Genomic DNA, 114,266 nt, shown 5'->3' with positions numbered 1-114,266 from the left:
CGGGCCGTGCCGGAACCGGCCCCGGGCGAGGTCCTCGTGCGCATCGAGGCGTGCGGCGTGTGCCGCACCGACCTCCACGTCACGGAGGGCGATCTGCCAGAGCACAGGGCCCGCGTCATCCCAGGGCATGAGGCCGTGGGCCGCGTGGCCGCGCTCGGCCCGGGAACCGGGCGGTTCGGTCTTGGCGAGAGAGTGGGGATCGCGTGGCTCCGGGCCACGTGCGGCGAATGCCGATGGTGCCGCTCGGGCCGTGAGAACCTGTGCCCCGACGCGCGGTTCACGGGATGGGACGTCGACGGCGGCTACGCGGAGTTCGCGACCGTCCCTGCTGCGTATGCCTACCGTCTGCCCGAGGGCATCCCGGACGAGCAGGCCGCCCCGCTCCTCTGCGCGGGGATCATCGGATACCGGGCGCTGCGGCGGGCCGAGCTTCCGCCCGGCGGCCGCCTCGGCATCTATGGCTTCGGGGCGAGCGCGCACCTCACGGCTCAGATCGCCATCGCCCAGGGTGCCGAGGTCCATGTGATGACGCGGGGGGAAGGCGCGCAGCGGCTCGCTCTCGAACTTGGCGCGGCGTCAGCCGAGGCCGCCGACGCGATGCCGCCGGTCCCGCTCGACGCGTCGATCCTGTTCGCGCCCGCAGGGGACCTCGTCCCCGCCGCGCTCGCGGGCCTCGATCAGGGAGGGAGCCTCGTCGTCGCCGGAATCCACCTGAGCGACATCCCGGCCCTGAACTACGAGAAGCATCTGTTCCGTGAGCGCCGCCTGACGTCGGTGACCGCCAACACGAGGCAGGACGGCGAGGAGCTTTTTCGCCTCGCGGCGAGGCTCGGCCTCAGCGGGACCGTGACGTCGTATCCGTTCGAGGCCGCGGATCAGGCGCTCGAGGACCTTGCCCGTGGTGCTTTCAGCGGCGTGGCGGTGCTGCGGATGAGTGATTCCCCTCGGGCATCGGATGTTGCCGTAAACTCGATGTGATGTAGCCGACAGGTCAACAGCCGTTGACCTGCGCCATTCGAGAGAGGCGGCCTATGAAAGCCCTGCCGGTCGAGCCGAGCAACGTATCTGTCGCGATCGGCTCGCGGATCCGGGCCGCCCGCGAATCACAGCGGATGACCATCGAGCAGGTCGCGGAGGCGGCGGGGCTGTCGAAGGGCTTTCTCAGCCGGGTCGAGCGAGACGAGTCATCGCCGAGCGTCGCATCCCTCGTGACGCTGTGCCAAGTCCTCTCGCTGCCCATCGGCGATCTCTTCGCGACGCCCGAGACCCACCTCACGCGTGGACCAGAGGCGCCGCGCATCTCGCTGGGCGGGAAGGGCATTGTCGAGCGACTCCTCACGGCGCGGTCCGAGCGGAGGCTCCAGATCATCCAGGCCGAGATCGAGCCGCGCGGAGCGGGGGAGTCCGAGCTGTACGCCGTCGACTGCGACGTGGACGTGCTCCACGTGGTGCGCGGAAGCCTCCAGCTCATCATGACGAACGACCGCTACGACCTCTCGGCCGGGGACACCCTCACCTTCCCGGGCCGCGAGCCGCACACCTGGGTCAATCCGTCCGACGAGCCCGCGACCGTCCTCTGGGTCCTCGTCCCCGCCGCGAGCCGGTAGAACGACGCTTACGGAGCAGTCGACGGGGGTGCCCGGGTCTGGCCTCCTAGAAGCGGGTCGCCGTCCCGGCGCCGGATAGGTTGCTTCCGAGCGGAACTCCGCTCGTGTCCGTCGCGATGCCGGATTGGCCACTCGCTGTCCCCTGGTAGGAGGGAATGCCGGCGACGACCCCCGTGGCGGGAGTACCGCTCTTCAAGGCTCCGAGGGTGATCGTGAGCGTCTTGGCGTCTGCGCTCAGCGAGACCGAGGACACTGGGAGCTTGCCGCTCCCCTTGAAGATGAGGTTTCCACCGCTGCCCGTGGTGTAGTTGGCACCCAGGCTGACGGTGCCGAAGTTGCTCGTCGTGCAACCCGTCGAGACCGTCAAGGCGTCATACGGCGCAGAGCTGTTGCGGCCGATCTGCACGCCGACGCTGCCGCCGCTCTGGGTCCACGGTCCCGCGGCACTCGTCCAGTTGCTGCAGAACGAGCTCGGGCTCATCGGCTCGTTGAACACCACCACGACCTTGTCATTGGTGTCTGCTGAGCCAGCCGTTCCGCCGTTCTGGAGCGTGACGGACACGACCCTCGGCCCGATGCGGCTCGACGCCGTCGTCACCGTGCTGACGTTGCCATAGACGTCGGTGGCCTGAGCTGTGAACGTGACCGCGCCAGAGTTGAAGGTGGTCAGGTTCAGTGTCGCGGACCAGTTTCCCGAACCGTTCGCAATGACGGTGGCCGAGAGGCTGTGATTCGCGGAATCAGTGGCGGTGAGAGCCACGGTTGCCCCGGGATCGGAAGACCCGGCGAGTGGCACGGCGTTCACCGTGTCACTGGTGATCTGGGACTGCAGGTTCGTGAACTGCGGTGCCAGTGCGGTCGTCTTCTTCGTTCCGGCCTGCTTCGCGGTCGCACCGGTGTTGCCAGCGGCGTCGGTCGCAGCGGCCGTGTAGGTGAGCTGGCCGTCGTTCAGGCTCGTCAAGTTCAGTCCTGGGATAGACCAGTTCCCGGTTCCGTCTGAGGTGGCACCGGCCGTGACGGTGTGAACGGCACCGACATCCGCGATCGTGAGGGAGACGGTCGCGCCAGCCTCGGCGGTTCCGCTGACCGTGACGGATGTGACGGTCGCGCCATTGACGGCAGCAGGGACCGTCAGCGTCGGCGCGGCAGGCGCCAGGGTGTCCTTGGAGGCGGTCGCCGTCGTCGCCGGGCTGACGCCGATGCTGTTGGCCGCAGTCGCCGTGAAGGTCACGGTGCCGTCGCTGAGGCTCGAGAGGTTGAGCGTTGGAAGGGACCACGTTCCGGTCAAGCCGGCCGTGGCCGTTCCGCTCACGCTGTTGCCCGCGCCGTCGGACGCCGAGACACTCACGGTGCTCGCCGCCTCGGCTGTACCAGAGATTGGCACGCCGGCCACGTTGGCGAGGTTGACGACAGACGGCGCGTTCAAAGTGGGCTGACCGGGAGGCTGCGTCGGCGTCGGAAGGACCGTAATGGTCGAGCTGGCCGAGCTCGAAGCGGTGGCGTTGGTGGCGGCCAGGGTCGCGGTGTAGGTCCCCGAGGTTGCGTACGTGTAGGTCGGGTTCTGCGCCGTGGACGTGCCGCCATCACCGAAGTCCCAGGACCACGAGGTCGGCAACCCCGTGGAGGTGTCGGTGAAGCTGACATTCAAGGGAGCGACCCCCCATGTGGGCGAGGCCGTGAAGGAAGCAACGGGCGGGGCCGGGTTGACCGTGATGGTCGAGCTGGCCGAGCTCGAGCCGACGGCGTTGGTAGCCGTGAGGGTCGCAGTGTAGGTGCCCGCGGCGGAATATGTGTGGGCCGGCTTCTGCAGTGTGGACGTGCCGCCGTCGCCGAAGGTCCAAGACCACGACGTCGGCCCGCCCGTGGAGGTGTCGCTGAAGGTGACATTCAGCGGAACAGTGCCCGAGGTGGGCGAGGCGGTGAACGAGGCAACGGGCGCGGTCGGCGGCGATGCCGGGCGCAGCGCGGTACGCCACGCTCCGAGCGCACGGGCCGTGTTCAGGGTCCATGTGGCAGTTCCGCTCGCTCCGGCCGTTACCTGCGTCGCGTCGGCGAACTCGGCGATCTGGCCTCCGGCGGCTTCCCACGGTTCAACCCATCCGCTAGGCGGCGTGACACCGGGAACCACGGAGTCAAGACCGACGCCGCCGATCAGCAGGGCGCCGTTGGTGGCCGTGGTGAGGCTCGGGAGAGTGATGCTCGTTGCGGAGTAGGTGGTGTCGACGGCGGTCGTGACGCCCGTGTCCAAGGGAGTCGTCGTGTTGACACCGCGGAAGGCGGTGATCCCGCCGCCCCACCTCACTGAGCTGCTCAGATTCCACGTATAGCTGGACGGTTCGGAGCTTCCCGCGACGTAGTAGTACGTGAAGATCCGGGCGCCCCCCGTCGAAGAGGCGTTGATGCCCAAGCCGTTGACCATCGCCGTCCAGCCCGCCGGCACCGAGGCCACAGATGGATTCTGATCGACCGTGATCGAGGCGACCAGGACGTCTCCGGCTGCGACGCCGGACGGAGCCGTGAGCGTCACAGAACTCGCCGCGGTGGAAGCATAGGTGGTCGTCGAAGCGACCGTGGTGATCCCTGTGGCCGTGACCGTGATGGTCGTGCTGGCGGAGCTCGACCCGACGGCGTTCGAGGCGGTCAGGGTTGCCGTATAGGTTCCGGGAGCGGTGTACGTGTAGGTCGGGCTCGGCGCGGTGGACGTGCCGCCGTCGCCGAAGGCCCAGGACCAGGACGACGGCGAGCCCGTGGAGGTGTCGGTGAAGCTGACGTTCAGGGGAGCAACACCCGAGATGGGGGTAGCCGCGAACGAGGCCACAGGCGCGGCGGACGGTGGGACGATCTTCTCGTCGGCGAACCAGTAGCGCTTGGCCACGTTGTCGCTGGCCAGGGCCACGATGCCGGTGCTCGAGTTCACGGTCTGCTTGGTCGTGGTGACGTCGTTCATGTTGGCCGAGGACCCATCCTGGATGACAGGAGTGCCGCGCCCGGAGCCGAAGACGGGATTGTCCATCGAGGCGGTCTTCTCGTAGATGCTCCCGGCGACGCCCGAGAACGGGCAGCCGGTCACTGACGTCGAGGGTGCCGTCTGGAATTCGTGGATGAGGTTGTTCGTGGTGTCCAGGACGATCTGCGGGCGGGTCACGCAGTCGCCCGTCGTGGAGATCACCGAACTCGTGAAAGCGCCCGTGCCGGGCCTGAACACCAGGAGCAGTAGCTGCGGCAGGGTCGGGTCAGTGGAGGTGTCGTTCAGGCTTGTCTTCACCGCGGCGAACACCCTGCCGCTGCTGTCGGCCACGAGCTGCTTGACGTCCAGGTGGTCATCGGCCATGGCTTGGCCGGTTTGTCCCTTGAGCGCAGGCTGGAAGTTCCACGACGACGAGGCCGTGGGATTCGTCCCGTCCGTGCGCCAGGCCCACCACACCGTTCCCGCGAGCTGGTCGCTCCACATCACCCCGAGCTTATTGCTGCCGAAGGCGACGACCGCAGAGATGTCATCGGGCGAGGGATTCGGATTGGAGACCGGCAGCACGAAGGGCGTGGCCCAGCCCCCTCCGCCAGGTGCGGAGTAGTTCACGTATACCGTGTTGGTGAAACCATTGGTCGAGTTCCCGGACACCTGGGTCCACGTGGCCCAGATCGCCCCCGTGGAGTCCTCGTCGATGGTCATCGACTCGCTGCTGTTGTTGTTGATCGTCGCGGGGAAGCCGCCATCCAAGGTGTAGGTGCCATTCGAGTAGCTGTAGCGGTACAGCTTGGCCGGCTGCCCCGAGATGGACGCGACGGGCGTCTCGTTCGTGGAGACGGTCACCACGTGCGAGGCGATGAAGAGGTGGGATCCATCCCACAGGACATCCGCGAGGGTATTTCCGCGGCTGTCGTTCACTACCCCGGTGTCCACCCAGGACTCCGTGCCGCGGTCCAGCCGGTAGATGTGCCATCCGGTGCCCGCCCACATGTCCGCCCACCACGAGCCGTCGTTCCACCACAGCTTGCTCTGCGGCTTGTCCGAAGTCGGCGGATTGCTGACGCCGGAATACGTGAAGCTGGGTATGCCATACGTGGTCGCAGCCTGGGCAATGCCCGCAACGGCGATGAGGCCGCCCCACGCCACGAGGCACACGACGAGCAACTGGCTGGTCCAGCGAGAGAGCCTGGTCACGACGCGCACCGACGGTTCGTCGGCCGACGACGAGATCGGGTCCATGCGTGCAGAGTGGCGGGGTGCGTCGCCCATGTCTCCCCCTCGCTGCGACCGATCCCGGATGCGGGCGCCAGAGGCTCTAGGGACTTCACCTTCGCACCGGCCCCTGGGGCCTGTCATGCGTATCCGGTACTTGAACTGTCTTGGGGACCGATGGGGGGACCACGTGGATCCTGGGGAACCAGTACTCAGCAGGTCCGGAACGGAGCCCTCGAAGGCGGACCAAGGCAGGAGCGTCAGCCCACGTGCACCCAAGGCCTCTCGGTGACGAGCGGCTCCGCCTCTCGCAGCACTTCGCGGGTCACAGGCGCGATCTCGCCTTCGCCGAAGAACAGGAACTTCGTGAGGTTCATGACCGGGTTGCCCTCGGTCCAGCGGAAGTAGATGTGGGGCATGAGCCCGGTCGCGTTGCGCAGGTGCAGGAGGATGGCCGCGAGCGTGTTGGGCACGTTGTTCGAGTGGACTTCGAGGACCTTGAACCCGTGCCGCTTGACGCCCCGCACGTCGAGCTCCTGCTCGAACTCGGAGCTGTCGTCCACCACGACCTCGATGAACAGGATCTCGGCGTCCTCGGGCAGGTGGTTCGCGGCGCGTGCGTGCTCGAGCTTGGACCGGTACCGCTCGGAGTCGAGCCGCTTGGGCTCGTGGGCGATGAGCCGGATCGGGCCCTCGTCGAGTTCGGCGAGGAACTCGAGCGCCTGCTCGTCGAGTTTGATGAGCGTTGCGCGGAGCTCGAAGGAGCGCCGGACGCGGGAGGCGAAGCTCACGATGACGATGAGGAGGATGAACACCGCCGCGATCCGGATGCCGTCGGGGCGTTCGAGCGAGTTCGCGACGGTCGTGTACAGGAACACGGCGCTGATGAAGCCGAAGGCCCACGTGAGGACGCGCTGCTTCTTGCGCCATGCGGAGAGCGTCACGGCGATCGCCGCGGAGGTCATGAGCACGAGGACACCGGTCGCGTACGCGCCACCCTGGGCGTCGACGTTGGCTTCGAAGATCCAGGTGATGATGAAGCCGATCGCCGTGAACACGAGCGTGAGCGGGCGGACAGCGCGGGCCCAGCCCGGCGCCATGCCGTAGCGCGGCAGGTAGCGGGGCACGAGGTTGAGGAGGCCCGCCATGGCGGATGCGCCGGCGAACCACAGGATCGCGATGGTCGAGATGTCGTAGACGGTGCCGAACCCGTCGCCCATGAACTGGTGCGCGAGGAACGCGAGGGCGCGGCCGTCGGCCTTGCCGCCCGGCTGGAACTCGGCCTCCGGGATGAGCGTGATGGTCATGAAGCTCGTCGTGATGAGGAACGCGGACATGATGAGTGCCGCGGTCGAGAGGAGGCGGTGCGTTCCGCGGATGCGCCCGGTGGGCTTCTCCTCGGTATCGTGCGCGTCGCCCTTGATCTGGGGCATGACGGCGACGCCGGTCTCGAAGCCGGAGAGGCCGAGGGCTAGCTTGGGGAACACGATGAGCGAGATGCCGATCATCGTGAGTGGGTCGCCGTGCTGGGTCAGGAGCGTCTGCCACCAGTTGACGACGGCCACGCCGTCCGTGAACAGGTGGCCGAAGCCGACGACGACGACGATCGCGTTGAGCACGAGGTAGGCCCCGACGAGGACCACGGCCACGTTGATGGCCTCGCGGAATCCCCGGAGGAACACGATGCCGAGGGCGGCGAGGAGCACCAGGGTGATGGTGATCTGCTGCCCGTGGAACGAGTCCGGAACGTAGGGGTTCTCGATGAGGTGGGCGCTCGCGTCGGCCGCGGAGAGCGTCATGGTGATCATGAAGTCCGTCGCCGCGAAGCCGAGGAGCGCGAGGACGAACAGCTTGCCGGTCCATCGCGGCATGAGCCGTTCGAGCATCGCGATCGAGCCCTCGCCCTTGAAGCTCTCCTTCGCGACGCGACGGTACACCGGGAGCGCTCCGAAGAGGGTGACGAGCACGAGGATGATGGTCGCCATGGGGGAGAGGAGTCCGGCGGCGACGGCGGCGATGGCGGGCTGGTACCCGAGGGTCGAGAAGTAGTCGACGCCGGTGAGGCACATGACCTTCCACCACGACTGCGGCGTGTGGTGCTCCTTCGGGACGCCGTGCGGCCCCTGGTGCTGGCCCGCAGCCTCGGGGATCCCCTCGAGCAGCCAGCGGCGGAAGCCGTGGGTGGTCGGCTTCCTGCGGTCTGACGGATCGGCCGGCGGCCGGGTGAGTGTCGACATGGCGTGCAGCTCCTTCGGTGTTCTGCAGGGAGCGTAGGCCCGCGAGCGGCCGCGGACGCCGTCCTTTATGGATCCTTAACGGCGTGTGTCCAAGGTGACATCGACGCGAGGCGAGTGGACGACGGCGGGGCGCACCCGCCGTCGTCCGCGTTGGCTATGTGGAAACAACAGGTGCATAAAAGGCAACTTTGCTGTAGCCTGAATCACAACCGATTTCACGCTATGGAGGGCACTCATGGAAGAGCTGCGCATCGAGGACAAAGGCCGACTCGGCCCCGTCGATTCCTCTCGCATCCCCCGCTTCGCCGGCGCCGCGACGTTCGCCCGGCTCCCGCGCCTCGATCAGGTCGCGCACGCGGACGTCGCCGTCGTCGGCGTTCCGTTCGACAGCGGCGTCTCATACCGCCCCGGCGCGCGCTTCGGCGCGAACCACGTGCGCGAGGCGAGCCGCCTGCTCCGCCCGTACAACCCGGCGCTCGACCTCTCGCCGTTCGCCGAGGCGCAGGTCGCCGACGCGGGGGACATGGCGGTCAACCCGTTCAACATCCATGAGGCCATCGAGGCGATCCAGCAGAACGCGCTCGACCTCACCGCCGGCGGCTCCCGCCTTCTGACCCTCGGCGGCGACCACACGATCGCGCTCCCGCTCCTCCGCGCCGCTGCGGAGCGCGCGGGCGGCCCCGTCGCGCTCCTGCACTTCGACGCCCACCTGGACACGTGGGACACGTACTTCGGCGCCGAATACACGCACGGCACCCCCTTCCGCCGCGCCGTCGAGGAGGGCATCCTCGACACCGACGCGCTCAGCCACGTGGGCACGCGCGGCCCGCTGTACGGCAAGAAGGACCTTGAGGACGATCGGCGCTTCGGCTTCGGCATCGTGACGTCGTCGGACGTCTACTACCAGGGCGTCCGCGAGATCGTCGCGAAGCTCCGCGACCGCATCGGCGAGCGCCCGCTGTACATCTCCGTCGACATCGACGTCCTCGACCCGGCGCACGCGCCCGGCACCGGCACCCCGGAGGCGGGCGGCATCACGAGCCGCGAGCTCCTCGAGATCATCCGCGGCCTGCGCGGGCTCAACCTCGCGGGCGCCGACGTCGTCGAGGTCTCCCCGGCCTACGACCATGCCGAGCTCACGGGCGTCGCCGCGAGCCACGTCGCGTACGACCTCGTCTCGCTCATGAGCGAGCTCCCCAAGCCCTCCGTTGCGACGGCGGGCCAGCGGACGACGGCGGGGGCGAAATGAACGCACTTTCGGCGGCAGAGCAGCGGGACCAGTACCGCAACGGCGGCGACCTCGTCGTCGAGACGCTTGAGGCCCTCGGGGCGAAGACCGTGTTCGGCATCCCCGGCCAGCACGCCCTCGGCCTCTTCGACGCGATGGGCCGCGGCAACCTCAAGTTCGTCTCGAGCCGCGTCGAGAACAACTCGGCGTTCGCGGCGGACGGCTACTCCCGCGCGACGGGCGAGGTCGGCGTGCTGTTCCTCTCGACCGGTCCCGGCGCGCTCACATCACTGGCGGGCCTGCAGGAGGCGTACGCGACGGGCGTCCCGATGGTCGTGATCGCGAGCCAGATCCCGCTCGAGGGCCTCGGCGCGCGCCGCAAGGGCATGCTGCACCAGCTCGACGACCAGAAGGCCTCGGCCGCGAACGTCACGAAGAGCCAACGGCTCATCCAGCACGCCTCGGGCATCCCGTCCGCGATCCAGGATGCGTGGACGGACGCGATCTCGTCGCCGCAGGGGCCGGTCTGGGTCGAGATCCCGCAGAACGTGCTCCTCGATCCCATCGTGGTCCCGCCCGTCGAGGATGCGCTCGCGGTCGCCGCGGACAACCCCCCGCGCGTCGAGCTCGTCCGCGAGGCCGTGAACTGGCTCGCCGATGCCAAGCGTCCCGCGATCATCGCGGGCGGCGGCACGCGCCGCGGCCACGCGGAGAAGTCGCTCCTCGCTCTCGCCGAACGGCTGCACGCGCCCGTCATCTGCACGCCGGGCGGCAATGGCGCGTTCCCGTGGACACATCCGCTCTCGCTCCAGTCATGGGTCGAGGACCGCCACATGACCGACGTCCTCGAGGACGCGGACGTGCTCGTCGTCGTCGGCTCCTCGCTCGGCGAGGTGACCTCGAACTACTTCACGTTCGAGCCGCGCGGCCGCATCATCCAGATCGACGCCGAACCGCGCGTGCTCGAATCGAACCGCCCGGGCCTCGGCATCCGAGCGGACGCGGGCCAGGCCCTCGCAGCGCTCAACACAGCGCTCGAGGCGGCGCCCGGAGCCGGCGCCGTCGCGCCCGACTGGCACGGCAAGACCCCAGAGCAGCTCGTCGCCGACTCGCTCGCCGCCGTCCGCGCGCGCCTCGAGTCGCAGGACCTCGCGAAGGAGCTCCGCTTCATGGCGGACATCCGCGCTGCCGTCCCGGACGACATGCAGACGTTCTGGGACATGACCATCGCGGCGTACTGGGGCTGGAGCTGCTGGGATGCCCGGCAGGGCCAGTTCCACTCCGCCCAGGGCGCGGGCGGCCTCGGGTTCGGCTTCCCGTCGGCGATCGGCGGCGCGGTGGGCCTCGAGACGATGGGCAGGCCGTCGCGCGTGCTCGCCGTCTCGGGCGACGGCTCGGCGATGTACTCGATCAGCGAGCTTGCGACGGCGAGGCAGCACAACGTGCCCGTCACGTGGCTCATCGTGGACGACGGCGGGTACGGGATCCTGCGCGAGTACATGATCGGCGCGTTCGGCAAGGCGACCGCGACCGAGCTCGCCCGTCCCGACTTCGTCAAGCTCGCCGAGTCCTTCGGCGTCCCGGCGCGACGCGTTGCGCCCGAGGGCGTGCGGGAGGCGCTCGAGGAGGGCTTCGCCGCGGACGGGCCGAACGTCGTCGTCGTCGAGACGCAGCTCAAGATGTTCGCGCCGACGCACCTCGAGGTGCAGTAGCGTAAGCACCCTCTCGTTGAGCCGTCACTTCCGCAGGGTCCGCACTCTGCGAAAGTGACGGCTCTCGGCGTTCAAGGACCCCGCATGGCCCTCATCACATTAGTTTGCCTAAGCAACCTTCGAGATATATAGTTGCTATAAGCAATCAATCGAGGGGAGTGGCCATGGCGGTAGAACCGCAGACAGTCCGGGCGCTCATCCACAGCGTGTTCGACCTGCAGCGCACGCTGCGCTGCGTCGCCCACGAGCACAGGGTCACCGATATCGGAGTGGCCGAGGCCGGCGTGCTCCGCATGATCGGCGAGGTCGGCGGCCGCGCGGTCCACATCGCCGAACGCCTCAGCGTGAGCGCCCCGGTGCTGAGCCGGCATGTCGCGGAGCTCGAGGAGCGGGGGCTCGTGGCCCGGCGGCCCGATCCGGAGGATCGCCGCGCCCAGCTGCTCGAGCTCACCGAGGCCGGCAAGGCCAAGCTCGCCGCGGTCGAGGAGGCGCGCACCTCGCTCCTCCTCGGGTTCCTGGAGGGCTGGGACGAAGACGAGGCAGCGGCGTGCGGCGACTCGATCCGGCGCCTCACCGACGCGCTCCGCACGGCAGGCCAGACCCAGCGCGCCCGCACCCTCGCCCACGACCACCAGAAGGAGGAAACCCTTGCTGCCCGCTGATGCACCGGCTCCGCAGATGAGCCACCGTCAGATCCTCGAGGCCCTCACGGGCCTCCTCGCCGCGTTCTTCACCGCGATCCTCAGCAGCACGATCGTCTCTAACGCCCTCCCGACCATCATGGCGGACCTCAAGGGCACGCAGACCGACTTCGCGTGGGTCATCACCGCGTCGCTCCTCGCGAGCGCCGTGACGGTGCCGATCTGGGGCAAGCTCGCGGACCTCTTCGACAAGAAGCTCCTCACGCAGCTCAACATCGTGATCTTCGTGATCGGCTCGGTCGTCGCGGGGCTCTCCCAAACCATCCCCGAGATGATCGCGGCGCGCGTCGTGCAGGGGGTCGGCATGGGCGGCCTCATGGCGCTCGCGCAGGCCATCCTCGGCGCGATGATCCCGCCGCGCGACCGCGGCCGGTACTCGGGCTACATGGGAGCCGTCATGGCGGTCGGCACGGCGGGCGGCCCGCTCCTCGGCGGCTTCATCGTGGACTCGCCGCTCGGCTGGCGCTGGACGTTCTTCGTGTGCGTCCCGCTCGCCATCATCTCGCTCGTCGTCATCCAGGCGACGCTCAAGCTCAAGCACGTCCGCCGGCACGCGAAGATCGACTGGCTGGGCGCGATCCTCCTCACGGCGTCGGTGAGCACGCTCCTCATCTGGGTCTCGTTCGCGGGCCAGCCCGACTACTACGACTGGTGGTCGTGGCAGACAGCCGCGATGGTCGGCGGCTCGGTCGTGGGCATCCTCCTGCTCATCCTCGTCGAATCGAAGGTCGCGCAGCCGATCATCCCGCTCAAGATCGTCGCGAACCGCACGACGGCCCTCAGCATCATCGCCTCCGCAGCAGTCGGCGTCTCGATGTACGCGTCGTCGTCGTTCATCGGCCAGTATTTCCAGGTGGCGCGCGGCGCGACGCCTACCGAGGCGGGCCTCCTCACGCTCCCGATGATCGCGGGCAACTTCCTCGGCTCCGTTGTGACGGGCCAGCTGATCACGCGCTTCGGCAAGTGGAAGGGCTACCTCCTCGCAGGCACCGTCTTCATCGTGGGCGGCATGGGCCTCCTCGGCACGATCGACCACTCGACCGACCTCACCATCACGGGCGTGTACTCGTTCGTCCTGGGCGTGGGCCTCGGCATGACGATGCAGAACCTCGTCCTCGCGGTCCAGAACACGGTTCCGGTCACGGTCATCGGTGCCGCGAGCTCGACCGTCGCGTTCTTCCGCTCCGTCTTCGGCGCGATCGGCGTCTCGGTGCTGGGCGCGGTCCTCAACAACCGCTCGGGCGAGCTCATCACGCAGGGCCTCCAGGCCAAGGGCATCAAGACGGCCTCCGGGGGCGGCGCGAGCCTCGACATCAAGGACATGCCGGCCCCGATCGCGGACATCGTCCGTGGCGCGTTCGGCGACGCCTCGGCCCGCGTGTTCCTCATCGCGGGCATCGTCGGGATCGTCGCCTTCCTCGCGGTCCTCTTCATCAAGGAAGTTCCGCTGCGCCGCACGGTGGACATCGTCAAGCCCGCAGCGCAGGCGGCGGGCGACGGCGGCGCGGCACCCGAGGCGGCCGGCTCGCCGTCGCCCGATGGCGCCCTGGGCGACGCGACGCTGAGCCCGACTCGCCGCGCGGCCGTGCGGGCGGCCCTCGCGGCCCGTTCCGCCGAGGACTCGGCCCTCGACACCGAGCTCCAGCTGCTCCTCGCCGAGGCGGGGGAGGCGCCGTCCGCGGTGCCGACGACGACGGCGCAGACCCTCGCCGCGCTCCAGGAGACCCAGCGGCTCCTCGCGGGCCAGCAGGCGCAGCTCGGGGGCCTCATGGCCCGCCTCGCGGACCAGCTCGCGGCCCAGCAGGAGCTCGCCGCGAAGCACGAGCTCGCCGCGAGGCAGCAGGCCGAGACCGCGGGCGAACTGGCCCGGCTCCACGCGGAGCTCGACGCCGAGCGGGAGCTCCAGAAGGAGGCCGCGTTCTACCTCGCGACGCGGGGCCGCCACAGCGCGAGCTAGGGCGTGTCTCCCTTGACGCCCTAAGCCTCGGCGAAGTGCCGCGCCAAGGCGAGGGCGCGTGAGGCCTCCGCAACGAGTCGGGAGACGATCTCGGCGGCAGGCAGTATCTCGCGGATCAGGCCGGCCGACTGCCCTCCGAAGGGCACGAACTCCTCCATCCGGCCCTGCTGGATTCCGTCCGCCATTTCCTGCTTCAACTCTTCTGCACGCGCGGCAGCGCCAGCCGAATCGGCCTCCCACCTCCGGATGAACTCGGTCTCGAGCGCTCGTGGAACGACGTCGAAGGCGCCGTTTCCCGGTTTGGGGAAGATCTGGTCCCACACGGGAGCCTTGACGGCGGCAGCCGAGCCAGCCGCGATGATGGCCCGCTTCCAGGCTTCACTGATCGAGGCCTCGACCGAGGCGAGGAAACGAGTCCCGATGTTGGCGCCTTGGGCACCCAGCACCACTGCGGCGGCGAGCCCGCGACCGTCGGCGATTCCTCCGGCCGCGAGTACGGGAAGGGGGTCGACGGCGTCGACCACTTGCGGTACGAGCGCAGCCATGCCGATCGTCCCGCCGAAGCCGCCCGCCTCGGTCCCCTGGGCGATGACGACGTCCACGCCGCGCTCGGCGGCAAGAAGCGCCTGCTCAACGGTGTGGACCTGCTGGATGAAAAGGGCCCCCGCGTCATGTGCCCGCCGCGGGATCGCACCTGGATCACCCAGAGCCAACGACACGATGGGCACGCCGAGCTCGAGCACGACGTCGATCGAATCGGAGTGCTGCTGAAGCCATGGCTGCGTGAAGTTCACGACGAAGGGCCTGTCGGTTGACTCCTTGAGCAGCCGAACCTGGGCCCGGAGATCGTCGTGAGGCCGAAGCGAACCTCCCAAAGTTCCAAGCGCACCGGCGTTTGAAACCGCCGCTGCCAATGCGGCCCCGCTGCCGAAGGGCCCCATGCCGGCTTGGAGGATTGGGTGTTCGATTCCAAGCAAGCCGCACACCGGTGTTCGAAGCATGGTCTTTCCTTCCAGAGTCAGTGCTTTTCGTCTTCCAAGACAGCGAGGCCACGCTTGAATGACGCGGCGACCGGCTTGCCTTTGGACATCCGGATCATCCTGCAGATCACCCGGCCCATGACGCTGTTGCCGGTGCGGTCCCACGTGACGCGGACGACGCTGCCGCCGTCGCGGCCGGGTTGGATCGTGGCCGCCACGTAGCTGCCTGGCGCGGAGAAATTGCTCTCCTGAACCGTCCAGCGAACCGAGTGCGGGTCGGACCAGTCGTAGCGCTCGCGTGCCCAGATCTTCCCGCCGGGACCCTTGCTTCCCTCGCGGACCTCCGCCGTGGTCTCGTCGACCGAATAGACCTCGTAGAGGGAGGGCTCGATACCCGGCCACAGTTGCGGCCTACGCCCGGAGAAATCGATCAGCGCGCCGCGCACCTTTTCCGGGCTGGCAGTTGTCTCCATTTCGAATTCGATCGCGCTCATGGCTCCAGCATCGCGCTGACGCTTCCGAGAGGCATCGCGCAATCACGCTATTTTCGGGAGGGCCCTAGCCGATGCATGGCACTTGGGGGCTGCCGTCCCGACCCCTCCGGCAGGCTGCGGACAGCCGCTGTCCGCAGCCTGTCAGATTACTCCCTAGGGAGGATCCCCAGCGCGAGAACTCGGGTCTACTCTGGAGTCTGCTCCACCGAGCCTCCCCCGTGGAGTGCGCTCCACGGCCTGTGCTCCAGAGCGGGTCTGGTGAGCGTCGCCCGGTTCGGGCCTGACCCAAAAGGACACCGATGCTGTTCACTCTGCTCAAGCGCTTCGGCGCCCGCTATTGGCCATGGATCCTGGCCGTGGCGGTGTTCCAGCTCGCGACAACCATCGCGACCCTGTACCTCCCGAGCCTCAACGCCCAGATCATCGACCAGGGCGTCGCGAAGGGCGACACGGATTACATCTGGCGCCAGGGGGGCATGATGCTCGGAGTGGCCCTCGCCCAGGTCGTGGCGGCCATCCTCGCCGTCTACTTCGGCTCGAAGACTTCGATGGCGTTCGGCCGCGACCTCCGCCGCGGGGTCTTCCGCAAGGTCTCGTCCTTCTCGTCGCAGGACGTTCAGCGGTTCGGCGCCCCGACCCTCATCACGCGCGGGACGAACGACGTCCAGCAGGTCCAGATGGTCCTGCTCGTGGGCCTCAACTTCATGGTCTCGACCCCCATCATGTGCGTGGGCGGCATCATCATGGCGCTGCGCGAGGACGTGGGCCTCTCGTGGCTCGTGTGGGTCTCGGTCCCGCTCCTGTTCGCCGTGGTCGGCTACCTCGTGTACCTGCTCATGCCGCTGTTCCGCGGCATGCAGGCGAAGATCGACGGGATCAACGGGGTTCTCCGCGAGCAGATCATCGGCATTCGCGTGGTCCGCGCGTTCGTGCGGGAGCCGTACGAGGAGGAGCGCTTCGGCGCCGCCAACAAGGCCCTCACGGACGTGTCCGTGAAGGTGGGCTCGATCTTCGTGCTCATGTTCCCGGTCATCATGATCTTCCTGCACCTCGCGACGGCGGCCGTCCTCTACTTCGGCGGGCAGCGCGTCGATTCGGGGGACATGCAGGTCGGCTCGCTCACGGCCTTCATGCAATACCTCCTGCAGATCCTCATGGCGGTCATGATGGGCACCTTCATGGCGATGATGGTTCCGCGCGCGATGGTGTGCGCGGATCGCATCGGGGAGGTCCTCGACGTCGAGCCGTCGATGCGCGAGCCCGAGAACCCGATCAGTCCCGCGCGGCGGGACGGCGTCGTCGAGTTCCGCGACGTCTCGTTCTCCTACCCGGGCGCCGAGAAGCCCGTCCTGAGCGGCATCTCGTTCACGGCCCGCCCCGGCCAGACCCTCGCGATCATCGGCGCGACGGGCTCCGGCAAGACCACTCTGCTCAACCTCGTGCCGCGGCTCTTCGACACGGCGGGCGGAGAAGTGCTCCTTGACGGCGCGCCCGTCGGGCAGCTCGACAGGCACGAGATCACGTCCCGCGTGGCCATGGTCCCGCAGCGCCCGTACCTGTTCTCGGGCACGATCGAGCACAACCTCCGCTTCGGGCGGCAGGACGCGACCGACGACGAGCTGTGGGAGGCGCTCGACGTCGCCCAGGCGTCGGGCTTCGTCCGGGAGAAGCCGCACGGCCTCGGCTCGCGGATCGCGCAGGGCGGCACGAACGTCTCCGGCGGCCAGCGCCAGCGCCTGTGCATCGCGAGGGCCCTCGTCGCCCAGCCGAAGGTGTACCTCTTCGACGACTCATTCTCGGCGCTCGACGTCACGACCGACGCGAGGCTGCGGCGCGCGCTCCGGGCGCGCACGGCGGACGCGACGGTCATCATCGTCGCCCAGCGCGTCTCGACCATCGTCGACGCCGACCAGATCCTTGTGCTCGAGAACGGGCGCATCGTGGACCGCGGCACGCACGAGGAACTGCTCGAGACGTCGCCGACCTATCAGGAGATCGTGCAGTCGCAGATCTCGGCCGAAGAGGCCGAGAGCGTCGCGGGCACGGTTGGCACGGAGGCTGTGGGGGAGATCGCATGAGCACCGAGAACATGGACAGCCAGAACTCGAAGGCCGCAGGCTACGCTGCCCACGAGGAGGTCGAGGAGGAAGAGTACCGCCCGACCGAGGCCGACGGCGGCGCGTGGGGCTCGATGCCGGCGAAGAAGGCGAAGAACTTCGGCCCGAGCGCGAAGCGCCTCATCGGCCTGCTCAAGCCCGAGGCGGGGAGGATGGCGATCGTCGTCGTCTTCATCATCGTCTCGGTCGTGCTCACCGTGATTGCCCCGAAGATCCTCGGCAAGGCCATGGACGTCATCTTCGCGGGCGTCATCGGGAAGCAGATGCCGGCGGGCGCCTCGAAGGAGCAGATCGTCGAGGGCCTCCGCGCCCAGGGCCAGAACAACTTCGCGGACATGCTCTCGGGCATGAACCTGGTTCCCGGCAGGGGCATCGACTTCAACGAGCTCACCTTCCTCATCGCCGTCATCCTGCTCATGTACTTCGTGGCCGGGATCTTCATGTGGGCCCAGGGCTTCCTCCTCAACCGGCTCGTGATGCGCGTGGTCTCCGGGCTGCGCCGCGACGTCGAGGCGAAGCTCAACCGGCTCCCGCTCGGCTACTTCGACACGCGCCAGCGCGGCGACGTGCTCTCGCGCGTGACGAACGACGTCGACAACATCCAGCAGGCGCTCCAGCAGGCCTTCTCGCAGCTGCTCTCGTCGCTGCTCCAGGTGGCCGGCATCGTCGTCATGATGTTCATCGTGTCGTGGCAGCTCGCGCTCATCGCCCTCATCGCGCTCCCGCTCTCGGGCGTCGTCGCGGGAGTGATCGGCTCGCGGAGCCAGAAGCTCTTCCAGGCGCAGTGGAAGAACACCGGCGCGCTCAACGGCCAGATCGAGGAGTCGTTCTCGGGCCACGAGCTCGCGACCGTGTTCGGCCGGCAGGAGGACATGGTCACGCGCTTCGACGCGAAGAACGAGGAGCTGTACCAGGCCTCGTTCGGCGCCCAGTTCGTCTCGGGCATGATCTTCCCGATCATGAACTGGGTGAGCTACCTCGCGTACGTGGGCATCGCCGTCATCGGCGGCCTCCGGGTCGCGGCGGGGCAGATGAGCCTCGGCGACGCGACGGCCTTCATCCAGTACTCGCGCGAGTTCACGCAGCCGCTCGGCCAGATCGCGGGCATGGCGAACATGCTCCAGTCCGGCGTGGCCTCGGCGGAGCGCACGTTCGAGCTGCTCGACGCCGAGGAGCAGGAGCCGGAGACGGCCACGGATCATCTCCCGGAGGTCACCGACGGCCACGTGACGTTCGAGAACGTGTCCTTCTCCTACACCGAGGACAAGCCGCTCATCGAGGACCTCTCGCTCACGGCCGAGCCCGGCCACACGGTCGCGATCGTGGGCCCGACGGGTGCCGGCAAGACGACGCTCGTGAACCTCGTCATGCGGTTCTACGAGATCCAGTCGGGCCGGATCACGCTCGACGGGGTCGACATCCGCGATCTCTCGCGGGCCGAGCTGCGCTCGAAGGTGGGCATGGTCCTCCAGGACGCGTGGCTCTTCGGCGGCACGATCTACGACAACATCCGCTACGGCAACCTCGACGCGACCGAGGAGCAGGTCATGGCCGCCGCGAAGGCGACGTACGTAGACCGCTTCGTGCGCGCGCTTCCGGACGGCTATGAAACGGTCATCGACGAGGAGGGTACGAACGTCTCCGCGGGCGAGAAGCAGCTCATCACGATCGCCCGCGCGTTCGTCTCGAACCCGTCGCTGCTCATCCTCGATGAGGCGACGTCCTCGGTGGACACGCGCACCGAGCTGCTCGTCCAGAAGGCCATGCGCGCGCTGCGGACGGACCGCACGTCCTTCGTCATCGCGCACCGGCTCTCGACCATCCGCGACGCGGACACGATCCTCGTCATGGAGAACGGCCGGATCGTCGAGCAGGGCAACCACGACGAGCTGCTCGACCGGCGCGGCGCGTACCACCGCCTGTACATGAGCCAGTTCGCAGGCGGCCAGGACCTCGACGCAGAGGCGGCGGCCGCGTCGTCGTCGATGTCCTCGCCTTCCTGAGGCGAGCCTGACGCGTTCCCGGGGGCCGCTCAGGCCTCCGGGTCGCTGCCCAGGAGGAAGTGCCGCCCCTCGACGCGGCTGGGCTGAATCTCGACGTACACGTTCTTGAGGGCGGGAAGCCACGTTTCGAGCCCGGCTTGCTCCGCGCTCTCGATCTCCCACCGATGCTCGAGAATCCGCGCGTTCCCCTTGACCACGACGCTCCACGCCTCGCCGTCGAGCACGGCGTCGGCCTCGAAGGCGACCTTCCCGCCGATCACGACTTCGGCGAGCTTCGTGCCGGGCGTCGTGCGGATGAGCAGCTTGTGACCGACCGCCTTGACATTGATGGGAACGACGTCGAGCACCCCGGCCGCGTAGGTCGCGAGCCTGCCGTACGCGGCCCGCTCGAGCAGCTGCCAGCTCTCGTCCTCGGTGAGCACCTTGACCGGGTCGTTGTCCTTGTGGTCGTAAAGCATGTCATCCCCCTTGATCGCCGGGTACGTTTCAATGCTAGGAGGCCTCGTCTGGGGCGCACCTGAGCCCTTGGTCCCTAGCCGGAAATGTCCGGGTAACATGAGCCGCCTAGCATCGCCAGTGACGTCGTCCCACGTGAGGAGAAGGCATGAGGCTCAGCCCGCGCGAACAGGAGAAGCTCATGATCGTCGTCGCCGCCGATCTTGCGAGGCGGCGGCAGGCGCGCGGGCTCAGGCTCAACTATCCCGAGGCGGTCGCGATCCTCAGCTATGAGCTCATCGAGGGCGCCCGCGACGGCCGCTCGGTCGCCGAGCTCATGAGCTGGGGCACCACGATCCTCTCGCGCGAGGACGTCATGGAGGGCGTGCCCGAGATGATCCACGACGTCCAGATCGAGGCCACGTTCCCGGACGGAACGAAGCTCGTCACCGTCCACGAGCCGATCCGCTAGGAGACAGCGATGGAAGAACAAGTCGTTCCGGGCCAGACCCTCCCTGCGGCGGGCGAGATCGTGCTCAACGCGGGGCGTCCCGTGACGGAGCTCGACGTCACCAACACGGGGGACCGCCCCATCCAGGTCGGCTCGCACTACCACTTCGCCGAGACGAACGAGGCCCTCGACTTCGACCGCGACGCTGCGCGCGGCCGCCGCCTCGACATCCCCGCCGGCACCGCTGTCCGCTTTGAGCCCGGCGACCGCAAGACGGTCCGCCTCGTCCCGCTCGGCGGCAACCGCGAGGTCTACGGGCTGCGGAACCTCACGGACGGGCCGCTTGACGCGAACGACGACGGCGCCGTCGCCGCGGGTGCCGCCGCGGCAGGTTCCGCCGCCGCGGGAGGCGAGGCCGCGCCGTCGTCCGCTCCCTCGGGCGAGGCGCTGCCCAACCGGGCGATCCCGCGGGCCCAGTACGCCCAGCTCTACGGCCCGACGACGGGCGACCGCGTGCGCCTCGGCGACACGGGACTCTTCGCCGAAGTCGAGTGGGACCTCACGACGTACGGCGAGGAGGTCGTGTTCGGCGGCGGGAAGGTGCTGCGCGACGGCATGGGCCAGAACGGCCGGGCGACGAGGGGCGGCGGTGAGGTGCCGGACACCGTCATCACGAACGCGCTCGTCGTCGACTACACGGGCATCTACAAGGCGGACGTCGCGCTGCGCAACGGGCACATCTTCGCCATCGGCAAGGCCGGCAACCCTGATCTGCAGGACGGCGTGGACATCGTGGTCGGCGCGTCGACGGAGATCATCGCGGGGGAGCGGAAGATCCTCACGGCGGGCGGCATCGACACCCACATCCACTTCATCTCGCCGGACCAGGTGCCGACGGCGCTCGCCTCCGGCATCACGACCATGATCGGCGGCGGCACGGGCCCCGCCGAGGGCACGAAGGCGACGACGGTCACGCCGGGCGCGTGGCATCTCGCCCGGATGCTCGAGGCGGCGGAGGGCCTGCCGATGAACTTCGGCTTCTTGGGCAAGGGCCACGCGAGCAGCACCGAGCCGCTCGCCGAGCAGATCGAGGCGGGCGCGATCGGCCTCAAGATCCACGAGGACTGGGGTGCGACGCACGCCTCGATCGACACGTCGCTGCGCGTCGCGGACCAGTACGACGTGCAGATCGCCATCCACACGGACACGCTCAACGAGTGCGGCTTCCTCGAGGACACGATCGCGGCGATCGGCGACCGCGTCATCCACACGTTCCACACCGAGGGCGCGGGCGGCGGGCACGCGCCGGACATCATCGCGATCGCGGGCCAGCCGAACGTCCTGCCCTCGTCGACCAATCCGACGAACCCGTTCACGCGCAACACCGCCGAAGAGCACCTCGACATGCTCATGGTGTGCCACCACCTGAGCCCGCAGATCCCCGAGGACGTCGCGTTCGCGGATTCGCGGATCCGGCCCGAGACGATCGCGGCCGAGGACGTGCTCCACGATCTCGGCGTGTTCTCGATCATGTCGAGCGACTCGCAGGCCATGGGCCGCGTCGGCGAGGTCGTGACGCGCACGTGGCAGCTCGCGGACAAGATGAAGGCGCAGCGGGGGGCGCTCGCGCCGGCCGACGGCGGGGACGCGGGCCCCGCCGACAACTTCCGGATCAAGCGCTACGTCGCGAAGTACACGATCAACCCTGCGATCGCGCAGGGCATTGCGGACTCCGTGGGGTCCGTCGAGGTCGGCAAGTTCGCGGACCTCGTCCTGTGGGACCCGGCGTTCTTCGGCGTCAAGCCGGATCTGGTGATCAAGGGCGGCACGATCGCGAACTCGGTCATGGGCGATCCCAACGCCTCGATCCCCACGCCGCAGCCGCAGACCCTGCGGATGGCGTGGGCGGCGTATGGCCGCAGCGTCGAAAGCTCCTCGATCACGTTCCTCTCGCGCGCCGCGATCGACCTCGGCGTGCCGGAGCGTCTCGGGCTGCGGAAGCACATCCGCGCCGTCGGCGGCATCCGCTCGCTGCGCAAGGCGGACCTTCCGTTCAACGGCGAGACGCCGAGCCTCGAGGTGGACCCCGAGACGTACGAGGTGAGGGTCGACGGCGAGCTCGCCACGTGCGAACCTGCTGAGACCCTGCCGCTCGCCCAACGCTATTTCCTGTTCTGATTTCTCTTGGGGTTCCTATGATCGTCACCGAAATCCTCGGCAACCTGCACGACGGCGACGCCGCCGCCGCGTACGGCGCGCACCATCGCGAACGGGTCGTGCTCCCGAGCGCGGACCTCGCGAAACGCATCCAGCGCGTCCGTACGGACCACGGGACCGAACTCGGGATCCGCCTCCCGGCGGGCGCGCCCGATCTGCGCGACGGCGACATCCTCGCCGTCGCGCCCGGTGACCCCCACGGCGGGGCTGGCAAAGCGCACGGCGGGACGGGCAACGTCATCGTGGTCTCCGTCGAGGCGGCCGACGTCCTCGTCATCGCCCCGCGCACCCTCGGCGAGGCGCTGTTCGCGGCGCATTCGCTCGGCAACCGGCACCTCCAGGCCCAGTTCTTCGGCCCGGACAGCGAGATCGGACGCGCCGCGGGCCAGGACGTCATGGTGTGCCAGTACGACCACACCGTGCAGGAATTCCTCGACCGCCACGGCGTCCCCTACGCCCGCGAGGAACGGGTCATGGCAGTGCCGTTCCGCCATGCCGAGCACACGCACTGATGCTGCCCATGTATTCCCCGCCCGCCCTCAGCGTGTTTTCCCCGCCCGCCCTCACCGTGCTTCTCCAGCTCACCGACTCCGCCCTGCCCACGGGCGCGTTCAGCCACTCGTTCGGGCTCGAGTCGTATCTCGAATCGGGCGAGGTCCGCGACGAGCCGACCCTCCTCGCATGGCTCAACGGCTTCCTCGCGACCCAGCTCACGCACACGGACGCCGTCGCGATCCGTCGGACGTGCCGCGCGCAGGACGAGGACGAGATCGCGGCGCTCGACGCAGAGCTCACGGCGCTCCTCATCCCGGCCCAGATCCGCGGGGCGAGCCTCAAGATGGGGCGTCGGGTGCTTGAGATCGCGCGGGAGTCGTTCCCGTCCGCACGCGTCGAGGCGTACGCCAAGGCGACGGCGGCCGGCGACTGCGCGGGCCACTACACGATCGCGTTCGCGCTCTCAGGCGCGGGGCAGGGCCTCGACGAGGAGACGCTCGTCGGCGCCTACCTCTATTCGACCCTCACGTCGCTCGCCTACAACGCCGTCCGCGCGATTCCGCTCGGCCAGCTCGCGGGCCAGCGCGTCCTCGCGGCGCTCCGCGCGGAGGTGCCGGCCGCCGTCGAACGCTCCCGCACGGCGGATCCGCGCCATTTCGGCGCCGCTGCGCCCGCCCTCGAAATCCACCAGATGCGGCACGAGCACCAGCGCGCCCGCATGTTCATGAGCTGAAGGAGAGTCCTGTGGGAGATCCCATCATCATCGGCATCGGCGGCCCCGTGGGCGCGGGCAAGACGCAGCTCGTCGAGCGCATCACGAGGGCGCTCATCGGCGAGCTCTCGATGGCCGCCATCACGAACGACATCTACACGATCGAGGACGCGAAGATCCTCGCCCGGAACGGGGTACTGCCGGAGGACCGGATCGTCGGCGTCGAGACGGGCGGCTGCCCGCACACGGCGATCCGCGAGGACACGTCGATGAACACGGCCGCGATCGAGGACCTCAAGGCGCGCCATCCCGACCTCGAGCTCATCTTCGTCGAGTCCGGCGGGGACAATCTTTCGGCGACGTTCAGCCCCGAGCTCGTTGACTTCTCGGTCTACGTGATCGACGTCGCGCAGGGCGAGAAGATCCCGCGCAAGGCGGGGCAGGGCATGATCAAGTCGGACCTCCTCGTCATCAACAAGACAGACCTCGCGCCGTTCGTCGGCGCCGATCTCGCGGTCATGGAGCGCGACTCGAAGTCGTTCCGAGGCGAGAGGCCGTTCTGCTTCACGAACCTCAAGGCGGACGAGGGCCTCGACTACGTGATCGACTGGATCCGCCGCGACGTGCTCCTCACGGACCTCGCGTGACGGCCGTGCTCGGCTCGGGGGCCAGCGGTGCCCTCGCGGGGGACGAGCGGACGACGGCGGCATCGCGGCTCACGGGCGAGCTGCGCCTCCGCGTCGCGCTCCGCGGCGGACGCAGCACGGTCGTGGACCAGTTCCATGTCGGCTCGCTGCGCGTGCTCCGGGCGCACCACGACGCCTCGGGCGTGCCGACGCTCATGGCGATCAACCCCGGCGGCGGGTACCTCGGCGGCGACGCGTACGAGACACGCCTCGAGGTCGGAGCCGGAGCGTCGGCCCTCCTCACGACCCAGTCCGCGACGAAGGTCTACCGCACCCCGCAGGGGCCAGCCCGAGCCGAACTGCGCCTCGTCCTCGGGGCCGGTGCGCGGCTCGAGTCGGTTCCGGATGCCCTCATCGCGTACCGTGACGCCCGCTACCACCAGGACACCGTCGTGGACATGGCGCCTGACGCGTCGCTCGCGCTAGCGGAGGTCGTCACGCACGGCTGGTCCCCTGACGGCGAGCCCTTCCGCTTCGACGAGGTCTCGCTCGTGACCCGCGTCCGCCTCGGCGGTCGCCTCGCGGTCGCGGACAACCTCCTTATCCGCCCCGGCGACGGCGGCCCGGGCGCCGTCGGGCCTGGTGCCCGCGGGTCTGGACCGCTCGGGCCTGGCTCACTCATGCTCGGCGGCCGAACGCACGTCGGCTCGCTCCTCGTGGTCGACCCGCGGGCGGACGACGGCGCCGTCGTCGCCCTCCGCGCCCTGCTCGCCGAGCGCTTCCCCTCGCCTCCCGCAGGGCCGCTCGTCGGGGTTACGCGCCTTGCGGTGCCGGGGTTCGCGCTCCGCGCGCTGGCCGACTCGACCCAATCCGCGGAAGCCGTGCTCGTGGCGGTGCTCGACTGGATGCGCGCGGCCTGGCAGGGCCTTCCGCCGATCGAGCTGCGGAAGCTCTGACGGCCTCCTCGGCATCCCCGCACGTGTAACGCGAATTAAACACCGGGGACACCGCCGCGCAAGCTCGCTTCCTTAGGCTGGAAGCAACGAACGGCCGGGGCAGCCGAGCAGCGAGCTCGGGCCCCGCCGCCAGGACCACACCGAGGCCCCGAAGGTGGCCGTGCCGGCGGAGCATCTAGCGCTCCGGGCGCGGCTCCGGCTCGCGGGGCCTCGGGCGGCCCGGCGTGTGATAGACCGGACGGCATGACGAGAGCGGAACAGGCCGATGCCCTGCGCGCAGACGGTGCGGCGGACGGCGGCTACCGCCTGCGGGTCCGGGTTCCCATGCGGTGGGGCGACATGGACGCGTACGGGCACATCAACAACGTGCAGATCGTGCGCATGCTCGAGGAAGCGCGCATCGCGGCGTTCGGCCCTCCCGGCGGCACGGGAGCGTCCGGCATCGATCCCGAAGTCCCCCTGTTCTCCGACGTTCCACACGGTACCCTGGCACTCGTCGTCGAGCACCGGGTCCGGTACGTGAAGCCGCTCGACTACCGCAACGTCCCCGCCGAGGTCGACGTGTGGGTGAGCGGGCTCAAGGCCGCCGCCCTCACCCTCGACTACATCATCCATGACCCCGTCGACGGGCACGAATGCGTGCGGGCGACGACGGCGCTCGCCTTTGTCGATGAGGCGTCTGGCAGGCTTCTGCGCCTCACGCCCGAGCAGCGAGAGCGACTCTCCCCGTTCGTCGGGAAAGGGCTGTTCGAGCGCTGAGAGCGTCGAATTGCGGATAGAATTCCGGGCTCTGGCTATCCTTGAAGGAAAGTGCCGGGAACGGCGTCATGAATGGGCCGTCTGTGTATCCTCCCAGTGTCTCGGTAGAACAAATGGGGAGGCTCCAATGGGAACTGCAGTGGATACGGTGGCGCATGCGCGCTCCCGTGACGAATTCAATCTTGACCTATCAAATACTGTAACGCGGCTTAACAGAATTCGTTCAGTCACGCGCCACAGGCTGGCAAATTCTGATTTGACACGCGCATTCCTCGGCGCGGCCCTCACCCTCGTCGAAGAGCGGTACATGGGCAGTTCATTCGACGCGACGGACGAGGAAGCCGTTCCACTCGCGTACCTCTCGCGCCCGAGAGTCCTGCGGCGCACCCAGGAGCGATGGCCGGAGCTCGTGCCCACCGAGGCGAAGTTCCGGGACCGCTGGGTGGGGCAGCAGGACTTCCTCGCGGACTTCATCTCGTATGCGCTCGCAGTCCGGCACCGTCGGTTCGAGAAGACGATCGCCGAGTGGGCGGGGGAGCTGACGACGCCCGGGCATGACTTCGCGCGCGCCGTTCATGCGATCGCGTACCGCGGCATGCGGCTCATGGTCGACCTTCCCGCGTTCCGCCTGCAGCTGCTTGCCGCCGCCTCGGCAGATGACGACGTGGCTGCGGATATCCTCCACGAGGCCATCGATTCGATGTGCCGCACCCTCGTCGAGCTGCACGAGCTGGTGGTTGGCCGGTTCGGCCTGCGCCTCCGACCGGGGATCTCGTCGGAGCATGTCGCCATGCTCCTGCAGGCCCTCGCGGAGGGCCTCGGAATCAGGCTTCTGGCTGGACAGGAATCCCGCATTCTCGACCCAGAGCGCGAAGCCTCACTGCTCGGGACGGCGGCCCTCGGGCTTTTCATGTCCCTGTGCGATCCGGGCGACGGAATGAGCGTCGAGGACGCGGCCCGACAATTCGTCCGGGCCTCTGTGTCGTCCGTCACCTCCTGACAGGAGGAGTTTGCAGGTGGAGTTCTCCTGAAGAATTGTCGGGAGGATTTTGCCTGTGGTCTCGCCGAGCGAACCTTGAAAGTCCAGTTTCGATGGATCTAGAACCGCCGAATACTTAGATGCTGCACTGAATCCCATGGGGAATTCCGGAAATCCGGAATGCGGAAGGGGATTCAGTGCGCAGAGTCAGGGCCAAGCATGGCGCGCCGGACGCCGTCCGCCCGGCCATGCTGGCCGGGGCATGCCTTCTCGCCTTGGTCGGAACCGGGCTCCAACTCTCCTCCAGCGCACTGGCCACGGGGCGGGACGCCGCCCCCGGCACCCACGCGGCGACGCCCCCATCGTCGTCCTCCCCGCCTGCCGTGCCTGCGGCGACGCGCGCCATCCCCAGCATCGCGTCGTCGCAGGCCGGTAGCGCCGCCTCGCCCTCGGAGACCCCGGCCGGGTTCAGTTCCCCGGCTGGCCCTCCCGTGGCCTTCGCGTGGCCGGCGGCTGGGCTCTCGGTGGACGTAGTCCCCATGGACTGGGATCCGAAGGAGCCCGTCGACCCGCCTCTCGACTCTCGTCATGTCGATCCGGTGGGGCACTGGCTGGTCGATACAGGGGGCGCCACGGGCGTGCGACCGGCGGTCATCGCCGGCCACACGTGCCACGCGGGCGTCCCGCTCTGCAACGACGCGACGTTCCCCTTCAACCGGCTCAGCTTCGCCGACTGGGCGGTGGGGCAGGCCGCGTCCGTGACCGATCGCGAGGGGCGCGTCACGCAGTGCTCGCTCGAAAGCCGGCAGTCCATCGACAAATCGAAGGCGTTCACCTTCGGCAACGAGCCGTGCACCGTCGTCGCCTTCTCGTGCAACTACCTCGACCCCGACGGGCAGATCGTGCTCGTGACGTTCCGCTGCGGCCAATGCACGTGAGGCTGCGCCCCCGACTTCTCACCGTCTCTTCCGACACCATAGAAAGCAAGGACTACATCATGCGCCCCCTCACTTCACCCGCGCGCCGCGCAGTGCGCCGGTTGGCCTTCGTGGCCGCGGCAGGCCTGCTGGCGGCGGGCGTCGCGACGAGCCCCGCTCTGGCGGCATCCGGCGACGGCAAACAGGACAACTTCGACGCCAAGAAGATCACGTATTGTCACGGCACGGGGTCCACCTCGAACCCGTACGTCGGTCTCACGACGAGCGTCGCCGCGTTCTACAGCGCCGGCCACATCGATCACACCGACGACATCTGGCCCGCGTTCTCCTACGTCAAGGGTGGCGCGACGTACGACGTCGCGGCCCAGAACCTCGGCCTCCTGCCTGCCTACGGGGTGACCGGCGCGGCCATCCTGGCCGCCGGGTGCGCGATCCCGGCCGCGAGCCCGACGCCGACCCCCACACAGACCGTCACGCCCACGCGGACTGTGACGCCGACTGATCCCGCGACGCAGCAGGTGGTGACGCCGACGCCAGCCGTGACGCCGACCGTGACGCCGACGCCAACTCCAACGGGGACGCCCACGACGTCGCCGAGCCTTGTCATGGCGGGGGATCCGGGCACGAGCACGCCTGCCGCAGCGAACGGCGACGTGACCCTCTCGGCCCAGACCGCGGCCTATGCTCCTGCTCCGAGCGTCCTCCCGTCCTCTCTGCTGCTCGCATCCGGCATGCTGCTTGGGGCGTGGGCTGCGCTCACAGCGTTCGCTGACCGCCGCCGCGGCCGCCACGCCTGATCGCTCCTGGGCAAATCGGGGCCCTCGTGACGTGTCGCGGGGCCCCGATCGCCGCCCACCACTGAGACCGGGCTGAAGGCGTCCACGGAGGCGACGCCAAGCCGTGCGGAAATCGGCCTCCGTGGCGCCCACTGGAGGCCTCCGTGGCGGACATCCGGACGATCAGTGGCCGGCAGCAGTGAAAGGATTCCCGGGTGGGCAGGGTCCCGGAACGCATCTGGGAGCCCGCAAATCCGATCATGCGATTCCGACAAGGGGACTTCTATGAGCGCGACTCCGCTTCCGCCGACGCCAGATCATCACCCGACCGTGCCCTCGCAGGCGGACGTTCCTCCGGCCCCGCCTCGGTACACCGCCAGCGACAGCGCGGTCTCCCGCCCCGCGACCCAAAGCAAGATCCTCGGGATCGTTGCCGCCTCCCTCGGCGGGGCCGCGCTGCTGCTGAGCATCTTCCCGCTGCTCGCGTTCCCCCTCGCCATTGCCTCGGTGGTGTGCGCGATCATCGCGCTCGTACGTCGGGCCGGAGAGAAGGTGCTCCCGTTCCTCGGAATCGGCCTCAGCGTGCTCGCCCTGGCCATCGGGATCGTTCTGATCGTCATCACAGTCAATCTCATGCAGCAGTCGGGCAGAACCTTCTGAGCCGCGCTCCGGGCCGGCGGTTCCGGGCTCTGCGCTTGGCGCCTGCGGGCTCTGGGCCCGAGCGTTCTATGCCTGCGCGCTCGGGTCCGTGCGTCAACGTGCGGGCGCTCTGAACTCCGTGCACAGACGTTATCCGCCGCACAGCCGGATGAAGGCCCCCAACTCTTCGAGGGCCTCGGGCTTTGACGGCAGATAGACCGTGAGCCGCGGCGAACGGACGACGACGGCCCGCCACTTGGCGCGGGACACCGCGACGTTGATGCGGTTGCGGTTGATGAGGAACTCCATGCCGCGGGGCGCTTCTCCCGGATCGGAGCAGGCCAGCGAGACGATCGCGACGACCGCTTCCTGCCCTTGGAAGCGGTCGACCGTTCCGACGGGCGTTGCGCGTAGCCCGGCCTCGTCCAGCGCCTCGCGGATGAGGTTGACCTGGGCGTTGTAGGCGGCCACGACGATGATGTCCTGGGGTTCGAGCGGCCGCGTCGCGCCGCCCTCGGTCCACGGAATCCCGACGTGCCGCTGTGCCTGGCGGACGACTTCCTCGGCTTCCTCCCTTGAAGAGGTCGCGTTGCCTGAATGATCGACGAGAACTGTCTCGACCCCCGCCAGAAGGCCTGCGAGGTCTCTCTCACGGGCCGCTTGAGCGGAACGGAGCCTCCCTGCATAGGAGAGCCGCGACACCGCCTCGCACAGGGCAGGGGACATCCTCCACGATTCGGGAAGAAAATAGCCGAACTCGGCGGGGAGAACTGCGTGGCCCTGAGCAAGCCACCCGAGCGCTGATTCGTTGACGGGCTCGGGGTGCTGGCCCTGGCTGACCTGCGGGAGCTGCTGCGGATCGCCGAGCAGGAGGAGGCGTGACGCTGCCCGGCTCACGGCGATCGTGTTCGCGAGCGAGAACTGGCCGGCCTCGTCGATCACGAGCAGGTCGAGCGATCCCGGCGGGACGGAGGTGCCTGTCATGGTCCACGCCGTCCCGCCGACGAGGCAGCCTCGGGCACCGCTCAGGAGAGCCTCGATCGCCTCGTTGCTTCTGTTCTCTTCGGGCCAGGGAAGGGAATTCGCCGTCTCCGGCGCACCTTCCTTGGGCTTTTTGGCGACGAGGCCGCGCGGAACGCCGTCGTCAATGGCTCGGCACAGCACGTTCTCCACGACCGCGTGCGAGTTCCCCACGACGCCCACTTTCCATCCGGACGCGACGAGCCGGGCGATGACGCGGCTGGCCACGAACGTCTTGCCGCTCCCTGGCGGGCCCTGCACGGCGAGGTAGGAGCGGTCGAGGATGCGTACCGCCGCCTCGATCGTGTCGGGGAGCGTGGCCGCGCCGTCTGCCGCCGGGAGCGGAGCGCTGGTCAGGGTGCGCGGCGGGAGCCGGCGGAGTAGATCGACGGCCGGTTGTTCGATCATGTCGGGAAGGGCGTCGGCCGCGAGCCGCGCGAGTTCGGCCTGGGCTGCCTCGATGCTCTTGGTCCCGAGCGGCGGCTCCTCCGTGAGCGCCACCGGCAGCTGATCGTAGGGTTCGGCGCCCCTCCGCGTCTTTTCCCTGATCACGAGCACGTCGTCGCCGTCCTCGGCGCCGATCTCGAGGATGACCGTTCCGTTCCAGCCGTTTCGCCCGAGCCCCTGGCCATCGGTCGGCTCGAGCTGGCCGGGGAGAGGCTGCTCGAACTCGCGGAACCACGAGCTGCCCTCGCGGAAATCCGATCCGGGGGTGATCTGGCCGCGGAGCTTCACGGTCCGCGCGAGCGTCTGCTTGTCCTGCTGCCAGTCCGTGAGCACTTCGCCCGAACGCGCGACGAAGGCGTTCCGCACTCCCTCGAGTTCTCCCAGTGGGCGCTCGAGCCGATCGAAATGAGCCCACCAGTACGACTTCTTCTCGCGAGGCCAGTACTGGACGGCTGCGGCGAGGAGGGCCACGGCGACGTCGTCGGCCTGCGGACGGCCGTCGTCGGCCGTTGTGCCGTGCTCGCCGCGCCCGGCGAGGTACTCGAGGAGCGGCCCGTCGGCGAGCTCTGCCTCGGTCTCAGGCGGCTCGGCTTGCCGCGGGGCGACGGGAGCGGCTCCAGGATGCGCGGCCCCGAGGCCGCGGAGCCACGCGTCGAGGCGCAGGGTCGAGACGCAGTCGTCCTTGTTGTACTCGAGGATGAGGTCGAGCACATGCTGGGCTTCGGCGTCCCTCGCCACGGACTCGGCGAGGTCGCCTTCAGCGGCGGCCCTCTGGGCGAGGTCCCGGGCCGTGCAGAACGCGGCGTACATCTCGACCGAGCCCGCGGCGCTCTGCAGCTCGGCCGTTCTGAGGTCGGCGCCCATGTAGAGCGGCTCGAGCTTCTTGATCGAGTAGGAGCGTTCCGAGATGCGGATGCTGTGGCGCACGGTTTCGTAGAGATCCACGAGTAGGCCCTCGCGCAGCCATGCATCGATGACCGCCTCGGCCGCGGCATGCCGTTGCGCGAGCCGACGCAGGGCGGTCTTCTCGTACGGCGCGTAATGGTAGACGTGGAGGTCCGGGAATCGGCTCCGGCGGCCTTCGATGTAGTCGACGAATTCGAGGAACGCGGCCTTCTCCTCGGCGAGTGTGTGGGCGAGGAAAGGCCTGAACACGGGTTCGCCGCTGCCCAGCGGCGGCTCGAGGACGCCGAAGAGATACTCGATGCCCCACACGCGGGTCACCGGGTCTTGCCACAGGGGGTCGCCTTCGAAGTCGAAGTAGACGTCCCCTGCGCTCGATCGGGGGAGGGCCGCGATGGTGTGGCTCGGCAGCACCTTGAAGCGTACTTCGTGTTCGGGGTCGTCGCCGTGGGCTGGGGCGAGGGCACCGCCGTCGCCCGTTTCGACACCCGTCTGGAAGCGCGCCTGCTCGCGCAGCCTCGCCATGGTCGCGTCCTCAGGATGCTCCGGTGCGGCCGCGAGCTCATCGATCGTCCGGATGCCCGCCTCGCGCAGCTTCTTCCTCCGCGAGAGGCTCATGCCCGCCACGAGCAGGAGGTCCCGACGGTCGGCCGCCTGGACGGCACAGTATTCGCACCGCCCGCACGCTGCGACGCCGGGTGCCTCCCACGTTGCGGGTCCGGGCTGTGCGAGGTGGGCGGCGGTCAGCTCGGTGACGCGGCGCCGTCGTTCGCGATAGGCCGGAAGGAGGTCGGGGAGGCTGAAGGACGCGCGGTCACCCGTGCCGAGGATGAGCGTCACCTCGTCCGACGGCTCGAAGCCTGCCTTGGCGAGCTGCTCGCCGTACGCGGCGAGCTGGAGCAGGGCCTCGACTTTCGCGTGGCGCGCGAGCTTCGTGTCGAACACCTGATACCGGCCGTCGCGCTGGCGGACCAGGAAGTCCGAGCGGCCGTGAAACTGCCCGTCGAAGAATCCTGCCTGATAGACGACGTCGGCGCCGTCCCGCAGCGGCTCGAGCGACTCCTCGTGCTTCGCGGCGAGGACTGGGCGGTCCATCACGGCCGCTTCGGTGATCTCGGCGACGCCTCCATTCCTCCCCGGCGACCAGGCTCCGTGCGCCGCGCGGAAGTCCTCGAGGACGGCCTGCTCGTGCAGATCTCCGAGCTTGGAAGCGCGCTCGCGCATGGGATCCTCGACGACAAGCTTCGGCACGCGGCCGAGCTTCTCGTCGAGCTGCCGCAGCAGCGCGAACTCGCACTTCGCCGCCGTGACGACATCCGTTGCCGAGAACACGAGCTCCTGGCTGTCGAGAAAGAACACGGGACCCCCTCCTTCGCTCCTGCATCCATGACACCACTCGCGTCTGACATTCTTAGCCACGCGACCTGTACCGAACCGTTGCGAAGCCTTAACTCTCCGGAAACCCGTATAGTGCAGGCTGAGAAAACCGACTGGCGATGTCACGATCGTGCGTCACAGTCGGTCACCTTGTCCGCGACTCGCGGGTAACCCGCAACCATAGGTGGGCAAGGACATCCATGCATAGAAGAGGGGATGGGATGGCGAAAAACGCATCCGACAAGCTGGAAGCCCGACTCAAGGCCGTTCTCGACGGCCTCGCAGACGCCCGCTGGGCGGGGGAGACCCCGAACGCAGGGGCGGTGCTCGCCGAGGCAGTGGAGCAGGTTCCGTTCGACGAGCACGAGGCGTCCCTCCTCTCCGGGGGGATTCCGCGTGGGCACAAGGCTCTCACGACCGCAACCGCCAAGCTTGCGAAGGCCGGCTGGATGGTCAAGGGCCGCGCGGGCTGGTCGATCACGGACGACGGCCTGCGTGCGCTCGTCGCCTTCCCGACTGTCGATGCGCTCGCCGAGGCTCTCGCCGAGGGCACGCCGATTCCGGCCGACGTCGCGGTTCCCACGGCTCCGACAGGAGCCAAGAAGACCGCTAAGAAGGCGCCGGCCAAGCGCACTGCGAAGAAGGCCGCCGCCGAGCCGGCGTCGTCCGAAGCAGCTGCCGAGGCCCCTGTCGCGCCCGAGGCCGAGCAGCCCGTGGCACAGCCTGTCCTTGAGGGCCAGCCCGATTCGGTCGCCATTGCAGGCGACTTCGGCGCTGCCCTCGGTGCCGAGGCCGACTGGGAGCCAAGCTTGGACGCCGTCCAGATGGGCCTCGACGCCGCCTCTGCGCAGTGGCGCCGCACCGTCGACCTCCCCGCTGGCACGTACACGTTCAAGATTGCGATCGATCGCTCGTGGGACGAGAACTACGGCGCGTTCGGCCACCCGGGCGGCGCGAACCACGAGCTCAAGCACGACGGCGGGCCTGTCACCATCGTGTACGACCACGCGACCAAGGACGTGGCCTTCTCCTAAGGCCTCTTCACCGACTGCTCCGTAACTGTCGTTTTCGGACCTCAGAACGACAGTTGCGGAGCAGTCGTTCGTCTCTCAAGTCCTCCACAGGGCGAGATGTCCACATAGGGCCGCTGCAGGGGGACGTGGGGCAGCGAATCTGCCTACGGTGATGGAACCATCCGTCACCACCCTGGGGGGCCCATGCAGCAGCGAGCGTCTGGCGTGCTCCGTCGCCCACGCCTCATGGGGAGGCATGGGCCTGTAGTCCGTGTGGCCGCATCAGCTGTGGGCCTCGTGCTCGTGGGGGTGATGGCGTGGCTGCTCGGGATCGTCGACCCTCCGGGATTTGCCTCGCCGGCACCGTGGGCGGCCTCGCAGATCGGCAGCGTCCCCGCCGCACGGCTCGACGCGGCGAAGGCTGAGCTAGGGCGCATCGAGGTCGCGGGGCGTGCCGCGAAGACCGGATACGCGCGCGAGCGCTTCGGCGGGGCGTGGGACGACGTCGACCACAACGGCTGCGACACGAGGAACGACATCCTCGCCCGGGATCTCATTGACGCCGTCTTTGCGGCCGGCGCGGGCAGATGCATCGTCGCGTCCGGGACTCTCCGGGATCCCTACACCTCGCGGTCCATCCAGTTCCGGAGGGGCGAGCGATCGGGGGACGTCCAGATCGACCACGTCGTGCCGCTCTCCGATGCCTGGCAGAAAGGCGCCCAGCAGTGGACGGCGGAGCGCCGGCGCGAGTTCGCGAACGACCCCGCCAACCTCCTCGCCGTCGACGGCCCCGCGAACCAGGAGAAGGGCGACAGCGACCTCGCGACGTGGCTCCCACCCGCGAAGTCCTACCGCTGCGAGTACGCCGTCAGGATCGTCGAGGTCAAGGCGGCGTATCGGCTCCGCATGACGGAGGAAGAACGCCGCAAGGCCGGCGAACTGCTGGGCCAGTGCCGGACTCGGGCCGAGTAAGCAATGGGCCTAGCCGAGATAGGGGGCGACGGCGGCGATGAGCCGGTCGCGTATCTCGACGGAGGAGAGCGAGAGGTCGATCGTCGCGGCCCCAAGGCGGTGCCCCGCAGTGACGAACGACTCGGAGAGTGCAGCGCCTGCCGCCGGGTACAGCAAGAGGCCGCCCGCCGCGGCGGAGAGCGCATCCGTGGGGGATTCCTGCGCTCGCACAAAGGCATACAGCTCGAGCAGTTGACCGCCCCGGAGGGTTTCCCGGGCCAGTCGCCCGCCTGCGAGGGCGGGCATGAACTTCGTGCCGAGGATGAGACGCCGGCCACGCGCCGCGTCGTCGACCCACACGTCCGTGACGACGTGGGGCAGGACCGCGCTGAGGCCCGGCGTCGCGTTGCTCGGCTTGAGGTCGACCTTCCGGCCCCGGTGCACCGTCCACCCACGGGCTGTTCCGTGCGCGGTGTAGAACCCGCCGATGGCGCGCTCGAAGAGATGCTTGAACTGGCGCTCGGACATGTTCCCCCGGCCGTGTCCCTGAGCGAAGTACCCGGAGGGGAGCGCGAGCTCGAGTGCGAGCTTTGCCGCGAGAAGTACGGAGCGGTCGCGCGCGTCGTTGCGGGTGATCCGGACCTGGGCGTCCCGCTCGCCCGCGCGGCGGTTGAGCACGCCGACGCCCAGACGCGCGAGCCGGTCCGACTGCGAGCGGCAGCGGCGCGCGAGCTCTTCCTCGGCGCACAGGGGGGCAATCGCGTCGAGGGCCGAACGGATCATGCGGTTTCTCGGTGTGTCCACGGTCAGCTCTTCGAACCGGCACGCGACGAGCCCGCGCGAGAGAAGCTGGTGCGATTCCGTCCGCAACGTGTCGATGCCCCCGCGGACGCGGCTCAGGTCGCGAGCTGTCGGGGCGAACGACGGCGTGAGGGGTCGCCGCAGGCGGTCCTCCGTGCTTGCCGCGAGCAGTTCGGCGAGGAGCTCGGGCAGCTTCTCGGGGTACTCCTCGATGCCGTCGAAGGCCTCGGGCCCGGAGCGGTAGAACTCCGAGGCATACAGGAGCAGGAGCCAGACGTTGCGGAGGGGGATTTCCACCCCGCCGGCGACGACGACGCCGTCCCCGGCCGCCGTCGTCGTCCAGATGGGCACCGTCACGCGAAGCCGTCCAAGAGGGCCTCGGTCGCGGCGACCGCCTTGGCTGTGTCGTCGAACCAGTATTCCTCGAGCGTCGGCACGATCTCGGTGTCGACGACGCCTCGGAACCAGTCGTTGAAGGACGCCACGTGCTCTTCGGCGGGAGGCGTCACGAAGCTGTGGCCGAGGCGGAACTCGCCGCCGAGAGCAGGGTCCTCCGCGATGCGATCGTTGAGGGCCTCGAAGCGATGCCGCACGCGTTCGAGGTCTTCGGGCGCGACGTTGTGCCGTTTGGCCATCCACTCCTCCCAGGCATCATTGACGTTCGGCTCGAGCGAGACGAATGCGAAGCGGCGGCGGAACGCGAGGTCCATGATCGCGAGCGACCGGTCGGCGAGGTTCATCGTGCCGATGATGTACAGGTTGGAGGGAACGTGAACGGATTCCGAGCCCGAGCGCGGGTAGGCGAGCTGGAGCGATTCGCGGGGCGAGCGCTTGCCGGCCTCGATGAGCGTCAGGAGCTCGCCGAAGACCTGAACCGGATTCCCGCGGTTGATCTCCTCGATGAGCATGACGTGCGGAACGTCGGGCCTCGCGTTCGCCCGTTCGACCATCTCGAGGAAGGGGCCGTCGACAAGGGTGAGCTTTCCGTCCGAGCCCGGACGCCAGCCGCGCACGAAGTCCTCGTAGCTCGAATTCGGGTGGAACTGCGTCGCGCGCAGCGCCGACTTGTTGTCCCTCGTGCCGATGAGCGCGTACGCGAGCCGGCGCGCGAGCCACGTCTTGCCGGTTCCCGGCGGGCCCTGGAGGATGAGGTTCTTCTTCGAGCGCCAGCGCGCAAGGTAGCTGTTGAGTGCGGGCTCGGGGATGAAGCAGCCGTCGGTCACGATGTCGTGGACCGTGTAGCTCGCCTGGGGGGAGACGGGCGTCGGATCGTCGTCGTCCTCGGATTCGGGCCGGGCCACCGCTTCGGGTTGCGCCGCGCGGCCATCCCGCTCAAGGTATGCCGTCCACGAGAGCTCGGGGAACGAGTGCACCGCGAACTGCGGATCCTCGAATTTGGAGGCCAGTGTGTCGAGAAGCTGCGCGTAGGCCGAGCCGTCCGCCGCGAAGAAGTCCTGATCGAGCATGAGCTCGGTCTTGAGGTATTGGCGCGAGCGGCCGTCGAGCGGCACGAAGCTCCAGGGGCGGATCCAGAAGAGGCCCATCGTGAGCTTCGTTCCGACGCGGTAGATGTCCCGCGCGCGGCTGTAGGCCTGGGCAAATCGAAGCCGCTCGTGGTCTTCGCTCGTACCCGTGGCCGCGATGGCGGCCTCGAACACATCCCACAGGCTGTCGATGTCGTCCTTCTGGCGCGTTCCGGCGGTCGGGAAGAACCACGAGTTCTGGTTGTTCAGCAGGGGGATGCCATCGAAGCTCGTCGGGGCCGGCGCCTTGACGCCGAGGAGCTCAGCCCACCCAGCAGCGATCTCGGTGCGCTTCGCGGGCGTTGCGCCGCGGTTGAACGTGCCCATGATGGTGAAAGGGCAGATGTCGCGCAGCGGCATGGGGTTGTCGCGGCGATCGCGGTCCATGAGGAAGCTGAGTTCCTCGTGCCGCTCCTGCATCTCGCGCAGGCGGGCCAGGAGCTTGGGGCGCTTGTCCCGGTAGGCGAGCAGCGCCGTCGCCATCTCTTCGTAGAACGCGGTCCACCCGAAGTGCTGCTCCGGCTTGGGATCCTGGTCGGCGAACCGCTTCGCCCACGCCGGGTCGTTGCGGAAACGCTCGGTGTCCTGACCCTCGCCCCAGAACGCGAAGCGGATGAGCGCCTCGCGCATCCAGTGGCTCGGCGTGACCTTCCAGATCGTGTGGCGCCCCGTGTAGAAGTACCACTCTCGTGGGCTCTCAAGCCGCGTCCACTCGACCCCCACGCTGCGGCCGTCGCCCGGATTCGCCGTGACAACCCCGACCGCCTTGACGGTCATGACCGGGACTGCGTGTCCGCGGGCGTCGAAGGGCACGCCCTCCTTGCGCACCTGCGTCGTCTTGATCGCGATGCGGTCGCCGACCTTCATGGACTTGACGGTGTCGAGGTCGCGGTCTTCGAAGCCGTTCTCCCAGATGCCGTCTGCGATGAACCGCTCGGTCTGGTCGTGGGGATCGCGATCGGGGTAGAACGAGCCGACGAACCAGTACTGGCCCTCGGGAACGCTCGCGTCGGCCATGTTTCCTGCTCTCTGCGCGGGTGCTGGGGTGGGCACCCCAGAATTAGACCACGCCAAGATGACGTAGCGGCTAACGGGCCGGGAGTCCAGCCGCTGGCGCGAGAGTGCCCTATCTCCGTCGCGTTTTGGCCTCGATTTCTGCGAGGCGCAGCTCGACGATGCGTCGGACGAGCCCGTCCGGGACGGGGTGGTCGGCCGAGAATCGGAGCGTCCCGGCGGCCCAGTCGAAGCCCTCGAGCTCATCTGCGAGCTGGGGGAGAACCTGGCCGCTGAACGGATAGATGGCGAGGTGCTTCTTCGTCTCCAGGGCGCTCAGCAGGCCCTTGCCGTCGATGAGGAGAGCCGGCATTGCGTAGCTCATGCCCTCCACGGCTTCCGGCGCAAGCTCGCGCGCGATCGCGACGACGCGTGTGAGCGTCTCGCGGTTCGGTCCGGTCAGGGTCTCCAGGTAATCCGTCACGGTGCCCATGGGGACCATGATCGCACTGAGGCCCGCTATGGCTGCCTAAGATCTGCCTAACATTTGCCTAGGTTTGCTAGATGATTCGTAGATCGATAGTCTACGAACGGACATGGTGGGGGGTGATGTCGATGGTGTTGATCAGTGAGCAGCAGCTTGAAGCTGGCGCGACCTTGCGCTGCGAAGGCGGGTGCATGTGCACGTAGTCCGACCCCCCGGGGCGGGCGGCTTGCCCGCCCCGGGATCTTCCACGAGCAGAGAGATCAATGGCACTTCCGCTCTTCAACTTCTTCGAACTTCCATCACATCCGGCACTGTTTCGAGCTCTTCAGGCCCTTGGGCCCAATAGGGCGTGGGCGGTCATGGCCGAACTCGCCGGGTGCGATCGGCCTATCTACAACGCGAGCGCCGGCGCGGACAGTCGGAGTGCGCTCGGCGCTCGAGCACTGCGTGCCATGGCGGCAGCGCCCGGGTTGGCCCGCGAGGACATCTCGCGTGAGGCCGAACGCTTTGCCGACTACGGCTACACCATGCAGTTCGACATGTACTTCCTCTCGCTCTGGATTGAATCGGGGGTCCTTGCCGAGGTCGTGACGTTTGTCGGGGAGGAACAGCTCGACCTCGCGACGCGCGCTGGACGGGGCGCGCTTGTCCTGCCCCTCCACATCGGGCCGTCTTACTCGGCACCATTTCTCGTGGCGCGCACGCACCCGACGACGTTCGTGTACAACCGAGCGAACATCAGCGAACTCCAGCAGATCGCGTTTCCGACGCTCGACGTCGAAGGGTTTCCGTTGGACTCTGGCGACACTTTCCGCCGAGCTATGAGAGCTCTGTCGCAGGGCCGCGCGTTCTCGATGTTTCCCGAATACGACCCGCGCGGATCGGTGGCGCGCCATCTCGCGACCGCCCAGTTCTTCGGTGCTGAGATCGACGCGCCCCTCGGCCCGGCAATCCTGAGTCGCATGGCCCGGTGCCCGATCGTCCCCCTGACGGTGGAACGGGGGCGCCGCGGCGGAAGCTACACGGTGACGTACCACGACGTCATTGCTCCGCCCACAGACGAAGAAGGATGCGCCACAACCACTCAGCGGCTGTGGAAGCTCATCGAATCCGAGCTTCTCAGAGTTGGTTTCGGGGACTGGGAGATCTGGTTCGATTTCGAACGCATGCTCCGCTCCGCAGCACGGAGCGAGCGGTGACTGCGCTCATTGAGGCCGTCGGCGTCGAGCGTATGTACGGCGAGAAGACGCCCTATCCGGTTCATGCCCTCCGCGGCGTCGACCTGAGTATCGCGGAGGGCGAAACGGTGGCGATTCTCGGCCCGTCCGGTTCGGGCAAGTCCACGCTCCTCCATCTGCTGGGTGCCCTCGACGTGCCGACGGCGGGGGACGTCCTCGTCGGCGGCGTCGAGATTGGCCGACTCAGCGACCGCGAGCGGTCCCTCTTCCGCCTGACCCAATGCGGATTCGTGTTCCAGGCCTTTCATCTCGTGCCGAGCATGACGGTCTCGGAGAATATCGCGCTTGCCGCGATGATCGGGGGGCTACGGCGCAGGCAGTGGAAAGATCGCGTGGACGAACTCCTCGAAATGCTCGGCCTGACTGGCGTTGGCTCGCGGCTCCCGCAGGAACTTTCCGGTGGGCAGAGGCAGCGGGTGGCGGTGGCCCGTGCCGTGTTCCGGAAACCCCCGGTGGTTTTTGCCGATGAGCCGACCGGCAACTTGGACAGCGCCAGTGGCGCGGGCGTGTTGGCCGCGCTCCGCAGCGGCATCCGCGGCATCGAAGGTGGGTGCCTCGTGATGGTGACGCACGACGTCGACGTTGCCTCGACAGCCGACCGCGCTGTCCTCATCAATGACGGCAGGGCGGCGGGGGAATGGAAGTTCGCGAACACCGGCAATGCCTCGTCCGCGGGAAGGGGTGGGCAGCTTCGTGCATGGATGGCTTCGCTCGATTCGTGAATATCGGCCCCTGATTCCGGCAGCAGTAGGTCTCATGGCCGGGGTTGCCGTCATGGTGGCTACCTTCGCCGGCATCGGCGTCGTCGAACGGTCGATGAAGGACGGCGTCGCATCGCTTGGGGGCTTCGGTCAACTAGGCGTCGTACCTGATCAGAACGGCGGATTTCTCACCAAGGAGGAGGTCCGATCCATTTCAGGTCTGCCGGGGGTCGGCCTGGCGATTCCGACAGCCAGCGCGAGAACCGTCATTCGCCTGGCGGGTTCGGAACGCGAGGCGAGCGTCATGGTCACGGGGTATCCGACGGAGTTCAATGACCGGGTTTCGTCGACTATCGCCGAGGGCCGGCTTCCGCGCGATGGCGTGCCAGAGGTCCTCCTCCCGCGGGATATCGCGCTCGATCTGAAGGCAGATGTGGGTGACGATGTCGAGTTTGCCGGAAGCGGTGGCCCGGTCCGAATGACCGTCGTCGGAATCGCCGACCCCAAAAGGCTCGGCGTTCTCGCCTATAAGAATGTCTTTTCGGGGATGTCGGTCGTTCAGGAGCTTTTTGGTTTGGGCGGCAAGTACACCCGGATTGACCTCCTGCTCCAGCGATCCACCGAAGAGTGGACGGAGGCAAACCGCCATGCGTTGCCCTCGTCGACGAAGCTGCAGGATACGAGAACGGTGACGAGTGCGCTCGATCCGATCCTGGCAACTCTCCGGGTGCTCCTCACGGGGCTGGCCGTAATCATGCTTGCCCTGGGCAGCCTCCTCGGGACCATCGCGTATACGGAGGTCATGGAGCGAAGGCAAACGGTCTACGGGACGCTTCGGTCGGTGGGAGCGACGCGCGGCTGGATCGCACGAAGAGTGCTCGTCGAAGCGTTCTCCCTGTCAGTGTTGGCGGCCCTGGCCGGCGTCGGTCTCGGGGCCGTGGGCGCATTTGCCCTCTACGGTGTCCTCAATTCTCTGGCTGGGTCGGATCCCGTCCCCGCGTGGCCGGAACCAATACACCTGCTGATCGCTGCAGGATTGGGCATCGCGGCGGGTCTTCTCGGGGCCGTCCGGGCCGTTGTGAAGGTTGGGTTGCTGCCCCCGATTCTGCTTGCACAGCAAGAGGCCGGCGCGCCGAATCGGCGTGGAATTGCGCCATGGGTTGGGGCGGGATTCATGCTCCTTGCCGGGGCGAGCCTGATCTACCCGGCACAGCTTGCCCCAGTTGTCGGGCTCGGGGCCACCCTGATCGCAGCAGGATGCCTTGCCTCAGGGGCGCTGCCCGCGATCGCGCGTCTCGGGACCCGTCGATGGACCCGTGCAGTGAGTGCGCTGCACTTGAGACGTCGGGGAAACACGCGCGCCGTCGCAAGCATCAGCGGCGTGGTGGTGGCCGTCGTCGTTTCACTGTTCGCCGGTGCCGCGGCTGTCACGGAGACAGCCACGAGCCAGATAGGCCGTCAATTCGGGGCGGATGTCCAAGTATCGGCAATGACCGGCATGACGTCGTCGGACGTCAGGTCCATGCTGGCGGGTCTGACCGGCGTGCGGTCCGTCGCCGTGCTTCGAACCGGGCAGCTCTCGCTCGCCACGGATTCCTTCCAATGCGAATGCAACGTGCTGGCCGTCGAGCCATCGGTGTATTTCGACAGTTCGCAGCTCCTGTGGCGCGACGGCAACGACACCGACTCTCCGCGACGCCTCGCCGAGGGCGGGGCCATCGCGCTCCCCGCCGGTGTGGCCCAACAAGCGGGGGTTCGATCTGGGGACCATGTGGAAGTGCACCGCGGCGAAAAGCGACTCGGGCTCACAGTGGCCGGAACCTTCACATCCCTCGTGACAGGCAACCAGGTCGTGGTGGCCTCGACGGACGCCGCGCAATTGGGAATCACTGCGGCGACTGGGTGGAATATCGCCGCGGACAACATCGATGCCGCGGTTCTGCGAGAGCGAGTTGCCACGGCCCTCAAGGCCTATCCGGGGATATCAGTCGTCTCGGCATCGATGATGAAAGAACGTGCCGTGTCGCAGCTGCTCGGCTATACGGCCTCCGTTTTCGTCGTCGCCCTTGTCCTCGCAGTCTTCGCGGGCGTTGCGGCGTCTGCCGCATTTGCTGCGAATGCCCGACGGCGGCGGACCGAGATCGCCGTCCTCCGGGCGGTGGGAGCTCCTCCGCGGAGCCCGGCGGCGTTGGTCCTTGCCGACGCACTGAACGTCGGCGGAGCTGCCGCGCTCGCGGGCTCGTCGGCCGGCGTCGTCGGTGGATTCTTCGTCACGCGCCTCGTTGGGAGCTCGCTCGGGGTGTTGCTCGAGTGGAGGCCACCCGTCCTCGCGGCGATTCTCGTCGCCTCCGCGACCGTGCCGGCGCTCGCGCTCGCCGCAATGACCGCGGTGGCCCGGGTCCGACGCATTGAGCCGATTGACGCCCTTCGCAGGGAGGCACGATGACTGCTCGCCCCTGGAGGCCGAGGTTCCGAGACGGAGTCCTGATCTTCAGCGGCCCCTCGCGCTTGCGCTTCGTCAACTTGGGCGATCTTGTCGTCAAAGAGTTCTCCGTCGAGCCGTGGGTGACCCAGCTCGTGCCGCTCCTTGACGGGTCCCGAGGCCTTGCTCAGATCGAGAGCGAGCTCTCCGGAAGCGGCTCCGGGACAGAAGTCTCGCCAGAGAATGTCGCGGCACTCGTGGGACAGCTCGAACGCGAAGGCCTTCTTGCGCATCGCGGCGCGCTTGTCGGTCCCGTCGAATGGTCTCCTTGCGCTCGCCAACTCCAGTTCTTCGATGAACTGATTTCACGCGAGCCTGGCATCGGCAACTCTGCCGCAGAACTGCAGGAACGGCTCGAAAGGGCACACGTCCTCGTGGTCGGCGTGGGCGGCGTCGGGACCCACGTTCTCGAGAGCCTGGCCAGAGCAGGCGTGGGGAGCATCGAATTGTTCGACGATGACACCGTCGACGTGACCAATCTCCATCGGCAGGTCTTGTTCGGCCCCGAAGATCTCGGCCGTCCCAAGGTCATCGCCGCTCAGGAACGGATCGGAGAACTCAACCCGAGCGGCACGGTTCACGCCCGCTGCGAGCGGTTCACGACTTCCTCAGTTCTTCGATCGCGCGAGCTCGACCTCGTGATCAACTGCGCCGACGAACCAGACGTTCTCGTGCAGTCCGATCGCGTGGCCAGTTGGGCACAAGAACGGTCCGTTCCGCATATTGTCGGCGGCGCATACGGCGCGAACCTCGGAGTCGTCGGGCTCACAGTCCTCCCAGGGAAGACCGTCTGCTGGGCCTGCGCGAGGGCCGATGCGGCCGATATTTCGCCCGGACGAGGTCTCGTCCGGCTCAAGGGTCGCAGCGGAACCACTGGGACAGTTGGACCGATCACGGCGATGGTTGCAGACGTTATGGGGTGGGACGCGCTGCGCGTTCTTCTGGGCGCCCGTCCTGTCCTGGCGAACGCCGTCCGTGAACTTGATCTCCACACCCTCGAATGGAGGGTTCGGGGCATCGCGCCGCAGGCAGCGTGCCCGGACTGCGCACCTCTTCGAGGCTGACGCTCAGTTGCGCACGCGATAGTGCAGATGGGCGAAGCCGCTTGTGAAGCGCTGCGTTCCCACGAGCTCGAAGTTCACGCGGAACTCCGGCAGCGCGGCCGTGCCGCCGCCCACGGAGACGGGCGCAGGGAAGAGATGCACCTCGTCGACGAGGCCTGCGGCGAAGGCCGCCGCCGCGAGCCCCGCGCCGCCGATCCCGAGATCCGCCGTCGTGCTCGCTTTGAGGGTCCGCACGGCGTCCGCGTCGAATCGCCGCTCAAGGCGAGTGCGCGCGGTGTCGACTTCCCCGAGCGTGCCCGAGTAGACGATCTTCTCGGCCGCGCGCCAGAGCTTCGAGAAATCGACGACGGGCGCCGAGCCGCCCTCCGCGAACGACGGGTCCTCCCACACCTTCATGACCTCGAACATGCGCCGTCCGTAGAGGAACGTCCCGGCCGGGCGGATGACGTCGTTGACGAAGGCGTGCAGTTCGTCGTCGGGCACGGCCCAGCCGAACTCCGCGGCCCGATCGGCGATGTAGCCGTCCACGGAGGTGATCGCGGTGTAGATGAGCTTCCCCATGTCCTTCTCCTGGTGTCAGAGCGACGCGAGCGCTTCGGCGATGGGCGTGTGCCCCTGGTTGAAGCCGACGAATTTCCCGATGGTTCCGGGAGTTTCGAGGACTGCGGCCACGACCGCGGCCACGTCCGCGCGGCTCACGCGGGACGAGTTCGCATGGTCGGCGAGGTCGATCCGGCCGGTGCCGGGATCGAGGGTGAGGGCGCTCGGCGCGACGATCGTCCAGTCGAGATCGGTGTGGCGCAGGTGGTCGTCGGCCGCAGCCTTGGCCTCGGCATATGGGAAGAACGAATGCTCGGGCGGAACGCCGTGGTCGGCCCGCGCGCCCAGGTACGAGACCATGACGTACCGCTTCACCCCGGCCTGCTCGGCAGCGTCCATTGAGCGGATCGCGGCATCGCGGTCGACGGCGTACGTTCGCGCCGGGTTGCCGCCGCCCGCCCCTGCGGACCAGACGACGGCGTTGTGCCCGGCCAGCAGCTCGGCGATCCCCGCTGTGTCGAGGGTCTCGACGTCCGCGACGACGGGGTGTGCGCCGGCAGCCGCGACGGCCGTCGTGTGGTCCCGATTGCGGATGATGGCGGTGACGGCGTCCCCCCGGGCCGCGAGCAGGGGTTCGAGGAGGAGGGCCACCTTGCCGTGCCCTCCGATGACGGCGATGCGTGCCATGTGCCCTCCCGCGGGTCGGTTCCGTCGGCCACGAGCCACGCTACCGAGCGTTCCGGTCCACTTCTAGGGCCGCGTGACCCGTGTCCGCCCGGACACGCCGCGCTCCCGACCGGTTGGGAATCACCAACCGGCCAGGAGCGCGGCGGCGGGCGCGGTCAGGAGCCGACAGCGGCCGACGGCGGGCGGCAGCAGGGCCGCCGCCCGAGCCGGCCGGCGGTGGTTCAGCGGCCGAGCTGCGGATCGCTCGTGAGCGGCCGGCCGTCCTCGAGGCGGCCCGCGAGGACGCGCACGAGCTTCGGATCCGCCGCAGAGGTGACCGTGAGGTCGTACCAGCCGCCCTGCGTCGGGATGACGATCGTCTTCGCCTGGCGCGGGTTGAGAGCGAGCGCCTGCGAACCGGCGCCGTACGAGTCGACGAGCTTGAGCGACACTGCCGAGGAGCCCGCATTCTCGATCCGGAACTGCGCGTGGCCCGCCACGCCGTCGCGCGCCACGGAGACCTGGAGGTCGGCGGCCGCCGTCGTCCCGGCGAGACGGCGAAACCAGCCTGCGGGGCCGTGCATCTGCACGTCGTACTCGGTGCCGAGATCCCACGAAGCAGATAGCGAAGCCCCCGCGCCGATCGTGTACGAGTACGGCCCCGCCGGCAGGAGATTCGAGCGGACCTGGACGTGGGCGCCAAGCGACCCACTGTTGGCCCAGCGCGCGGTGAGCTTGCCGCCGTCGAGCTTTGCGTCGACGTCGAGCGCGTAGCCGAGCGGGCGCGAGGGCCGCGTGCCCTTCTCCTGCGTCGGCATCGCGTTGATGGCCGGAGGGGTCGGGATGTAGCTCGGGCGGCGGTCCTGGTCCGCGGGCTTGTACTGGGAAGTGCTCGGCAGCGCGGGGACGGCGCCGCCCGCGGCCGAGAAGTCGAACGCGCTCGTGAGGTCGCCGCTGACGGCGCGGCGCCAGTCCGAGATATTCGGCGACTTCGCGCCGAAGCGCTGCTCGACGAACCGCACGATCGACGTGTGGTCGAACGTCTCCGAGCAGACCCACCCGCCCATGCTCCACGGCGAGGCGACGATCATCGGCACGCGCATGCCGAGGCCGAAGTGGCCGGGGATGTCCTTCTTGCCGGAGAACGTCATGCGGCCGTCGTAGTATTCGCCGGCCGTCGAGACGGTCGAGGCGCCCGGGATCTGCGGCGTGTTCGGGTGCGGCGGGACGACGTGGTCGAAGAAGCCGTCGTTCTCGTCGTACATGATGAACAGAGCCGTCTTGCTCCACACGTCCGGGTTGGACGTGAGGATGTCGAGGATGTTCGCCGTGTACCAGGCGCCGAAGTTCGGGGGCCAGTTGGAGTGCTCGGTGTACGCCTCGGGCGCGACGATGTATGAGACCTGCGGGAGCTTCCCCGCGGCCACGTCCTCGCGGAAGATGCGGAAGATGTCGTCTCCGGCCTTCGCATCCGTGCCCGTGATCGCCTTCTCGTAGAGCGGGCTGCCCGGCTGCGCGTTCTGGTACTGCGTGAGGTAGAGCAGCGCGTTGTCGCCGTAGTTGCCGATGAACGCGTTGCCGGTCCAGCCCCAGTAGCCCGCGGCGGTGAGGCCGTCGCCGACGTCCTGGTAGACCTTCCAGCTCACGCCGGCCTTCTCGAGTTCCTCGGGGTACGAGCTCCACGAGTAGCCGACCTCGGCGTTCCAGAGGTCCGGGCCGCCGGCCTTGTAGTCGTTGCCGTCCCAGCCCGTGAACATGTAGTACCGGTTCGGGTCGGTGGGGCCGAGCACCGAGCAGTGGTACTGGTCGCACACCGTGAAAGCGTCGGCGAGGGCGAAGTGGAACGGGATGTCGTTGCGCTCGTAGAACGCCATCGTGGCCTCGGACTTCGCGGGGAGCCACTTGTCGAACTTGCCGTTGTCGAACGCCTCGTGGGTGAGCCGCCACGAGTGGTCGAGGTCCTCCATGAACTGCATGCCGAGGTTGGGCGCTTCCGGGTGGTACGGGAGGACGTCGCGAGTGCCGTTGTTCTGGTGCCACACGTCCTTGCCGCTCGGGAGGACGGCCGGGTGCGGGTCGCCGAACCCGCGGACGCCCTTGAGCGTGCCGAAGTAGTGGTCGAACGGGCGGTTCTCCTGCATCAAGATGATGACGTGCTCGACGTCCTTGATGGAGCCGGTCGCACGGTTCGCCGGGATCGACGCGGCGCGCGCAATGCTCGCGCCGAGCATCTCGGAGATCGCGGTGCTCGCAGCAGCGGCTGCCGAGAGCTGGAGGAAACGACGGCGGTTCAAGCCTGACATGGGCGGTACTCCCTTGTGGGTTCCAGTGCGGCTGTCCCCCGCGTGGAGCCTGCCACCCGCAGGTGACGGGAGGGTTGCGTCAGGTTGAAGCTTCGACCCTCGCGTGCTCCCATTCGTCGAGGAGGCTCGGCATCTTGGAGACGAGGAAGCGGTAGAACCCGGCCATCTCCTCGACGCGCTCGCGGGCAGCCGATCCTTCCTCGAGGCTTTCGGCCGTCGCGTCCGCGAGGTCGGCGAGGCGTTCGTACACGGGGTTCTGCCGGAGGGACGCGACGTACCACGCGTTGTCGGGGAGGGCGTAGCGATCGCGCCGGCTGCCCGGCTGGGAGACGCGGTGCACGAAGCCGATCGTCTGGAGGTACCGCACTGCGCCCGAGACGGCGGCCGGGCTCGCGGTGAGGATTCCGCCGAGCTCGGCCGCCGTGAGGGAGCCCTCGTCCGAGACGACCAGCGCCATGAGCGCGCGCGCGGGCATCTTGGGGAAGCCTGCGGCGGCCAGGACCGCCGCGGAGGCTTCCGCGCCGTCGGGCATCCGGGGAGCGGGCGTGTTGTCCATCAGGCTGACCCTATCTCCCGCCGTCGCACGGCTGCGAGCGAAACTGCCACGAGGACCGCGGAGATCCCGAGCATCCAGAACCCGCCGCTCCAGTCGGCCCCTGATGAACCGGGGACCGGGGCATGCGTGAACGGGGAGAGGTCGCGGACGCTTTGATCGAGGCCGATCATCCCGCCGTAGATGCCGACCATCACGCCGACCGTGAGCAGGCCCCAACCGAGTGGTGCCGTGCCCCGAGGCCACACGACGAACACGAGTCCTGGCAGCGCGAGGTAGATGAGGGCGGCTGGCACTTGGCCCGCGGCCGTCTGCCACACATCGCCGACCGCTCGCGAGGTATCACCGGAGGCAACGAGGGAGGCCCAAGCGCCGAGAGCGGCGAAACCCATGACGAGCACCACCGCGGACGTGCCGACAATGAGGAAGCCCGCGAACCATCGCGCCCGGCCCAAAGGCTGCGCCAGAACCCAGGCGGCTGTGCCCGCGGACTCCTCCTGCCGCAGCCGGATGACGGCCTGAAGCGCACATGCCGCGGCGAGGACGCCGCCGAAGGAGAACAGCGCCGAGATGAGAAGCTGCGTCATCGACGTGCCCTGGGCTTGGATCATCGCGCGGAGCGCATTGGTGATCGAGGGATTGTCCGAGACGGACTGCTGGATCGCCGCGCCGAGCGCACCGGCGAGCAGCCCGGTGGCGAGCCCGCCAATGCACCAGCCGATCACGGCGCCCTGCTGGAGCCTCATCGCGAGCGAGATGGGTCCGCGCAGGCTGCGCCGAGCGTCGGGACGGCTGGCACGCCCCGCGAGGACGCTCGCCCCGACGTCGCGCTGGGTCATGAGGAGGACGACGGCGGCGACGCACCCAGCGCCCAGAGCGAGCGGGAGCAGGAGGGGCCACCAGCGATCGCCCGTGAACGCGAAGGTCTGCTGGCCCCAGCCGATGGGGGAGAGCCAGCTGGGCCACGCGGCAGTCATGGTCATGCCGTCCGCGCCCACACGCCCGGTCGAGTCGCCGAAGCCCCGCAGGATGTACGCCGTCATGACAACCGCCGAAGCCGTGCCGTTGGCCCCCCGCGACGTGCTCATGAACTCGGCGCTCAGCAGCCCGACGCCGAGGAACGCGATGCCCACCGCGCCCGCCGCGGCCCCGGCCACGAGAGACCCAGCAGCCGGTAGGCCGCCTGCCACGAGTCCTCCCGTGATGGCAGCGGCGATGAGCACATTAGCGAGGAGGCCGTGCACGATCGTCGCGAGGAGCGGAGCCCACCGCCCTGCGGGCGTCGCGGAGATGAGCTCGGCGCGGCCGGATTCCTCCTCGGCCCGAGTGTGCCTCACGGCGAGGAACGTGCTCATGAACGCGGCCAGGAGCGCGAGGAAGGCAAAGAGCGCGAAGAACGTGAAGGCGCCCTCGCCAGGCCCGCGGGCGAGACCGCGGAGCATGAGGATCGCGGGCGTCGCGGTCGCGAGCCGCAGCACCTCGGCGCGCGAAGCCTCGTCGCCGTAGGTCTTGGCGATCGTGCTCACGGAAAGGAGTGCGAGAAGGCCGATCGCGAGCACCCAGATGACGAGCTGCCAGCGGTCGCGGCGCAGCCGCTGCCGGTAGAGGATCCAGAGCGTGCCCATGTCAGGCTCCCGTCCTGGCAGCGGCGCGGTGCCGCCTGTGGTGAGCGGCGCCGTCGTCGTTGCCTGCCGCGGCTGGCGCGGTGACCGTATCGCCGTAGTGCCGGAGGAAGAGCTCCTCGAGGGACGGCGGGGCCACGAGGAGGCCTTTGACGCCGAGGCTCCCGAGGAGGGGAAGCACCTCGTGGACGCGGTCGGAGTCGGCGCCGAACTTCACGCGGCCGTCGGCGACCGTGAGGTCGTGGACCTGGCCGAGGGCGGCGAGCGCGCGGGTGTCCACACTGTCCTGCGAGAAGGAGATCTCGGTGCGGGTGAGGTGACGGAGGGAGTCGAGCGTTCCGCCGTCGACGATCTTCCCCGCGCGGATGATGCTCACGCGGTCTGCGAGCCGCTCGACCTCAGAGAGGATATGGCTCGAGAGCAGCACAGTCGCGCCGTTCTCGCGGGCGAGGCGCCGGACTTCGCGCGTAAAGACGGCTTCCATGAGGGGGTCGAGGCCGCTTGTCGGTTCGTCGAGGAGGTAAAGCTCGGCGTCCGTGACGAGGGCGGCGATGAGTGCGACCTTCTGCCGATTGCCCTTCGAATACGCGCGGCCCTTCTTGGAGGGGTCGAAGTCGAAGCGCTCGCACAGGTCGTGTTTGCGCGCCTTGTATGGGGTGTGGGCGGTGTCGGCGCTGCGGAGGCGCGAGAGAAGGTCGATCGCCTCGCCGCCCGTGAGGTTGGGCCAGATGCTCACGTCGCCCGGGACGCTTGCGATGCGCCGATGGAGTTCGACGGCGTTGTTCCACGGGTGCAGTCCGAGGACCGTCGCCGAGCCCGACGACGCACGGGCCAGGCCGAGCAGGATGCGGAGCGTCGTGGACTTCCCGGCGCCGTTTGGCCCGAGGAAGCCGTGGATCTCGCCCGCGTGCACTTCGAGGTCGAGGCCGTCGAGGGCCTTGACCGGGCCGAAGTTCTTGTGGAGGTCGACAGTCTGGATGACGGTGTCCATGGCTACGAGGATACGCAGCTTTCATAAGATTGTGAATATTCGAAAGACTCTCGTGCGGAGGCATCGTGTTGGCTAGGCGTCGCGGGGGTCTTGACGGTGACGCGGGTCACAGGCACAATCATTCGGGATCCCAAAATGGGATCCCAAAGTTGCGCAACGTCCTCTGAAGTCACACACATAAGGAGTCACCGTGCGCGGTGAAGCTGCGTCCCTCAAAGAGCTCGATCCATCCGGGCGCCTCTACAACGAAGACCTCGCGCCCGCCGCCGAGAGGAAATGGAAGGCCTACAACTTCTTCGCGGTGTGGATGTCCTCGATCCACAACATCGGCACCTACACTTTCGTGGCGGGCCTCTTCACGCTCGGCCTCAACGGCTGGCAGGTCCTCGCCTCGATCCTCATCGGCACTGGCATCCTGTTCGTCGGCATGAACTGGGCCGGGAAGATGGGCCAGGCTACGGGCGTCCCGTTCCCCGTCATGGCCCGGATCAGCTTCGGCATCTGGGGTGCAAACATCCCCGCACTCATCCGTGCCGTCATCGCGATCTGCTGGTACGGCATCCAGACCTACCTAGCGAGCATGGCCGTCGTCGTCCTCCTGCTCCGCATCGATCCCGACCTCAAGCGCTTCGAAGAACAGTCCTTCCTCGGCCTCTCGTATCTGGGCTGGGCTTGCTTCATCCTCCTGTGGGTGCTCCAACTCCTCGTCATCACGCGTGGCATGGAGGCCGTCCGGAGATTCCAGGACTGGGCCGGGCCCATCATCTGGGTCGTGATGCTTGCGATGGCCGTGTGGCTCTTCGCCGCCGCGGGCTGGAACATTCCCATGGACCTTTCCATCCACCCGCTCGCAGGCGGCGACGCCTTCCGCGGCGTCCTCACCGGCGCATTCCTCCTCGTCGCAACCTACGCGACGATGCTCCTCAACTATTGCGACTTCACACGCTTCGCCAAGTCAAAGCGAGATGTGGTGCGCGGCAACTTCTGGGGCATCCCCGTGAACTTCGCGGCCTTCGCGGCGATCAGCATCACGATGACGATCGGCACAGTCGTCGTGTTCGGAGACGCCATCACCGACCCCGCGCTTATCATCGCGAAGGTTCCGGACACCACCGTCCTCATCATCGGTGCCCTCATGTTCATCGTCGCGACGATTGGCGTGAACGTCGTGCTGAACTTCGTCTCGCCGGCGTTCGACCTCGCCAACGTGTGGCCGAAGCGCATCACGTTCAAGCGCGGCGGCCTCATCAGCGCCGTCCTCGCCCTGCTCGTCATGCCGTGGAATCTCTACTCAAACCCCGTCGTCGTCAACTATTTCCTCGGCGGCCTCGGCGCGTTTCTCGGCCCGCTGTTCGGCATCATGGCTGCCGACTACTTCCTCATTCGCAAGGGCATCGTGAACATCCGCGAGCTCTACCGCTCGGATGAGCGCGGCGAGTACTACTACCGGCGCGGCATCAATCCCCGCGCGCTCGCGGTCTTTGTTCCGACCGCCGCCGTGTCTGCGGTCCTCGCCCTTGTGCCGGCGTTCGCCGCCGCCGCGCCCTTCTCGTGGCCGATCAGCGTGGTCGCCTCCGCGTTCGCGTACTACTTCGTCGCACGAACGACGACGGCCCGGGCGACGGCGGGACGAACGACGGCGGGACGGGCGACGGTGGGCGGCTCGACGCGGGCTGCAGGAGACCCGGATGAGCTCGCGGGGGAGCTGTCCTTGGACTGACGTTTCCGGCGACTGAGGCGAGAGGCAGGCCGAGTGACCTCGCAGAAATGTCACGCTCTATTCGGATGAACGAGCGTGACATTTCTGCAAGAGGTCTGCCGGTCCGTCGGCCCGCGACCGCTGGCGCTACTTGGGCGGGAGCGAGCTCGCGTAGTCGATGCCGACCCGCACCCAGCGCTCGAGGTCCGCGTCGGTGTCGATCGCGTCGTCGGCCACGCGGAGCCAGCCATCCATGGCCTTGCCGCGCATGACGGCGCGCTCGACGCCGGGGTTGGAGCACAGCTCGTCGCTCGCCTCGGGCTCGGCACGGAGGAGCATGCCGCCGTGCCCGCTCGCGCTCACGGCCATGTTGCCGCCGATGAGGAATGCGAGACCGCCGAACATCTTCTTCTCGGCGAAATCGGCTTTGCCAATCAGCACGCCGCGGATCCGGTCGGCGAGGAGTTCGTCGTATGCCACGGGCTCATCCTCGCAGCGGCCGGGCCCGGCGGCAATGGCTTCGCGATGGCACCGTCGCGACGGGGCGCGACCGGGGGCGGGACAAACGCGTATGTCTATGAGGGGGAGTCATGAATTGGGTCGATATTGTGCAGGGCATCGGAAGCCTTGCGACGGCGATTGCGCTGTTCTACGTGGCTCGGTCGACCGCGCATGCGAAGAAGGCTGCCGAGGCTGCGGATCCGATCTGCGACGTCGGCGTCGTCCGCCCGCGCGGCGTGACGCAGAACGGGACGAACATCGACGCGATCAGCCTGACGCTCAAGGTGCTTCCGCCGGGGATCTATTTCCTTGATCCGAAGGACAAAGGCGACGACATGCTGACCGGCGTTTCGCCCGGCGGACTCAGGCCGATATTCCGCAACATCGACTACTGCGCTGAGCTGACGTTCCGCGACGGCTCGTCGGCCCTTTGGTGCCGCTCGCGAATCGGCCAGCTCGCCGCTGTTGACGGCGGTGGGGCCGTTGCCTGAGTGGCAGGTTCTCGCGATGACGACGGGGATCCGTCGCCCTTGGGCCCGAATTATGGGCTCATGGTGCTCGCGGCGGTTCCGAGCGCGATCATGCTCCTGGTGGAGATCGCCACGGCCGTGCTTGCACTCACGGATCGGCGACTTTCGCCTACCTCGTAACTCACGGACGACGGCGGCTCCGCGCGATGCGGCGTGCGCCGGCGAAGAAATAGCCGCCGTTCTGCCCGAGCTGGTCGCGCTGGCGTGTGAGGTAGGCGGTCTCGCCCGTATTCCCTGCGAGCTCGATGGCCTTGTCATACGCCGCGCGCGACTCCCCGCTGCGACCCAGCCGACGCAGCAGCTCGGCCCGAGTGGCGTGGTAGGCGCGATAGCCGCCAAGAGACTCCTCAAGCCGGTCGACGGCGGCCAACGCCATTTCCGGCCCGTCGAGTTCGGCCACTGCGACGGCCCGGTTGAGGGCGACGACCGGCGAGGGGCCGAGGCGGACAAGTTGGTCGTAGAGGGCGACGATCTGCGACCAGTCGGTGTCTCGGGCCTCGCGCGCGGAGGTGTGCACGGCGTTGATCGCGGCGAGGATCTGGTAGCGGCCGGGAGGCGTCCCGGTAGCCAATCGCTCGCGCACGAGCCGGTGTCCCTCGGCGATCAGCGCAGCGTCCCACGCCCCGCGGTCCTGTTCGTCGAGGGGGACCAGTTCGCCGCCCGCCGCAACACGGGCGGCGCGGCGCGCTTCGATGAGGAGCATGAGGGCCAGCAGCCCTGCCACCTCGCCGTCGTCTGGCATGAGGGCGCGGAGCAGGCGGGTGAGCCGGATCGCCTCGGCGGTGAGGGCGGGACGTAATGGGCCGGTATCGGGTCCGGTCGCCAGATATCCCTCGTTGAACACAAGGAAGAGGACGGCGAGCACCCCGGAGACCCGAGCCTGGAGATCCTCGGCGGACGGCACGCGGTACGGAATGCGAGCCGCTTTGATCTTGGCCTTCGCGCGGGTGATGCGCCGCCCCATCGCGCTCTCCTGAACCAGGAACGCGTGGGCGATCTCGGGCACCGTCAGGCCCGCAACCATGCGCAGCGTGAGCGCCATGCGCGCTTCCATCCCCAACGCCGGGTGGCAGCACGTGAAGATCAGCCGGAGCCGGTCGTCGTCGACCGCGCCGCGAGGCTCGGACTTGTCGTCGTCGTACAGCATCCGGGCCTCCTCGTGCTTGTCGTCGCGTTTGTGCTCGCGCCGGATCCTGTCGATGGCCTTCCGGTTCGCGGTGGTGGTGAGCCACGCGCCCGGGTTGGGCGGCACGCCGTCGTCCGGCCAGCGCTCGACGGCGACGGCGAACGCCTCCGCCGCCGCCTCCTCGGCGATGTCGAGGTCGCCGAAACGCCTCGTCAGCGAGGCGACCACCCGAGCCCACTCCTCGTGGTAGGCCCGGGCGATCGCCTCCCGCGCGTCGTCCGTAGTCACAGGAACGGCCGCACCTCGACCTTCCGATTGCAGGCCTTCGACCCTTCGGTGGCGAGCTTGAGCGCGACGTCGAGGTCGGGCGCCTCCATGATCCAGAAGCCGATGATGTACTCCTTCGTCTCGACGAAGGGCCCATCAGTCACGACGGGTGCCTCACTCCGGTTGTCGATGACGGTCGCCGTGTCGGGGCCCCCGAGGCCGCCCGCGAAGACCCAGTAGCCCTCGTCGATAAGGCGTTGGTTGAACACGTCGATGGCTGCCTGCTCCTCGTCGGTGGCGAGTTCGGTGCTGTCGGTGATCACGGAAACCAGGTACTGCATCTTCATCAACTCCTTCGGCTGGGGACGCCCCGTGCGGGCGGCCGCTCACCCATGCAACGAACGCCTCCCGCCCAATCCGACACCGACGCGTGAAATCGTTCAAGACTTTTTTCGGCCGAGGGGTCAGTCGGCGGCGGTCGCGACAAGGGCCCGCGTCGCCGCCCGGCGCCCGCCGAGGTTGGCGAGCACAAGGGCCCCGATGACGACGGCGATGCCCGCCAGTTCTACGGGCGTGGGCTGATATCCGCCCGCGATCCGCATCGCGAGGGCGACGACCGGAACCAGGATGATGAACAGCGCGGTATTGGCCGCGCCGAGCAGCTTGACGCCGTGATTCCACGCGAGGACCGCGGCGACAGCGCCGAACAGGACGATGAACGCGATCTCCCACCACGCTGCACCGAGATCGGCGAGCGAGGGGAGTCGCTGCCAGCCGAAGGCATCCGCGACCGCCGTCGCGGCGAGGATGGTGACGGTGCCAAGGGGCGCGGTCAGCGCGGTGAAGCGCAGCGCGGACCACGAGGGGAAGCTCGCCGCGGACGTCGTGTAGACCACCCAGCAGATGACGCCGAGGAAGGTCAGCACATCGCCGAGGCCACCCGAGAGCCTCGTGACGTCTCCCTTCGTGACGACGAGGAACACGCCGATCAATGCTGCGACGGACGCACTCAACATCACGGGCGAGGGTCGGCCGCCGCCCCGTGCCCACCGCACGAGGACGGTCACGAGCGGCATCGTCGGCACGATCACCGCGACATCCTGGGGCGGAGACCAGATGAGTGCCAGATACGCCAAGAGATTGAATCCGGCAAAGCCGAGCGAGCCGAGGGAGAAGAGTCTCCAGCCGCGTCCCTCGAGCGAAAAGGCTCGCCGTCCTTCGGCGAGGGCAAGCATGATCACGAAGATCAGGCTCGCAACCCCGTAGCGGATCGCTGTGATGTTGAACGCGTCGACGTGGGGCATCGCGATCGCCGCGATCGGGAACATCGCACCCCAGGAGAGGACCGCGATCAACGGAAAGATCGGAGCGGGAACAGTTCGCATTCGGCACCTTCCCGTGGCTCGCGAGCCACGTTTCATGTTCGATAGGTGTCGAACATACCCGTATTGTTCGATGAGTGTCAAACAGTTCTATACTGGGCCCGTGACCACTCAAGCGAGCGAGCTCGCGCAGCCCGGGGCCGAGGATCTGACCCTCGCCGACGTCATGCATGCCCTCGGCGATCGTGCCCGCCTCGAGATCGTCCAGTCCTTGCACGCCGACGGCGAACGGCAGTGCGGCAGCTTCGACCTCGGGGTCTCCAAGGCGACACGCTCGCACCACTTCAAGGTGCTCCGTGAATCGGGGATCACGAATACTCGGATCGACGGGACCGCGCGCTTCGTCTCACTCAGGGAGGGCGACCTCGAAGCGCGATTCCCAGGGCTTCTGCCGGCGATCCTCAACGCGGCGACGGCCGACGCCTAGGCCAAGAACCGCTGGCAGCTCCAGCGGAAGGCGTCAATCGCCGTCGTGCCTCAGACCGCATACTGCGGGCGCCCGGCGGGCCGGAAGGACTGGATCGTCACTCCATCCGCCGTGCTTGAATCCGTTCGTGGGGTCATCCGACTGTCGTGATCCGACACCCTCCCCGAAATTCTTTGACCAATCTGTCGACCGATGTGTCACAACCGTCGATGGCCCGGTGTCTTGTGGTCGGAATCCGCACTGGGCGGGACCTGAACCCGAGGAGACACCGTGACTGAGAGCATCAACGTCGTCGTGATCGGCGGCGGGTATTCCGGCGTGATGGCGGCGAACCGCCTCACGCAGCGTGCCGATGTGGCCGTGACCCTGATCAATCCGCGCGCGGACTTCGTCGAGAGGGTCCGCCTTCATCAGCTGGTCGGGCACACGCACGACGCCGTCCGAGACTTCCGCGACGTCCTCGCCGAACGCGTCCGGCTGGTTGTCGACGCGGCGACCAGGATCGACGCGGCGGGGCGCGCCGTCGAGCTGGCGTCGGGCGGGGCCGTCGCCTACGACTACCTCGTCTACGCCGTCGGAAGCGAGAGCGCCTCCGCGGGCGTGCCCGGGGCGGCCGAGTTCGCCCACACCACGGCGAGTCTCGAGGGCGCGCGCGAGCTGCGCGCCGTCGTCGACCGCACTCCGGCCGCGGCGCCGATCACGGTGGTGGGCGGAGGCCCGCTCGGCATCGAAACCGCGGCGGAACTCGCCGAGCGCGGCCGCGCCGTCACGCTCGTATGCGGCGGCCAGCTCGGCCCCTACCTGCATCCGAGCGGCCGGCGCTCGGTGGCCGCGGGCCTGGCCACGCTGGGCGTGAGGGTCCTCGATGGGCCGGGCACGAAGGTCGCCGAGGTGACCCACGAGTCCGTGCGGCTTGTCGACGGACGCGAGCTCGCGAGCACCGTGACGATCTGGACCGCGGGCTTCGCGGCTTCCGATCTCGCCGCCCGAAGCGGGCTGAGCGTCGACGCCGTCGGCCGCCTCCTGGCTGACGAGACCCTGACGAGCATCGACGATGAGCGGATCGTGGGCACGGGCGATGCCGTCTCGCCGTCGGGCATGCCCCTGAGGATGAGCTGCCAAGCCGCGCTGCCGCTTGGATCGCACGCCGCGGACACCGTCCTGAGCCGAATCGCGGGGGATCGCCCCGCGGAGTTCACCCGGGGGATCGCCGCGATGTGCGTGAGCCTCGGACGCGGGGCCGGTGTCTTCCAAGTGGCACGTTTCGACGACACTGCGATCAGGCTCCACGTGCCGGGTCGCCTGGGTGCGGTCCTCAAGGAGGCCGCGTGCACGAGCCCCATCGACCAGCTCGCCAAGGAATCGCGCAAGCCGGGCTCGCATTCGTGGATCGTCAGGGATTCCCGGCGCGTCGGGCGCGTTGCTGCCCAGCGCGCGGCGGGACTGGTGATCGCGCGGGAGGAAGGCTAGGTTGGGCGGCGATGGCTACCGATCAGGGAGGCACCCCGGCGAAGCGCTCCGCGATGGACCTCGCGACAGAGGCGTTCGTCGCCCACCGGAACCTTCTCTTCACCGTCGCCTACGAGATGCTCGGCTCGGCGGCTGACGCCGAGGACGTCCTGCAGGAGACCTGGCTTCGCTGGGTCGGCGTCGACCTGGGCCAGGTGGTCGACGCGCGGGCCTACCTCGTCCGGATCACCACCCGCCAGGCGCTCAACCGCCTGCGCACGCTCACGCGCCGCAGGGAAAACTACGTGGGCCCGTGGCTTCCGGAGCCGATGCTCACCTCCGCGGACGTGGCCGACGACGTCGAGCTCGCCGAGAGCCTCTCGATGGCCCTCATGGTGGTCCTCGAGACGCTGTCGCCCACTGAGCGGGCCGTGTTCGTGCTGCGCGAGGTGTTTGACGCCGGCTACGACGACATCGCCGCGGCCGTCGACAAGAGCCAGGCGGCCGTCCGCCAGATCGCCCATCGCGCCCGCGCCCACGTGGAAGCCCGCCGGCCCCGCCAAACAGTGTCGGCCCGCGAGACGAGGGCTGCCCTCGAATCGATGCAGCACGCCTTCGAGACCGGCGACCTTCGGAAGCTCTTCGACGTGCTCGCCCCCGACGTCGTCTACATGGGCGACGGCGGCGGGCTCCGGCAGGCGGCGCGGCGGACTATCGTGGGGGCGGACAAGCTCGTGCGCATGCTCATCGGCGGCCTCGCCAAGACCAAGGCGACCGTCACGACCGAGCCCACCACGATCAACGGCAGCCCGGCGCTCGTCTTCCGCCTCGACGGCGAGCTCGACGGCATCCTCGCCGTCCGCGTCGAGCAGGGCAAGGTCACGGGGGTCTACTACGTGCGCAACCCGGAGAAGCTGACCCGGGTGGAGTCGGAGACGGTTCTGGCGCGGCGGTGAGAAGCTCAGCGGATGCCCGTGTCGCACGAGATGTCTGCGCGCACGGGAGCGCTGGGTTGCACCGTCACGTGGGTGTCGGGGCAGCGCGGCCACCCGTTCGACGTGACGACGACGAGAAGATAGGTCCCGGGGGAGAGGCTGAGGGCGTAGCGGCCAAAGGAATCGCTGCGCGTTGACCCTGCGGTGCCGCCGCTAGCATCGCGGGCGTCGACCTCGGCCGCGACTGAGCGAGGCGGGCATGGCTGGTCTGGTCGTTCGACCGGGCAGGTCGGCCCGGCGGTGATGTAGCCGAAGGCGCCAGCGCCCGACGGCGGTACGAGCGGCGGTGTGCTCGTCGCCGTGGGGAGCGGTGCCGTCGTGCTTGATGGCCGCGGGGCGGGCGAGGTGGAGCCGGGACGGATCGTTCCCGCGCTCACTGTCGCCGACGTCGCTGTCGCGCTGCCGCCCCCCGACGTCCCGCTGCCGCCGGCGCCGCCCGGAGAGCCGTCGCCGCACGCCGCGAGGAGCATCGCGGCGGCAACGATCGCGGTGCCGAGCATCAAACCCGGTCTCATGGCCTCATGGTTCCACCGCGCGAAGGTGGCGTCGAGAACGCAATTGCTACGCCTTGGCCGTCACGGTATACGGGCGCCAGCGCGGTGAGTTGCGGCGCTGGCGGACCGCGGCGATCGGGGGACGGAGGCCGTGGACCGCCTGACCACGAGGGTGGTCGACAAGTCGACCCGAGGTGGAGCTGAACCCGATTCCGGCCGTCCCTGCCAGGCGCGGGACCGGAACAGCAGGCCGACCGCCTCCGCACCCATCTCTGCAATCGGCTGGCGCACCGTCGTCAAAGGTGGGTTCGCCCACTCCGCCTCCGGCACGTCGTCAAAACCGACGACGCTCAGGTCGACCGGAATGCTGAGGCCGACCTCGCTGGCGGCATCGAGGACGCCGAGGGCCATGACATCCGAGCAGGCGAAGACCGCCGTGGGGCGGGTCTCGGCGGACAACAGGACCGCCGCCCGCTTTGCCGCCTGCTCTCTGCTCCAATCGGCGTAAGCGACCTCGCAGTCTTCGACGCCGGCGTCGCGCAGCGCCGAGCGAAACCCGTCAATGCGTGCTGTGTTGTACATGTGGTCCCGTCCGCCGCTGACGATGCCGAACCGGCGATGGCCGAGAGCAAGCAGGTGCTCGGCGGCGGAGCGCCCGCCCTCCCAGTTGGCGACTCCAACGCTTGGGACGGCGGCGGCAGGCCTACTCATCGGCGTGACGAGCACAACAGGGATTCGTGCGGCTGAGAGCACAGCGAGCTGCACGCTGGTGGGGTCGACGAGAACGATGACCGCTCCTTGCGAAGGGCGGCGGAGAAGCCGTGACACCCACTCCCCGTCATCCCGGGCGATGGTGATGACCACGTCGACGTTGGCTGCTGTCGCGGCCTGCTCGACCCCCACAAGCACGCGATTGGCCCAGCTTCCGTCAACGTGATTTACGACGAGGTGAATGAGGTCCGGAGCTTCGGAAACGGACAGCTTTGCACTCGAGCGCGAACCCGCTTTTGCGTAGCCGACCTCGCGAACGGCACTCATGACCCGCTCCCGAGTAGCAGGTGACACATCCGTCCCACCTCGGAGCACCTTCGAGACTGTTGGCACGCTCGTGCCGGCGACCGACGCCACGTCCGACAGGGTCGGCCGCTTGGCGGGATGGTGCTCAAGAGGTGGCATAGAAGCGAGCATACTCCAGATTCGATTGCGAAACTTTTCGGTCCCACAAATGCCTTGTGCCCGGGATATTTCTTTGCAAAAATCGGCAAGTCGACCGTTTGTCGACACAGAGTTTGCGCAAATTTTGGAGCTTCCGATGACAGCTCCATGCGCTCAGCGACGATCACCGGCGACGCCGCCGGGAATGGAGGAACGATGCCCAGCCTCGATCACAGGGCGATGGTCTCCCGCCGAGCACTGCTCGCCGGCACAGGAGGAATCGCGGCACTGGCGGCTCTGGCGGCATGTGCGCCGGCAGGTGGAGCCCCTACGGGGCCGATCAAATTCTGGAACATGCCGTGGGGCAACACCGAGTTCTCTCCCCTCGACAAGGAGATCACCCTCGGGTATTCGCCGTCAGGCGGGTTGCCCTCGGCCTCTTACCAGGCCGTGCAGTGGGCGAACTTCACGACCACATTTGCTTCGGCGGTCGCCTCGAACACCGGACCGGCCGTCAGTAGCGGGAGCGGTACCCAGGCGTTCCAATTCGCTCAACAGAACCACATCGCCTTTGCCGATGATCTGCTGGAGTCGTGGAAGTCTTCTGGCCTCTACGATGACTTCCTCCCCGGGGTGCTTGACACGATGAAGACTTCCCGAGGTCATGTGGCGGTACCGTACAACCTCGACATGCGGGCGTTGTGGTACCGGAAGTCACTGCTTGAGAAGGCCGGGGTGGAGCCGCCCACAGACTGGCAGTCCCACCTCGACGTGTGCGAGGCGCTGAAGAAGGCCGGCATGTTCGGATTCGGCATCGCCGCCGGGGCACAGAGCAACGGATCCCAAGTGATCGTCGGACTGATGATCAACAACGGAGGCGGGCTGTTCGACGAGAACCAGAAGCCCAATTGCGTCACTCCAGAAAACCTCCAGGCCCTCGACTATGTCGTGGAGATGGTCCGCAAGGGGTACATGGATCCGGGCAGCGTCAGCTACTCGACAACCAACGCCCAGACTCAATGGAAGAACGACAGGTTCGCGATGGGTTTTGAAGGCCCTGGGCTGCCGCAGCTGCTCGGAGGAACCGTCGCCAATGACATGGCGATCGGCGACCCGCTGGTCAGCGCCAAGGGCTCCAAGGGCGCGCTGTACTTCCCGAACAACATCATGATGTACAAGAACACGCCCAGTCAGCGCGGCTCTGAGGCATTCCTGACCTACTACTACAAGAACATGAGTCCACTGTGGACCCGCAAGACGGGTGCCGGGCTTCCCGTGCTCCGATCGATCGCTTCAACCCCGGAATTCAAGTCGGATCCCAACGCCGTGAAGATGGTCGAGGTCTGGCAGCCGATCTGCAAGACCTTGGCTGCCCCGGGAGGGAACGCCCTCTTCGCCAACGTCTCGCTCGCGGACAGCACCCCGGCGATGTCGACGTTCGCTCAGAGCCTGCTCTCCCTCAAAGCCACTCCGACCGAAGCCCTCACGACCCTGCAGTCCGCGCTCGTCTCGGCGATGAAATGAGGATGACCATCCCACCGCACCGAGCCCGCCTATGCCGTCAAGGGAGCCACCATGTCGACTGACACCCTCCGACATTCAGTCCGGCAAGCACGCAAAGGGATAGGGGTGGCGGGACATCGCGGCCCGCAACAAGCTCACAAGGTTCGCCGACGCTCAAGAGGCGCCTGGACCTTCGTGCTCTTGGCTGTCCCGTCCCTCATCCTGCTCGTCCTCTTGAGCGTGTACCCCGTGCTTTACGCCGGACAGCAGTCCGTGCGGGACGGTGATCTCATTGATGCCGGCTCCTTCGTCGGGCTCGACAATTATGCAGCGGTGCTGCGATCGCCATCATTCTGGCGAGCCGCCGGCTTCACCGTAGTGTTCACGGCCGTCGGTGTCTTCGGGAGCTGGCTCGTAGGACTTGCCTTGGCGCTTCTCCTACGACTTCGCACGCCCGTACGCGGCATCTTCAAAGTCCTGCTGCTGCTCCCGTGGGTCGTCCCGATCGTCGTGTCTTCCACCTCATGGAACTGGCTCGTTGCGACTCCGCAAAGCCCGCTGCCCATCCTTGCCAAGGCACTCGGGCTCGGGGACACCCTCTTCCTCGCGGATCCCACTCTCGCGCAGGCGACTGTGTGCATCTTCAAAGTGTGGGTCAGCTTCCCGTTCATGATGATGATGATGAGCTCGGCTTTGGCGTCCGTCGACGTTAACGTCTACGAAGCCTCCAAGGTCGACGGCGCCGGCGTCTGGCAGACGTTCCGCCACATCACTCTCCCCATGATCTCGAGGTCCACCTTCATCAGTTGGATCCTTATGACGATCTTCTGCGTGAATGACTTTCCGACGATCTTCCTTCTCACCGGAGGCGGCCCCGTCAATGCAACCCAGACCCTTGTAGTGCTCGCTTACGTCACCGTCTTCCAGAATTTTCAAACCGGTCCGGGGGTAGCGATTGCCTTTCTGATGACGCTGGTGCTTGTCGCGATCTCGATAGTCCTCTTCCGCCAGATACGAAAGGTTGACATTACGTGAGCGCAACCACAGTCGAGGATCACGCGATCGACAGCTCGAAAGCCCCTGGCCTCGGGTCCGGGCGGGCGCGAGATCGGGACATCAAGGGCGGAAACGGACGGTGGTGGCGGTTCGCCGCGCTCTTGGCCATCACCGCGGCAGCGCTCGTTCCCTTGGGCGCAGTGCTTCTGCTGTCCTTGCAGCCTCCGTTCGGAAGCGCCTCCCAGGGGATGACGCTCGAGAACTACACGACTGTCTTCTCCAAGACGGCCATCGGGACGTGGCTCGGCAATAGCCTTCTCGTGAGCGTCGTCACCGTCGCGGTCGCCGTGATGGTGGCCGCTCCTGCGGGCTACGTCCTCTCGCGCGGGCGGGGCCGGCTTGTGTCCGCCTTCTCGCTGGGCCTTTTCGTTGTCCAGTCGTTGCCGGTGATTACCGCGGTGATCCCGCTCTTCATCCTCTTCGCTGGGCTCGGACTGGTAGACAGCCTCGCGGGGGTCAACATCCTCTATGTCGGCGGGACGATGTCTGTGGCCGTCTGGATGATGGCAGCGTACTTCGATTCGATTCCCATCAGCCTTGAAGAAGCTGCATGGATGGACGGATGCTCAGTCTTCGGAAGTTTCGCACGGATCGTTCTCCGCAACTCGTTGCCAGGAGTGCTCTCAACAGCGATCTTTTCCTTCCTGCTCTCTTGGAACGACTATCTCGTTGCCGTCGTCTTCCTCCGTTCCGAGCAGAACTACACGCTGCCGGTCGGCCTGCAGACCTTTTTCCAGCAGAACCAAACCGATTGGGGGCCTGTGATGACGGTCGCCGTCGTCATGATGCTGCCACCAATTCTGATCTTCGCCGTCCTGAACAGATTCTTCAGCGTCGGCGGAATCGGCGGGTCGCTTGCCGGGCGATGAACCACGCCACTCGTCGAACGCTCCTAGGGCGGAATTCATTCACCGAAAGAAGACCATGCATCACGCACGACTCACCATCAACCCGAAGTTCGCCGTCGGTCCAATCAGCCGGCGTCTGTTCGGCTCCTTCGTCGAGCACCTTGGCCGGTGCGTCTATGACGGCATCTATGAACCGGGCCACCCGAGCGCCGACGCCGAGGGCTTCCGGACCGACGTCATCGAGCTCGTCAAGGAACTCGGGGTTTCCACCGTCCGCTATCCGGGAGGCAATTTCGTCTCGGGCTACCGTTGGGAAGACGGCGTGGGCCCCCGCGGGAACCGCCCCAGGAGGCTTGACCTCGCGTGGCATTCGACCGAGACCAACGAGGTCGGGCTGCACGAGTTCGGGAGCTGGCTCGAGAAGGTCGGAAGCGAGCTCATGCTCGCCGTCAACCTCGGCACACGGGGGACGCTCGAAGCACTCGACCTGCTGGAATACGCGAACATCCGCTCCGGAACGACCCAGTCCGAGCTGCGGGCCCTCAACGGGCGCGCTGAGCCGTTTGGGGTGAAGATGTGGTGCCTGGGCAATGAGATGGACGGGCCCTGGCAGCTGGGTCACCGCTCGGCCGCCGACTACGGAAAGCTCGCCTCGCAGACCGCGAAGGCCATGCGCCAGCTCGACCCATCGCTCGAGCTGGTCGTGTGCGGCTCCTCGGGTGCACAGATGCCGACCTTCGGAGACTGGGAACGCGAGGTGCTCACCCACACCTACGAGGACGTCGATTACATCTCCTGCCACGCCTATTACGAGGAGAAGAACGGGGATCTGGGTTCCTTCTTGGCGTCCGCGGTGGACATGGACAGGTTCATCGAATCGGTCGTCGCCACCGCGGACCACGTCAAGGCTGCGAACGGCAGTAGCAAGACCATCAACATCTCCTTCGACGAGTGGAACGTGTGGTACCTCGACCGCTTCAAGAAGGTCGAGAAGATCAAAGGACTGGACAACTGGCCAGTCGCCCCGCGCCTGCTCGAGGACGCCTACTCTGTCGCGGACGCCGTCGTCGTCGGAAACCTCCTCATTTCGCTCCTCAAGCACGCGGACCGCGTCACCTCCGCATCCCTTGCCCAGCTCGTCAACGTGATCGCGCCCATCATGACCGAGCCGGGCGGGCCGGCCTGGCGGCAGACCACCTTCTTCCCCTTCGCCCTGACCTCGCGGCTCGCGGCTGGAGAGGCGCTCGCAACCAGGATCGAGACGCCGCAGTATGACACGGAGGTCCACGGCAGCGTTCCGCTGGTCGACGCGGTCGCGACGCACGATGCATCCACGGGGACCAGCGCCGTGTTCCTGGTGAACCGTTCGCAAGACGAGGAGGTCGTCCTGACAGTGGATCTGAGCGCTCTCGACGCGACGATCCTGCTGGACGCCCAGACCCTCTCTGACTCCGACGTCTACGCCAAGAACACGCTCGAGGACCCCGAAAGGGTGCGCCTCTCTCGCAACAAGAGTGTGGAGGTTCGGGACGGATCCGTCGTCGTCACCCTTCCGCCCGTCTCCTGGACGGCCCTGAGCCTGGGCTGACCCCGCGCGCTGAGGCTTTCGCCGTGACGGTTCCGCAAAGCGTGTAGACTTGAACGAACGCGGACTGCCCAGATGGCCGTCCGGCCGAGGCAGACGATTCAATTGCCTCCCGTATTGCAGCTGTCTACCTCGAGGCCTCCGGCGGTCGCCACTGCACAATGCAAGGATCTGCAGCTGAAGAGGCTTCACAGCCCAAAGCCACGCGCGATATCCCTTGCACAGCAGCTCACAGAGCTCGCCCCGGCCCTCTCAACGAGGACGCCCTCACAGTTTCAGCTCGCTCATCCACCCACTCACGTCCGCGTCGGCACCGTCGGCGCGGTACATCGCGGTCGCTTTGACGGCCTCACAACAAGAAGGAAATAACGACATGGCCACTGGCACCGTCAAATGGTTCAACGCCGAGAAGGGCTTCGGCTTCATCGAGCCCGACGCCGGCACCCCCGACGTGTTCGCGCACTACAGCGCGATCGCGACGGACGGCTACCGCTCCCTCGAAGAGGGCCAGAAGGTCGAGTACGACGCCGAGCGAGGCCCCAAGGGCCCCCAAGCGGCGAACATTCGTCCCCTCTGATTCAACGAGCCGTGCGGGCGGATCGCGGTCTGCGCTCCGCCCGCACGGACACCCCCTACCCCCACCTGCGCCTTGGGCGCCTGCTCTGAAAAGGTGCTCTGATCACAACGGTCTCCAGCCCCGCACTCGAACTTATTCCTGGCCGTCAGGCCTACGCGGGCGAGGAGACGTTCCCTCCCCTGACCAAGGCGTATCTCCAGCTGTCCCAGACGATCCGCGAAGGGGGCCTGCTGCGCCGGACCCCGTGGTTCTACTCGCTCGTCGGGGGCGTCCTCGTGGTCGGCCTTGCCGGCTGCATTGCTGGGTCGATCCTTCTCGGGCAGAGCTGGTTCCAGCTTCTGATCGCAGCCGCCCTCGGCATCCTGTTCACCCAGGTGGCCTTCATGGCGCACGAGGCCGGGCACCGGCAGATCTTCACGACGGGGCCAGCCAATGACCTCCTGGCGCGCCTTCTCGGCGCCGCCGCGGGGATGAGCTACTCGTGGTGGGACTCGAAGCATAGCCGCCATCACGCGAACCCGAACAAGGTCGGCCGCGACCCGGACATCGAAATCGACACGATCTCCTTCGTCGAAGAGGACGCGGCTAAGGCCAGGGGCATCCGTGCCCTGATCACTCGTCGCCAAGGTTGGCTGTTCTTCCCGCTGCTGACCCTTGAGGGACTGAACCTGCATTACCTCAGCTTCCGCCACCTGTTCTCGCGCGGCCCCGTCAAGGGACGCTGGGCCGAGCTGGGCCTGCTCGCGCTGCGCTTCGCCGTCGTCCTTCTTCCGCTCTTCTTGCTGCTCCCGCCAGGAATGGTGTTCGCATTCCTCGGGGTCCAGCTGGCAGTGTTCGGCCTTTATATGGGTGCCACCTTCGCCCCGAATCACAAGGGCATGCCAGTGATCGCGCGGGACGCGAAGCTCGACTTCTTCTCCAAGCAGGTGCGCACGTCCCGGAACATCTCGGGTGGCTGGTGGGCCACGTGGCTGATGGGCGGTCTGAACTACCAGATCGAGCACCATCTCTTCCCGAGCATGCCACGGCCTCATCTGGCGATGGCCCGGATGATCGTGCGCGAGCAGTGCACGCGGCTCGCCGTCCCGTACACCGAGACCAGCATTTGGCGCTCCTACGGGATTGTCATCCGCTACCTGAACAGGGTCGGCCTCGCGGCGCGCGACCCCTTCGAGTGCCCTATCACCGCCCGATACCGGCGCGCCTAATGGCGGGCCTCGGGCAAGACCGTCCCCCAGGGAAGCCCGGCCCAGAGCATGGATCGAGCAGTCCGCATGTCAGCGCGGTGCCGAATCGCATGCGCTGGACGCCGGAGCCGCCCGGGGAGGACCGGCATGGCGGGCCAAGTGCTCGCTCGGAGACGGGCGCCCGGGAGACCGGCCGGGCGTACTCTGAGCTATGAGAAGCAATTATGTGCGGGGCGCCTCCCTAAGCTGTTCCGCACTCCAGTCGGAAATCCAGGCCATGCTCGCCGCGTCCGGGGCCTCGGGATTCCGTCTTGCTTCGGAACACGGCAAGGCTGCGATCGCCTTCCGCGCGGGGAATCGCCGATTCCGTCTCGTTCTCGGGCACCCCGGATCGGCCGATTCGCTGCCGGACCCGGACTATGACCCGCTGCACCCGCATAGCACAGGCGAAGAATCCAAGAGCGCCCAAGAGGCGGCACGCAAAAGCTGGTGGCAGTTGTCCTTGCTGATCCGGGCCAAACTCGAGGCGGTCGCCACGGGTATCGTCACGTTCGATGAGGAATTCCTCGCCTACATGCTCATGCCGGGCGGCGCCACGGTCTTCCAGGCCACGGCCCCGGCGATCACCACTGCTTATGCCGGCGCCCATAATCCGGACTCCAGCGGCCGTGCATTCCCTTCCAAGGAGGCCAGGAGTGAATGAATTCGAGGCTTCGCTGATCTTGCGGGCCGGAGCCGAGCTTCTCGCCGTCGAATCCGCCGATCCGCGGTCCGAGGAAGGCTACGGTGCCGTGAAGGCAAACCTTTCGGTTGCTTTGGAGTCCATCGCGGATGCGCTCTTGAACTTCGAGGCGGCGTCGCCGACGGCCAACCGTTCGGCCGGATGGGTCCAAGACCTGCGCCGGGTCGCGGACGACTTGGGCAACTGACAGCGATCAGGGTCGGCGCCCCGGGCGCCGAGGTTCCCCCTCCCAGCCCTCGGGCGTAGCCTGAACGGAGAGACGGAGATCCTCACCGTTTGGAGGTCGAGGCCAATGTCTGCCGCTTTCGACGCTTCCGTTCCCGCCCCGCGGACCCACCGCCAGGTGCTCACGGCGATGTCCGGGCTCATGCTCGGGATGCTCCTCGCCGCGATGGACCAGACCATCGTGGCAACCGCGCTGCCCACGATCGTCGGCGAACTCAATGGGCTCCAGGAACTCTCGTGGGTCGTGACGTCGTACATCCTCGCGTCGTCGGTCGTGATGCCGCTGTATGGCAAGCTCGGCGACCTCTACGGCCGAAAGCCGCTGTTCCTCATCGCGATCGTCATTTTCCTCATCGGCTCGGCGGCGTCCGGGGTGTCCCAGAGCATGGCGCAGCTCATCGCGTTCCGTGCGCTGCAGGGCCTGGGCGGCGGCGGGCTCATGGTCGGCGCGCAGGCGACCATCGCGGACCTCGTCACGCCTCGCGAACGCGGCCGATACCAGGGGTACATGGGCGCCGTGTTCGGCCTCGCGTCGGTCGCGGGGCCGCTCATCGGCGGCTACCTGACGGACTACGTCTCGTGGCGGTGGATCTTCTACATCAACCTCCCGATCGGCGCCGTCGCCCTGGCCGTCGTGACCAAGGTGCTCAAGGTGCCGCGCCGCGAGGGGGAGCGGCGGATCGACTTCCTCGGCGCCGTCCTGCTCGGAGCGGCCCTCACGTGCATCGTGCTCCTGACGACGTGGGGCGGCACGACCGTCGACTGGAACTCGCCGACCGTCTACCTCCTCGGCGCGGCGGGCGCGGTGCTTCTGGTTGGCTTCGTGTTCGCCGAGCGGGCGGCGGCCGTGCCGATCATTCCGTTGCGCTTGTTCCGGCTGCCGGCGTTCGACGTCGCCGCGTCCGTGAGCTTCATCATCGGCTTCGCGATGTTCGGCGGGATTACGTTCCTTCCGTTGTTCCTGCAGATCGTCTCGGGGGCATCCGCCGCGAATTCGGGGCTGCTGCTCTTGCCGATGATGGCCGGGCTGATCGTGGCCGCTGGGGTGTCCGGGCAGATCATCAGCCGGACGGGGCATTACAAGTGGTCGCCGATCGTGGGAGCGCTGGTCGTGGGGGCGGCGTTCTATCTGCTTTCGACGATGAGCGTGGACACGGACCGGCTCACGTCCGGGCTATACATGGTGGTGCTCGGCCTCGGGATCGGGCTCACGATGCAGGTCATGGTCGTGATCGCCCAGAATGCGGCGGCGATCCCGGACGTCGGCACCGCAACCTCGACCGTGACCCTCGGCCGGCTCGTGGGCGGCTCACTTGGGGTGTCGATCTTCGGGTCGATCTTCAGCACGCGACTCACCGAGCAGCTCGCCCAGCATCTCCCGGCGGGCGCTGCCTCGCGGCTGCCGAGCACGGAGTCGATCACACCCGCCCTGGTCGCGCGGCTGCCGGCGGCGCTGCGGCAGGGGTTCGAGGTCGCGTTCTCGAACGCGCTGACCGGGATCTTCGTCTACGCGATCCCGATCATCGGGCTCGCCCTCGTGCTCGTGCTGACCCTGCGCGAGGTTCCCTTGCGCGGGTCGGAACCGACAGAACGGACGACGGCGGAGGGGCACGAGCGGACGACGGCGGAGGGCAGCCGGATGGCGGAGCATGGGCGGCATGCACGAACCGGGGGAGGCCGAAACGGGCGGCGGGCGCGGGCGGATGGGGCGCCATAGCACGGGGGGCGGTCTACGCCAAGAACTCTCTCTTTGACCGTTAGTAGGATCCACAGCTTGTTAGCGGATCGGACAGCAAGAGGCGGTGTCACGAAAATCGTCCGTGACACCGCCTCAAATTTTGCCCCGTGGCCTCTGTTCTGCGTCCGTGGGAGCCGGAAGATTCCTTACGTTGGCATCTCTCGTGACGAGTTCGGATGGAATCGACCGAATCGGCTCAAGAACAGGAACATGGCGACGAAACCGGCGAGCGCGAGAAGGGGGCCCGCCCAGTACGCCGCGTCTGAGCCACGCAGAAGGACGGCGATTGCACCACCGGTCGTTGCTAGAACTCCAACTCCCGGGGTTGCCGTTGCCAGTCTTCCTTGGATGTTTCGGCCAATCTGGCCGTAGTACACCGCCTGCAGAACGATGAAGAGGATGGCCGCCGGAATGAATACAAAGAGCCAAACCGGCGTTGCCAGCGCAAGGATGCTCAGAGACAGGCCGTACACCAGCGAGAGGCCGAACCAGTACTGGCGTGGTGACGTCCGAGAATTGCCCATGTCGTCCCTCTTGGTCAGCAGCTCATGTTGAAATCGATGATCGTTCCGCCCAATGCAAGTGCGAGGTAGCAGCCTGCAGCGGTCCACGGACCGAAGAAGCCAAGAGCTTCGCATACAACCATAGTGTTCGCATACCACGCCCAGAAGGCTGCCCATGCAGAAGGACACTGGGGCAAGGACCCGAGGCCGGCCGGCTTGACCGAGCTTGAGTGCAGACCGCCGCCAATCATTCTCGTTTCAGAGGACCCTTTAGTGATCTTCGCCGCCGGCCGACCACTTGAGTCCTTAGTCAGGCCGAACTTCAGCACGCCGGCATCGGTCATCTCGATGAGCCCTTCGAGAGCTTCAGTTGGTATCGACGCAGCAACAAATTCTTGTTGCTGGCGACCGTCGAATCTTTTGTCACCGTACAGGAACCGGTTGAGGGCATCGGCGTGCTCGAGCATCTTCATCCGCTGCGCGAAGCCTACAGGGTCCTTCCTTTTTGCTTCGTCGAGCTTCGCTAGTGCGGCAACGCGCTCTTGCTCAGTTGGCTGAACGATAGTGACGCCGCTATCGGAGGCTTCACGTTGAGGAGATGCCGCGGTGGCTGGATTGACTGAGGCGAGTAGCAGAGCTAAGGCTGATGCGACCGAAATTGCTGCCTTGAAAATGCTAGTCGTTGTCATTTTGGAGTTCATCGACTGTTCACCCCCATGGTTCCCGACGGCTTCGCCGGTCGGATGGATAGTCCGTCACCGAAGCCTCGGTCGCGGCTGATGCCGGGATCTTATGGGGCTTTGCGACACGGAGAAGCCGGAATTGCAGAAATTAGGTGTTGGGGAGGCTAGTTCGCGAGAGGGATCCGTGGTTTCTAGGGCGAGCATTCTCCGTGTTGGATGGTGCACGAGCGTGCCGATGAGCAGATATCTCGGCTATGACTCCGTGGCGTTGGCGGAGCACGATCAGTGTTGAGGGGCGAGCGCGGGTGGAGCGTGCGAACCGGAGGCGGACGGGAATGGGCGTTCTCGAACGCGATGACTGGCATGTTCGTCCATGCCAGGAGCGGACGACGGCGGGGCCAGGCTCTAGTCATGAGAGTCACCGCGGGCGCCACGTGCGAACCGACGCTGGCCGTCTTGGAACGACGTCTCGCGAGAGGACCTAAGCGCTGTTGACGCCATGAGTCAGTGCAAAGGGGTCCACGACACTTAGATGTTGGCAGAAGGCATCGCTCGATCACCGCCAACGCCCACGCCTCCCCGGTCGACTCCGGGTTCTCGTCCACTGCGTGTGGCGGGAAAGCAACTCGATACCCGATAGAACCATAGCCTCCGCTGCTATGTTCGAAGACGACGCAAGCGCTGTTGGAGGAGTCTGGCCATGCCTCGTGGACCACTATGTCGTGGGTCTGCCAGGCCGCAAGTGTCTTCAGCATGGCACGTATTACGATCGCAGTGTCGTTCATTTCGGCCCCGTTCGGCCCTGCTCAGGGGAGGAGACTGTTCAGGAACCGGTTGAGCGATACGCCTTGTTCCTGGGCGCGCACGGCAAGCTCCCGGTGCTTTTTTGGGGTGACTCGCAATCGTATGTTGCCGCTGTATTCACGTTCCGATAGCGGAACAGGGATCTCTTCGCCGGAATTGAGCATGTCCTCGATGACGTCTGCGACCAGCTCTTCGATGCCTTCCAGGGCGCGTGTCTGCGATTCGTCGAGGAACGACAGTGAGGGGAATTCGGCGACAGTCCCCACGAATTCGCCGTCTTCCTTCGACCAGAAGACGGTGTATCGGTAATGTGTTACGTCATGGCGTGGTTGGGTCAGCATTGCGTGTCACCTCGTTTCGGGTTTCTCTGAGCCGGTCAAGCGCTTTGAGCAATTGCCGGACATGGTATGCCTTGGCCATCCCACCACGGTCTTGGATATTGACCCAGAGATGGTCCCATTAATGGGACCATCAAGCAATCGAACCCTTGTGACGGCACGCTGCCTCGGTGACGATGGGTCCGATCTCTGACACAGCGATCCCTGACACAGGAAGAAGGAGCCGAGGATGACGAAGTACCTGATTTCGTTCCCGAGTGGCGCTATGGACGTTTCCGCTGAGGAGCTGCCGGCCGTTTCGGACGCTGCGCACGCGGTGGTGGCGGAGGCGAAGGACGCCGGTATCTGGGTGTTCGGCGGCGGAATCGACGAGAGCGTTCCGCCCGTTCTGGTCGACGGGGATGGCGCGGTGACTGAGGGAACATATCCGGAGACGAAGCAGCTCGAAGGCGGCTACACAATACTGGAGTTGCCCTCCCGCGAGGCGGCACTGGAATGGGCTGCGAAGATTGCGGTCGCCTGCCGGTGCGCCCAGGAGGTACGGGCGTTCATGTACGACCCCGCCAGCTGAAGGGGACGCGCAGCGTCATGGGGATAACGCAGTCGTTAGGGGCGTTGAGGTAGGTCGTTGAGGGGATTTTCGGTCGGTCGTGCTTGAACGCGTCGTTCGTCAGAACGGATAGTGACGCTGCTCACCACTGCGACTGCGGGGCCGGGTTCCCTTCACCTCACGAGCCCCGGTTGGGTCAACGCGGGGAAGAGCCGAGAGTCGCTGCCTAACTTGTGCCTAACATCATGTGCCTGCCTGGCCCGGAATGACGCGGAAGTTGCGGATGGGTGCCTAGGATCTGCCTAACTTTGCTTGCCGACGCGTTACCACTTCCTTGACAGTCCGGCTCTGGGTTGCTTGGATGAAGGCACAGGCTGTGTCCAAGCCGTGGCTCCACCGTCGGAGAGTGAGCGAACGAATGGGGGATTCAATGATGACTGAGCCGAACTCCGAAGCCATGGCAGAGATTGAAGCAGCGAACTGTTCGCCCTGGCCGGTTCAGCGTAAAAGACTCTCCCCACCGAGTTCTTCAGTTTTGCGGCGAGTTGCACCTTCGTGCCACGCCGCGCAAGAGAGGTAATTTCCTGAATGCGGGGCGGCTCGACCGCCGCGCATAGAACCCCAAGCGCCGAAGTCACAACTCCAGGGGTTGATGAGAGGAGATTGCAATGAAGAGATCTGAAGTATCCCTGTTTTTCCTGTTCCTTGGACTGGGCGTCCTTTTGGTCATGACGGTCGGGGCCGCCTCGTTGACCCAATTGTGTTGGGCGGGGATGGTTGCCGCCACAGTGCCAGGCGTGTTGCGCTGGTTTCGCCGGAGGCGAGTGAAGGACGGGTCGATGTGAGGGCCGCGCTTTTCGAGCGGGGAGCGGTGCCGCGTGAGGCAAGCTCCTGGGCTGAGTCCGGATCCCGTCTTGTCAGTCGTCGTGACGCCGGGGGACCAACCGGTCCTTCGTTCCTGGCCGGGGTCGTGTCGCGTGGAAAACCCTGCTGTCAAATGCCTGTATATTTCCTGTGAGCGGTCGGAGTTCATGCCACCGCCGACTGTTCTGGACCGTTCTTGGTCGCATCGACCGGGCTCTCTCAGGGGGAATTCTTGAAGAAGCGATTTGTAATTCTTGTCCTGGCCTCGGTGGTGCTGGCGGGGTGTTCGGGTAAGACATCGTCCGAGGCGGGAACTACCCCACCCGCCACAGCGTCGACAGCCGTCGTCGTTCCGAATGAGGTAGGCAAGACTCTCGATAAGGCACAGAAGGAACTCGAGGGGCTGGGTTTCAAGGTGAGAGCCTCTGATGCTGTCGAAGACAAGACGGTCGTCGTCAAGTCAAACTGGGAGGTCATTTCCCAGGATCCTGCAGCGGGCAGTTCAGCTGTGACGTCCTCGACCATCACTCTCGGCGTCAAGCACAACACGAGCGCTCCGTCACCGACCTCCACGCCCTCCCCTACACCCACGGTACAACCCGGTGCCGCAGATACGGCCACCGGCGCAGGCACCGGAGGCGGGGCTGGTTCAAGCGATGGAAACAGCTACGTGAACTCGCAGCCGGCCCCGCAGGCTCCCAACGTGGGAGGCGGCACGATTGTCTGCAAGGACGGATATATCTGGCCGGGGACAACCAGACAGGGGGCGTGCCACGGACACGGTGGCATCCGCTAACCGATTCCGCGCGATGTTAGTTCTTGAATGCACTGGCGCGGTTCCTGAGCTAGGTCACCCCCGCCGTGCTGCTGGCGATTCGTCGGTGTGGATCGTTGGAAGGGGAGGGCGAAGTCGCCTTCGTTACGTAGACAACGACGGCGCCGCTCGTCGCAGCGCCTGCGTCGTCGTCGGAATGGCCCGTGGTACGGACTACTCCTGAAGCGCGGGGACTCCGAGCCGAGTGCAGATCTCGGGCCCTCCTGGGATCACGGCGACGGTGTTGTCGACGACGCACTCGGTCAGGTGCGGGATGTAATGACCGAAGGTGCCCAGCACCTCCGGGTAGGGAATGATCGCGTGACCGTTTTGGTCCTTGTACTTATAAGCGGCGGTGAGGCTCCCGGGCTCCGGAGGAACGAAATCCGCGGGGATAAGGTTATTGGTGAATCCATCGGGATTCATGAGCCCTTCACTCCAGACCCGGCTGCAGAGGTTTACGGGGTCGTTGACCTGCTTCATTCCGGCGTTCTTGTCGTTCGGATTCGGGTCCTTGCCGGCGTCGAATCCCGTATCGAAGACTCCCGCAGTGATGTAAGGGGGCATCGTCTGGCCGGGCAGCGCCTTCACCGGGGGTCGGCTCGTGAGGTCGGCGTGGTAATAGCAACGAATGTCCCGCCTGTCGTTCACGGGAGCAAATGCCGTGTAGATTCCGGCCGCGGTGCTCCCAACCAAGGCTGTGCCAGCAACGGCGATGACCACGGGGAAAGGCCACTTGCGGGCAGCCTTCGGCTTGCGGCGAGCTTCCTCGACGAGCAGGGCCCCGACGCGGTCTTTGGTGTCCTTGGGATAGGTGATTCCGGACAGGTTCATGGCATCCTCGCTTCAACGATCTTCGCGTCGAATGGGTCGGCGGGCTCTGGGGACCTGGGTAGCTTGGCCAGCTTTGCGCGCGCTCTGTGCAGCCGGGACTTGACCGTACCGGGCTGCACCCCGAGAATCACGGCGGCCTCCGCATGGCCGAATCCGTTCATCAGGCACAGGAGGACGACGTCCCGTTCCCCATCGTTGAGACCCGCGGTGGTGTCGAGCAGTTCGCGGACGGTGCGCTCGGCATCGAGACGAGTGGCTACGGCCTCGGCGTGGTCGGCTTGGTTCTCGCCGTGTTGGGGATCTGAGTGGGGAAGCCGAGCCAGGAATTCCGCGTGTCGGCGCGATGCCCTGGCACGGTTGCGGTCCGCGTTCGTGGCGACCCCGAGCAGCCATGGCAGGACTGTGTCCTTTTCGAGCCTCAGCCTGGTCCGCTGCCGCCACGCCTCCAAGAACGTGATCGAGACGAGTTCTTCGGCGTCATGCCATGACCCGCATCGGGATAGGCAGTATCGGAATACGGCATCGGCGTGCCTGTCGAACAGAGCCCCGAAGGCGTCAGCGTCGCCGATCGCGCACAGTCGCCAGAGGTCTTCGTCGGATTCCCCCATGCGTCTCATGCCCCGTAGTGTCCGCAGGAACCGAAAAGGTTCCCGCCAGTCTCATGCCAACTCATCGTTTCACGGTGCGGTGCGCGGTCGCGTGGGGCCAGAGCGTCATCCTTCCGATCACAACTCAGGAGGCTGCCGGCATGACCAACGGCCAGAGACCTGGCCATCAAATCTTCGGGGAGACCGTTCCGGGTGCGGCCTCCCAGATTGGGCGGCCGGCCGCCCTTGCCGTTTCTCCTGCCCATCTCCGAGATCAACCGTGGATGCCTCTCTGCTGTCGCCGGCGGGCAGGGCGAAGCCGGGCGGGCGCTCGGCATTCCGTGGGGCGGCGTGCAGCGGAACATCGTGATCCCGCAGGCTTTCGGGGTGGCGCTCCCCGCGCTCGGGAAATGGAGCTCGTGACGATCATCAAGCTGACCTCGCTCGTCTCGGCGATCTCGCTCACCGAGATCTTGTTCGTCGGGCAGCGGCTGTACACGCAGAACTTTAAGGTGCTCGGGACGTTGCTCGGCGTGGGCATCTTCTACGTTCTCCTTGTCACGGTCTTCGACCAGGGGCTCAAGCTGCTCGAGCGTTGGCTCGACGTGCAGCGGCGTGGCTCGCGCGCGAAGCTTGCCGTCGTCGCTTCGGGCGATGAGATCCCGGCTTCCGTCGTTCGCGCCCGCACGCCGCACGACGGCGAGGTGGTGCTGCAGGCGGTTGGCGAGCGGAAGTCCTTCGGCGAGGTCGAGGCGCTCAAGGGCGTGGACCTGAGGGTCCACCGCGGAGAGGTCGTTGCCGTCATCGGACCGCCCGGCTCAGGCAAGACGACGATGGTCCGCACCTTGAACGCGATGGAGTCAATTGACGACGGCGATGTCCTCTTCCGTGGTGAGCCCGTCGGCTATAGCCGGGGGAGCCAAGGAGAGCGGCGCCCCTGTCCGACAAGGGGCTCGCGAAGACCCGCGAGAGCATCGGCATGGTGTTCCAGCAATTCAACCTGTTTCCGCACAAGACCGTGCCCGAGAACGTCACGTTCGCGCCGGCGCACCTTCGGAAGAGAGACGGTTCGTCCGTTCGTGACCGCGGGCTCGAGCTGCTCCGCAAGGTCGGAATGGCCGCTCACGCGGACAAGTACCCGCACCAGCTTTCAGGCGGGCAGCAGCAGCGTGTCGCGATCGCCCGCGCGCCCGCGATGAATCCCGAAGTCATCCTGTTCGACGAGCCCACGTCCGCGCTGGACCCCGAACTCGTGGGGGAAGTGCTTCAAGTGATGACGGAGCTCGCCTCCGAGGGGTCACGATGGTTGTCGTGACCCACGAGATGCGCTTCGCCCGCGAAGTCGCCGGCTGGGTTGTGTTCATGGACCAGGGGGTCGTCGTCGAGGAGGGGCCCGCCGACGAGGTGTTCGACAACCCGCGCGAAGAGCGGACCCGACGATTCTTGGGCCGCGTGCTGGCGGTGAGTTCGTAGGTCTTGCTGGTGGGTGAGGGGCGGGCGCCGATGGGGGCCCGCCCCTGTTTTGTGGAGGCCTGCCCCTCAGCGGTTCGGGAACACTACGGCTTCAAGGCCGAGTTCGGGTGGATGAGGGATCGGTTGGGGGCGTGGCGTGGCACCTGAATCAGCAAGGTTGAGACTGGTGCCTCGGGTTGAGCCCGACGTCCGGAGGCCATTCAGAAACCTGCCTGGAGAATTCCGGGGGTGCCGAGTTGCTCACGGGCGCTATCACGTCTATTTGCCCATGCCGCGAGGTCTGTTGAGCCCGGCGGAACGTTGAGGTAGAAGAAGCCCTGGGATTGAGATGACCGATCTCCTCCCCAAGCGACAAGGCCAGAACATGATTTTAGAATGTCCCGCACCGCTGTGACTTCGAATTCAAACATCTCCTTGCCGCCCTTCGGATAGTGTCCGGGCAGGAGGCTGATCGCAGTTCCGGAAGCGTGGTTTCCTGTTGGTGCCTCCCCTCGCTCCGCGGCATCGAACGCTCTGATATCCGCGGCTGTGAGGGCATGAATGTCGAGGCTGAATCGCTGGATCACATACTCCAGAAGGGCACGTGGCTCACCGTCCCGAACCGTAAGGGCAACGGCGGTTCCTGGGACCTCTCGGGTCCAAATGGTGCCGCCTGCGTCGGAAGCCGTTTCAGCCGGCCAACCATTGGGCGTCTTCCAGCCGGGGATGAGGCGTCGCTGGAGTTCCTCCACTTCGGCAAGCTTTTGTCGTTGACGCTCGGCTCCATCTTGGTCTTTCCCAAATGCCGGCACGGACGTAGCCACCAGCAGGCCGCCGATCGCGGCTGTACCCCCCGCCCGGAGAAGTGACCTGCGTGTGATTGGTCGGGATGACAACATGACGATCCCCTGTCAGGAGTGGAGTTGTAGGTAAAGGAAAGTGGGCACTACCAGGCCCGCGGTTGCGAAGACCCACAGGAGCCGAGGCCATTGAGAGCGGCGTGCCAACGCGCGAGTGAGGAGGAACCATATGACGAGTAGCAGGAGCGGAGCGATTACAAACCCGATAGAGATTAGAAGAGGATCTTCATCGAATGTCGGATCGCGGTCTCCCAGACCGAGGGGCGCTAGAACAAGCTGGGTGAACGTGTAGGCGGACGCGAGCGCTGGCCACATCTCAATTGCGCCGATCACAAGAGACAAGCAAACTGACCCAAGCGTTGTCAGGATGGTGCGATCAAGGCGTGTAATAACTTGTCCCATGTCACCGCTCCCTGAGCATCTTGTTGTATTTCTCGAACACTCGAAATACGCCGAGAAGTTCGTACCCATATTTGACGGCGTTGGGGCCCGTGCCGTTATAGCGCTCGAGCGTCCGTCGGGTGACATCCTCGCTGGCATCCAAGCCAGGCCGACCGAGCGCCTGCATAGATGCCGCATGCAATAGAACCAGTGGAACCGTCTCCACGTTCTTGTCGTCTCGGTCGTGGAGCACTCTCCAGATCATCTCGACATGGGCTCGGTTCCCAGGGTCGAGTATCGTCCCTGCAACGATTCCATTTTGGGAGCAATAGTTGGTAGCTCTAATGGCCGTTCGTGCAAAAATCTGTCCGACGCCAGTCGAACAGTCATCTGTTCCGGGCTGCCCGTTGTAATACGCTGCAACCGCGAGGTCTGCAAGATCGTCGGCATTGGTTCGTTTTCGTAGCTCCCAGAAGATAGGAGCCTGGATCAGAGCTTTTCGAATTCGCAACGCCTTGGAAAGATCCGTAATAAGCCGATCATGTTTTAGCATAGTCTCGTGTGACTGCTCGGTGGACCAAGTGTACCCAACACTCCACTCGCTCATTTTGATCGAAGTCTCCATATAAGACCGAATATCTGCGAGCTGGGAGCTCCTGTATGCGCCGTCAAACGGGACATCGTACTTCGAGTTGGTCTGGGTTGGGTTGAAGGTTCGCTGTCCCATGTCGCGGCCGGAGACTATGTTGTTGTCGATTTCGATTTGGCCAGACCCTGTGCCCAGAGTGACCGTGCTGATCTGGTCGAATGCCCAATCTGGGGGAAGGGGATAGCCGAGATTTCCAGAGAAGCCGATCGACATGTCGCTGACGAAACTCGCGGACGTGTGTCCCGCCTCGCTGACACGTGTACAAACGTTGCGGGGGCCATAAATCCCCACCTTGTACTCGGAACCGTAGATCTGGAGCGCGCGGCCGATTGCCTCGAAGTGGGGAATGACGTTGGCCGTCACCTGATAATCCAGTGCGTCGAAGTCGACCGCAAAGTAGATCCGTGTGCCGGACTTGAAGCCGTGGTGTCGAGCCCACGTCACGGCGCTAAGCCCGTCCGAATAGCCTTGGTTCGCGTTGAAGTATGATGCGCTCCCGCCCCAGGTCTGGAAGATAGGGAAACAGGACATGCCGGACGTGGCGATAGTCGCTAACTCTGTGGGTTCGATCATCTTGTTGAAGGTCCCGGCGGTTCCATTGCAGAGATAGCGGCCTGTGATGCGATAGCCCTGTGCGTAGAGTGTCTTGGCGCGTTCCGGAGTAACTGTCGTGATGCAGTCGAATGCCACGCCACGGCGTGTGTCATCACCGGTTGAAACTAGGAGAGAAGCCCATGTTTGAAAGTCTGCTTGGCCCGTGCGCGGGAGGATGGCGAAGGACTGGAATGCTAGAACTTGGTCGCGTAATTGAGCGGTGTAAGTGGGTGTGAAGGTGACGCCGGGTCTTCGGTTGAAGATCATCGCGGCGGTGAAGAGCTGAACCCAGATTCCCGTGGTACCGATGCCGAGAATGTGGCTCCTCAAACCTGACTTTGTGCCAGGGCCGAAAATCCCGTTCGCTATGTCATCGGCCATACCAAGCTCAAACTGGATAGCGAGCATGAGAGCCTTCTGTACATCTCGGGAGAAGTTCCCGTCGCATGGGATGACGAAGAAATTCCTGCGGTTCATATACCGTGAGTTGAGCCAACGTTGGACAGATTGAACTGTCTCGGTCCCTCTGCCAGTTAAGACATATGCATCCATTGTCAGCAGAGCTTTCATGGTCTTCGGCGTGATGCCCCCACCGGGCCACAGGCCCAAGAGGCCCATGTTCGCCTTCATCGAAGCCGCCCCAGCCGATGTGCGCGAATCGAACGAACCGTTGATGTCGCCGCCGTTGTATCCCTTGCAGTACAGCCCGGCTTGGACCACTTTGACAATGGCTGCCACACGACACGTCTCGTCGATGACGGGATACTGGCGCGACAGTTCGCTCAGCGTCGTCGGCCCGAAGTTGTCCGAAAGGGTGACGATGCGCAGTTCGTACTGGAGTATCCGGGTCAGCGCGTACATGACCGACCAACTCGTCTGGCCATCTTCCGGAACAATCGGTATCCCATTCACCTTGTACGAATTGATCCATCGCTGGGCGCGGAGCACCATCTCGTCGGCCAAGGTTCCCCCATCTACGAGGACCGGCGTGGGGCCTCGATCTCTCACTGCCTCTGCTCTAGCACCGTCGAATGTCGCGACTTGCCTCGGCGTCGGCGCCTGCTGTGTCTTGCTACGTCGTCTTCGAGGTTAGGGCCGGTGTGGACCGACTCAGTGGGGTTTTCCGGAAACTCGGTAGCGGCAGTCGGGCGGCACTCGGTGGTGGGATGGACGAGGTGTCCGCGACGCGCTCACATTTGTCGTGTCGGCGCCGGTGGCCATGCGCCTGCGAGAGCCAGTCGCCCAGAAGCGCCCGCGCGTTGTCGTCGCGCCTCGGCCGGCGCCGGCAGCCTTGTGAAGCACGACTTCACCCGCACCCGGGCCTCGCTCGGTCGCTGCGTCGCACGGTGTCTGGTGGAAGACGGAATGATCACTGATGCCGGCGTGACCGCTTGGGATGCTGCGAATGCCTGAGCGCAGCGCTGGCCGTGGGCAGTTGCGGGTGCGGAAGAGCCGACTCGGTGTCGTGGACATCATTCGGGAGTCGTGGCGGTCCGTGACGAGGGATTTCGGGCCGTCGCTTGCCTCGGCGCTGGGGGCGCTCTTGGGATGCGCGGCCTTCGTTGCGACGCTGGGCCTCACGGGGACGGCGAGCCATCAGGGGCGGCGTCGTTCGACGTTCGCCGGGCTACCGAGGTCGTGGTGACCGCCCGCGATGCGGGCGTGCGTTCAGAGGACGACGGCGACGCGAACCTTCGCTGGTTCACCTCGGCGGCTGCCGAGAAGGCACGCAGCATTGCCGGCGTTGTCCATGCTGGACGGATCACGACGGTCAAGGCGGTCGATGTCCGTCGCCTCTACTCGGCGACAGACAACATGGTGGCCGTCGATGTGTACGCCGTCGACCGCGAGAGCCTCGCTGCGATTGCGCCTTCAGGGGTGGTGGGCAGGGCCTTCGATGAGGGACACGTGAGCCGTGCGGACCCTGTGGTGATGCTCTCGAAGGCGGTGGCGTCGCGGCTCGGTGTGGCCCAGCCCGGGGCGGCCGTGTTCATCGGTGACATCGGGCTCACGGTCATCGGCATCTACGACGACGTCGCGCGGGTTCCTGGGGCGGCGGGCGGGATCATCCTGCCGATCACCGCTCAGGAGGCTCCGGGGATGACGAGCGGCCAGATCCCTGGCCATCAGATCTTCCTTGAGACTGTTCCGGGTACCGCCGTTCAGGTTGGCCGGCAGGCTGCCGTTGCGGTCTCTCCAGCGCTGCCGGAGCTCGTCGAAGTCAGCGCGCCACCGGACCCGAAGACCCTCAGACAGGAGGTCGAGGACAGCGTGACGCAACTCAGCGTCGTGGTCAGTCTTGTCATCCTCGCCCTCGGGCCGATCTCAATCGGGAACACGACTGCGGTCAGGGTCGTGCTCCGCACCCCGGAAATCGGCCTCCGCCGTGCCCTCGGGGCACGCCGGGCGGATATCTTCCCCTAGCTTCTGGGCGAGACCGCCACGCTCGGGCTGCTCGGGGGAGCCCTCGGGGCTGGTGTTGGGGTGGTGGTGACTGTGGCCGTGTCGCTGGCCAGTCGGTGGGTACCCGTTCTCGATCCGGCGGTTCCAGCGCTGGCGATCGCCGCTGGAGCTGTTGCCGGTGTTGTCGCCGCGGCGTACCCGGCTTTGCGGGCCACGAGGATTGCTCCGGCACAGGCCCTCACACGTTAGCTGGCCTGTCGGAACCGGCCCACTTAGGAGACTATTGTGAACCCGCAACTTGACCATCTGGCTTCTACCTGCAGGAAGAAGGAGTTCCGCCCCTATTCATTCGGACTTCTTCGGCTTGGGGGCATCTTCGATCTTGCGGATGTAGTAGGAGACGAAAATGCCCCCTGCAGCGCGCCCAAATCGCCGCCCGCTGGTGAAGACGACGGGCACCGCATGGAAGGGCATCGTCTCGTCGTATCCGCCGCGTCGGGCCCGAATGTCCCACTGGACGTGGAGGGCCGGGCTCCTCGCGAAGTCGCGCCCGAGGCGATCGAGTCCGGAGCCGACGATGGTCCCCGTGCTGGCCTCAATGGGGGCGCCCTCGATCTCCTCGGCGTAGCCCTCGATCCTGGCGACGCGGTCGCCGGTGGCGAGAGTCTGGCCGAACTTGTCTGCGTACCCCAACCCAAACAGCGGGTCGGAGAGTGGAGCGGGCCTCTCGGGCACAGGCTTTTCAACAGGCGGTTTCTCCATGGGCCCAGGCTTCTCAACGGACACAGGCTCGTCGCCGACCTCCATGGATTGGGCGGGCGGCGCCGGCGGCGGGTCGGGGATCGGAGGTTGCATATCGTGAAAGAGCCGGTCCCACCCCTGGAGGGCGGCTGCCTGCTCCTCGCGTTTCTTGGCGCGTTGCTCCCTGTAGAAGGCGTCCGCGTCGAACGCGGACCGCTTCGCCCTCGGCAAGCCCATGCTAAGCCCAGCTCCTCGCCTGGGTCTTGGCGGTCTGATTGCCTTCGGCGATGAGGGCCGGGGGGCGGACGAAGTGCCCTTCGGGAGGATCGGGGTCCGGGCGAGGCGGACCATGCCCACCGTCACTGCGACCACACCGAGGACGATCAGGACAACCCACCAGTACTTGAGGAGAAGCGCGACCGCGCCGAGGACGAGGAAGACTCCCAGGAGACCGCATCCGCCACCAGCGGACCCACCACGTTTTGCAGCCATGCCCATAGCGTCGCGCTCCACGCCGACAATCCTGAACCGGTGCAAGGCACCCGAGGACAAGGACCCTGGTGAAGCGGCTTTCGCCCCCCTCGGTCATGGCCACACATGGCCACACGGGTTCTCGGAACCCGTTCTTTGTGTTCACCCAAAAGGTGTTCAGCACAGTCAGAGCCCGACGCCGTGTCGCTGGTGGTGGAATTCGAAGTTCGGGGCTGTCGTCTCTGAGAAGGCCAAGCAGGGCAACCCGTCGATGGACTTCAACGCGTTCCGTAGCTCAGGCTCGTTTGTCGCAGTCGCTCGCACAAGCCCACGGTCGTCGACTGTGACATAGCCGAACTCGAATAGGGCATCGCACCCAAGCGAACAGGCGAGCATTGCGGCGGCGCGAAAATCTAGGCGTTCTTCTTCGCTGCACTCGGAACGAGGCTTGATGTGTGCAGCGATCAGCAAGTTCTCCGGGAGGACACGTCCGCAGATCGCGCATTGATTCCCAAAGCTGGCGAGAAGCGCCTGCCTTAAGTAACCCTGTTCCGCCCGGCGGTACGCTGACCCGGCAATGTCCGTTGCGTTCACTCCGAGCGGGGCACTGGTGTCTTGAGAGTCTTTCGACACCATCACCGCGAATGAGCGACTCGAGATCGACCCACCACTGAGATATCGGGCCAATGGGTCCCCAATCGACCGGGGGACCTGTGCCGTGTAGACGCGTCCAGGATTGCCGGTGCTATTCATTGGACCAACACCTGCTCGGAAGATCTCTTTGAGAACGTCGAGTCCGACTTCCATATCGACTATCCGTGGTTCGAGAAGCACGAGGGTCCCGTGCAGATAATCGTCAGCCGGATACCCGGGCGGACGATCGGCTTGAGCCCCGGCCGAGACGATAACGCTCAAAGCACGGAACTGCTGTGATGCGTAGTGAAACACAATGTCGCCCGGGGTCATGAAGCGCAGTGCCGTCCAGTCCTTGTGCCCTGGATTCCCGTCCCGTCGCAGATCGGGAGCCCAGAGCGAACCTTCTTTGATGACCGTTGAATAGTTATCATTCTGATTGACCCACCAGTACTTGGGATGGTCCCCATCCAATAAATCAGAGCCGTTGGCGTTTGAGTCGAGTTCGGGCACGTGGGTGAGACGATCGGTGTTGATCCAAGGCACGCCACAGGCGTGTAGTACCCTCGTCGTGGCTTTGCCGCCGAAAGAGTTTTCAGACGTGAGGGTAACGGGCGGCTCAAGATTCTTTGCGGCCGCTGCTACCAAAGCCTTGCTGTCAAAATGATGTCCTGCCGCGACTGCGACATACTTCTTCGCACGCTCAAAGCCGTACTTTCGCCTCAAACCATCACGCCCGAGCCTGGCCGCCTCGTCGATAGCCTTCGACATGGCAGCTCGGAGATCAGACTCCGAATAATGCCCGAAGAACGTCGTCATCAGTTCGTCCCCATAGCTTCTTCAGTAAGACACCTGCCCAAAGCGGGAAGGTGCACAAGTACGCGTTCAACCCCCGCTTGCCAGTCGCCGACTTGGCGGACTGCCTGTAGGTGCGTATCTGCCTTAGGTACTCCGTACGGATGTGGCTCTCGGGATCGTTCCTTGGCATCCGCGAGTGTTTGAGCTCTTCGAGGATCTCGCCGAGGTCGTCCGCGAGCGACGACGCCAACTCCCCCTCGGCAACTCGGCAGCAGCGAGCGTTCGCAGCAGAGGCGAGGGACGCTGTCGTCCGTCCCCAATTCTGGTTCCGGAAGCCGCCGTTCCCAGCCGTTGGCAACGGCGTCGTCGCCGCGGCGAGTAACTCTTGGGCCGTGGACCAAGGATCGACTTGGAAGGATCGGTGGAACCAGGCGTCGGGGGAGTCAATGCGCTTGAGCTTCTCGGCGTACTGGCTCACCCGCTCGGCGTTCGGAGTATCGGGGCGCGTAAGTCCGAGGCGGGTCTGGAGGATGCCGATGAAGTTCTTCCGCCCGACGCGCACCCGATTCAGGCCTTGATTGGTGTGGGCCCAAGGCTCACGGTCGAGGAACCAGCCGAACTCAATAATCATGTCTCCCCCATGCGAAGATTCCTAGTCGTTCTATCACGGCTGGAAGGGGGTCTGACATTATTTCGGGCGAGCCGCCGCGTAGGTCGGAGGGACCTCCAGGCTCACCGGGACTGTCGCACCTCCCGACTACACTCCCCACTCAGAAGAACCTCTTCTCTACAAACCCTCTAGGAGCCGTCGATGGATAACGAGATTCAGCTGATCAGTGACGGCGATGGACTGGCGGTCATTGGAAACCCGGCCGCCGTCGATCGCTTTCTCGTCTCTGAGAACCTGCCGTCGAGGGACCTTGGACTGCAACGGATCGGACCTTCGCTCAGCACGATGGCCGGAATCACTCAGGCAGGTTCTGCGATTGCTGCCGACTCAGGTCGTTGGGTCAAGCTGACTGAGGAGTCGGCGGGGCTTATCAAGAAGTACGGACTGATGAAGAGCTCGAAGACCGGACTTGACCTCGGTGTGGCGGCACGGATACGTGGCCGAGGCGCAATACCCGATCGTACTCGACGAGCCGCAGCCAGACGGAAACCAAGTGCAGATGTACGCGGATGTTGTACTAATGGCGAAAGGGCGTCCCGTCGGAGTGTTCGACGCGAAGTACAAGGCATCATGGCGCGGATCGTATTCAAATGCCGACCAGTATCAGATGCTCGCATATTGCACGGCGTTGAACGTAGGTCAGGCGTGGCTTCTTTATGCAGATTCTGGCGTCGCCCGAACGCGGAGAGTCGTGAACACGGACGTGTCGGTCACGGAACTGCCCATTGATTTATCCAGTAGTCCCAGTGAGCTGTTGACGACGATCGGCCGCCTAGTCGAGGGCGTGCTGGCTGAGGACGACTGGGGCTTATCGCGGACGAAGGGTTCGATCCTCTAAAGGCCCGGCAGAAAGCTCTTGCCCCGGACTGTGACCCATGCCATACTCGTCCTCGATACGCATCGACGATACGGTTCGACGAGCACGAGGAGGTGACCGATGCCGACCAGCAAGGACGTGGCCCGGCTCGCGGGCGTGTCTCAGAGCACCGTCTCCTACGTCATGAGCGGCCGGCGCCCCATCTCCGAGAAGACTCGCAAGCGCGTCGAGGCCGCCATGGCCCAGCTCGCGTTCCAGCCGAACGCCGGTGCGCGGGCGCTCGCGAGCCGGCGCAGCCAGGTCATCGGCCTCGCGATTCCGTTCGTACCAGATCTGCACATGGGCTCGATCATGGAGTTCATCTCCGTCATCGCCGCCACGGCCCGCCAGAGCGACTATGACATCCTCCTTGTCACCGACGACGAAGGCCCGCAGGGCCTCGAGCGAGTCGTGGGCCAACAGCTCGTCGACGGGCTCATCATCATGCAGGTCGAGGGCGACGACGCCCGCGTCCCCGTCATCCGCAACCTCCCCGTCCCGAGCGTGCTCATCGGCATCCCCGAGAAGCACGACGGCCTCGAATGCATCGACGCTGATTTTGAGCTCGCCGGAGCGATGTGCGTCGAGGAACTCGCGCAGCTGGGCCACGAAAGCGTCATTCTCGTGGACTGGCAGGACTCCGTCGTCCGACGTCACGTCAACTACGTGAAGCGGTTCCACCGCGGCGTCGACAAGGCGGCCGCCGCCGTCGGCCTCAAGGTCATCCACGCACCCGGCCGCACCACGATCGCAGCCATGGAGAAGGCCGTCACCAAAGCTCTCGAGCAGACCAACGGCATCCCCGCCTTCATCGCCCCCGAGGCGGCCAACCAAGATCTCCTCGTCGAGGCCCTCCACAACCTGGGCCTCGTCCTCGGGGAAGACGCGTCCGTCGTCGTCAATTGCTCCGACCGCATCGCCGAACGCCAGCGCACCCCGCTCACCACGATCGGCTTTGAACCCGACGAAGTCTCCCGCCGGGCGGTCCACCGAATCGTCCGCGACCTCACTGATCCCACGTCCAGGCCCCACGAGGCCCTGGAGCTCATCCGGCCAGTCCTCAAACGCCGGAAGAGCACCATCCGTCCGCGCAACAAGCGCTGACAGCCCCCAAAAGGCCCAACCCCAGCGAAGCAGCACCAATCGATGCGCATCGTCGATACGCATCGACAATCCAAAACAGGAGAACCCAATGAAGAGAACCTCCCTCATCGCCCGCACCGGCCTCGCCCTCGCGGCCCTCGCGGTCCCCGCCGTCCTGACGGCCTGCGGCGGCAGCACGAGCGCGACGTCGAACGCGGACGTCAAGACGATCTCCGTCCTCGACTACTACAACAACGAGCCGGACAAGTCCTTCATCGGCGACGCCCTCACCAAGTGCGCGGCGAAGGCGGGCGTCACGCTCGACCGCCAGACGGTCCCGGGCTCGTCGCTCATCCAGAAGGTCCTCCAGCAGGCGTCGTCGAAGACCCTCCCGGACGTCCTCATGCTCGACAACCCCGACGTCCAGCAGATCGCCGCGACGGGCGCGCTCGCCCCGCTGAGCGACTTCAACGTCAGCACCGACGGCTTCGCGCCGGGCGTGCTCCAGGCCGGCACGTACAACGGCAAGGTCTACGGCCTGGCCCCGACGGTCAACACCATCGCCCTCTTCTACAACAAGGACATTCTCGCCAAGGCCGGCATCCAGCCGCCCACCACGTGGGACGAGCTCAAGGCCGACGCCGCGAAGCTCACCTCGGGCGGCCAGTACGGCATCGCCTTCGACGCCAACGCCACCTACGAGGGCTCGTGGCAGTTCCTCCCGTTCATGTGGAGCAACGGCGGCGACGAGAAGAACATCGCGACGTCCCAGACCGCCGAGGCCCTCCAGCTCTGGACGGACCTCGTGAAGTCCGGCTCGGCGTCGTCGGGCGTCCTCAACTGGAAGCAGGCGGACGTCAAGGACCAGTTCGTCGCAGGCAAGGCCGCGATGATGGTCAACGGCCCGTGGCAGCTCCCGACCCTCGACAAGGTCCAGGGCCTCAACTACGGCATCGTCAAACTCCCGGTGAAGTCGGCCTCGGACACCGAGGTTGCCCCCCTCGGCGGCGAGACGTGGACCGTCCCGCAGACCGGCAACAAGGCGAAGCAGGCCAAGGCCGCCGAGATCGTCGGCTGCATGAACAGCGACGAGCTGCAGACCTCGATGGCGAAGCAGCGCAACACGGTCCCCTCCAAGACGACGCTCGCGGCCCAGTTCGCCGCCGACAACCCCAAGCTCGCCGTCTTCACCGACCTCATCAAGACCGCCCGCGCCCGCACCGGCGAGCTCGGCGCTGACTGGCCCAAGGCCGCGACCAAGATCTACACCGCCATCCAGACGGCGCTCACGGGCAAGGCGAGCCCGAGCGACGCGCTGCAGCAGGCGCAGAATGGCTAGCCCGTTGACGACGACGGCGACCGCGGCGCGCGTGCCAACGCGCGCCGCGGCGGCGGCCGAGCCCGCGCGGCCACGCGGCGGGAGGCGGCGCCGGGAGAGCGTGTATCAATGGCTGTTCCTGCTCCCCGCGGCCGCGTACCTCGCGCTGTTCTTCGGCTACCCCGTGGTCAAGAACCTCGTGATGAGCTTCCAGGACTACGGCACCGCGACGTTCTACACGGGCGAGGCCCCGTGGGTCGGGCTGCAGAACTACGCGAAGGTCCTGAGCTCGTCGATCTTCACGACGGCGGTGCTCAACACCGCGCTGTTCACGGCGGGTTCGATCGCGGGGCAGTTCGTGATCGGCCTCGCGCTCGCGGTGTTCTTCCGGAGGCGGTTCCCGCTGAGCGGGCTGCTCCGCTCGCTGCTCCTGCTCCCGTGGCTCCTGCCGCTTATCGCGTCCGGCGCTGTGTGGAAGTGGATCCTCGACAAGGACTCCGGCGCCCTCAACCAGTTCCTCGAGGCGCTGCACCTCGTCCCGAACGGGGTCCCGTGGCTCACGAGCACGTCCCTGGCGCTCATCGCGGTGGTGGGCGTGAACATCTGGATCGGCATCCCGTTCAACGTCACGATCCTGTACGGCGGGCTCCAGGACATCCCGGACGAGCTCTACGAGGCCGCGGCGCTCGACGGCGCGACCGGCTGGCGCGCGTTCCGGCACGTCACGTGGCCCATGCTGCGGCCGGTTGTGAACGTCGTCCTGGTCCTCGGCGTCGTCTACACGCTCAAGGTCCTCGACATCATCCTCGCCCTCACCGGGGGAGGGCCCGCGAATTCGAGCCAGACGATCGCGACCGAATCCTACGCGCTGTCCTTCCAGGAATTCCGCTTCGGTGAAGGCTCGGCGCTCGGCAATATCCTCGTGCTCATTTCGCTCGTGTTCGCCGTGGTTTACCTGCGGGCCAGCCGGCGCAGCGTCGAAGACTGAAAGGAGGCCACATGAACCTGACCAAAACAGGGCTGCCGAATACGGCCCTCGGAATACTGTTCCTCGCGATCATGCTGTTCCCCGTCTACTGGATGATCAACGCGTCACTCCAGCCCAACGGCACGACGATCCAGGCCACGTGGTTCCCGATCCATCCCGACTTCTCGGGCTACGCGACGGCTTTAACCCAGCAGGGCCAGAACCTCGGGACGAGCCTCGTCGTGGCCCTCGGGAGCGTGATCTTCAGCCTCGCGATCGCGGCGCCCGCGGCGTATGCGTTGAGCCATTTCAAGGTGCGGGGCACGAATATCGTGCTGTTCGCAATTCTTATCAGCCAGATGATCCCGGGAATTGTCATCGCGAACGCGCTCTACACCGCGTACAACGACCTCGGGCTGCTCAATACGATCGGCGGCCTCATCCTGGCGGATTCGTCCCACGGAATTCCGTTCGCGATCCTCATCATCCGCGCATTCATGGGCTCCGTGCAGGGCTCGATCATCGAGGCCGGGCGCGTGGACGGGGCGGGGCACGTGCGCGTGTTCTGGTCGATCGTGCTGCCGATGAGCCGGAACGCGCTCATCACGGCCGGGCTCTTCACGTTCCTGTTCGCGTGGAGCGACTTCCTGTTCGCCCTCACCCTCACCACGACCGACGCCGTCCGGCCCGTCACCCTCGGCCTCTACCAATACATCGGCTCGTACGTCACCGACTGGAGTTCCGTGATGGCGACGGCGGTGCTCGCCTCGCTGCCCGCCGTCGTCCTCCTCCTCGTCGCCCAGAAATTCGTCGCCGCCGGCACTGCGACCGGCGCAGTCAAATAGAAAGAAATCCCATGACACCACCTATCCGCGTCACCGTCTGGGGCGAATATCGCCACGAATTGCGGGACGAGAACGTCGCGCGCATCTACCCCGACGGCATGCACCACACCATCGCCGAAGGCATCCGCGAGAACCTCGGCGACCGCGCGACCATCCGCACCGCGACCCTCGACGAGCCCGAGCACGGCCTCACCGAGGAAGTCCTCGCCGAGACCGACGTCCTCACCTGGTGGGGCCACATGGCCCACGGCGAGGTGAGCGACGACGTCGTCGAGCGCGTCCACCGGCACGTCCTCTCGGGCATGGGCCTCGTCGTGCTGCACTCGGGCCACTGGTCGAAGATCTTCCAGAAGCTCATGGGCACCACGTGCACGCTCCGCTGGCGCAGCGAGCAGGACCGCGAACTCGTGTGGACCGTCAACCCGACCCACCCGATCGCCCGCGGCATCCCGCACCCCATCGACATCCCTGCGCAGGAAATGTACGGCGAATTCTTCGACATCCCCGCGCCCGACGAGCTCGTCTTCGTGAGCTCGTTCAGCGGGGGAGAGGTATTCCGCTCGGGCTGCACGTTCCGCCGCGGCCACGGCAAGATCTTCTTCTTCAGCCCCGGCGACCAGGACTACCCCGTCTACCACCACCCCGATGTGCGCCGCGTCATCGCGAACGGCGTCGAATGGGCGCTCACCGACCGTCCCGAGCGCGCCTACCCGACGCTGTTGCAGTACGACACCGGCGAGTTCTTCCACGGCGTGGACTACTCCCACGCGGCGCCCGATATAGCCGAGTCCCAGAGGGCCGTCGCCCCGGATTTCGCGGAGTCACGCACCCCCGATATCACTCCTGCTTCGGCGGGAGCCGGCGCATGAGCGCGAAGCTGCGCGTCGTCGTCGTCGGCGCCGGGCCGATGGGCCGCACGTGGCTGCGCACGATCGCGGGGAACGACGACGTCGAACTCGCCGGGATCGCCGACCTCGCCGTCGATGTCGCGGACCAAGCGGCCGACGACGCCGGGCACCCCGGGCTGCCGACCGGCGCCGACGCGATCGAGCTGGCCCGCCGGACGAACGCGGACGCAATCATCAACGTCACCGTCCCCGCGGCCCACCACCCCGTGACGACGGCGGCGCTCCTCGCCGGCTACCCCGTGCTCGGGGAAAAGCCCGTCGCCTCGACCGTCGCGGAAGGGCTTTCGCTCGCGGCGTGCGCCGAGCTCACGGGGAGGCTGTTCATGGTGAGCCAGTCCCGCCGGTACTTCCGGAACCTCTTCCTCGCGAAGCGGCAGGCCGAGGCGCTCGGCCGCATCGGGGCGCTCTCGGTCGAGTTCTTCAAGGCGCCGCACTTCGGGGGATTCCGCGAAGCGATGGAGAGCCCGCTCCTGCTGGACATGGCCATCCACCAATTCGATGCTGCGAGGTTCATGCTCGACGCCGACCCAGTTTCCGTGATGTGCGAGGAATACAACCCCGCGTGGAGCTGGTATGCGGGGGACGCGGCGGCGACCGCCGTCTTCGAATTCGAAGGCGGGGCGCGATTCACGTTCGCCGGCTCGTGGGCCAGCCCGGGGTTCGAGACCTCGTGGAATGGCTCGTGGCGGATATCGGGCGAACACGGGACCGTGCTCTGGGATGGCGACCGCGAGCCCACGGCGGAGCTGCTCGACGGGGCGGGCTCCGCCGTCGTCGGCGCTCGTGCTGATCTCGGCCCAATCGCCGATCCGGGAACCGAAACCGCCGGATCCCTGCGCGAATTCGTCGCCGCGCTGCGGACGGGGGCCGAGCCCATGGGCCGCGTCCACGAGAACGTGCTGAGCCTCGCGATGGTCGAGGCCGCGATGCGGAGCGCGCGTCTCGGGCGGCGGGTCGCGATCGACGAGGTGCTCGGCGAGTCCTACGAGACCGCGCTCGCGACTGAGGCCAACGAGGACGTGCTGCGCGTGCTCAAGTCGTGGCCGTCGGTGCGGGCGGGGCTGGGGGCGGCGCGCCGCGCGTGAGGCGGCGGTAGGACGTGGCCAGGCGTTGGTCGAGAGGTGGCCACGCGTCTGCTTGGGACGCGTGGCCACCTCTCGCCGCACGCGTGGCCACCTCTCGCCCGTTGCGCCCGGGCGAATCTCCGTCATTCCTCATCGGCGGGCGTCTTTCTCCGCAGCAGCACCCAGGCCAGAACGATGATCGCGACGTTGAGGCCAATGCCCAGCCCTTGGGTCAGCTGCGCGGGGCCGTGGAGGTTGGCGACGTAGAACGCCCCGAAGAGGAGCCCGACGACGGCCTCGATGAGCGCGGCCACGAGCGGAGCCCTTCGCGTCATCGCGAACGTGAGGAGGTTCCACACGCCGAACGTCAGGTACGCGAGGCCAACCACCGCGTAGAGCACGAACTGGGTCAGGAAGAGCGCGTCGATGGGCTGGTCGTGGCCGAGGCGGATGCCGAGATTGATGACCGCGATGACGGCGGCGAACGCGCCGATCAGGAGCAGGAAGACGCCGATTGCAAGCCGCATCACCTTCGAAGCCATCGATGCCTCCTCCTGGACAGCCGGACTTTAGGTTCTCTTGAGCCGCAGCAGCACGATCGCCTGCCGCAGGATCACGATCTGGACGATGATCCCGCCGAGCGGCGGGAAACGGCCAGACGACACGGCGAAATCGATCAGGTTGAACGCGCCCACCACGATCTGGATCCCCGAGACGATCGCGGCCGCGATGAGCGGCCCCCTCTGGAGCGTCCGCCGGGCCGCGAGGTTCCACACGCCGAATCCGATCAGGACGAGGCCGAGGATGACGTTGTACCCGGCCACCGCCATCGCGACAAGGGGATCGTCGTCGCCGAACCCGCCGACGTTGAGCGCCTGGAGCGCCGCGATACCACCGGCGGCGAGGCCGGTCAGGATGAGGGCGACGCCGATGACGGTGCGCCAGCGGCGCGATCGCTTGGCGTCGGCCTCGCTGAGGCCTGGCGTCACCAGAATGGTCGACGGCGGCCACGGTGCCGCCGGCGGTGGAGTGGCCCCTTGCGGCTGGCCATAGCCGGGCTGATAGTTCTCGCTCATCCGATGCCCCCCTGGCGAATGGGTGGGGGCACCCCTCGCACCCCCGATGGGGAAAAACCTAGCACTCGGCTCTCACATTCGCTCATGATGTGGGGAGCAGAATGTCCGCCCCGAGAGGAGACGCGATGCCCTCACCCCGCGTCCCGCTCTCGCGCCACCTCCTGAGGGTCCGCGACCTCATCGACCGCGACTACGGCGAACCCCTTGACACGAAGGCCCTCGCGGGCAGCGCCTACGTGACCGAGGCACATTTCATCCGCGAATTCCGCAAGCGCTTCGGCGAAACGCCGCACCGCTATCTCCTCAGCCGGCGCATGGAACGCGCGATGCAGCTCCTCCGGGACACCGACCGCCCCGTGACGGAAATCTGCCTCACGGTCGGATTCACGAGCCTCGGATCGTTCAGCACCCAGTTCCGACGCTTCGTCGGCGAGAGCCCGAGCAGCTACCGAGGAAGGCCGCGCGGGGAGGATCTCGCGACGCTCCCCTCGTGCGTCGTCCAGCTGTTCTCCCGCCCCACCCCGTGACGGCATGAGCCGCTCGCGAGGAGAGCAGTTTTCGAGAAGCGCCGCCCGAGGCACGCGCCTAGCGTGGAGACATGGAAACCACCACTTCCGCAGACGGCACCACGATCGCCTTCGACCGGCTCGGCACCGGGACCCCGCTCGTCCTCGTCGCGGGCGCGTCGAGCGACCGCCGCATCAACGCGGGCCGGGCTGAGGCGCTCGCCCGCCACTTCACGGTCTACAACTACGACCGCCGCGGCCGCGGCGACAGCACCGACACCCAGCCCTTCGCCGTCGACCGCGAAATCGAGGACATCGCCGCCCTCCTCGACGCGGCCGGGGCGACGGGAGGCCCGGGAGGCGCCGTCGTCGTCGGCTTCTCCTCGGGCGCCGCGCTCGCCGCGCGGGCCGCCGCCCAGCTCCCGGTGCGCGCGCTCGTCATGTGGGAGCCGCCCTTCGCGGTCGACGACGCCAGCCTCGCCCGCGCGCGCGACTACACCGCCGCGCTCAGGGCGCGCCTCGCCGCGGACGACCACGACGGCGCGTTCGAGGTCTTCCTCCGCTACGTCGGCACGCCGGACGACGCGATCGCGGGCATGCGGCAATCGCCCTACTGGGCGGGCGCGCTGCGCATCGCCCCGACCCTCGCATACGACGACGCCGCGCTCGCGGGCGGCGGGGTCCCCGCCGACGTCTTCGCCCGCATCACGACGCCGACGCTCGTCCTCGCGGGCGGCGCAAGCCCCGCCTTCCTCCAGGCGGGCCCGCGCGCCGCGGCCGCGGTGATCCCCGGCGCGCGCTTCGCGATCCTCGACGGCCAGACGCACGACGTCGATCCCGAGGCGCTCACGACGGCGGTGCACGACTTCGTCGCGGGCCTCGCCTCGGACTCCCGAACTGTCGCACGATAGTCGCGGCCGTGTGTTTCGGCATCCCGGCATCCGTCCTGCTGAAGGGGAGACCAGTCATGATCAACGGCGTCGCGCTCATGTGCCTGCGAGTCCTCGACCTCGACGAGGCGAAGGCGTTCTACGTCGAGAAGCTCGGCTTCGACGTCGCGATGGACTCGGTGATGGATGGCTTCCGCTGGCTCGTCGTCACGATCCCGGGCGAGCCGCCGACCCCTCTCATGCTCGTCGAGCCCGGCGCGCCGCTCATGGACGAGGTGTCCGCGGAGCACATGCGCGAGGCGATCGCCCGCGGCTACTACGGCCTCGGCGCCCTCAAGACCGACGACTGCCGCGCCGCGTATGAGGAGCTCGCCGCGCGAGGGGTCGAGTTCACCGAGGAACCGCACGAGCGCTTCTACGGGATCGACGCCGCGTTCCGCGACCCGTCCGGCAACTTCTGGCGGCTCACCCAGCCGAAGCCGGTCGCAGTGCCGAACGGGCCGGGAGCATAACCGTCGGTCGGCAACACAACCGTCGGTCGGCAACATAACCGTCGGTCGCACCGAGGTCTAGGGGACGGTTATGTCGCCAAGGGACGGTTGTGCGGCCAAGGGACGGTTGCGCGGACGCGGCTGAGGGCTGCGGTGAACCCCGGCGAGGCCGGCGTCGTCTTAGGGGCAGGTCTCGATATTGCCGGGGCCCTTGGAGGGCACCATGAACAGTCTTCGCCCCGTGCTGGCCGTTGCGGCGCTTGGCGCGGCACTCCTCGGGGGAGGGTGCGCCGACACACATTCGACGGCGCCCACGCCGAGCCCGTCTGTCACGAGTTCCACGCCGTCGCCCACACCGAGCCCCACGCCGACGGTGACGCCGTCGCCGACCGCGACGACGCCGTCGCCCACTGCCCCGCCTCAGCCGGTTGTTCCGCCGCCGGCTCCGGCGCCTCCGCCGGTCGTCCCGCCGCCTCCGCTCCACCCGGGCGGCGGCGACCACGACGCCGACGACATGGGAGGGCCCGACGACGGCGACGGCAACAAGTGACGGCCGCACGTGACGGCAAGAGGTGGGACAACGGCGGCGCGAGCCGGGAGGCTCGCACGCCTGGTGGGGGCCGCCGTCGTGCTCTCCGGCTGCGGCGGAGCGGCGGGACCGGGGCAGACCCCTACGGCGACCTCGGCCGCGGCGCCCGGGTTCACGTGGTTCCGCGCCGGCCCCGCCCCGATGGGATGGAAGGCCACGGAGCTCCCGGACGGGACGGCCCGGCTGTCCACCCCGCCCGAGGCGGCGCCCGCCGAGAGCGATCCGGCAAGCGTCACGGCCGAGACGAGATCGCAGGCTGGTGGGCTCGTGGCCTACTTCAACGCGACGCCCCGCCAAGGCGGTGAATCCCTCGCGACGTGGCCCGAGTTCCGCCTCGACCATCTCCAGGACGAAAACGGGGAGCCCGCGAGCCGCCGGGCAAGCGCGACGGGCCTGGCGTTCCGCGGCGGGACGGGCTCGTGCGTCGAGGACGCCTACCGGAGCCGCGACCGCTCCCACGAGTACCGCGAAATCGCGTGCTACGTGGAAGGTGCGCGGGGCGCGAGCGTGCTGGTCGTGGCCGCGCCCGCGCAGGACTGGGACGCGGAAAGCCCGATCCTCGAACAGGCCGTGGACTCGTACCTCGCCGAATGAGAAGCCGGCTACGCGCGTTCGGAGTTGCGCTGCCGCTCCTCGAGCGCCGCGGTGAGCCGCGCGACCTGATCGGTGAGGGCCTGGACCCTCGCTTCGAGGGACTCGTCGATCGCCTCGACCTCGGCCTCGACCTCGGCTTCGACCTCCGCGGCCGTCTGGGCGGACACGCTCTCGACGAGCCACGCGGCAATCGAGGCGGTCACGACACCGAGCACGGCGATCCCGGCGATCATGAGCCCGGCCGCGACGAACCGGCCCGCGACGGTCACGGGGTAATGGTCGCCATACCCGACGGTCGTGATCGTCTCGAGCGCCCACCAGATCGCGTCCCCGAACGAGTGGATGTTCGCTCCCGGCTCGTTCTGCTCGACGTCTTCGGCGGCAAGCGCGGCACAGTAGATGATTGTCGCGGCCGAACCGACCACGTACAGGAGCAGTCGCCTGCGCAAGGCGGCGCCCGCCTTGTTGTGCACCACGCGGAGGAACGTCACGAGCCGCAGGAGGCGGAGCGGCCGCAGCGCGGGGAGCGCGAGGATCGCGAGCTCGTGCAGGTTCCGCACGAACCACCGACCGCGCTGCGGCGCGAGGACGAGCTGCCCGGCATAGTCCACGAGGAACACAGCCCACGCGGCCCAGACGAGAGCCTCGGCCCAGACCCCCTCCTCGTCGCGCAGGTTCGCGATGACCTGCACGGAATACGCGCCGAGGAACACGAGTGCCGCCGCGAGGGTCGGCCACTCGGTCAGCCGCCTCCACCGCTCAAGTGTCATGGCCGAAGAGTACCGCCGCGTCGGCCCCGTGGACACGCCCCAGTCCCAGTCGTACCATCAGTCACGTGCTGGGGTCATCCGACCGGAGACTTGCCATGCCGCCAACACCCGGCGCAGGGTCCAGCGCCACGACCCTCGAGGTCCTCGAGCTCCGCGTCCACGGCGTCAAGAACGTCCCGCCCCAGGACATGCTGTGTACGACGGCGGACGACGTCGCCTTGGTGCGCGACGACGGCGTGCTCCTCGGCGATTCCCTCGCCGGCTTCTACACCGTGAAGAACCCCGAGCCCGGCGCGGCCACCCGGCTCGAAGCCTATTGCTGGGGCAACCTCGACCGCTTCGACCGAAGCACGACCCTGTTCGGGAAGATCGGCCGCGTGCTCTACAACCTCGGCTGGTTCCTCGTCGCGCCGTTCGGCCTCGCGAACGCCGCGTACTGGGCGCGATCGTTCCGCACGGACCCGAGCCGCGAGGATGGGCTCCACACGGGCCCTGGCGGGGGAGTGGTCCGGCTCTATGGGCTGCTCCTGACGCTCCAGCTCGTCTCGGCCGTGAGCACGGTCGCGTTCGACTTCGTCGCGGTCCAGTGCTTCGCGCCGACCGGCGTGCCCAACACATGGAAGATCTGCAATGCCCTCCCGTCGCAGTTCGACTCGCTGCGCGAACTCACCCGGGGGCAGCGGCTCTCGGCCCTCTCGCTCGCGCCGATCGCCGCCGTCGTCCTCGTCGCGGTCCTCGCGTTCGTGACCAACGTGCGCTTCCGGACCCGCCAGGCCGACGCCGACCGCGCGGCACGCACCGATCCCCGGCCCGGCGTCGTCGCCCTCGCCTTGCCCATGCTCTGGGTGCGCCGCCGGATCAACTCGCCCACCGGCATGCTGCACCTCGCGGCGAGCGTCCAGCTCGTCGTCGTCCTCATCATGTCGGACACGGCGAGCCGCGACGGAACGAGCGCCGCGACCTCGGTCCTCTCGATCGCGTGGGCGCAGCTCGCCGTGATCGGGTACGTGCTCGTCCTGTGGGCGCGCTCGCTCCGGGCGCCCGAGGCGCGCGTCGACTTCTGGAAGAGCCGGTACGTGTGGGGCTTCGTGCTCATCCTGACCTCGGCGGCGACCTACCTCGCGGCGGTCTTCGTCGCGTGCGGCGCGAGCACCGACAACGAGACCGCACCGTTCCGGGCCGGCCAGCTCACGCCGACGGTCCTGCTCGTGAGCCTCACGCTGCTCGCGACCGTCGGATGCGTGGTGCGGACGGGATACAACGAGTGGCTCGCGACCGCCGTCCTCGCGGTCGGCGTCGGCGCCCTCGTGCTCGCGGTGGGCGGCTGGCTCGACCCGCTCGGATGGTGGGCCAACGCGCTGGCGCTCGCCGTCGTCGTCGCGAGTGGCCTCGGGATCGTGATCCCGTACCTCCGCAGACGGGGACGCGACCGGCACCGGCGCGAGCACGCGTGGCACGGGGCCGCGCCCGGTGTGTTCATGTACCTCGGGCTGCTCGTCGGCGCGTACCTCGCGAGCGCGGTCGTCCTCGGGGCGGGGGAGTACCTGCGCGCGGGGCGGCTCCAGTCCCTGCCCGACCGCACCGACCCGCTCTACCGCATCGTCTCCATCCCGAGCACCGCTCACGACATCACGATGCCGACCGCCTACTGGGCCTTCGGCGGCGTGCTCGTGGTCATGGTCGTCCTCGTCGTCGCGCTCTTCGCGGCGCTCGCGTGGTTCCGCCTCCGCAAGGCCATCATCGAGCAGCCGCCCGTCGACCCCTCGGAGACCGCCTTCGAGCGGGACATCGACGGCGTGCGGCGCATGAGCGCGTTCGTGCAGCGGATCGAGCCGCTCCTGCACACCGTGAGCTGGGCGGTCGGCGTCGCGGTCACGGTCTCGCTCGCGTTCACGGTCACCCAGCAGGCGCCGGCCGCGACGGGCCGGTGGGCGTGGGTGCGCTCCGAGCTCGTCGGCCTCGTCGGCGAGCCGAACTTCCCCGCGTTCTCGGGCTTCCTGCAGTGGCTCGTACTCTCGAGCGTGGTGCTCGGCGGGCTCGGGATCATCGGGATCGCGGTGGCGAACACGCAGTCCGGGGCGTCGCGCCCACTCGGCCTCCTGTGGGACCTCATCGCGTGGCTCCCGCGCACCGCCCACCCCTTCGGGCCCGCGTGCTTCTCCGAGCGGGCCGTGCCCGAGCTCGCCGACCGCATGATCCGGTGGCTCGAACCCGGCGGCGCGGGTGGTGCTGGCGGCGGGGACTCGGCCGCGGGCGGATCTGACGGCGATGCCGGTGCGGCGGAGCCCGAGGCCGCCGGCCCCGGGGGCGCAGGCGACTCGCCGCGGCGCGTCCTTCTCGCGGCCCACAGCCTCGGCACCGTGCTTGCCGTCGCGGCCCTGTTCCATCTCGCGGCGCTCGGGCGCACGGATCTTCTCCCGCGCGTGCGGCTCCTCACGTTCGGGATGCAGCTACGGCCGTACTTCGGGCGATTCTTCCCCGAGATCTTCGGGCCCGAGGTGCTCGGCACGCCGGGGGTTGCGGCGCCGTCGTTCTGGTCCGCCGACCCGTGGAAGGGCAAGGATCTGCACGACGGCGTGCGGCCGGCCGCTGCTGCAGGCTCGGCTGCTGTGCCGGGTTCGGCTGCTGTGCCGGGTTCGGCTGCGGTGCCCGGTTCGGTTGCGGTGCCCGGTTCGGTTGCGGTGCCAGGTTCTGCCGCGGTGCCGCAGGCAGGCGTGCGGACGGCCGATACGGCGGCCCGCGGGAGGCAGCTCACCTCGCTCCTCGCCATCCCCCACGGGGCGTTCGCGCTCGCACCGAGCCCGCAGCCCGTGTGGATCAATCTGTGGCGGCGCACGGACTACCTCGGATTCCCGGGGTACTCGTACTCGGCCATGCCGAACAACCTGGACCGGCTCGTGCTCGAGATGGAACCGGATTCCTACATGGCACGCGTCGCGACCCACGCGAACTACCTGCCGACGCGCGCGTACGCCCAGGCCCGCCAAGACCTCCTCGTGGACTGGTAGCGGGCATCCGGGCCCCGTCCCAGCCGTCGTGCCGCGGGCTCGGCTATCGTGGCTGCGTGAGCCACCTTCCCGTCACGCCCCACGACTTCGCCGCCGCCCTCGACCGCCTCGAGGCCGTGACTCGGCGCTTCGCCTCCGCCGCGGATCGAGTCCGCGACTGGACCGCCCCGGTCCCGACCTGCCCCGGCTGGACGGCGCACACGCTCGTGGTCCACCTCGGCCTCATCCACACGTGGGCTGCGTCGGCTATCGGGGCCGAGCACGCCCCCGAGGATCCGCCGTTCGAGGACGACGGCGCGCCCCTGCCCGAGTGGTACCGCGGCCGCGCAGCTGGACTTCTCGCCGCGCTGCGCGACGCCGGCCCCGAGGCTCAGGCCTGGACGCTCTGGGGCGATCGGGTCGCCGCGTTCTGGGCGCGGCGGCAGTTCCACGAGACGGCGGTGCACGAGTTCGATCTCGCGTCCGCCCTCACGGCGGGCGCCGGCGATCCCGTGGCGTGGTCGATTCCCGGCGACCTCGCACTCGACGGACTCGACGAGGTCCTCACGGGGTTCTATCCGCGGCAGGTGCGGCTCGGTCGCACGCCCGGGCTGCCCGCCGTCGTGCGCTTCTCGGTGCAGACGGACGACGGCGAGCCCGTCGCCTCGCTCGATGCGCCCGCCTTCGGAGGTGGAACCGAGGGGCCGGTGCTCGGGATCGTCGCGGGGACGGCGCGCGAGCTGTACCTCGCGGTCTGGGGGCGGGGCGAGTTCCCGGGGGCGTCGCCGGAGCTCGTGGAGACGATCCGGGGGACGAAGCTCACGCCATAGATCGTTCCACCGGGAACAGGGATCCCCAGCTCTTGCGCCGGGTTCCCCAACTCGTGCACCAACCGCCCCAGCTTCTAAACCCTCGGCCGAGGCGAGTCCCGCATGCGCGGCCGGTATCGCGCGGAAGGGCGCGGCGCCGTCGTCGTCGGAGGTCCTAAAGGCTGGGGAAGTCGGTTCGGAACGTGGGGAGCTTTGTGTTGAATCTGGGGAAGCCGGCGCAAGAGTTCGGCCGCCTGAAGGCCAAGTTGGGACCCGTGTTGACAGTCCCCGCTGACCGCGCTCGTTGACCTCTTGACTTTTCCGTCAGGTCATTAGTAAAGTCGGAGGACAAATTGAATTGATCCGGCCTGATGACCCCCAGCACTCAGGCCGGAGGCGCCGACCGGGTCCAGCACGTGCCGGTCCCGGTCGGAATGCGCCGTGCCGCCTCCTGCGGATTCGTATCAGCTCGGGCGGCCGCTGCCGCCGATGCGAAAGGGGCCGCCGTGGCCTCGTGGAAATCCCTCGCTCACCAGCCGACGTTCCCCGTCGGCACCATGCTCCTCCTCACGGACGGCACGGTCATGTGCCAGTCGGGCGGCTCCAAGAGCTGGTGGCGCCTCACCCCAGACCTCTCGGGAAGCTACGTCGACGGCACGTGGACCCAGCTTGCGGACATGCACAATTCCCGCCTCTACTACGCCTCCGCGGTGCTCCGCGACGGCCGCGTCTTCGTGGCCGGCGGCGAGTACAGCGACGCGGGCTCCGACGCGGACGCGGCCGAGATCTACGATCCTACAACTGACACGTGGACGAGCATCGGCACCCCCGGATGGGGCGAGATCGGCGACGCGTCGGCGTGCATGCTCGACGACGGTCGGATCGTCGTCGGGAACCTCACCGACTCTCGCACCGCGATCTACGACCCCGCCGCGAACACGTGGACCGCGACCGGCAGCATGGCCGCCCGCTCCAACGAGGAGACGTGGACCCTCCTGCCCGACGGCTCGGTCATGACGGTCAGCTGCGCGAACCACCCCCACGCGGAGCGCTACGTTCCCTCGACCGGCACATGGATCAGCGCGGGGTCGACGCCGGTCGAGCTCGTCCAGGCGTCGTCGATCGAGATCGGCCCCGCGCTTCTCATGCCGGACGGCCGCGTGTTCTGCGTTGGCGCGACGGGCCACACGGCCCTGTACACGCCGTCGGGCGATACGACCGGAACCGGCACGTGGGCCGCGGGCCCGGACTTCCCGACCGATGACCAGAACCGCCGCCTCAAGGCCAAGGACGCCCCGGGCGCCCTCCTGCCCAACGGTCGGGTCCTGTGCGTCGCCGGCCCGGCGGGCGATGCGGCGGGGGACTGGCCGAGCCCCACGATGTTCTTCGAATTCGACGGCACGAACCTCAACCGCGTCGCGGATCCGCCGAACGCCGACCAGGTCATCTACCAGGGCCGCATGCTCCTCCTCCCGACGGGCGAGGTGCTCTACGGCGCGCAGACCGCCGCGCTGTACGCGTACGAGCCCGACCCCGGCCCAGACCCCTCGTGGGCGCCGACCATCACGTCGGTTCCGACGAGCCTCGGCCTCGACGGCGCGTACACGCTCACGGGAACGCAGCTCAACGGACTCTCGCAGGCCGTGAGCTACGGCGACGACGCGCAGATGGCCACGAACTATCCGCTCGTGCGGCTCGTCGGCACCTACTCCGGCAAGGTCCGCTACCTCCCGACCCGCAATCACTCGACGATGGCCGTCGCGACCGGCACCGCCCTCGTCACGACCCAGTTCACCGTCCCGAACGACGTCGACCTCGGCCCGTACGAGCTGAGCGTCGTCGCGAACGGCATCGCGTCCGAAGCCGTCGCGGTCACCGTCGGGCTCGGCTCGGGCCGCGCGCAATACCTCGTCGTCGATACGTGGACCCCGAGCCAGGACGGCGCGCTTTGGGCCTACGTCAACGGGGCGTGGCGCGGCCGCGGGATCGGGCAGAACGAGCTCGTCGGCATCGCGCAGGACCTGTTCTCGGCGGACGCCGTGGACGTCTGGTGGGATTCGTCCGGCCTCGTCACGGCCCGCGGCTGGTCCTCGCCGCACTGACCCCCACACCCACCCGGCCGCCCCTAGGAGCCAGCCATGGAAGAACCATCCCAGGCCATCGTCGACCAGCTCGACGCCGCGGCCCGCGCCGCGCAGACGACGGCGGGGGCATCGCCGTCGTCCGCCTCGCCCCCGAGCGGCCCGCCCGGGCCGGGAACGGCACCCGCGAAGCGCGCGACGACGGCCGCCGCGCCCGCCGGCGCGGGCGGCAGCGCAACAACCCACTATCTCGTGCTCGACCACTATTTCTCGGGCGGCCCGGCAGCGCTCTGGGCGTACGACGGCGCCGCGTGGCGAGCGGGGCTCGTCGCCGAACCGGGGGATGAGCAGGGGGTCGTGCAGGTGGCCTTCGCGGCCAACCGCGTCGACGTGTGGTGGGATTCGAGTGGCTCGCTCAGCGTGATCCGCTCCTGGAAGTACCTCTGAATCGAAGGAGATCGTCATGACCACTGAAGCCGCTCCCGCCCGCCACTCCTACGGCTGGGTGCCCGACGTCCCGGACCAGCGCGACTTCCTTTTCGCCGCGCCGCCCGCCGTGCTTGGCGCGCTGCCCGCCTCCGTGGACCTCACCTCGCACTGTCCGCCCGTCTACGATCAGGGCCAGCTCGGCTCGTGCACGGGAAACGCGATCGCGGGCGCCCTCGAGTTCGACGCCGACAAGCAGGGCATCGCGGGCTACACGACCCCCTCGCGGCTGTTCATCTACTACAACGAGCGCGTTATGGAGGGCTCGGTCGCGAGCGACTCGGGCGCCCAGATCCGTGACGGCATCAAGTCTGTCGGCGCCCAGGGGGCGTGCCCCGAGACCGAGTGGCCGTACGACATCTCGCAGTTCGCCGTCCAGCCCACCCAGCAGTGCTACATCGACGCGAAGCAGCACCGCGCGGTCTCGTACCAGCGCGTTTCGAGAAGCCTCCAGCAGATGCAGGGGTGCCTCGCCGCGGGATTCCCGTTCGTGTTCGGCTTCACGGTCTACGAATCGTTCGAGAGCCCGCAGGTCGCGCAGAGCGGCGTCGCCCCCATGCCCGCCCCGAACGAGCAGGTGCTCGGCGGCCACGCCGTCGTCGCCGTGGGCTACGACAACGCGACCCAGCGCTTCCGCGTCCGCAACTCGTGGGGCACGGGCTGGGGCCAGTCCGGCTACTTCACGCTCCCGTACCAGTACCTTCTCTCGTCGGGACTCTCGAGCGACTTCTGGACCATTCGGATGGTGAGCTAGCTCGGCTCAGCGAGATCTGGCCACGCGTTGGCCGAGATCTGGCCACGCGTTGCGGACGCGTGGCCAGATCTCACCGGACGCGCGGCCACGAGCCCAGCCCACACGAAGCCGATGACGGACGCCGCGGCGTCCGTCATCGGCGTCTCTCCGAGGAGTCCCGCCGTCGCGAGGGATGCGACGCCGTGGACGGACGCGAAGGCGATCATCGCGAGCTCTTCGGGGTCACCGGCGCGGATGGCGCCAGCCTCCTGGGCCGCGACGATGAGGGCGACGAGGTCGTTCTTGCCCGCGTGGCTCACCGCGAGCAGGGCCTCGCTCGCGCTCGTCTCGTGCTTCGCCGTGTACATGACCGCGAGGATCTGCGGATGCGCGACGGCGAAGCCGACGTAGGCGAGCCCGACGGCCCGGAAGCGGGCCTCGAACGGGGCGTCTGCGCTCGCGGCCTCGCGGATGGCCGCGTTGAGCCGCTCGAAGCCTTCGACGGCGATCGCGTCGATGAGCGCCTGCTTGTCCCGGAAGTGGCGCGCGGAGGCGCCGTGGCTCACCCCGGCGTCGCGCGCGAGCTGGCGGAGGGAGAGGGCTTCCGCCCCGGCGTCGTCGACTGCCTCCCATGCGTGCCGGAGGAACTCGGCGCGGAGGTTTCCGTGGTGGTAGGCACGTTCGGACACGAGCCCAGTCTATCGGAATGTAGGCATTGACAACAATGCTGTCATTGCCTACATTCGAGACATGACCATCACCTATCGCGGCACGACCGCACTCATCACCGGCGCGAGCTCAGGGCTCGGCACCGAATACGCGACGCGGCTCGCCGCGCGGGGCGCCGACGTCGTCCTCGTCGCCCGCCGTGAGGACCGGCTCCGCGAGCTCGCGGAACGGCTCGAGCGCAGCCACGGCGTCACCGCAACCGTGATCCCGCTCGACCTCGGCCGGCCCGGAGCGGCCAAGGCCCTCCGCCGGGACCTCGACGAGCGCGGCATCCGGATCGGCATCCTCGTCAACAACGCGGGCTTCGGCCTGCACGGGGACTTCCTCGACGCCGACGAGGCGCGGACCGCGGAGATGATCCAGCTCAACATCAGCGCTCTCGTGGAGCTCACCCGCGCGTTCCTCCCGGACCTCGTGCGCGAGCGGCGCGGCGCCGTCGTCAACATCGCGAGCACGGGTGCGTTCCAGCCCTGCCCGAGCATGGCCGTGTACGGGGCCACCAAGGCGTTCGTCCTCAATTTCACGGAGGCGATCGCGTACGAGACGCGGGATGCGGGCGTCGCCGTCCTCGCGGTGTGCCCCGGCGCGACCGCCACGGAGTTCCGCGAGGTCTCCGGCCTCCACGCCGACCGCGGGCAGCGCGGCTCGCAGACCCCGGCCGAGGTCGTGGCCGCGACGCTCCGGGCCCTCGACCGCGGCCACTCGGGCAGCGTCGTCTCGGGTGCGCGCAACGCCGTCCTCGCCAAGCTCGCCGGCATCATGCCTCGCCCCGTCGTGACGTCCATCGCGGCGCGGACGCTCGCCTGAGCCGAGCCTTCCCGACGCGCCCTCACGTGGGTGGGATCTGGCCACGCGTGGGTGGGATCTGGCCACGCGTGGGTGGGATCTGGCCACGCGTCCGGGGTTGGAGACGGGTGGCCACGTCTCGCCCGACCGTGGCCACGTCTCGCCCGACCCGTGGCCACCTCTCGCCCGTATCCTGCGGACGCGACGGCGCAAGCGGAAGGCCGGGCTCGCCCCCAGCGACGAGCCCGGCCCTTTCCCCTGCGTGACCTCCTTTCGTTCTACCTGCTCGCTTCGTAATGCCGTGCCGGAGCCCTACTCCTTCGTCCCGCCCGCCGTCGTGTTCATGATCCGGCGCTGGAAGACGAAGAACAGGACGGCGACCGGGATCGTCATGAGCGTCGCGGCGGCGAGCTTGACGGGGAACTGGGAGCCCGCGCTCAGCGCGCCGGAGGCGAGCTGGGCAGTGCCCTTCGTGAGCGTGAAGAGGCTCGGGCTCTGCGTCGAGATGATCATCTGCGGGAGCTCGTTCCACGAGGCCTGGAACGAGAGGATGAACAGCGTGATGAGCGCCGAGCGGGACATCGGCAGCACGACCGACCAGAAGCGCCGGAACACGCCCGCGCCGTCGATCTTCGCGGCCTCCTCGATCGAGGGCGAGACGGATTCGAAGAAGTTCCGCATGATGAACACGCCCGCCGCGTCGGCGAGCATCGGGATGACCATGCCCGCATACGTGTCGTACATCCCGAATTCCTTGATGACGAGGAATTTCGGGATGAGGAGCACGACCCCGGGCACAGCCATGACCGCGACGAGCCCGGCATAGACCGCGTTCCGCCCGCGGAACGGGAGCCGCGAGAGCGCGTAGCCGGCCATCGAGTCGAACAGGACGCGCCCGGCGGTGACGAGCACCGTCACGACGACCGTATTCCCGAGCCACAGCGGGAGGTCCGTCTGGAACAGCTGCTGATAGGCCGCCGTCGTGAAGCTCTGGGGGATGAGCGAGACGGGGTTGTTCGCGGCGTCCTCGTCCGTCTTGAACGAGTTCGCGAGCGAGACGACAAACGGGAACACGTACACGAGCGCGAGCGCCGTGAGCAGCGCGTACGTGCCGATGGTGGCGGCGCGCAGCGGACGACGGCGCCGCGCGGCCGGGCGCGGATCGTCAGCCATGCGCGCGCCTCCTCGCGGGACGGTGCCGGGAGGGCTTACGCTCGGCCCTTCGCTCGGCGAGGAACAGCCGCTGCACGAGCGTGAACACGACGATGATCGCGAACAGGATGAACGCGATCGCCGCCCCGCGGCCCCACGCGTTGTTGACGAACGACTGCGAGTAGGAGAGGAACGCGGGCGTGAGCGTCGTCTTCGCGGGACCGCCCTTCGAGCCGACGTAGATCTGGTCGAAGATCTGCCACGTGCCGATGAGGCCGAGCGTCATGACCGTGAACGTCGTGGGCCGGAGCATGGGGAGCGTGACGTACCAGAAGCGCTGCCACGCGTTGGCGCCGTCCATGACGGTGGCCTCCTCGATGTCCTGGGCGATCTGCTGGAGGGCCGCGAGGTAGATGAGCATGAATGTGCCCGAGGTCGTGAAGATCGCCATGACCACGAACACGAGCATCGCGGGGCTCGGGCCGGCGATCCAGTCGAACCACGTGAGGCCGAGGAACCCCGAGCCGGACGGCGCGTGGACGCCGAGCGCGGCAAGAACCTGCTGGACGACGCCGCGCGTATCCGTGAACCAGCCCACGCCGCCTCCGCCGAGCCATTGGACGACCGCGTTGACGGTGCCCGACGCGGAGAACAGGAAGAGGAAGATGACCGTGATCGCCACGGACGAGGTCACGGAGGGGAAGTAGAACGCCGTGCGGAACGCGCCCCGCGCCGCGAGGACGCGCCGGTTCACGAGGACGGCGAGGAAGAGCGAGACGGCCGTCTGGATCGGCACGACGAGCAGCACGTACCACGCGTTGTTGCGCAGTGCCGTCCCGAAATCGGTCTGCGCGAGGCCGGGCTTCGCGAGCAGCGCCGCGTAGTTGTCGCCGCCCACGAACTTCACGCTCGCAGCGAACGGGCTCCCGAGGCCGTTCCAGCTCGAGACCGAGACCCACGCCGCCATGAGGATCGGCAGCACGAGGAACAGGCCGAGGATGAGCAGCACAGGGGCCGTGAAGAGCCAGCCCGCGAGCCCGTCGCGGCCCCGGATCCCGGGGCCGCGACGGCGCGGGCGGGCGTCGGCGGCGGAAGGCCGCAGCACGCTCGTCGTCATGGACAGTCTCCTTGGCAGGCCGGGCTAGGAGAGGCCCGCGAGGCCCGAGAGGTTGGTCTGGACCTTCTCGAGGATCGTCTTCGGTTCGGTGGTGGGCAGCGCGTCGAGCTGCGAGTCGAAGTCCTTGATGACGTCGCTGATCCCCGCGACGCTCGGGATCGACTTCGACGACGCCGCGCCGTCGAGGAACGCCGTCTGCCCGGGGAAGGCCGCCTTCCACTGGTCCGCGATCGACTGGACCGACGGCATGACGCCGAACGCCTTCGCGAAGCCCATCTGCTGCTCGGGCTGCGTGAGGTATGTGACGAGGTCGATCGCGCCGCCCTTGTTCTTGGACTGCGCGGCCATGCCCCACCCGCCGTCGTACTGGATGGTGCCCTCGCCCTTCGGGCCCGCGGGAAGCTTGGCGACCCTGTAGTTGACGGACTTGTAGTCCTTGCCCATCGCGCCCGAGATCCAGTTGCCCTCGATCGTCATCGCGGCCTTCTGCGTTCCGAACGCCTCGCCGCCCCAGCCCGCGCCGAGCTGCGACGAGTACTTCATGGCGCCGTCGGCCAGGAGCTTCTTCGCGAAGGCGAGGCCCTGGACATTCGCGTCGGAGTTCGCGGCCGCCTTGCCGGAATCGTCGGTGAGCCACCCGCCCGCCTGCGCCATGAAAACGCCGAGGCGCTCGAACTGCGGCGAGACGGCGAGGCCCACGTGCTGGCCCGTGGTGAGCTTCTTCGCGACGGACTCGAGCTGATCCCACGTGGTCGGAATGTCCGCGTCGCCCAGGCCTGCGGCCTTCCACATATCCGTGTTGATGACAAGCTCGAGCGTCGAGAAGTCCTTGGGCGCGGCGTACGACTTGCCGTTGACTGTGAACGCCTTGACGAGGGACGGGTAGAACGCGTCCTTGTTCTTGAGCTGGTCGACGTACGGCTCGAGCGAGCCGTTGCCCGCGTAGGTCGCGACCGAATCGTTTGTGACGTAGAAGAGGTCCGGCGGGTTGCCGCCGGAGAAGCCCTGGGACAGCTGCTGGTTGAGGTCCGAGGCCACGTTCACCGTCGCGGGCGTTCCGGACTTCTTCGACCACGCCTCGACGGCGGACTTGACGGCCGCGGTCTCGGCGTCGCCTGAGGTGCCGATGAGGATCGTGAGCGGCTGGTGGTTGTCCGCGGCGGCCACCGCCGACGTGCCGGTCGGCTGGCCGGATGGGCTGCCGCCTCCGCACGCCGCAAGGGCCACGCTGGCCGCGAGCGCCGCGGCGGCGAGGCATGCCCTTCTGCTGAGATTCATTCCTGCTCCTTCGCTAGGTGGGGGTGCGTTATCGCGTGGCTGATGCCGGTGGTTGGGAGCTCTCGCGCACGACGAGCCGGGGGAGGAGAAGCCGCGCGTCGCGCTCGCGGGGCGCGCGCCCGTCGAGCTGGTCGAGGACGCTTGCGAGGGCCCATGCGGCGGCGTCGTCGAGCGGCTGGCGGATCGAGCTGAGGCCGAGCGCTGCCGCCGTCGGGCTGTCGTCGAAGCCGACGACGGCGGCCCGCGCGCCTGCCGCGCGGACGGCGCTGAACGCGCCCACGGCGAGGGAATCCGAGGCGCACACGAACGCCGTCGCGCCGCCTGCGAGAAGGCGCGCTGCGGCGTCGGCCCCCTCGAGGATCCCGTCCTGCTGTTCGGAGTCGAGCGGGCGTCGCTCGGCCGCGCCGACGCCCGCGGCCGCCATGGCCTCGTCCCAGCCCCGCCGTCGCTCGTCGCCGGTCTCGGATCCGGCGGGCCAGCCGACGAACGCGATGTTCCGGTGGCCGAGGTCCAGGAGGTGCCGCGCGGCCTGGGCGGTGCCTGCGGCGCCGTCGACGTCGATCCACGCATGGGCGGGCTCCGCCGCCGTCGTTCCCTCCTCGGGCCACGGGCGGCCAAAGACGGAGAACGGGATGCCATGCTCGGAGAGCCAGCGGTAGCGGAGGTCGTTGCGGTGGGTGCCGACGAGCACGAACGCGTCCGCGGCGCGGGCCTGCGTGAGGCTCGAGAACTGGCGGAGCTCGGCCTCGTCTGAGTCGGCGGTGTAGAGCACGACGCGGTAGTCGCGCCGCTCGGCCTCGGCCGTGAGCGCGTGGAGGAACGTGTCGAGGACCGCGCCGCCGATGCCGTCCCGCACCGGATCGAGGCGGTAGGCGATGACGCCCGAGCGCGCCGTGCGCATCTGGCGGGCCGCGGCGCTGCGGACGTAGCCGGTCTCCTCGATCGCGGTCAGGACGCGCTTGAGGGTCTCGGGCTGGAGCCGCTCGGGGTTGTTGAGGGCGTTCGAAACCGTCTGGCGGGAGACGCCCGCGTGCGCGGCGACGCTCGACACCGTGGGCCGCTGGGCCGTCTCGGGGCCGCTCTGCTCCATGGCCGCTCCTCTCCGTTGCGAAGCACTTTCGGTGATTTGATCGATCAACTACGATCTGGTGTGTCATTTGATTGATCAAATCGGGGGAACGTCATAAGAATTGACGACATCCACCGATGTGTCAAGCAGCCCACAGGAAGCGAACCGAAAGCACATGCCTGAAACCCTGCAGCCGTTCCTCCACGACCTCGAGCTCGTCTTCCGCGCGCCGACCCAGGCCTGGTCCGAACGCGACGGGCAGATCCGCGCTGCAACGGCCGGCCCGGGTGCCCCCGGAGCGTCCGTCTGCGGGGTCATGCATTCCGACGTGCGCGTGCTGAGCGAGGCCATCCTCGCGGTCGACGGTCGCGAGCCCGAGCCCGCCGGATCGTGGCGCGACGACGACGGACGGCTCGTCGCCGTCGGCCTCCCGCGGCACGTGGACGGTCCAGGCGCGGACCCCACGGCCCGCGTGCTGCGGGCGCGGCGCGTCGAGGCGGGGCTCGTCGAGGAGGAGATCGAGCTCGCGTGTGCGACGGCGGAGCCGGTCACCGCGGTCGTGAGCGTTGCGCTCGCGGCGGACTTCGCCACGATGGAGGCCGTCAAGTCCGGGTACGCGACGGCGCCGCTCGCCGCCGTGCCCGCCGAGGGCGGCCTCGCGTGGGCCTCCGCAGGTGGGGCCGTCGGCGAGGTGACGGCCGTCGTCGAGGCACCGGGCGCCGTCGTCGACCTCACCGACCCCGCACGGCCCGTGCTCCGCTGGACGCTCACCGCCGCGCCCGCCGAGCCGGCCCGCGCATCGTGGAGGCTCGCCGCGGAGGATCGGGCCGCCGTCGTCCGCGGCGCCGCCGGCCCCGCGCCCGAGGCGTGGTGCGTCCCGCGCCCGACGGCGGATGTGCGGCTCGCGCGCTTCCTCGACCAGTCGCTGCGCGACCTCGCCGGCCTCCGGATGTCGCTTCCCGCGCTCCCCGGGCGCGAGTTCCTCGGCGCGGGGGCGCCCTGGTTCTTCACGCTCTTCGGGCGCGACTCGCTGTGGGCCGCGCGATTCCTCCTTCCGCTCGGCACCGAGCTTGCGGAGGGCACGCTCGCGGTCCTCGCGTCGTTCCAGGGGAAGCGCGCCGACGTCGAATCGCAGGAGGAGCCGGGCAAGATCATGCACGAGCTGCGCCGGGCCGCGCTCACGCTCCACGGCGAGAACCTCAGCCTCCCGCCCATCTACTACGGGACCGTCGACGCGACCCCGCTGTGGCTCTGCGTTCTCCATGACGCGTGGCGCGCGGGGATGCCGGACGACGCCGTCGAACGCCTCCTGCCCCGCGCGGAGCGCGCGCTCGCGTGGGTCGCCGCGGGCGTGCGCGACGGGTACCTCACGTACCTCGACACGAGCGGCCACGGCCTCGCGAATCAGGGCTGGAAGGACTCGGGGGACGCCGTCCAGTTCCGTGACGGCCGCCTCGCCGCCGGCCCGATCTCGCTGTGCGAGGTACAGGCCTACGCGTACGAGGCACTCGTCCACGGCGCGGAGCTGCTCGAGGCGTTCGGGCGCCAGGGCTCTGACTCCCTCGGCACCGCGCCCTCCCAGCTGCGGGACGCCGCCGCAGCGCTCGCCGCACGGTTCCGCGGCGACTTCTGGCTTGAGGACGCGCTCGGGCCGTACGTCGCGATTGCGCTCGATGGCGACGGCGTGCCCGTCGACACCGTGACCTCCAACATGGGGCACCTGCTCGGGACCGGCCTGCTCTCGGCGGCGGAAGAGGCTCTCGTCGCGCGGCGGCTCGTGGAACCCGAGCTCGACTCGGGGTTCGGGCTGCGGACCCTCGCGACGTCGAGCGCCGGGTATTGGCCGCTCAAGTACCACGGCGGCTCGGTGTGGGCGCACGATACCGCGATCGCGATCCGAGGCCTCGTCCTCTCGGGGCATTCCGCGGAGGCTGCCCGGCTTGCCGAGGGTCTCCTCAAGGCCGCCGAGTCGTTCGAGTACCGGATGCCCGAGCTGCACTCGGGCGATCCCGCCGACGGTCCGGGCCGTGTGTCGAGGGCGCTCCCATACCCGGCGGCGTGCCGGCCGCAGGCGTGGTCGGCGGCGTCGGCGGTGGTGGTCGCCGGGGCGCTCGGGAAGCTCTGAGAGCCCCGAAGCGTGGCCACCTTTCGCCACGAACCGTCTCCTCGCGGCGATGCCCGTTTGTGGGTCAGTAGGCCTGCCAGCTCGGCTTCTGCGAGTGCGTGTACTGGTAGTACTCCGTGTGCTCGAGGCGGGACGCGGCGTCTGTGTCGACGAGAACGGTCGTGTGCGGGTGGAGCTGGAGGGCCGACGCCGGGCACAGCGCCGCGAGGGGGCCCTCGACGGCGGCGGCGATCGCCTCGGCCTTGGCGGCGCCGAGTCCGATGAGGAGGATGTGGCGTGCTTCGCGGATGGTCCCGAGGCCCTGCGTGAGCACGTGATGCGGGACGTCGTCGGGGCTCGGGAAGAACCGGGCGTTGTCCTTGCGCGTCTGCTCCGTAAGCGTCTTGATCCGAGTCCGCGACGCAAGCGAGGACATGGGCTCGTTGAAGCCGATGTGCCCGTCGGTGCCGATCCCGAGGATCTGGACGTCGATGCCGCCCGCCGCGGCGATCGAGGCGTCGTACCGCTCGGCCTCCGCCTCGGGGTCCTCGGCCTGCCCGTCGATGCTGTGCACAGCGCCCTCGGCGAAGTCCACGTTGTCCGTGAACTCGCGCCGGATCACCGAGCGGTACGACTCGGGATGCTCGGCGGGGAGGCCGAGGTACTCGTCGAGTGTGAAGGCCTGGGCCTGCGCGAAGGAGAGCCCGCGCTCGCGGTGGCGGCGGATGAGCTCGGCGTACGTTCCGAGCGGCGTGGATCCGGTCGCGAGCCCGAGGACGGCGGGGCCGCGACGTACGCGGGCCTCGATGATGTCCGCCGCGGTCGCGGCGACGGCGTCGGCATCGGGCAGGACGATGATCTCCATGCGGTCTCCTGGGTCGTGGGTGTGGGCCCGCATTGGCGGGCCCACACGGTTGGCTGGTTCGGTTATTTGGCGGGTTCGGTTTCGACGGTGACTTCGTCGTCTTCGCGGCCGGGGGTGCGGAGGT

General features: G+C 67.6%; 103 protein-coding genes and 1 pseudogene (1 of these 104 running past the window's edge). 63 read left to right on the top strand and 41 right to left on the bottom strand.

Annotated elements, in window-relative coordinates:
* Positions 1-978, top strand: partial view of a zinc-dependent alcohol dehydrogenase family protein gene (locus tag SPF06_RS05165; protein ID WP_428985706.1) — the 3' portion only. The gene continues 78 nt to the left of window position 1, outside the view; only the last 978 of its 1,056 coding nucleotides appear in the window; the start codon falls outside the window, past its left edge; the stop codon is at positions 976-978.
* A 53-nt stretch (positions 979-1,031) separates the two neighbouring features.
* Positions 1,032-1,607 (top strand): helix-turn-helix domain-containing protein, encoded by a 576-nt coding sequence (locus tag SPF06_RS05160; protein ID WP_323277894.1) that lies wholly within the window; start codon positions 1,032-1,034, stop codon positions 1,605-1,607.
* 46 nt (positions 1,608-1,653) lie between these two features.
* Here the strand turns inward: SPF06_RS05160 and SPF06_RS05155 are convergent, their stop codons facing one another.
* Both SPF06_RS05155 and SPF06_RS05150 read right to left on the bottom strand, forming a co-directional pair.
* The gene (locus SPF06_RS05155) at positions 1,654-5,844 is read right to left on the bottom strand and encodes a PKD domain-containing protein (protein WP_323277893.1); all 4,191 of its coding nucleotides are present in this window, start codon (positions 5,842-5,844) and stop codon (positions 1,654-1,656) included.
* A gap of 203 nt (positions 5,845-6,047) precedes the next feature.
* The gene (locus tag SPF06_RS05150) at positions 6,048-8,024 is read right to left on the bottom strand and encodes an APC family permease (RefSeq protein ID WP_323277892.1); all 1,977 of its coding nucleotides are present in this window, start codon (positions 8,022-8,024) and stop codon (positions 6,048-6,050) included.
* A 235-nt stretch (positions 8,025-8,259) separates the two neighbouring features.
* Between SPF06_RS05150 and speB the strand changes: the two genes are divergently transcribed.
* The 4 genes from speB (at position 8,260) to SPF06_RS05130 (ending at position 13,622) form a co-directional block, all read left to right on the top strand.
* On the top strand, positions 8,260-9,273 hold the full coding sequence (gene speB / locus SPF06_RS05145; RefSeq protein WP_323277891.1) for an agmatinase: 1,014 nt from the start codon (positions 8,260-8,262) through the stop codon (positions 9,271-9,273).
* Complete coding sequence (locus SPF06_RS05140; protein WP_323277890.1) at positions 9,270-10,964, top strand: thiamine pyrophosphate-binding protein; 1,695 nt, start codon at positions 9,270-9,272, stop codon at positions 10,962-10,964. Before speB ends, SPF06_RS05140 begins: the two co-directional genes overlap by 4 nt.
* A gap of 164 nt (positions 10,965-11,128) precedes the next feature.
* Entirely contained in the window at positions 11,129-11,626 is a 498-nt protein-coding gene (locus tag SPF06_RS05135; RefSeq protein WP_323277889.1) for a MarR family winged helix-turn-helix transcriptional regulator, read from the top strand.
* Positions 11,627-11,642: 16 nt separating this feature from the next.
* Entirely contained in the window at positions 11,643-13,622 is a 1,980-nt protein-coding gene (locus SPF06_RS05130) for an MDR family MFS transporter (protein WP_323278017.1), read from the top strand.
* Positions 13,623-13,642: 20 nt separating this feature from the next.
* Here the strand turns inward: SPF06_RS05130 and SPF06_RS05125 are convergent, their stop codons facing one another.
* Together SPF06_RS05125 and SPF06_RS05120 are read right to left on the bottom strand one after the other, a co-directional pair.
* Complete coding sequence (locus SPF06_RS05125; RefSeq protein ID WP_323277888.1) at positions 13,643-14,623, bottom strand: NAD(P)H-dependent flavin oxidoreductase; 981 nt, start codon at positions 14,621-14,623, stop codon at positions 13,643-13,645.
* 17 nt (positions 14,624-14,640) lie between these two features.
* Positions 14,641-15,096 (bottom strand): SRPBCC family protein, encoded by a 456-nt coding sequence (locus tag SPF06_RS05120; protein WP_323277887.1) that lies wholly within the window; start codon positions 15,094-15,096, stop codon positions 14,641-14,643.
* Positions 15,097-15,395: 299 nt separating this feature from the next.
* Here SPF06_RS05120 and SPF06_RS05115 point away from each other — a divergent pair, with 299 nt between their 5' ends.
* Positions 15,396-17,174: an ABC transporter ATP-binding protein gene (locus SPF06_RS05115; protein ID WP_323277886.1), complete on the top strand. Its 1,779-nt coding sequence runs from the start codon at positions 15,396-15,398 to the stop codon at positions 17,172-17,174.
* 11 nt (positions 17,175-17,185) lie between these two features.
* Positions 17,186-19,216 (top strand): ABC transporter ATP-binding protein, encoded by a 2,031-nt coding sequence (locus tag SPF06_RS05110; protein ID WP_428985713.1) that lies wholly within the window; start codon positions 17,186-17,188, stop codon positions 19,214-19,216.
* Between the two features lie 29 nt (positions 19,217-19,245).
* Here the strand turns inward: SPF06_RS05110 and SPF06_RS05105 are convergent, their stop codons facing one another.
* Positions 19,246-19,674: a pyridoxamine 5'-phosphate oxidase family protein gene (locus SPF06_RS05105; protein ID WP_323277884.1), complete on the bottom strand. Its 429-nt coding sequence runs from the start codon at positions 19,672-19,674 to the stop codon at positions 19,246-19,248.
* A 146-nt stretch (positions 19,675-19,820) separates the two neighbouring features.
* Between SPF06_RS05105 and SPF06_RS05100 the strand changes: the two genes are divergently transcribed.
* From SPF06_RS05100 to SPF06_RS05050, 11 genes are all read left to right on the top strand, one after another.
* Positions 19,821-20,123 (top strand): urease subunit gamma, encoded by a 303-nt coding sequence (locus SPF06_RS05100; RefSeq protein ID WP_323277883.1) that lies wholly within the window; start codon positions 19,821-19,823, stop codon positions 20,121-20,123.
* Positions 20,124-20,132: 9 nt separating this feature from the next.
* The gene (ureC, locus tag SPF06_RS05095; protein WP_323277882.1) at positions 20,133-22,280 is read left to right on the top strand and encodes an urease subunit alpha; all 2,148 of its coding nucleotides are present in this window, start codon (positions 20,133-20,135) and stop codon (positions 22,278-22,280) included.
* A gap of 17 nt (positions 22,281-22,297) precedes the next feature.
* Entirely contained in the window at positions 22,298-22,831 is a 534-nt protein-coding gene (ureE, locus tag SPF06_RS05090; protein WP_323277881.1) for an urease accessory protein UreE, read from the top strand.
* An 8-nt stretch (positions 22,832-22,839) separates the two neighbouring features.
* On the top strand, positions 22,840-23,547 hold the full coding sequence (locus SPF06_RS05085) for an urease accessory protein UreF (RefSeq protein ID WP_323277880.1): 708 nt from the start codon (positions 22,840-22,842) through the stop codon (positions 23,545-23,547).
* A gap of 11 nt (positions 23,548-23,558) precedes the next feature.
* Positions 23,559-24,173: an urease accessory protein UreG gene (ureG, locus tag SPF06_RS05080; protein ID WP_323277879.1), complete on the top strand. Its 615-nt coding sequence runs from the start codon at positions 23,559-23,561 to the stop codon at positions 24,171-24,173.
* Positions 24,170-25,108 (top strand): urease accessory protein UreD, encoded by a 939-nt coding sequence (locus SPF06_RS05075; RefSeq protein WP_323277878.1) that lies wholly within the window; start codon positions 24,170-24,172, stop codon positions 25,106-25,108. Before ureG ends, SPF06_RS05075 begins: the two co-directional genes overlap by 4 nt.
* A gap of 243 nt (positions 25,109-25,351) precedes the next feature.
* Positions 25,352-25,867 carry an acyl-CoA thioesterase gene (locus SPF06_RS05070; protein ID WP_323277877.1) on the top strand — a complete coding sequence of 172 codons (516 nt, stop codon included), beginning with the start codon at positions 25,352-25,354 and terminating at the stop codon, positions 25,865-25,867.
* A 256-nt stretch (positions 25,868-26,123) separates the two neighbouring features.
* On the top strand, positions 26,124-26,867 hold the full coding sequence (locus SPF06_RS05065) for a hypothetical protein (RefSeq protein ID WP_323277876.1): 744 nt from the start codon (positions 26,124-26,126) through the stop codon (positions 26,865-26,867).
* A 176-nt stretch (positions 26,868-27,043) separates the two neighbouring features.
* Positions 27,044-27,784, top strand: a complete 741-nt coding sequence (locus tag SPF06_RS05060) for a sortase family protein (protein WP_323277875.1) — start codon at positions 27,044-27,046, stop codon at positions 27,782-27,784.
* Between the two features lie 59 nt (positions 27,785-27,843).
* Positions 27,844-28,581 (top strand): hypothetical protein, encoded by a 738-nt coding sequence (locus tag SPF06_RS05055; RefSeq protein WP_323277874.1) that lies wholly within the window; start codon positions 27,844-27,846, stop codon positions 28,579-28,581.
* 264 nt (positions 28,582-28,845) lie between these two features.
* Positions 28,846-29,220 (top strand): hypothetical protein, encoded by a 375-nt coding sequence (locus SPF06_RS05050; RefSeq protein WP_323277873.1) that lies wholly within the window; start codon positions 28,846-28,848, stop codon positions 29,218-29,220.
* A gap of 129 nt (positions 29,221-29,349) precedes the next feature.
* Here SPF06_RS05050 and SPF06_RS05045 read toward each other — a convergent pair whose 3' ends face one another.
* Positions 29,350-32,928 (bottom strand): TM0106 family RecB-like putative nuclease, encoded by a 3,579-nt coding sequence (locus SPF06_RS05045; RefSeq protein ID WP_323277872.1) that lies wholly within the window; start codon positions 32,926-32,928, stop codon positions 29,350-29,352.
* 239 nt (positions 32,929-33,167) lie between these two features.
* On the opposite strand from SPF06_RS05045, the gene SPF06_RS05040 reads away from it, so the two are divergent.
* Entirely contained in the window at positions 33,168-33,980 is an 813-nt protein-coding gene (locus SPF06_RS05040) for a pullulanase X25 domain-containing protein (protein ID WP_323277871.1), read from the top strand.
* 252 nt (positions 33,981-34,232) lie between these two features.
* On the top strand, positions 34,233-34,931 hold the full coding sequence (locus SPF06_RS05035; RefSeq protein ID WP_323277870.1) for an HNH endonuclease family protein: 699 nt from the start codon (positions 34,233-34,235) through the stop codon (positions 34,929-34,931).
* A 9-nt stretch (positions 34,932-34,940) separates the two neighbouring features.
* Here the strand turns inward: SPF06_RS05035 and SPF06_RS05030 are convergent, their stop codons facing one another.
* The 3 genes from SPF06_RS05030 to SPF06_RS05020 all read right to left on the bottom strand — a co-directional run bounded on the left by SPF06_RS05030 (position 34,941) and on the right by SPF06_RS05020 (position 38,720).
* Positions 34,941-36,068: a 5-methylcytosine restriction system specificity protein McrC gene (locus SPF06_RS05030; protein ID WP_323277869.1), complete on the bottom strand. Its 1,128-nt coding sequence runs from the start codon at positions 36,066-36,068 to the stop codon at positions 34,941-34,943.
* The gene (locus SPF06_RS05025) at positions 36,065-38,251 is read right to left on the bottom strand and encodes an McrB family protein (protein ID WP_323277868.1); all 2,187 of its coding nucleotides are present in this window, start codon (positions 38,249-38,251) and stop codon (positions 36,065-36,067) included. The genes SPF06_RS05030 and SPF06_RS05025 overlap by 4 nt, the downstream gene beginning before the upstream one ends.
* A 109-nt stretch (positions 38,252-38,360) precedes the next feature.
* Positions 38,361-38,720, bottom strand: a complete 360-nt coding sequence (locus SPF06_RS05020; protein ID WP_323277867.1) for an iron chaperone — start codon at positions 38,718-38,720, stop codon at positions 38,361-38,363.
* A 353-nt stretch (positions 38,721-39,073) separates the two neighbouring features.
* Here SPF06_RS05020 and SPF06_RS05015 point away from each other — a divergent pair, with 353 nt between their 5' ends.
* Genes SPF06_RS05015 through SPF06_RS05000 form a run of 4 tightly spaced genes read left to right on the top strand, consistent with a single transcriptional unit; the run spans position 39,074 to position 44,199 of the window.
* On the top strand, positions 39,074-39,913 hold the full coding sequence (locus SPF06_RS05015; RefSeq protein WP_323277866.1) for an LpxL/LpxP family acyltransferase: 840 nt from the start codon (positions 39,074-39,076) through the stop codon (positions 39,911-39,913).
* Entirely contained in the window at positions 39,910-40,674 is a 765-nt protein-coding gene (locus SPF06_RS05010) for an ABC transporter ATP-binding protein (protein ID WP_323277865.1), read from the top strand. Before SPF06_RS05015 ends, SPF06_RS05010 begins: the two co-directional genes overlap by 4 nt.
* A gap of 34 nt (positions 40,675-40,708) precedes the next feature.
* Positions 40,709-43,099: an ABC transporter permease gene (locus SPF06_RS05005; protein WP_323277864.1), complete on the top strand. Its 2,391-nt coding sequence runs from the start codon at positions 40,709-40,711 to the stop codon at positions 43,097-43,099.
* Positions 43,096-44,199, top strand: coding sequence for a HesA/MoeB/ThiF family protein (locus tag SPF06_RS05000; RefSeq protein ID WP_323277863.1), 1,104 nt, complete (start codon positions 43,096-43,098; stop codon positions 44,197-44,199). Before SPF06_RS05005 ends, SPF06_RS05000 begins: the two co-directional genes overlap by 4 nt.
* A gap of 3 nt (positions 44,200-44,202) precedes the next feature.
* Here the strand turns inward: SPF06_RS05000 and SPF06_RS04995 are convergent, their stop codons facing one another.
* The 6 genes from SPF06_RS04995 to SPF06_RS04970 all read right to left on the bottom strand — a co-directional run bounded on the left by SPF06_RS04995 (position 44,203) and on the right by SPF06_RS04970 (position 50,874).
* Positions 44,203-44,760 carry a dihydrofolate reductase family protein gene (locus tag SPF06_RS04995; RefSeq protein ID WP_323277862.1) on the bottom strand — a complete coding sequence of 186 codons (558 nt, stop codon included), beginning with the start codon at positions 44,758-44,760 and terminating at the stop codon, positions 44,203-44,205.
* 15 nt (positions 44,761-44,775) lie between these two features.
* Positions 44,776-45,426, bottom strand: a complete 651-nt coding sequence (locus SPF06_RS04990; protein ID WP_323277861.1) for an SDR family oxidoreductase — start codon at positions 45,424-45,426, stop codon at positions 44,776-44,778.
* A gap of 221 nt (positions 45,427-45,647) precedes the next feature.
* Complete coding sequence (locus tag SPF06_RS04985) at positions 45,648-47,708, bottom strand: phosphocholine-specific phospholipase C (RefSeq protein ID WP_323277860.1); 2,061 nt, start codon at positions 47,706-47,708, stop codon at positions 45,648-45,650.
* Between the two features lie 79 nt (positions 47,709-47,787).
* On the bottom strand, positions 47,788-48,264 hold the full coding sequence (locus tag SPF06_RS04980; protein WP_323277859.1) for a GbsR/MarR family transcriptional regulator: 477 nt from the start codon (positions 48,262-48,264) through the stop codon (positions 47,788-47,790).
* Positions 48,264-49,886 (bottom strand): ABC transporter permease, encoded by a 1,623-nt coding sequence (locus SPF06_RS04975; protein ID WP_323277858.1) that lies wholly within the window; start codon positions 49,884-49,886, stop codon positions 48,264-48,266. The genes SPF06_RS04980 and SPF06_RS04975 overlap by 1 nt, the downstream gene beginning before the upstream one ends.
* Position 49,887: 1 nt before the next feature.
* Positions 49,888-50,874: an ABC transporter ATP-binding protein gene (locus SPF06_RS04970; RefSeq protein WP_323277857.1), complete on the bottom strand. Its 987-nt coding sequence runs from the start codon at positions 50,872-50,874 to the stop codon at positions 49,888-49,890.
* 190 nt (positions 50,875-51,064) lie between these two features.
* On the opposite strand from SPF06_RS04970, the gene SPF06_RS04965 reads away from it, so the two are divergent.
* Positions 51,065-52,594 (top strand): NCS1 family nucleobase:cation symporter-1, encoded by a 1,530-nt coding sequence (locus SPF06_RS04965; protein ID WP_323277856.1) that lies wholly within the window; start codon positions 51,065-51,067, stop codon positions 52,592-52,594.
* 126 nt (positions 52,595-52,720) lie between these two features.
* On the opposite strand, the gene SPF06_RS04960 is transcribed toward SPF06_RS04965, so the two are convergent.
* A complete protein-coding gene (locus SPF06_RS04960; protein WP_323277855.1) occupies positions 52,721-53,053 on the bottom strand; it encodes a TfoX/Sxy family protein in 333 nt (110 codons plus the stop codon).
* Between the two features lie 110 nt (positions 53,054-53,163).
* Here SPF06_RS04960 and SPF06_RS04955 point away from each other — a divergent pair, with 110 nt between their 5' ends.
* Positions 53,164-53,565: a hypothetical protein gene (locus SPF06_RS04955; protein ID WP_323277854.1), complete on the top strand. Its 402-nt coding sequence runs from the start codon at positions 53,164-53,166 to the stop codon at positions 53,563-53,565.
* Complete coding sequence (locus SPF06_RS04950) at positions 53,566-53,724, top strand: hypothetical protein (RefSeq protein ID WP_323277853.1); 159 nt, start codon at positions 53,566-53,568, stop codon at positions 53,722-53,724.
* Position 53,725: 1 nt separating this feature from the next.
* On the opposite strand, the gene SPF06_RS04945 is transcribed toward SPF06_RS04950, so the two are convergent.
* From SPF06_RS04945 to SPF06_RS04935, 3 genes are all read right to left on the bottom strand, one after another.
* Positions 53,726-55,018 carry an RNA polymerase sigma factor gene (locus SPF06_RS04945; RefSeq protein WP_323277852.1) on the bottom strand — a complete coding sequence of 431 codons (1,293 nt, stop codon included), beginning with the start codon at positions 55,016-55,018 and terminating at the stop codon, positions 53,726-53,728.
* A complete protein-coding gene (locus SPF06_RS04940; RefSeq protein ID WP_323278015.1) occupies positions 55,015-55,338 on the bottom strand; it encodes a YciI family protein in 324 nt (107 codons plus the stop codon). The genes SPF06_RS04945 and SPF06_RS04940 overlap by 4 nt, the downstream gene beginning before the upstream one ends.
* Before the next feature lie 123 nt (positions 55,339-55,461).
* Positions 55,462-56,382: a DMT family transporter gene (locus SPF06_RS04935; RefSeq protein ID WP_323277851.1), complete on the bottom strand. Its 921-nt coding sequence runs from the start codon at positions 56,380-56,382 to the stop codon at positions 55,462-55,464.
* A 100-nt stretch (positions 56,383-56,482) separates the two neighbouring features.
* On the opposite strand from SPF06_RS04935, the gene SPF06_RS04930 reads away from it, so the two are divergent.
* From SPF06_RS04930 to SPF06_RS04920, 3 genes are all read left to right on the top strand, one after another.
* Positions 56,483-56,806: an ArsR/SmtB family transcription factor gene (locus SPF06_RS04930; RefSeq protein ID WP_323277850.1), complete on the top strand. Its 324-nt coding sequence runs from the start codon at positions 56,483-56,485 to the stop codon at positions 56,804-56,806.
* Positions 56,807-57,076: 270 nt separating this feature from the next.
* On the top strand, positions 57,077-58,276 hold the full coding sequence (locus tag SPF06_RS04925; RefSeq protein WP_323277849.1) for an NAD(P)/FAD-dependent oxidoreductase: 1,200 nt from the start codon (positions 57,077-57,079) through the stop codon (positions 58,274-58,276).
* Between the two features lie 11 nt (positions 58,277-58,287).
* Positions 58,288-59,211, top strand: a complete 924-nt coding sequence (locus tag SPF06_RS04920) for an RNA polymerase sigma-70 factor (RefSeq protein ID WP_323277848.1) — start codon at positions 58,288-58,290, stop codon at positions 59,209-59,211.
* 5 nt (positions 59,212-59,216) lie between these two features.
* On the opposite strand, the gene SPF06_RS04915 is transcribed toward SPF06_RS04920, so the two are convergent.
* Together SPF06_RS04915 and SPF06_RS04910 are read right to left on the bottom strand one after the other, a co-directional pair.
* Positions 59,217-59,765, bottom strand: coding sequence for a carboxypeptidase-like regulatory domain-containing protein (locus tag SPF06_RS04915; RefSeq protein ID WP_323277847.1), 549 nt, complete (start codon positions 59,763-59,765; stop codon positions 59,217-59,219).
* Positions 59,766-59,825: 60 nt separating this feature from the next.
* Positions 59,826-60,920: a LacI family DNA-binding transcriptional regulator gene (locus SPF06_RS04910; protein ID WP_323277846.1), complete on the bottom strand. Its 1,095-nt coding sequence runs from the start codon at positions 60,918-60,920 to the stop codon at positions 59,826-59,828.
* A gap of 195 nt (positions 60,921-61,115) precedes the next feature.
* Here SPF06_RS04910 and SPF06_RS04905 point away from each other — a divergent pair, with 195 nt between their 5' ends.
* From SPF06_RS04905 to SPF06_RS04865, 9 genes are all read left to right on the top strand, one after another.
* Positions 61,116-62,423: an ABC transporter substrate-binding protein gene (locus tag SPF06_RS04905; RefSeq protein WP_323277845.1), complete on the top strand. Its 1,308-nt coding sequence runs from the start codon at positions 61,116-61,118 to the stop codon at positions 62,421-62,423.
* Positions 62,424-62,597: 174 nt separating this feature from the next.
* The gene (locus tag SPF06_RS04900) at positions 62,598-63,437 is read left to right on the top strand and encodes a carbohydrate ABC transporter permease (RefSeq protein WP_323277844.1); all 840 of its coding nucleotides are present in this window, start codon (positions 62,598-62,600) and stop codon (positions 63,435-63,437) included.
* Between the two features lie 26 nt (positions 63,438-63,463).
* Complete coding sequence (locus tag SPF06_RS04895) at positions 63,464-64,327, top strand: carbohydrate ABC transporter permease (protein ID WP_428985712.1); 864 nt, start codon at positions 63,464-63,466, stop codon at positions 64,325-64,327.
* A 55-nt stretch (positions 64,328-64,382) separates the two neighbouring features.
* Positions 64,383-65,894 carry an arabinosylfuranosidase ArfA gene (gene arfA, locus SPF06_RS04890; protein ID WP_323277843.1) on the top strand — a complete coding sequence of 504 codons (1,512 nt, stop codon included), beginning with the start codon at positions 64,383-64,385 and terminating at the stop codon, positions 65,892-65,894.
* 370 nt (positions 65,895-66,264) lie between these two features.
* The gene (locus SPF06_RS04885) at positions 66,265-66,468 is read left to right on the top strand and encodes a cold-shock protein (protein WP_323277842.1); all 204 of its coding nucleotides are present in this window, start codon (positions 66,265-66,267) and stop codon (positions 66,466-66,468) included.
* 134 nt (positions 66,469-66,602) lie between these two features.
* The gene (locus SPF06_RS04880; RefSeq protein ID WP_323278013.1) at positions 66,603-67,676 is read left to right on the top strand and encodes a fatty acid desaturase family protein; all 1,074 of its coding nucleotides are present in this window, start codon (positions 66,603-66,605) and stop codon (positions 67,674-67,676) included.
* A gap of 256 nt (positions 67,677-67,932) precedes the next feature.
* Positions 67,933-68,358 (top strand): hypothetical protein, encoded by a 426-nt coding sequence (locus tag SPF06_RS04875; protein ID WP_323277841.1) that lies wholly within the window; start codon positions 67,933-67,935, stop codon positions 68,356-68,358.
* On the top strand, positions 68,351-68,584 hold the full coding sequence (locus SPF06_RS04870) for a hypothetical protein (protein WP_323277840.1): 234 nt from the start codon (positions 68,351-68,353) through the stop codon (positions 68,582-68,584). The genes SPF06_RS04875 and SPF06_RS04870 overlap by 8 nt, the downstream gene beginning before the upstream one ends.
* Positions 68,585-68,689: 105 nt before the next feature.
* The gene (locus SPF06_RS04865; protein ID WP_323277839.1) at positions 68,690-70,339 is read left to right on the top strand and encodes an MDR family MFS transporter; all 1,650 of its coding nucleotides are present in this window, start codon (positions 68,690-68,692) and stop codon (positions 70,337-70,339) included.
* 167 nt (positions 70,340-70,506) lie between these two features.
* Here the strand turns inward: SPF06_RS04865 and SPF06_RS04860 are convergent, their stop codons facing one another.
* The 3 genes from SPF06_RS04860 to SPF06_RS04850 form a co-directional block, all read right to left on the bottom strand.
* Complete coding sequence (locus SPF06_RS04860) at positions 70,507-70,884, bottom strand: hypothetical protein (RefSeq protein ID WP_323277838.1); 378 nt, start codon at positions 70,882-70,884, stop codon at positions 70,507-70,509.
* A 14-nt stretch (positions 70,885-70,898) separates the two neighbouring features.
* The gene (locus SPF06_RS04855; protein WP_323277837.1) at positions 70,899-71,552 is read right to left on the bottom strand and encodes a hypothetical protein; all 654 of its coding nucleotides are present in this window, start codon (positions 71,550-71,552) and stop codon (positions 70,899-70,901) included.
* 800 nt (positions 71,553-72,352) lie between these two features.
* Positions 72,353-72,691, bottom strand: a complete 339-nt coding sequence (locus SPF06_RS04850) for a type II toxin-antitoxin system HicB family antitoxin (protein ID WP_323277836.1) — start codon at positions 72,689-72,691, stop codon at positions 72,353-72,355.
* A 226-nt stretch (positions 72,692-72,917) separates the two neighbouring features.
* Between SPF06_RS04850 and SPF06_RS04845 the strand changes: the two genes are divergently transcribed.
* Together SPF06_RS04845 and SPF06_RS22080 are read left to right on the top strand one after the other, a co-directional pair.
* Positions 72,918-73,259 (top strand): YciI family protein, encoded by a 342-nt coding sequence (locus tag SPF06_RS04845; protein ID WP_323277835.1) that lies wholly within the window; start codon positions 72,918-72,920, stop codon positions 73,257-73,259.
* 1,111 nt (positions 73,260-74,370) lie between these two features.
* Positions 74,371-74,898: a PASTA domain-containing protein gene (locus tag SPF06_RS22080; protein ID WP_428985711.1), complete on the top strand. Its 528-nt coding sequence runs from the start codon at positions 74,371-74,373 to the stop codon at positions 74,896-74,898.
* Between the two features lie 192 nt (positions 74,899-75,090).
* Here the strand turns inward: SPF06_RS22080 and SPF06_RS04840 are convergent, their stop codons facing one another.
* From SPF06_RS04840 to SPF06_RS04830, 3 genes are read right to left on the bottom strand one after another with little or no spacing between them, the layout of a single operon-like run.
* Positions 75,091-75,750 carry a hypothetical protein gene (locus SPF06_RS04840; RefSeq protein ID WP_323277834.1) on the bottom strand — a complete coding sequence of 220 codons (660 nt, stop codon included), beginning with the start codon at positions 75,748-75,750 and terminating at the stop codon, positions 75,091-75,093.
* On the bottom strand, positions 75,747-76,358 hold the full coding sequence (locus tag SPF06_RS04835; RefSeq protein ID WP_323277833.1) for an RNA polymerase sigma factor: 612 nt from the start codon (positions 76,356-76,358) through the stop codon (positions 75,747-75,749). The genes SPF06_RS04840 and SPF06_RS04835 overlap by 4 nt, the downstream gene beginning before the upstream one ends.
* Positions 76,359-76,363: 5 nt before the next feature.
* Positions 76,364-77,119, bottom strand: a complete 756-nt coding sequence (locus SPF06_RS04830) for a hypothetical protein (protein ID WP_323278028.1) — start codon at positions 77,117-77,119, stop codon at positions 76,364-76,366.
* On the opposite strand from SPF06_RS04830, the pseudogene SPF06_RS04825 reads away from it, so the two are divergent.
* Positions 77,042-77,810: pseudogene (locus tag SPF06_RS04825) on the top strand (amino acid ABC transporter ATP-binding protein). The gene SPF06_RS04830 and the pseudogene SPF06_RS04825 sit on opposite strands and share 78 nt — an antisense overlap.
* 200 nt (positions 77,811-78,010) lie before the next feature.
* Here SPF06_RS04825 and SPF06_RS04820 read toward each other — a convergent pair.
* A complete protein-coding gene (locus SPF06_RS04820; protein WP_323277832.1) occupies positions 78,011-78,541 on the bottom strand; it encodes a hypothetical protein in 531 nt (176 codons plus the stop codon).
* A 511-nt stretch (positions 78,542-79,052) separates the two neighbouring features.
* Positions 79,053-81,236 carry a glycoside hydrolase domain-containing protein gene (locus SPF06_RS04815; RefSeq protein ID WP_323277831.1) on the bottom strand — a complete coding sequence of 728 codons (2,184 nt, stop codon included), beginning with the start codon at positions 81,234-81,236 and terminating at the stop codon, positions 79,053-79,055.
* A gap of 678 nt (positions 81,237-81,914) precedes the next feature.
* Here SPF06_RS04815 and SPF06_RS04810 point away from each other — a divergent pair.
* Entirely contained in the window at positions 81,915-82,697 is a 783-nt protein-coding gene (locus SPF06_RS04810) for an ABC transporter permease (RefSeq protein ID WP_323277830.1), read from the top strand.
* 324 nt (positions 82,698-83,021) lie between these two features.
* Here the strand turns inward: SPF06_RS04810 and SPF06_RS04805 are convergent, their stop codons facing one another.
* The 3 genes from SPF06_RS04805 to SPF06_RS04795 form a co-directional block, all read right to left on the bottom strand.
* A complete protein-coding gene (locus SPF06_RS04805; RefSeq protein WP_323277829.1) occupies positions 83,022-83,930 on the bottom strand; it encodes a hypothetical protein in 909 nt (302 codons plus the stop codon).
* A gap of 144 nt (positions 83,931-84,074) precedes the next feature.
* A complete protein-coding gene (locus SPF06_RS04800; RefSeq protein ID WP_323277828.1) occupies positions 84,075-85,340 on the bottom strand; it encodes an HNH endonuclease signature motif containing protein in 1,266 nt (421 codons plus the stop codon).
* On the bottom strand, positions 85,306-85,950 hold the full coding sequence (locus SPF06_RS04795; RefSeq protein WP_323277827.1) for a hypothetical protein: 645 nt from the start codon (positions 85,948-85,950) through the stop codon (positions 85,306-85,308). Before SPF06_RS04795 ends, SPF06_RS04800 begins: the two co-directional genes overlap by 35 nt.
* Positions 85,951-86,425: 475 nt before the next feature.
* Here SPF06_RS04795 and SPF06_RS04790 point away from each other — a divergent pair, with 475 nt between their 5' ends.
* From SPF06_RS04790 to SPF06_RS04760, 7 genes are all read left to right on the top strand, one after another.
* Positions 86,426-86,827, top strand: a complete 402-nt coding sequence (locus SPF06_RS04790; protein WP_323277826.1) for a 5-methylcytosine restriction system specificity protein McrC — start codon at positions 86,426-86,428, stop codon at positions 86,825-86,827.
* Between the two features lie 99 nt (positions 86,828-86,926).
* Positions 86,927-87,949 (top strand): LacI family DNA-binding transcriptional regulator, encoded by a 1,023-nt coding sequence (locus SPF06_RS04785; protein ID WP_323277825.1) that lies wholly within the window; start codon positions 86,927-86,929, stop codon positions 87,947-87,949.
* Positions 87,950-88,037: 88 nt separating this feature from the next.
* Positions 88,038-89,267, top strand: a complete 1,230-nt coding sequence (locus tag SPF06_RS04780; protein WP_323277824.1) for a sugar ABC transporter substrate-binding protein — start codon at positions 88,038-88,040, stop codon at positions 89,265-89,267.
* Positions 89,260-90,234 carry a carbohydrate ABC transporter permease gene (locus SPF06_RS04775; protein WP_323277823.1) on the top strand — a complete coding sequence of 325 codons (975 nt, stop codon included), beginning with the start codon at positions 89,260-89,262 and terminating at the stop codon, positions 90,232-90,234. Before SPF06_RS04780 ends, SPF06_RS04775 begins: the two co-directional genes overlap by 8 nt.
* Before the next feature lie 11 nt (positions 90,235-90,245).
* Positions 90,246-91,058 carry a carbohydrate ABC transporter permease gene (locus tag SPF06_RS04770; RefSeq protein ID WP_323277822.1) on the top strand — a complete coding sequence of 271 codons (813 nt, stop codon included), beginning with the start codon at positions 90,246-90,248 and terminating at the stop codon, positions 91,056-91,058.
* Positions 91,059-91,069: 11 nt separating this feature from the next.
* Positions 91,070-91,927, top strand: coding sequence for a ThuA domain-containing protein (locus SPF06_RS04765; protein ID WP_323277821.1), 858 nt, complete (start codon positions 91,070-91,072; stop codon positions 91,925-91,927).
* Positions 91,924-93,051 carry a Gfo/Idh/MocA family protein gene (locus tag SPF06_RS04760; protein ID WP_323277820.1) on the top strand — a complete coding sequence of 376 codons (1,128 nt, stop codon included), beginning with the start codon at positions 91,924-91,926 and terminating at the stop codon, positions 93,049-93,051. Before SPF06_RS04765 ends, SPF06_RS04760 begins: the two co-directional genes overlap by 4 nt.
* A gap of 122 nt (positions 93,052-93,173) precedes the next feature.
* Here the strand turns inward: SPF06_RS04760 and SPF06_RS04755 are convergent, their stop codons facing one another.
* On the bottom strand, positions 93,174-93,572 hold the full coding sequence (locus SPF06_RS04755; protein WP_323277819.1) for a hypothetical protein: 399 nt from the start codon (positions 93,570-93,572) through the stop codon (positions 93,174-93,176).
* A 27-nt stretch (positions 93,573-93,599) separates the two neighbouring features.
* Positions 93,600-94,106 carry a hypothetical protein gene (locus SPF06_RS04750; RefSeq protein WP_323277818.1) on the bottom strand — a complete coding sequence of 169 codons (507 nt, stop codon included), beginning with the start codon at positions 94,104-94,106 and terminating at the stop codon, positions 93,600-93,602.
* Positions 94,107-94,231: 125 nt separating this feature from the next.
* On the opposite strand from SPF06_RS04750, the gene SPF06_RS04745 reads away from it, so the two are divergent.
* From SPF06_RS04745 to SPF06_RS04725, 5 genes are all read left to right on the top strand, one after another.
* Positions 94,232-94,633, top strand: coding sequence for an AraC family transcriptional regulator (locus tag SPF06_RS04745; RefSeq protein ID WP_323277817.1), 402 nt, complete (start codon positions 94,232-94,234; stop codon positions 94,631-94,633).
* A gap of 71 nt (positions 94,634-94,704) precedes the next feature.
* Positions 94,705-95,523: an alpha/beta fold hydrolase gene (locus SPF06_RS04740; RefSeq protein WP_323277816.1), complete on the top strand. Its 819-nt coding sequence runs from the start codon at positions 94,705-94,707 to the stop codon at positions 95,521-95,523.
* A gap of 56 nt (positions 95,524-95,579) precedes the next feature.
* Complete coding sequence (locus SPF06_RS04735) at positions 95,580-96,014, top strand: VOC family protein (protein ID WP_323277815.1); 435 nt, start codon at positions 95,580-95,582, stop codon at positions 96,012-96,014.
* Between the two features lie 202 nt (positions 96,015-96,216).
* On the top strand, positions 96,217-96,543 hold the full coding sequence (locus SPF06_RS04730; RefSeq protein WP_323277814.1) for a hypothetical protein: 327 nt from the start codon (positions 96,217-96,219) through the stop codon (positions 96,541-96,543).
* Between the two features lie 63 nt (positions 96,544-96,606).
* On the top strand, positions 96,607-97,176 hold the full coding sequence (locus tag SPF06_RS04725) for a hypothetical protein (RefSeq protein ID WP_323277813.1): 570 nt from the start codon (positions 96,607-96,609) through the stop codon (positions 97,174-97,176).
* A gap of 8 nt (positions 97,177-97,184) precedes the next feature.
* On the opposite strand, the gene SPF06_RS04720 is transcribed toward SPF06_RS04725, so the two are convergent.
* Complete coding sequence (locus SPF06_RS04720; protein ID WP_323277812.1) at positions 97,185-97,946, bottom strand: ion channel; 762 nt, start codon at positions 97,944-97,946, stop codon at positions 97,185-97,187.
* Between the two features lie 95 nt (positions 97,947-98,041).
* On the opposite strand from SPF06_RS04720, the gene SPF06_RS04715 reads away from it, so the two are divergent.
* The 5 genes from SPF06_RS04715 to SPF06_RS04695 all read left to right on the top strand — a co-directional run bounded on the left by SPF06_RS04715 (position 98,042) and on the right by SPF06_RS04695 (position 105,063).
* Entirely contained in the window at positions 98,042-100,954 is a 2,913-nt protein-coding gene (locus SPF06_RS04715) for a hypothetical protein (protein ID WP_323277811.1), read from the top strand.
* Between the two features lie 56 nt (positions 100,955-101,010).
* Positions 101,011-101,763, top strand: coding sequence for a maleylpyruvate isomerase family mycothiol-dependent enzyme (locus SPF06_RS04710; RefSeq protein WP_323277810.1), 753 nt, complete (start codon positions 101,011-101,013; stop codon positions 101,761-101,763).
* Between the two features lie 350 nt (positions 101,764-102,113).
* Entirely contained in the window at positions 102,114-103,844 is a 1,731-nt protein-coding gene (locus tag SPF06_RS04705) for a Kelch repeat-containing protein (RefSeq protein WP_323277809.1), read from the top strand.
* Positions 103,845-103,880: 36 nt separating this feature from the next.
* A complete protein-coding gene (locus SPF06_RS04700) occupies positions 103,881-104,270 on the top strand; it encodes a hypothetical protein (protein WP_323277808.1) in 390 nt (129 codons plus the stop codon).
* Positions 104,271-104,286: 16 nt separating this feature from the next.
* The gene (locus SPF06_RS04695; RefSeq protein ID WP_323277807.1) at positions 104,287-105,063 is read left to right on the top strand and encodes a C1 family peptidase; all 777 of its coding nucleotides are present in this window, start codon (positions 104,287-104,289) and stop codon (positions 105,061-105,063) included.
* On the opposite strand, the gene SPF06_RS04690 is transcribed toward SPF06_RS04695, so the two are convergent.
* Entirely contained in the window at positions 105,060-105,731 is a 672-nt protein-coding gene (locus SPF06_RS04690) for a TetR/AcrR family transcriptional regulator (protein ID WP_323277806.1), read from the bottom strand. The two genes, SPF06_RS04695 and SPF06_RS04690, sit on opposite strands and share 4 nt — an antisense overlap.
* Positions 105,732-105,792: 61 nt before the next feature.
* Here SPF06_RS04690 and SPF06_RS04685 point away from each other — a divergent pair, with 61 nt between their 5' ends.
* A complete protein-coding gene (locus SPF06_RS04685; protein WP_323277805.1) occupies positions 105,793-106,578 on the top strand; it encodes an SDR family NAD(P)-dependent oxidoreductase in 786 nt (261 codons plus the stop codon).
* A gap of 291 nt (positions 106,579-106,869) precedes the next feature.
* Here SPF06_RS04685 and SPF06_RS04680 read toward each other — a convergent pair whose 3' ends face one another.
* Genes SPF06_RS04680 through SPF06_RS04665 form a run of 4 tightly spaced genes read right to left on the bottom strand, consistent with a single transcriptional unit; the run spans position 106,870 to position 111,194 of the window.
* Positions 106,870-107,730 (bottom strand): carbohydrate ABC transporter permease, encoded by an 861-nt coding sequence (locus SPF06_RS04680; RefSeq protein ID WP_323277804.1) that lies wholly within the window; start codon positions 107,728-107,730, stop codon positions 106,870-106,872.
* A complete protein-coding gene (locus SPF06_RS04675) occupies positions 107,723-108,826 on the bottom strand; it encodes a carbohydrate ABC transporter permease (protein ID WP_323277803.1) in 1,104 nt (367 codons plus the stop codon). Before SPF06_RS04675 ends, SPF06_RS04680 begins: the two co-directional genes overlap by 8 nt.
* A gap of 24 nt (positions 108,827-108,850) precedes the next feature.
* Complete coding sequence (locus SPF06_RS04670; protein ID WP_323277802.1) at positions 108,851-110,104, bottom strand: sugar ABC transporter substrate-binding protein; 1,254 nt, start codon at positions 110,102-110,104, stop codon at positions 108,851-108,853.
* 28 nt (positions 110,105-110,132) lie between these two features.
* Complete coding sequence (locus tag SPF06_RS04665; protein ID WP_323277801.1) at positions 110,133-111,194, bottom strand: LacI family DNA-binding transcriptional regulator; 1,062 nt, start codon at positions 111,192-111,194, stop codon at positions 110,133-110,135.
* Positions 111,195-111,348: 154 nt separating this feature from the next.
* Here SPF06_RS04665 and SPF06_RS04660 point away from each other — a divergent pair, with 154 nt between their 5' ends.
* Positions 111,349-113,298, top strand: coding sequence for a glycogen debranching N-terminal domain-containing protein (locus SPF06_RS04660; RefSeq protein ID WP_323277800.1), 1,950 nt, complete (start codon positions 111,349-111,351; stop codon positions 113,296-113,298).
* A gap of 64 nt (positions 113,299-113,362) precedes the next feature.
* On the opposite strand, the gene nagB is transcribed toward SPF06_RS04660, so the two are convergent.
* Positions 113,363-114,142 (bottom strand): glucosamine-6-phosphate deaminase, encoded by a 780-nt coding sequence (gene nagB / locus SPF06_RS04655; protein ID WP_323277799.1) that lies wholly within the window; start codon positions 114,140-114,142, stop codon positions 113,363-113,365.
* Between the last annotated feature and the right edge of the window lie 124 nt (positions 114,143-114,266).

Origin of the sequence: Sinomonas terricola, from assembly GCF_034931225.1 — a bacterium.
GTDB classification, from domain to species: Bacteria; Actinomycetota; Actinomycetes; order Actinomycetales; family Micrococcaceae; genus Sinomonas; species Sinomonas terricola.
This window is presented reverse-complemented; position numbering and strand designations above follow the sequence as displayed.

Bases quoted from the DNA above. Each gene is read 5' to 3' on its own strand.
- SPF06_RS05160 (WP_323277894.1), top strand. From the start codon at position 1,032: ATGAAAGCCCTGCCGGTCGAGCCGAGCAACGTATCTGTCGCGATCGGC.
- SPF06_RS05155 (WP_323277893.1), bottom strand. From the start codon at position 5,844: ATGGGCGACGCACCCCGCCACTCTGCACGCATGGACCCGATCTCGTCG.
- SPF06_RS05150 (WP_323277892.1), bottom strand. From the start codon at position 8,024: ATGTCGACACTCACCCGGCCGCCGGCCGATCCGTCAGACCGCAGGAAG.
- speB (WP_323277891.1), top strand. From the start codon at position 8,260: ATGGAAGAGCTGCGCATCGAGGACAAAGGCCGACTCGGCCCCGTCGAT.
- SPF06_RS05140 (WP_323277890.1), top strand. From the start codon at position 9,270: ATGAACGCACTTTCGGCGGCAGAGCAGCGGGACCAGTACCGCAACGGC.
- SPF06_RS05135 (WP_323277889.1), top strand. From the start codon at position 11,129: ATGGCGGTAGAACCGCAGACAGTCCGGGCGCTCATCCACAGCGTGTTC.
- SPF06_RS05130 (WP_323278017.1), top strand. From the start codon at position 11,643: ATGAGCCACCGTCAGATCCTCGAGGCCCTCACGGGCCTCCTCGCCGCG.
- SPF06_RS05125 (WP_323277888.1), bottom strand. From the start codon at position 14,623: ATGCTTCGAACACCGGTGTGCGGCTTGCTTGGAATCGAACACCCAATC.
- SPF06_RS05120 (WP_323277887.1), bottom strand. From the start codon at position 15,096: ATGAGCGCGATCGAATTCGAAATGGAGACAACTGCCAGCCCGGAAAAG.
- SPF06_RS05115 (WP_323277886.1), top strand. From the start codon at position 15,396: ATGCTGTTCACTCTGCTCAAGCGCTTCGGCGCCCGCTATTGGCCATGG.
- SPF06_RS05110 (WP_428985713.1), top strand. From the start codon at position 17,186: ATGGACAGCCAGAACTCGAAGGCCGCAGGCTACGCTGCCCACGAGGAG.
- SPF06_RS05105 (WP_323277884.1), bottom strand. From the start codon at position 19,674: ATGCTTTACGACCACAAGGACAACGACCCGGTCAAGGTGCTCACCGAG.
- SPF06_RS05100 (WP_323277883.1), top strand. From the start codon at position 19,821: ATGAGGCTCAGCCCGCGCGAACAGGAGAAGCTCATGATCGTCGTCGCC.
- ureC (WP_323277882.1), top strand. From the start codon at position 20,133: ATGGAAGAACAAGTCGTTCCGGGCCAGACCCTCCCTGCGGCGGGCGAG.
- ureE (WP_323277881.1), top strand. From the start codon at position 22,298: ATGATCGTCACCGAAATCCTCGGCAACCTGCACGACGGCGACGCCGCC.
- SPF06_RS05085 (WP_323277880.1), top strand. From the start codon at position 22,840: ATGTATTCCCCGCCCGCCCTCAGCGTGTTTTCCCCGCCCGCCCTCACC.
- SPF06_RS05070 (WP_323277877.1), top strand. From the start codon at position 25,352: ATGACGAGAGCGGAACAGGCCGATGCCCTGCGCGCAGACGGTGCGGCG.
- SPF06_RS05055 (WP_323277874.1), top strand. From the start codon at position 27,844: ATGCGCCCCCTCACTTCACCCGCGCGCCGCGCAGTGCGCCGGTTGGCC.
- SPF06_RS05050 (WP_323277873.1), top strand. From the start codon at position 28,846: ATGAGCGCGACTCCGCTTCCGCCGACGCCAGATCATCACCCGACCGTG.
- SPF06_RS05040 (WP_323277871.1), top strand. From the start codon at position 33,168: ATGGCGAAAAACGCATCCGACAAGCTGGAAGCCCGACTCAAGGCCGTT.
- SPF06_RS05025 (WP_323277868.1), bottom strand. From the start codon at position 38,251: ATGGCCGACGCGAGCGTTCCCGAGGGCCAGTACTGGTTCGTCGGCTCG.
- SPF06_RS05020 (WP_323277867.1), bottom strand. From the start codon at position 38,720: ATGGGCACCGTGACGGATTACCTGGAGACCCTGACCGGACCGAACCGC.
- SPF06_RS05015 (WP_323277866.1), top strand. From the start codon at position 39,074: ATGGCCGAACTCGCCGGGTGCGATCGGCCTATCTACAACGCGAGCGCC.
- SPF06_RS05005 (WP_323277864.1), top strand. From the start codon at position 40,709: ATGGCCGGGGTTGCCGTCATGGTGGCTACCTTCGCCGGCATCGGCGTC.
- SPF06_RS05000 (WP_323277863.1), top strand. From the start codon at position 43,096: ATGACTGCTCGCCCCTGGAGGCCGAGGTTCCGAGACGGAGTCCTGATC.
- SPF06_RS04995 (WP_323277862.1), bottom strand. From the start codon at position 44,760: ATGGGGAAGCTCATCTACACCGCGATCACCTCCGTGGACGGCTACATC.
- SPF06_RS04990 (WP_323277861.1), bottom strand. From the start codon at position 45,426: ATGGCACGCATCGCCGTCATCGGAGGGCACGGCAAGGTGGCCCTCCTC.
- SPF06_RS04985 (WP_323277860.1), bottom strand. From the start codon at position 47,708: ATGTCAGGCTTGAACCGCCGTCGTTTCCTCCAGCTCTCGGCAGCCGCT.
- SPF06_RS04980 (WP_323277859.1), bottom strand. From the start codon at position 48,264: ATGGACAACACGCCCGCTCCCCGGATGCCCGACGGCGCGGAAGCCTCC.
- SPF06_RS04975 (WP_323277858.1), bottom strand. From the start codon at position 49,886: ATGGGCACGCTCTGGATCCTCTACCGGCAGCGGCTGCGCCGCGACCGC.
- SPF06_RS04970 (WP_323277857.1), bottom strand. From the start codon at position 50,874: ATGGACACCGTCATCCAGACTGTCGACCTCCACAAGAACTTCGGCCCG.
- SPF06_RS04955 (WP_323277854.1), top strand. From the start codon at position 53,164: ATGAATTGGGTCGATATTGTGCAGGGCATCGGAAGCCTTGCGACGGCG.
- SPF06_RS04940 (WP_323278015.1), bottom strand. From the start codon at position 55,338: ATGCAGTACCTGGTTTCCGTGATCACCGACAGCACCGAACTCGCCACC.
- SPF06_RS04935 (WP_323277851.1), bottom strand. From the start codon at position 56,382: ATGCGAACTGTTCCCGCTCCGATCTTTCCGTTGATCGCGGTCCTCTCC.
- SPF06_RS04920 (WP_323277848.1), top strand. From the start codon at position 58,288: ATGGCTACCGATCAGGGAGGCACCCCGGCGAAGCGCTCCGCGATGGAC.
- SPF06_RS04915 (WP_323277847.1), bottom strand. From the start codon at position 59,765: ATGAGACCGGGTTTGATGCTCGGCACCGCGATCGTTGCCGCCGCGATG.
- SPF06_RS04910 (WP_323277846.1), bottom strand. From the start codon at position 60,920: ATGCCACCTCTTGAGCACCATCCCGCCAAGCGGCCGACCCTGTCGGAC.
- SPF06_RS04905 (WP_323277845.1), top strand. From the start codon at position 61,116: ATGCCCAGCCTCGATCACAGGGCGATGGTCTCCCGCCGAGCACTGCTC.
- arfA (WP_323277843.1), top strand. From the start codon at position 64,383: ATGCATCACGCACGACTCACCATCAACCCGAAGTTCGCCGTCGGTCCA.
- SPF06_RS04885 (WP_323277842.1), top strand. From the start codon at position 66,265: ATGGCCACTGGCACCGTCAAATGGTTCAACGCCGAGAAGGGCTTCGGC.
- SPF06_RS04875 (WP_323277841.1), top strand. From the start codon at position 67,933: ATGCTCGCCGCGTCCGGGGCCTCGGGATTCCGTCTTGCTTCGGAACAC.
- SPF06_RS04865 (WP_323277839.1), top strand. From the start codon at position 68,690: ATGTCTGCCGCTTTCGACGCTTCCGTTCCCGCCCCGCGGACCCACCGC.
- SPF06_RS04860 (WP_323277838.1), bottom strand. From the start codon at position 70,884: ATGGGCAATTCTCGGACGTCACCACGCCAGTACTGGTTCGGCCTCTCG.
- SPF06_RS04855 (WP_323277837.1), bottom strand. From the start codon at position 71,552: ATGACAACGACTAGCATTTTCAAGGCAGCAATTTCGGTCGCATCAGCC.
- SPF06_RS04850 (WP_323277836.1), bottom strand. From the start codon at position 72,691: ATGCTGACCCAACCACGCCATGACGTAACACATTACCGATACACCGTC.
- SPF06_RS04845 (WP_323277835.1), top strand. From the start codon at position 72,918: ATGACGAAGTACCTGATTTCGTTCCCGAGTGGCGCTATGGACGTTTCC.
- SPF06_RS04840 (WP_323277834.1), bottom strand. From the start codon at position 75,750: ATGAACCTGTCCGGAATCACCTATCCCAAGGACACCAAAGACCGCGTC.
- SPF06_RS04835 (WP_323277833.1), bottom strand. From the start codon at position 76,358: ATGGGGGAATCCGACGAAGACCTCTGGCGACTGTGCGCGATCGGCGAC.
- SPF06_RS04800 (WP_323277828.1), bottom strand. From the start codon at position 85,340: ATGACGACGTTCTTCGGGCATTATTCGGAGTCTGATCTCCGAGCTGCC.
- SPF06_RS04795 (WP_323277827.1), bottom strand. From the start codon at position 85,950: ATGATTATTGAGTTCGGCTGGTTCCTCGACCGTGAGCCTTGGGCCCAC.
- SPF06_RS04785 (WP_323277825.1), top strand. From the start codon at position 86,927: ATGCCGACCAGCAAGGACGTGGCCCGGCTCGCGGGCGTGTCTCAGAGC.
- SPF06_RS04780 (WP_323277824.1), top strand. From the start codon at position 88,038: ATGAAGAGAACCTCCCTCATCGCCCGCACCGGCCTCGCCCTCGCGGCC.
- SPF06_RS04775 (WP_323277823.1), top strand. From the start codon at position 89,260: ATGGCTAGCCCGTTGACGACGACGGCGACCGCGGCGCGCGTGCCAACG.
- SPF06_RS04770 (WP_323277822.1), top strand. From the start codon at position 90,246: ATGAACCTGACCAAAACAGGGCTGCCGAATACGGCCCTCGGAATACTG.
- SPF06_RS04765 (WP_323277821.1), top strand. From the start codon at position 91,070: ATGACACCACCTATCCGCGTCACCGTCTGGGGCGAATATCGCCACGAA.
- SPF06_RS04760 (WP_323277820.1), top strand. From the start codon at position 91,924: ATGAGCGCGAAGCTGCGCGTCGTCGTCGTCGGCGCCGGGCCGATGGGC.
- SPF06_RS04755 (WP_323277819.1), bottom strand. From the start codon at position 93,572: ATGGCTTCGAAGGTGATGCGGCTTGCAATCGGCGTCTTCCTGCTCCTG.
- SPF06_RS04750 (WP_323277818.1), bottom strand. From the start codon at position 94,106: ATGAGCGAGAACTATCAGCCCGGCTATGGCCAGCCGCAAGGGGCCACT.
- SPF06_RS04745 (WP_323277817.1), top strand. From the start codon at position 94,232: ATGCCCTCACCCCGCGTCCCGCTCTCGCGCCACCTCCTGAGGGTCCGC.
- SPF06_RS04740 (WP_323277816.1), top strand. From the start codon at position 94,705: ATGGAAACCACCACTTCCGCAGACGGCACCACGATCGCCTTCGACCGG.
- SPF06_RS04735 (WP_323277815.1), top strand. From the start codon at position 95,580: ATGATCAACGGCGTCGCGCTCATGTGCCTGCGAGTCCTCGACCTCGAC.
- SPF06_RS04730 (WP_323277814.1), top strand. From the start codon at position 96,217: ATGAACAGTCTTCGCCCCGTGCTGGCCGTTGCGGCGCTTGGCGCGGCA.
- SPF06_RS04720 (WP_323277812.1), bottom strand. From the start codon at position 97,946: ATGACACTTGAGCGGTGGAGGCGGCTGACCGAGTGGCCGACCCTCGCG.
- SPF06_RS04715 (WP_323277811.1), top strand. From the start codon at position 98,042: ATGCCGCCAACACCCGGCGCAGGGTCCAGCGCCACGACCCTCGAGGTC.
- SPF06_RS04705 (WP_323277809.1), top strand. From the start codon at position 102,114: ATGACCCCCAGCACTCAGGCCGGAGGCGCCGACCGGGTCCAGCACGTG.
- SPF06_RS04700 (WP_323277808.1), top strand. From the start codon at position 103,881: ATGGAAGAACCATCCCAGGCCATCGTCGACCAGCTCGACGCCGCGGCC.
- SPF06_RS04695 (WP_323277807.1), top strand. From the start codon at position 104,287: ATGACCACTGAAGCCGCTCCCGCCCGCCACTCCTACGGCTGGGTGCCC.
- SPF06_RS04685 (WP_323277805.1), top strand. From the start codon at position 105,793: ATGACCATCACCTATCGCGGCACGACCGCACTCATCACCGGCGCGAGC.
- SPF06_RS04680 (WP_323277804.1), bottom strand. From the start codon at position 107,730: ATGGCTGACGATCCGCGCCCGGCCGCGCGGCGCCGTCGTCCGCTGCGC.
- SPF06_RS04675 (WP_323277803.1), bottom strand. From the start codon at position 108,826: ATGACGACGAGCGTGCTGCGGCCTTCCGCCGCCGACGCCCGCCCGCGC.
- SPF06_RS04670 (WP_323277802.1), bottom strand. From the start codon at position 110,104: ATGAATCTCAGCAGAAGGGCATGCCTCGCCGCCGCGGCGCTCGCGGCC.
- SPF06_RS04665 (WP_323277801.1), bottom strand. From the start codon at position 111,194: ATGGAGCAGAGCGGCCCCGAGACGGCCCAGCGGCCCACGGTGTCGAGC.
- SPF06_RS04660 (WP_323277800.1), top strand. From the start codon at position 111,349: ATGCCTGAAACCCTGCAGCCGTTCCTCCACGACCTCGAGCTCGTCTTC.
- nagB (WP_323277799.1), bottom strand. From the start codon at position 114,142: ATGGAGATCATCGTCCTGCCCGATGCCGACGCCGTCGCCGCGACCGCG.